We start from the raw sequence: 114,332 nt of genomic DNA, 5'->3' as shown, positions 1-114,332 counted from the left end.
GGCCGGTGGTGACGGCACGGTCCGTGCGGTCGCCGAGGTCGTGCACGAGTCCGGTTCGACCCTGGCGCTGCTGCCGAGCGGCACCGGCAACCTGCTCGCGCGCAACATGAAGCTCCCCCTCGACGACCTGGCCGCGAGCGTCCGGACGATCTTCCACGGCGACGACCGCAAGATCGACTTCGGCATGCTCAAGGTCGAGCGCCCCGGGGGCGAGCGCGAACGCTTCGGCTTCCTGGTGATGGCGGGCCTCGGGCTCGACGCCCGGATGCTCGTGAACACCCGCCCCGAGCTGAAGAAGAAGGTCGGCTGGCTCGCCTACGTCGACTCGCTGTTCCGTTCGGTGCGCGACGCCAACGCGTTCGAGTTCCGCTACCAGCTGGACGACGACGGCAACCACTCGCTCCGGGCGCACTCGCTCATCGTCGGCAACTGCGGCATGCTGCAGGCCGGCGCGATCCTGCTGCCCGACGCCGAGATCGACGACGGCGTGTTCGACATCGCCGTGATGCGACCCCGCGGGTTCTTCGGCTGGGTGCGGATCGGTGCCCGGGTGTTCTGGGAGAACGGGATCCTGCGGGCGTTCCGCCGGTCGAACCTGGGCAAGACCGCCGTCGGCAAGAAGATCGTGTCGCGTTCGCGCGAGGAACGACCCCTGCGCTACCTGCGCGGGCAGGAGTTCACGGCGCGGCTCGAGCGGCCCGACGAGTTCGAGATCGACGGCGACCCGGTGGGCGAGGTCATCGCCTTCCGTTCGCGCATCGACCCGATGGGGCTCTCGGTGCGCGTACCGGACCCTGCGGACGACCGCCACGGCTCGCGCCAGGTGCCCTGACCCGGCCGATCGCTCCGTGCGAGGTTCCGTCGTCCGTGCGAGGGCCGCGGGCTCTCACGGACTACGGAACCTCGCACCACACGGCGTCACGGCACCGCGGAGCGCCGCACCGCGCTACCGCACCCCGGGCTCGCCCGACACGATCGCGCGCAGCCAGTCCCGCGCCTCGACGAACGCGGCGTCCGAGTAGCGCGCCGGAACCTCGGGGCGGGCACCGTCTGCACGCGGGTACGACCCGAGGAACGTCACGCGCGGGCTGAACCGGCGCAGGCCGAGCAGTGCGTCCGCGACCCGCTCGTCGCGCACGTGCCCGTCGAGATCGATGACGAACCGGTAGCGGCCGAGCTCGTCACCGATCGGCCGTGACGACAGCAGCCCCATGTTGATGCCCCGCGTCGCGAACTGCTCGAGCATGTCGACCAGGGCGCCGGGGTGGTCGGCGGGCAGCTCGACGATGACGCTCGTCTTGTCGGCGCCGGTCGGCTCGGGCAGCGCCAGGGTCTTCGACACGAGCACGAACCGGGTGACCGCCGAGGCGTTGTCGCCGATGGACGACGCGAGGACGACGACGTCGTGGTGGTCGGTGATGCCGGGCGGCGCGACGGCGGCGTCGGCCGTGGGGTTCGCCTCGAGCAGGGCGAGGGCCGCGGCGACGTTGGACGACGCCGGGATGTGGCCGTGGCCGGGCAGGTTCGCCTCGAGCCAGTTGTGGGTCTGGGCGTAGGCGACCGGGTGCGCGTTCACGGTGCGGACGTCGGCCAGGGTGGTGCCGGGTCGGGCGACGAGCACGAAGTCGACGGGGACCAGGTACTCCCCCACGATCCGCACGCCGGGGATCCGGGCCAGGGCGTCCTGCGTGGCGCTGACCCCGCCGTCGACGCTGTTCTCGATCGCGATGACGGCCCCGATCGAGCGGCCGGACATGACGTCGTCCAGGGCCTCACCGACGTTGTTGACGCTCCGCCAGGGCTTGCCGGCGGCCGCCTCGACGAGCTTGAGGGCCGCCTCGGTGAAGGTGCCGGCGGGTCCGAGGTAGGAGTACGTGTCGGACGGCGCGGCGGGGTCGGTCATGCGGCGAGCCTATTGCAGGGACGCGGAGGCCAGGCGGCCTCAGTCCGTCGCCGCACCCGTCAGCCGCTGCTCGCAGATCGCGGTGTCGTCGTCCTCGCGCGGGTAGGTCAGCGCCGCGAACCGCCCCTCGGGGTCGAGCCGCGTCAGGAGCGACGCCGCGATGCCGTCGAGCTGCGCGACCTGCTCGTCGGAGAGCGCGTCGATGACCACCCGGCGGGCGGTGCGGACGTGGTCCGGGGCAGCGTCGACGATGGTGGCGTACCCGGCGTCGGTCAGCCGGACGTCGGTCGCTCGGCGGTCGGAGGTCGACGGGCACCGGGTCACGAGCCCGCGCTTCTCGAGCCGGGACACCACGTGCGACAGCCGCGGCAACGAGGCGTTCGTGGCCGAGGCGAGCGCCGACATCCGCAGGGTCCGGGTGTCGGTCTCGGAGAGCATCGCGATGACCATGTAGTCGAAGTGCGTCAGGTCGGCGTCACGCTGCAGCTGCTGGTCGAGCGCCGCCGGCAGGAGCTCCATGACCGCGACAAGCTTCATCCACGCGCGCAGCTGCTCGCGGGTGAGCCACGGGGTCTCGTCGGTCATGACCTGATCATACCGAAAGGTTGTCTCTTTAACCAGTGGTGCGCACCGCGGACGAACCGGACGGACCAGCCGAACCAGATGAACCGCCAGCGCGACGCGACCGCACCACCCCGATGACGAGCACGACCACCACGACGACGAGCAGCGCCCCCTCGACGAGCAGCAGCCGCGTGCCGTAGTCGAAGGGCAGCACGGTCGGGTTCTTCTGCCCGTGGTCCTTCGCAGCGATCTCCGGCAGGACCACCAGGGCGAGCACGCTGCCGAGCACGATCGCCGCCTGCACGACCACGAGCACCCAGGCCCGCAGCGAGCGTCCGGCCCGACGCAGCAGCAGCCCGGCGCCGACCACGAACGGCGACAGGATCGCGTCGTGCAGCACCACCGCCGCGAGCAGCCAGACCCCGAGCCCGCCGATGCGGTTCGGCTTGACGGACGTCACGAGCACGTACGCCCCGAACGCGATGACCAGCACACCGATCACCACGAGCACGATCCGCGCGGCCTTCACCGGAGCACCTCGATCTTCTCGATCCACTTGGTCTGCAGCACACCGGGCCGCCCGGGAGCGATGATCCGCGCCGGGAACCCGTGGTCCAGGTCGAGCGTCGCACCGTTCAGCTCGAGGGCGACGAGCGTCGTCGGGTCCTCGGCGTACTCCGGTCCCATGTCCATGATCCGGTAGCCGCCGTGCCGCTCCAGGCTCGTCACGCGCACGTGCGCCCCCTGCGGTGCCTGCACGGCGTCGAGCAGGTCGCGCATCCGCACGCCCTTCCAGGTCGCCATCTGACTCCACCCCTCGACGCACGAGATCGGCAGGTCGACCTGCGCGGTGCCGAGCGCGACGAGTTCCGCCCGGACGAACGTCCGGCTCACGTCGTGGCCGACGACGGTGAGCGTCCAGTCGGCGGCGGTCGCGGTCGCGAGGACGCCGGCTGCCCGCGCGGTCCGGTTGACCGGCAGCCCGTTCGCGCCGATGCCGCGACCGCGCGCACCGAACACGTTGAACGGTTCCGCGAGCTTCGAGGACTGCCCCGCCGTGAGCGCGACGACACCGACGGTCGCCGCCGTCACGCCGGCGAAGAACCCGCGTCGGGCGATGCGCTGGCGTCGTCCGGTGGCTGCTTCCGGCGTCGGCCTGGAGGCCCGGCTCGCCTCCGCCACGTCGGCCGTCGGCTGGGCGGGACTCGGCTCCTCGGACACCTCGCGGGTCTCCGGGGCCGTGTCGGGTCCGGTGGGACGGGACTCGGCGCCGCCGGGGGCGGCGTCGACGCCGTCGATCCAGCGGAACACGCGGCCCAGCAGACCCGGGGCCGTGGGCCCGGTGGTCTCGGAGACCGCAGCGCGCGGGGCGGACGCACCACGGGCCTCCAGGCCAGGAGGAAGCAGTTCGCTGCCGGACGCGGGGTCCGCGATGAACCGGCCGTGCGCGTCGTAGGAGTCGCGCTTCCGCCAGTAGCGGGCGATGACCGGCAGCTTGGCGGCGATGTGGATGGCCAGCGAGCCGATGATCACGTAGGCCAGGGCGTTGTGCACCTGGCGGAACGGGAACGGCCACGGGTACCACTGGTACGTGTTGAGCAGGCCGGTGACGACCTGGATGATCGACGCGGACACGAGCACCGCGATCGACAGCCGCTCGAGCAGGTGCAGCACGCCGCGCACCGGCGGCACCTGCACCAGGGCGGGCATGACGGTGTTGAGCTTCGCGAGCAGCAGCGGGATGATCGCGATGCCGGTCGTGATGTGCAGGCCCTGCGTGAACTGGTACAGCTGCGTCGGACGGGTCGGGAACCGCATCCAGCCGAGCGGTTCCTGGAGCAGGTGGCTGTAGATCCCGGTGCCGAAGCAGATCAGGAACGCGATGCCGAGCAGACGCCCGAGCACCACCGCCGAGCGGGCGTTGCGGTTGGGGGACGCCAGAGCTGCTCGTCCGTCGTGCAGCAGGCGCTGGAGGCCGGATAGCCTCGACGGACCATGAGCGACCGACTGCGTGCCCTCCGACCGTCCCTGGCCGACGGCACCGCCGCCCGGATCGGCACGGTGCTGGCCGTCGTGGGAGTACTCGCCCTGTCGGGCGTCATCGCCGTCGGCGTCACGCATCTGGGGTTCCTCCGATCGGGCCATCGTTCTGCATTCGTTGCGTGGACGCTGATCGCTTGGACCGTCTTCGTGATCGCCGTGCTCGCGGTGCGTTTCGTGCCCGTCCGGTGGATGACCACCATGGTCATCGGCGGAGCGGTGGTGATCGGCATCGCCGCGCTGGTCGGCCCGCCCAACACGAGCACCGACTCCGCTCGGTACGCGTGGGACGGCATCGTCCAGCATGCCGGTGTCTCACCGTACGCGCACACCCCCCAGTCCGCGGCACTGTCCGGTCTCCGACCCGACTGGTTGTTCCCCGACAAGGTGGACGGCACGTGCGATCCGCTGAAGCCCCGGTTCCGCGGGCTCGGCGACGGCGCCGACGGGCACTGCACCGCGATCAACCGGCCCGACGTCACGACGATCTACCCGCCGATGGCGCAGCTGTGGTTCGCCGCGGTGCGGTTCTTCGTGCCGGCGACCGCGCAGTACCTGCCGTTCCAGGTCGCCGGGCTGCTCGTGTCGCTCGGTGTGACCGTCGGGCTCGTCCTGGTGCTCCGCCGCATCGGCCGTCCGACCTGGTGGGCGGCGCTCTGGGCCTGGTCGCCGCTCGTCGCGTCCGAGGCGGTCACCAACTCGCACGTCGACGTCGTCGGTGCCGCACTCGCCACGGCCGGTGTCGTGCTCGTCGCGTTCGGCCGACCGATCTGGGGCGGCATCGCGCTCGGGGCCGCGACCGCGACGAAGCTCATCCCGGCGATCGTGTACCCGCCGTTGCTCGGCCGCGGTCGGGCGTGGTGGGCGATCCCGATCGGCATCGCCGTGTTCGGGCTGCTCTACGTGCCCTACGTGCTGACGACCGGGCTCGACGTGCTCGGGTACCTGCCCGGTTACCTGAACGAGGAGGGCTACGAGGACGGCTCCCGGTTCGCGCTGGTGTCGCTCGTGGTCAAGGGCGACGCGGCGACCCTGGTGGTGGGGCTCCTGGTGCTGCTGGCGGCGTTCGTCGCGTGGCGGCTGTCCGACCCGGCTCGCCCCTGGTCCGGCGAGGTCCTGATGATCGGCGTGACGTTCCTCGCCGTGACGCCGCGCTACCCCTGGTACGCGCTGCTGCTCATCCCGTTCGTGGTGCTGTCCGGGCGGTGGGAGTGGTTGTCGATCGGCCTCGCCATCGCGCTGCGCGGGGTGTGGCCGTCGGCGGACGCCTACCGGTGGTGGTTGCTCGCGGCCGTGGCGGTCATCGTGGTCGTCACGCTGCTGCGCACGGAGCGGTCGCAGTGGCGACGGTGGTGGGAGCGGCTGACGTTCCGGCGCGTGGAACACGTACGCTGACGACCATGGCACCCGCGATCCTGCTCGGCACGACCGGCTCCGTGGACCCGGCTCCCGCCGGGCTCGTCGACCGCTTCGGGCGTCGCGCCGTCGACCTGCGGGTGTCGCTGACCGAGCGCTGCAACCTGCGCTGCACGTATTGCATGCCCGCGGCCGGACTGCCGTTCGCCCCCGACGAGGCCCTGATGACGGCGACCGAGATCGAGCGGCTGGTCCGGATCGGCTCGTCGCGGTTCGGCGTCCGCAAGGTCCGGTTCACCGGCGGGGAGCCGATGCTCCGGCACGACCTGGTCGACGTGATCGCCCGGTGCGCCGCGCTGCCCGACGCCCCGGAGCTGTCGCTCACCACGAACGCGATCGGCCTCGCCCACCGCGCCCAGGGCCTGTACGACGCCGGGCTGCGGCGCGTGAACGTCTCGCTCGACACCGTCGACCCCGACGTCTTCACCACCGTGACCCGCCGCCCGTTCCTCGACAAGGTGATCGCCGGGCTGTCGGCCGCGCACGACGCCGGACTCGACATCAAGGTGAACGCGGTGCTGCTGCGCGGCATCAACGACGAGGCCGCCCCGGAACTCCTCCGCTGGTGCCTGGAGCGTGGCTACGAGCTGCGGTTCATCGAGCAGATGCCCCTCGACCCCGACCACGCTTGGGACCGCACCGAGATGATCACCGCCGCCGAGACCCGCGCGCTGCTGGCGACGTCGTTCGTGCTCACGCCGGACGACGCCCCGCGGGACGGTGCCCCGGCCGAGCGGTACCGCGTGCACGACGCCGTCACCGGCGAGCCGCTGGGCACCGTCGGGATCATCGCGAGCATCACCGAGTCGTTCTGCGCCGACTGCACCCGCACCCGGCTGACCGCCGACGGGCACGTCCGCAGCTGCCTGTTCTCGGACGAGGAGACCGACGTGCTCGGGCCGATGCGCTCCGGGGCGGACGACGACGAGGTCGCCGAGCTCTGGCGGCTCGCGATGTGGGCGAAGCCGCGCGACCACGGTGACGACAGCGACGAGCTCGTGCACCCGACACGCGGCATGAGCGCGATCGGCGGCTGAGGCATGACCACGATCCGGTTCTTCGCCGCTGCCCGCGCTGCCGTGGGTGTCGACTCGCTGAGCACGACCGGCCGCACCATCGAGGCTGCCCTCGGCGCGATCGATGCGGCCGACGTGGCGGACCCTGCGCGATGGAGTGCGCTGCAGGAGCGCTGCTCGTACCTGGTCGACGGTGTGACCACGCGCGACCGGGCGACCTCGCTCGACGGGGTCGAGGTCGTCGACGTCATGCCGCCCTTCGCAGGGGGCTGAGTTCGGCGGCTGAGCTCGGCGGCTGAGCGGTACGCCCGTTCCTTCCCAGAACACCCGCGATACCTGGTGTTTCCGGGCATACCGTGTCGGAACTTCCGATCAGGTACGCCCGACTCGACCAGGTACGCCCGGAACAACCAGGCACGCCCGACTCGACCCCGTGCCCGCGCCCCCCGCGCCCGTTCCTTCCCAGAACACCCGCGATACCTGGTGCTTCCGGGCATACCTGGTGCGAACTTCCGACCAGGTACGCCCGATCCGACCAGGTACGCCCGGAACAACCAGGTACGCCCGATTCGACCCCGCGCCCGCGCGCCCCGCGCCCGTTCCTTCCCAGAACACCCGCGATGCTTGGTGCTTTCGGGCATACCTGGCGCGATCTTCCGACCGGGTACGCCCGATTCCACCAGGTACGCCCGGAACGACCCGGCGCAGCCAGCCCAGCCCCACCCCGACCCCGCCCCGCCCCGCCCCGCCCGCGCCGAACCCCCCGCCCTACGGCGAGACGGACAGCACGATGAACGCGGCGAAGATCACCAGGTGCACCCCACCCTGCAGCCGCGTGGCACGACCGGGCAGCACGGTGAGCACCGCCGCGACGATCGTCAGCGCGAGCAACACGATCTGCGACGGCCCGAGCCCGAGCAGCAGCGTCCCCGGCATGAACAGCGACGCGACCGCGATCGACGGGATCGTCAGACCGATCGACGCCATCGCGGACCCCATCGCCAGGTTCAGGCTCGTCTGGATCCGGTTCCGTGCGGCGGCCTTCGACGCTGCGATGCCCTCCGGCAGCAGGATGAGCAGCGCGATCACGACACCGACGAAGGACGGCGGGAACCCGACGGCGGCGACCCCGGCCTCGATCGCGGGCGACTCCACCTTGGCGAGCCCGACCACGGCGACGAGCGCGACGACGAGCAGCCCGAGCGACACCATCGTGGTGCGTCCGGACGGGCGTGCGGCGTGGGCGTCCTCGGACTCGACCAGGACCCCGCCGGCACGGTTGACCGGCAGGAAGAAGTCGCGGTGCGCCACGGTCTGCGTGACGACGAACAGCCCGTAGAGCACCAGTGACGCGATCGCGACGAACACCAGCTGCGTCCCCGTGAAGGACGCGTCGTCGGTGCCGGTGGTGAACGTCGGCAGCACCAGGGTCAGCACGGCGAGCGCGGCCACCGTCATGGTCGCGGCGCTCGCGCCCTCCTGGTTGAAGCGCACGGTGTTGTGCCGCAGGGTGCCGATCAGGATCGCGAGGCCGACCAGCCCGTTCATCGTGATCATCACCGCCGAGAACACCGTGTCGCGCGCCAGGGTCTCGGCCTGCGCACCGCCCGAGCTCGACAGCGAGATGATGAGGGCGACCTCGATGATCGTCACGGCGACGGCCAGCACGAGCGAGCCGAAGGGTTCCCCCACGCGGTGCGCGACGACCTCGGCGTGGTGGACGGCTGCGAGCACCGTGACCGCGAGCACGACGGCGACGACGACCACCACGGCGGTACCGAGCCCGTAGCGGCCGTAGGAGAACGCGAGCACGACGGCCGCCAGGATCGGCGTGGCCACGGGCCACACCTTGGGGAACCAGGAGGTCATCCGACCATTGTCTCAACCACGGGGCGCGTAGACCGCCACCTCGACCGCGGGGACGTCGATGCGCACCGCGTCGCCGGGGGCGATCCCGAGCGCGGTCAGCCGCGCGAGCGTCAGGTCCGCCACCAGGTCACCGGCCCGCACCCGCACCAGTCCGTCGCGCGGTTCGAGCGACGAGACGGTGCGCGCGGCTCCGGCACCGTCCCGCGTCAGCACGGCGGCCGTCGGGTGGAAGGCAGCCAGGGCGGGCCGGCCGGGAGGCACGGCATGCGTCCCCGACGCCAGCTCGCCCCCGCCGTCGATCGCGATCCCGCCCCCGGTGGCGGTCCCGTGCACCAGCGCGAGTCCGGAGAACGTCGCGGCGAACGCACTCGTCGGACGACCGAGGACGGCAGCGGGGGTGCCCTGCTCGACCGCCCGGCCGCCCTCGAGCACGACGACGCGGTCGGCCAGTGCGACGACCTCGACCGGGTCGTGCGTGACGAGCACGGCGGGACGACCGGCGACGGCGGTCCGGAGTGCCGCGCGGACCTCGTCCTGCGCGCCGACGTCGAGCGCCGAGGTCGGTTCGTCGAGCAGCAGCACCGCCGGGTCGGTGGCGAGCGCCCGGGCGATCGCGACGCGCTGCGCCTGTCCGCCGGAGAGCGTGCGTGGGTCGCGGGTGGCCAGGTCGGCGGCACCGACGGCGTCGAGCGCGTCGCGGGCGAGCTGCCGGGCCGTGGCGCGACCGGCTCCGGCCGCACGGGGTCCGAAGGCGACGTTCCCGACGACGTCGAGGAACGGGAACAGGTCGGACCGCTGCGCGACGAGTCCGGCCCGACGACGGTGCGTGGGGACGGCGTGCCGTGGGCTCGAGACCTGCACCCCGTCGAGTTCGATCCGGCCGGCGTCGATCGGCAGCAGCCCGGCCAGGGCCTCGAGCACCGTCGACTTGCCTGCACCGTTCGGCCCGATGACGGCCAGGCACTCCCCCGCGCGCACCTCGATCGCGACGTCGACGTCCCGCGACCCGACGACGACGTGCGCCCGGACGCCCACCGAACCCTCGGCCGTCACGCCAGGGCTCCGCGGGTGCGGAACGACGAGGCCCCGATGACGACGACGGCCACCACGACGAGCACGACCGCCAGGGCCACCGCGGTGTCCGGGTCGACCTCGCGCTGCAGGTAGACCTCGAGCGGCAGGGTCCGGGTGACCCCCTGCAGGCTGCCGGCGAAGGTCAGGGTGGCCCCGAACTCGCCGAGCGCCCGGGCGAAGCAGAGGACGAGCCCGGAGACGATGCCCGGCAGGACCCGCGGCGTCGTGACGGTCAGGAACGTCCGAGTGGGTCCGGCGCCCAGGGTCGCGGCGACCCGTTCGTAGCGGTCGCCCTCGACGCGGAGCGCCCCCTCGACCGAGGACACCAGGAACGGCATCGCGACGAAGGTCTGCGCGATGACCACCGCCGTCGTGGTGAACGCGATGTGCAGGCCGTGGTCGTCGAGGAACGCCCCGACCACCCCGAGCCGACCGAAGGCCGCGAGCAGCGCGAGGCCGCCGACCACCGGCGGCAGCACGAGCGGCAGGAGCACGACGGCCCGGGCGACGCCGACCCAGCGTGACCGTGAGCGCGCGAACAGCACGGCGAGCGGGTACCCGAGGACGAACGCGACCCCGGTGGCCGCGAGCGCCGTGCCGAGGCTGAGCCCGAGTGCGGTCAGCGAGGCGGTGGAGGTCACGAGCCCGACGAAGGACGACCAGTCCACCCGGCCGAGCATCGCGAGCACGGGCACGACGACGAACAGCCCGCCGAGCACCGCGGGCAGCGGGAGCCACCACGCGACCGGCGGCCGTCCGTCAGCGCGCGGAGCCACGGGTCAGGGCTTCCCGAAACCCGCGTCGGCGAGCACGCGCTGCCCTGAGGCGGAGCGGACGTACTCCGAGAACGCCTGGGCGAGCGCCGGGTCCTGGGATTCCCGGAGCACGCCGATCGGGTACGTGTTGACGGCCTTGCCCGACTCGTCGAACGGGACGCCGTCGACCTTGCCGCCGGCCCCTCGGACGTCCGTCACGTAGACGAGTCCGGCGTCGGCCTGCCCGGACTCGACCTTGCCGAGCACGTCGGTGACGGACTGCTCCTCGCTGACCGGGCGCAGGTCGACACCGGCGGCTCGCTCGACCTTTGCGGCTGCGGCACCGCACGGCACCGGGGCGGCGCACGTGACGAGCTGGACGCCCGGAGCCGTCAGGTCGTCGAGGTCGGTGATGCCCTTCGGGTTGCCCGGCGCGACGGCGATCTCGAGGACGTTCGTCGCGAAGTCCTGCGGCGACCCGCTCGCCAGGTCGGTCGACGCCAGCTTCGCCATGTTCGCTTCGTCGGCGGACGCGAACACGTCGGCGGGGGCACCATTCTGGATCTGGTTGACGAGGTCACTCGAGCCGGCGAACGAGAACCGGATCGAGGCACCGGGGTTCGCGGTCTCGAACTGCTTGCCCAGGGTCGTGAAGGTCTGCTGCAGGGACGCCGCCGCGAACACGGTGATCGAACCGGTCGGCCCCTCGGTGTCGGAGCCCGCCGGGGCCGATGCTCCCGACCCCGCCTCCGGAGCCGTGCACGCAGCGAGTCCGAGTGCGACGGTGGCGGCGATGGCAAGCGCCGCGAACGGCCGGAGGCGGCTCATCGTTCGTCCTCGTGCCGGGCAGGTGCCTCGACCGCGACCATCGTGGCCTTCACGGACGCCACCGCGACGGACCCGACCTCGAGCCCGAGGTCGCGGACGGCCTCGGCACTCATCAGGGACACCACACGGTGCGGGCCGCACTGCAGCTCGACCTGCGCCATCACGGTGTCGACGACCAGGTCGGTGACGATCCCGACGAAGCGGTTGCGCGCCGAGCTCTTCACCGCGGACGCCGGGTCGGTCAGCTCGGAGCTGCGTTCCCGCGCGTAGGCGGCGACCTCGCGACCGTCGACCACGGCTCGCCCCGCGTCGTCCGTGGCACGGGTGAAGGTGCCGCCGTCGACGAGTCGTCGCACGGTGTCGTCGCTGATCCCGAGGAAGGCCGCAGCGTCCCGTACCCGCAGTTGCGTCATGATCCACCGATCCTATCCGCGGATGCGGCGGCAAGGGCGGTAGAGACGACCAGGCTGGGTCAGGACCGGTGCTCGATCGCCACGGGCAGCCCCTCGCGACGCCAGGCCTCGAAGCCGCCGTCGAGGACCGTCACGCGCCTCCCGGCCGGTTGCCGCGCCGCCCACGCGTCCGCACGGGGGCCGCGTGCGCAGTAGACGACGACCTCGTCCGCACCGGTGTCGTCGGTGACGGCACCGGCGACCACGCCGGCCGCCCGTTCCCCGTCGGTCCGGACGTCGACGACGACCAGCGGGTCCGACGGGTCCGCCACCCTGGCGGCCAGGGCGGACGGCGCGATGCGCGGCGTCGCGGCGGCACCAGCAGCAGGTGCCGGTCGACGCGAGGCGGGTCCGCGACGGACGGGGCTCTCCGTCCAGCGCCACCGGCGGGCGTCGACGGTCAGCACGCGTCCGAGCAGCGGGTCGCCGCTGCCGGTGACCAACGCGAAGACCTGTCCCGCCATCACCGCACCGACCGCACCACACAGTGCGGGGACGACGCCGTCCAGGGCGCACGAGCCCTCGTCGGGCAGCGCGTCGGGGTGCAGGTCGTGGAAGTCGACGCCGTCCGGCCCGGCGTCGCGGAAGACGCTGACCTGCCCGTCGTGGCCGAGCACGGTGCCCCACACGAACGGCACGCCCGCTTCGGCGCAGGCGTCCGAGACGGCCCGGGTGACCACGACCGAGTCGGCGGCGTCGACCACGACGTCGTGTCCGGCGACCAGGTCCGGCGTGAACGAACCGACCACGGCGACCGCGTCGAGTTCCGGGTCGACGGCGACGGCTCGGGCGACCGCGACCTGCGCCTTCGGCGAGCCGACGTCGGCGGCGGTGAAGAGCGTCTGCCTGGCCAGGTTCGAGGCGTCGACCACGTCGGGGTCGACCACCGTGAGCCGACCGATCCCGGCGAGGTACGCGACCACCGGCGCCCCGAGCCCGCCGGCCCCGACGACGAGGATGCGCGAACTGGCCAGGCGTCGCAGCCCGGTGACCCCGACGTCGGCGAGCGCGGCGGTCCGCGAACCGAGCTGCATCCGCCCCGGGGAGAGTGCGGCGGCAGGGGCGACGAGGGGTTCCATCCCGTCATTCTGGCCCGTCGCACCGAACTCCTGCATGTGAGAGTTCAGCGCCCGGACGCGGCGGATCCCCAGAGCAGATCGGTACGGTCGCGGGCGTGAGTTCCCCGCGCACCGGCACCGTCCCGATCCGACGCACGACGTCGGACGCGTCGGTGCGCGCGCGCTCGCTGGGGCTCGTCGTCGCGGCCGTGCGAGCCCTCGCACGGACCCCCGAGATCACCGTCGGCGCGCTCGGCGTCGTCGTCGCAGCGGCCTTCAGCTGGGTGCCGTCGGTCTGGTACGACGAGGCCGCGACCATCGCGAGCGCACAGCGCAGCTGGCCGGCACTCTGGGCCGAGCTGCAGAACGTCGACGCCGTCCACGGCCTGTACTACGCCGTGATGCACGTCTGGTTCACGCTCGTCGGGTACTCGCCGTTCACGCTGCGGTTCCCGAGCGCGCTGGCCATCGGGGTCTCCGCCGGCCTCGTCGTCGCCCTCGGCCGTCGTCTCGGCGGGGTGCGGCTCGGGGTCGTCTCCGGGATCGTGTTCCTGGTCCTGCCGCGCGTCGCCTGGGCCGGCACCGAGGGGCGTCCGTACGCCACCGTCACGACCTTCGCCGTCGCGCTGACCCTGGTGGGGATCACCGCGGTCCGGCGCACCCGGACCCGGCACCACGCGGCCCGGTGGTGGGTCGTCTACGGCCTGCTCGCCGTGGTGGCCGTGCTGTTCAACGTCTACCTGGCACTGGCCGTCGTCGCGCACGGGGTCGTGCTCCTCTGGACCGCCGTCGCCGACCGTGCCGCACGGCGCAACGCCGTGCTCTCGCAGCGCACCGGTCCGGTGACCGCGCCGATGGTCGACCGCGCCGCGTTCGTGCGCTGGGGCGTCGCCGCCGTCGGGGCCGCGATCGTGGTGTCGCCCTTCATCGTCCTCGCCGCAGGACAGGCCAAGCAGGTCGGCTGGATCACCGGCGTCGGGTGGGCCACCGTGCGCCAGGTCGTCGCGACCGCCTGGTTCGGTGCCGTCTGGCCGTACGCGGTGCTCGGGTGGGCGCTGATGATCGTCGGCGTCGTGCTCGCCGTCCGGGCCACCCGACGCCCTTCCCCGACTGCCCGTGACCTGCTGCGGATGCAGGCCGTGCGCGTCGCCGTCCCCCTGACGATCCTGCCCACCGCACTGCTCGTCGGCGCGACCGCGGCCGGGGAGCACCTGTACTCCCCGAAGTACGCCAGCCTGAGCCTGCCGTTCGTCGCGCTGCTCATCGGCCTGGCGATCACGGCGATCCGACCCCGGCGGTGGCTGGCGCTCGCGGTCGTCGGGATGCTGCTCGTGTCGGCACCGACGAGCACGATCGTCCGGCTGCCCCACGCCAAGCAGGACTCGCACTGGGCGAACGCGGCGGCGATCATCGAGCGCGAGCGGGACCGGCGCACCGACCAGAACGAGGGCGTCGTCTTCGGCAGCGTCTGGGAGCACCCGGGCACCACCGCGCAGGTCATCGCCGACTCCTACCCCGAGGCCTTCACCGGGATGCGCGACCTCGCCGTCGCCGAGACCGGTGCCGAACGCGGGCAGCTCTGGAACGTCAACGGGGACATCGCGACGACGGTGCCCGAGCGGATCTCCGGCATCGACACCGTGTGGTTCGTCGGCGGCAAGTCACGGAACATCCGCCCGCAGGTCACCGACACGCTCGTGGCCGAGGGGTTCCACGTCGTGCGCTACTGGCACACCGGCACGGTCATCCTCTGGAAGTACAGCCGCTGACGGTTGCGGTCCACCCGCTGACAGTGGCGGTCCCGCCGCTGACGGTGGCGGCACATCCGCCGACGGCTGTGCCGGGGCGTCGGGTCAGTGCACCACGCGTGCGCCGTGCACCGGACCGGTGGCCCGGAGTGCGACGAGGCCGGCGGCGCTGAGTTCGACCTGCAGTTCGAGCGCGGCGTCACGGTCACCCACCAGGAACGCCACCGTCGGTCCGCTGCCGGACACCAGGCCGGCCAGGGCGCCGGACTTCTCACCGAGCTCCAGCGTCGCCGCGAGCCGGGGCTGCAGCCGCATGGCCGGTGCCTGCAGGTCGTTGTGCACGCAGTCGGCGAGCAGGTCGGGGTCACCCGCGCGCAGGGCCTGCAGCACGTTGGCCTCGACCACGGGGTGCGACGGCGCCGGGGAGATGTCGGCGCGGTACCGCTCCCGGTGCTCGTCGAGCGCACGGTAGACGGCCGGGGTCGACAGGCCGTCGTCGCTCAGGGCGAGGACCCAGTGGAACTCGCCCTTGGCCAGCGCCGGGCTCAGCTCGTCGCCGCGACCGGTGCCCACGGCGGTGCCGCCGGCGAACGCGAACGGCACGTCGGCGCCGAGCTGCGCGGCGAGCCGGAGCAGCTCCTCGCGACCGAGCGCGGTGCCCCAGAGCGTGTCGACCGCGAGCAGGGTCGCCGCGGCGTCCGCGGAGCCACCGCCCATGCCGCCGGCGACGGGCACCTGCTTGTCGATGGTCAGCCGCACGCCACCGCGGTGTCCGGCCGCGTCGGCCACGAGCCGGGCCGCACGGATGGCCAGGTTCGACTCGTCGACCGGCACGGTGCTCGTGTCGATCGGCCCCGTGAAGGTGACCGAGAAGTCGTCGGCGGCCTCGGCGGTGACGTCCTCGTACAGGGACACCGCCTGGTACGCCGTGGCGACGTCGTGGTAGCCGTCGTCCTGCAGCGCCCCGACGGACAGGAACACGTTGATCTTGCCGGGGGCGCGCGTCCGCACGCGGGTCGGTGCGGCCAACGTGGTCATGCGCCCAACCTATCCCGCTGCGGCTGCCGTGAACCCCCGCGCCAGGTCCGCGGTGATGTCGTCGATGTGCTCGAGGCCGATCGACAGGCGGATGAGACCGTCCCCCACCCCCGCGGCAGCCCGCTCGGCCGAGGTCATCTGCACGTGGGTGGTCGATGCCGGGTGCACGACGAGCGAGCGGACGTCACCGAGGTTCGAGACGTGGTCGAACAGCTCGAGCGCCGCCACGAACCGTCGGCCCGCGGCGACCCCGCCGGCCAGGTCGAACGACAGCACGGCCGACGGTCCCTTCGGCACGTAGCGCTGCTGCAGGTGGTGCCACGGCGAGTCCGGCAGGCCGGCGTAGTGCACGTGCTCGACCTGGTCGTGCGCGTCGAGCCAGGTCGCCACCGTGGCGGCGTTCGACACGTGCCGGTCCATGCGGAGCGACAGCGTCTGGATGCCCTGCAGCACCAGGAACGCGTTGAACGGCGCGATCGCGGGCCCGAGGTCGGCGGACAGCTTCGAGCGGGTGCGCTGGATGAACGCCCGCCGCCCGAACTTCTCGGCGAAGTTCGTGTTCGCGAACTCGGACTGCTCGGTCGTGGCCAGCTGCGGGTAGGCGTCGGCGTGCGCCGCCCAGTCGAAGTTCCCGCTGTCGACGATGAGCCCGGCGATGGCGCTGCCGTGTCCGGCCAGGTACTTCGTCGCCGAGTGCACGACGATGTCGGCGCCGTGCTCGATCGGGCGCACCAGGTACGGCGTCGCGATGGTGTTGTCGACGATGAGCGGCACCCCGGCCTCGTGCGCGACGCCGGCAACCCCGGCGAAGTCCAGGACGTCGCCGCGGGGGTTCGGGATGGACTCGCCGAAGAACGCCTTCGTCTCCGGACGCACCGCCGCCGCCCACTCGGACAGGTCGGTCGGGTCCTGCACGAACGTGAAGGTGATGCCGAGGTCCCGCAGGGTCGAGGCGAACAGCGTGTAGGTCGCGCCGTACAGCGAGGCGCTCGACACCACGTGGTCACCGGCGCGTGCGACACCGAGCACGGCCAGCGACGTCGCCGCCTGCCCGGACGCCAGCGCCAGCGCACCGATCCCGCCCTCGAGGTCGGCGATCCGGCGTTCGAGTGCTGCCGCGGACGGGTTGTTCACCCGCGTGTAGGTGTGGCCGGGAGCGTCGAGCATGAAGCGCGCGGCGGCGTCCTCCCCCGACGGGTAGACGTACGCGGCGCTCTGCGCGATCGGCGGCACGTTCGCGCCCCACCCCGGGTCGGCCTTGAAGCCGGCGCGGATCTGGCGGGTCTCGAACGCCCAGCCGTCCTCGGCGTTGGTCGGCGTGGCACCCATCAGGACTGCGCCCCGACCGACTGCCGGACGAGCGGGATGACCTGCTCGCCGAACCGGTCCATCTCCTCGAGCTGCGGCGAGAACTGCAGCAGGAGCGTGTCGACCCCGGCGTCCTCGAACTCCCGGATGCGGGCGGCCACCTGCGACGGCGTCCCCACGAACCCGGGGCGCAGGCCGCGGTTCGACACCGAGTAGTCCTCGAGCGAGGGCACGTGCTCGAGCTGCGACTTCGAGATGAAGTCCTGGTACGACTCGTACGCCGTGCCGTGCTGCACGTCGGTGATCCGGGCGAGCTCGGCCTGCGCCTCTTCCTCGGTCTCGCGCACGATGACGTACGCGGCCATGCCGAACGCCTCGAACGGCGGCAGACCGGCGTCGACGCGGCGCTGCTTCATCTCGTCGATCTTCGCGCGGAGCTCCTCGACCGTGCCGCCGTGCGTGACGTAGGCGTCGGCGTACCCGGTGATCGCGGCCTTGCCGGCCTCGCTCTCCCCACCGGCGTAGATGCGCGGCGTCACGCGGGGCTTCGGCTCGAGGTGCGCGTTCTCGATGTCGTAGTACTCGCCCGAGAACGAGTACGGGGTCTCGCGCCACAGGCCCTTCATGACCTCGACGAACTCCGCGGTGCGCTTGTACCGGTCGTCGTGCTCCGAGAAGATCCCGCCGTACTGCTTCGCCTCCTCCGCCCACCAGGCGCTCACGACGTTGAAGGTGAACCGGCCGCACGAGATGTCGTCGATCGTCGCCGCCTGCTTCGCCGTCACCGCGGGCAGGTGGTACCCGGGACGCATCGCCGCCATGATCTCCAGGCGCTCGGTCGTCGCCGCGATGGCCGCCGCGAGCGACCAGGCCTCGAGCGAGGGTGCCGCCGTGCCCTTGATGTCGTTGAGGTTGAGCTCCGGCACGAGCGTCAGGTCGAAGCCGATCCGCTCGGCGCGCTGCGCCAGGCGCTTCACGTAGTCGAAGGTGACCGGCATGTTCTCGTTGTCGACGTTGCGCAGCCAGCCGCCGAAGAGCGGGGTCCAGTATCCGAATCGCACGTGGGTTCCTTGGGGGTGTGGGAAAGGCGGACTGGAGGCCCGTGGCGGGCCCGCCACGGGCCTCCAGTCCGGTGGTTCTTGCGTTCTCAGGCCGTGAGCTGCGCCGCGTACTCCGCTGCCAGCAGGCCACCGAGGTACTTCGCGATGGAGCGCGGGCCGGAGGCCGGCGCGGACTCCTCGACCGCGGGGTTGTAGTTCGTGTTCGTGTTGATGTCGTAGACGACGGTGCGGCCGTCCGTCGTCTCCATGAACTCGACGCCCGCGATGGTGATGCGCTGGTCGGCGAGGAACGTGCGGAGCTGCTGGACCAGCGGGTGCTCGGCGGTGATCTCGGTCCGGACGGCGAACGCCGGGGGCGCACCGAGGGTCTCGGTGCCGGGGACGTCGCAGACGGCACCCGCGATGACCTGCGGCACCTCGCACGCGTCGGCGGGGCAGAGCTCGAAGCTGCCGGCGCTGGTGTCGACGCGGACCGCGTAGACGAACTCGCCACCGACGAACTCGACGCGGGTGATGAAGGGCTCGCGCGCCGTCAGGTACTCCTGCAGCAGCGTGATGCCGTCGACCGGGGCCTCGAACTCGGGGCTGTCGACGTAGGCGTCGAACTCGGCGAGCGAGTCGAACCGCCGGACGCCCAGGCCCTTGCCGCCCTGGTTGTGCTTCGTGATGAAGGGGACGTCCTGCCCGTCGGTGAAGGTGCGGGCGGCGTCCTTAAGGGTCGTCGTGCCGAACACTGCGGTCGTGCGCGGCACGTCGAAGCCGGCCTGCTGCAGGAGACCGTGCTGGGCGACCTTCGACACCTCGAGCTCGAGCACGTGGCTGCCGCCGACGACCTGGCGGCTGGCACGCTCGAGCCAGCCGAGGATCGCCCGGGTGTACTCCTTGCTGTGCTCGTGGCCGCGGGTGTGGGAGCTGGCGGACATGCGGCTCCAGTAGACGCCGGGGGCCGGCTCGGCCGCGAGGTCGATCTGCCCCTCGGTCAGCAGGATCTCCTCGACCGGGACGCCCTCGGCCTCGAAGGCGGCGGCGAGCGGGGGGAACCACTCGGGGTTCTCGTGGATGACGTACACGCGCGGAGTGCTCACGCCCCCACCCTAGGCACGGTATACCGCACGCGGCCAAGTGTGTGACGTGGCGTTGCTTCTCGGGGGGCGGGCGGGTCCTGGTCGCTCGGTGCGAGGTTCCGTACTCGGTGCGACCTGCTCGCCGCCGCACGGCGTACGGAACCTCGCACCGTTCGGTACCGACGGTGGTCGACCTCGCACCGTGCGAGGTCGTCAGCCGGCGAAGGTCTGCTGTCCGACGACGCCGAGGAGCTCGAGCTTCTGCGCGTCCTCTGATCCTGGAGGTGCGGTGAAGAGCAGCAGTGCCTGCGCCTGGTCGTCGGTGTGCAGCACCTGGCAGTCGACAGTGATGCGGCCGAGCTCCGGCTGCACGATGGTCTTGTTGTCCGACCAGCGCGTGGCCACCTCGTGCTTGGCCCAGAGGTCGCGGAACTCCGCACTGCGCGTCTGCAACTCGGCGATGAGTTCCGTCGCCCGACGGTCGCCCGGGCCCGCGAGCCCGACGGCCGCCCGGAGCGACGCGACCACCACCCGCCCCAGCCGCTCGTGCTGCTCGGGTGCGTACTTCGTGAGCTCCTCACCCGTCACGAACCACCGCCACGCCTGGTACCGGCGGTTGCCCGGCAGGCCGACCGAGCTGCTGAGGAGCGCCGCTGCGAGCCGGTTCTCGACCAGGGTCTCGCCCAGGTGGCTGACGACGATCGCCGGGGTGTCCTCGAGCCGGTCGAGCACCCGCAGGATCGCCGGGTCGACGTGGTCGGCGCGGTGCATCCGGGTCGGCGCGTTCTGCCCGGCCAGGTGGAACAGGTGGTCGCGCTCGTCGAGGCTGCAGCGCAGGGCCCGGGCGATCGCGGCGATCATCTGCTCGGACGGCTGCGGTCCGCGCTGCTGCTCGAGTCGCGTGTAGTAGTCGACGGACATGCCGGCGAGGGCAGCGACCTCTTCCCGGCGGAGCCCCGGGGTCCGCCGTCGTGGGCCCTGCCCGAGACCGACGTCCTCGGGGCGCAGCAGCTCGCGGCGACGGCGGAGGAAGTCGGCGAGCGCGGCACGGTCCATGGGTCGATCATCGTCCGCTTCCGGCCCGGGTGCCAGGGATCGCCGATCCCCCGATGACCGCGCTCTGGTTGCGACCCTGTCCACGGAGCATCGTGGTGCTCATGGACATCACGAACTCCACCGTCTTCATCCCCGGCGCGACCTCGGGCATCGGTCTCGCGCTCGCTCAGCGCCTGCAGGCCGCCGGCAGCACCGTCGTCATCGGCGGCCGACGCCAGTCGCTCCTCGATTCCCTCGCCGCAGAGCACGGCTTCGGCACCGTGCAGATCGACGTCGCCGACGCGGCGTCCATCGACGCCGCCGCCACCTCGGTGCTCGAGGCGTACCCGTCGCTCGATGCCCTGATCACCATGTCCGGGATCATGCGCGACGAGGACCTCCGCGACCCCGAGCACATCCACGACACCCTCGAGCTCGTCCAGACGAACCTGGTCGGCACGATCCGCCTCATCGACGCGTTCCTGCCGCACCTGCTCGCCCAGCCCTCGGCCACCCTGATGACCGTCACCTCCGGTCTCGCGTTCGTCCCGCTCACCGCGTCGCCGACGTACAGCGCGACGAAGGCCGGCGTGCACGCCTACACGCAGGCCCTCCGTCAGCAGCTCGTCGGGTCGTCGCTCGAGGTGCTGGAGCTCGCCCCGCCGGCCGTCATGACCGACCTGATGGGCGGCGCGGACTTCGGTGGGATGCCGCTCGACGCCTTCGCCGACGAGGTCATGGCGCTCATCGAGTCCGGCGCTGCCCCGGAGATCCTGGTGCAGAACGTGCACCCGCTGCGCTTCGCCGAGCGGAACGGCAACCACCAGCAGGTCCTCGAGATGATGGCGTCCCGCGAGCACTGACCCGGGCGCCTCGAATGGTGCGAGGTTCCGTGTTCGGTGCGAGGCACTTCGGCTCGCACGGAACACGGAACCTCGCACCATCGCGGGCACGCGGCACGTGGGGCGCGGGGCGCGGGCGTCACGCGGACCACGGACACCGGGCGGGGAACGGACTACTCCGCAGCCGCCAAGACCGTCCGCCCGAGCCGCACGAAGTCGTCCACACCGATCGCCTCACCGCGGGCGGTCGGGTCGATGCCCGCCGCCGTCAGGACCTCGGACGCGTGCGCACTGCCGCCGAGCACCCCGGACAGGCTCTGCCGCAGCATCTTGCGCCGCTGCTGGAACGCCGCGTCCACCAGCGTGAACACCCGCGACCGCAGGAGCTCGTCACCCGGGGGCTCGTGCCGGTCGAACGCCACCAGGACACTGTCGACGTTCGGCACCGGCCAGAAGACCTGCCGGCTCACCAGCCCGGCGGTGCTCCACGACCCGTACCAGGCGGCCTTGACGCTCGGCGACCCGTAGACCTTGCTGCCCGGACCGGCAGCGAGCCGGTACCCGACCTCGGCCTGCACCATGACGAGCGACCGCTCGATCGACGGGAAGGTCGCGAGCAGGTGCAGCAGCACGGGCACGGAGATGTTGTACGGCAGGTTCGCGACGAGGTGCGTCGGCTCGACGTCGAGGTCCGAGGCGGCGACGGTCATGGCGTCCTGCTGCACGACGGTCAGCCTGGCGTCCGGCTGCATCGACGACACCGTCGACGGCAGCTTGGTGGCCAGGCGCTTGTCGATCTCGACCGCGGTGACGGGGGCGCCGGTCTCGGTGAGCCCGAGCGTCAACGACCCGAGCCCCGGGCCGATCTCGAGCACCTGTGCCGTCGGGGTCACACCGGCGACGGTCACGATGCGCCGCACGGTGTTGGCGTCGTGCACGAAGTTCTGCCCGAGCTTCTTCGTCGGGGTGACGTCGAGTTCGGCCGCGAGCTCCCGGATCTCCGCCGGGCCGAGCAGGGCGCCCACGACTACTCGTCCACCGTCACGGGCTCGGCGTCCCACGCGCCGTAGACGAGCTCGGTGTTCGAGGCGATCTGGGCCGCGAGCATCGAGGCGTCCGTGCCGAGCGTCTCCGCCATCGACCGCAGGGTGAGCGGGATGAGGTACGGCGCGTTCGGGCGGCCACGGAACGGGGTGGGCGTCAGGAACGGTGCGTCGGTCTCGATCATGATCAGGTGCCGCGGGGCGACGACCAGGGCTTCACGCAGCAGTGCGGCGTTCTTGAACGTCACGGTGCCGGCGAACGACATGTACCAGCCGCGCTCGGCGCAGAGCCGGGCGAGGTCCGGACCGCCGGAGAAGCAGTGGAAGACGGTGCGCTCCGGGGCACCCACGCGGTCGAGGACCTCGACCACGGCGTCGTGCGCGTCGCGGTCGTGGATCGTCAGCGCGAGGTCGTGCTCCTTCGCGATGCGGATGTGCTCCTCGAACGAACGGACCTGGGCGTCGCGGCCGTCCTCGCCGGTGCGGAAGAAGTCGAGACCGGTCTCACCGATCGCCCGGACCCGCGGCAGCCCAGCAAGACGCTCGATGCCAGCGAGGTGCTCGTCGAGCAGCCCCTGCTCCTGCAGCACGGGCGCTTCGTTCGGGTGCAGCGCGACGGCCGCGAGGACCCGGGGCTCCCGAGCCGCGATCGACGCGGACCACTCCGAGGTGGCGAGGTCGGTGCCGACCTGCACGACACCGCGCACGCCGACGCTCGAGGCACGGTCGAGGTGCTCGCGGTACTCGAGCGGACCGTCACCCCCGTCGCCGACGCCGTCGGCGATCTCCATGTGGGTGTGGTTGTCGTACACCGGTACGACGAGCGCCTGCGGCAGCGGCGGGTACGTCAGGTCGCGCTTCGAGCCACCGGACGCCCCGTCGCCGCGGGACCGGACGTGCGGCTCGGCGTCGGTCACGCGGAGACCTGCTCGATCCGGGGGAACAGCCCGCTCTCGAGCGGCACCACGTGCGACGCACCCTGCCACTCGTACGCGCGGTCGACCCGCTGCTCGGCGACGGACCCGCCGGCGCCGATCGAGGCCCAGAGCTTCTCGGTCGCCTTCGGCATGACCGGGGACAGCAGGACGGTGACGGTGCCGAGGCCGCGGAGCGCGGTGGTCAGGACCGTGCCGAGGCGCTCGCGGTTGGCGTCGTCCTTCGCCAGGGCCCACGGCGCCTGCTCGGTGATGTACCCGTTCAGGGCGTCGACGAGCTCCCAGACGCTGGCGATGGCCTCGTGCGGGGCGAAGGCCGCGATGGCGGCGTCGGCACGCTCGGTGACCGACACGGCCAGGGCGTCGATCGCCTGGTCGGACTCGGTCAGCGCACCGCGCTCCGGGACCTCGCCGTCGCAGTACTTCTGCAGCATGGCGACCAGGCGGGACGCCAGGTTGCCGTAGCCGTTCGCGAGCTCGGCCTGGTAGCGCGCCGAGATGTCTTCCCAGCTGAAGTTGCCGTCCTGCCCGAAGGTGATGGCACGCAGGAAGTAGTAGCGGAAGGCGTCGGACCCGAACGTGTCGGTGATCTCCGACGGCGCGATGCCGGTCAGCTTCGACTTGGACATCTTCTCGCCGCCGACGAGCAGCCAGCCGTGGCCGAAGACGCGCTCCGGCACCGGCAGCCCGGCGGCCATGAGCATCGCCGGCCAGATGACGGCGTGGAAGCGGGCGATGTCCTTGCCGACGATGTGGACGCTCGGCCAGAGGCGCTTGAAGGCCTCGTCGTCGTCGGTGCCGTAGCCGAGCGCCGTGACGTAGTTGAGCAGGGCGTCGAACCACACGTACAGCACGTGGTCGCTGTCCCAGGGGATCTTGATGCCCCAGTCGAAGCTGGAACGCGAGATCGACAGGTCGCGGAGCCCCTGCTTGACGAACGAGATGATCTCGTTGCGGACGCTCTCGGGCTGGATGAACAGCGGGTTCGACTCGTACAGGTCGAGCAGGCGCTGCTCGAAGTCGGACATCCGGAAGAAGTAGTTGCGCTCGGCCAGCACCTCGACCGGGATCGAGTGGATCGCGCAGACCTGCTGGCCCTCGTACGCACCCGTACCGGCGACCAGGTCGCTCGGCTGCTTGTACTCCTCGCAGCCCACGCAGTAGAAGCCCTCGAACTCGCCGGCGTAGATGAAACCGTCGTCGTACAGCTTCTGCAGGAACGCCGTCACGCCGCGCTCGTGCCGTTCGTCGGTGGTGCGGATGAAGTCGTCGTTCGCGACGTCGACCGTGTCGAGCAGTGGCTTCCAGGCGTCGTTGACCAGCCGGTCGGCCCATTCCTTGGGCGAGACGTCGTTCGCCGAGGCGGTGCGCAGGATCTTCTGCCCGTGCTCGTCGGTGCCGGTGAGCAGCCAGGTGTCGTCACCGCGCTGCCGGTGCCAGCGCGCGAGGAAGTCCGCGGCGACCTCGGTGTAGGCGTGCCCGATGTGGGGCACGTCGTTCACGTAGAAGATCGGCGTGGTGATGCTGAACGAGGACCCGGCGGACATGCGGACCATCCTACGGGCGCACCGAACCCTGATGACGCGTGCGGCGGTGGACTGTGGAGAACCGGGTCCGGGAGGCCCGTGACGGGCCCGCCCCGCGCCTCCAGACCGGCGGACGCGAACGTGACGAGCCCCGCTCAGCGCGCCGCGAGCGCCCCTTCGTAGAGGTCCCGCTTCGACAGCCCGGTCGCGTCCGCGACCGCCGCGGCGGCCTCCTTCATGCGCATGCCGGCGGCCACCCGCTCGAGCACCAGGCGCACGCCGTCGTCGAGCGTGGCTTCTTCGGTGGCCTCCGCGGCGCCGGCGACGACGATGCAGATCTCGCCCCGGACGCCCTCGGACGCCCACGCGACGAGTTCGTCCAGCGGCCCACGGCGGACCTCTTCGTACAGCTTCGTGAGTTCACGGCAGACCGCGGCGCGTCGGTCGCCCCCGAACCCGACGGCCATGTCCGCCAGGGTCTCGGCCAGCCGGTGCGGCGACTCGAAGAACACCATCGTCCGCTGCTCCCCCGCCAGCGACTGGAACACCCGGCGGCGCTCGCCGGCCTTGCGGGTCGGGAACCCCTCGAACGTGAAGCGGTCGGTGGGCAGCCCGGAAACGGCGAGCGCCATGAGCACGGCCGACGGCCCGGGCAGGGCGGTGACGGTGACCCCGGCGGCCGCGGCGGCCTCGACGAGGGGGAAGCCGGGGTCGCTGATCGCGGGCATGCCGGCGTCGGTCAGGACCACGACGTCCTCGTCGCGGGCGAGCTCGACGACCTCGGACGCCTTCGCCCGTTCGTTGTGCTCGTGCAGGGCGATGAGCCGCGGACGGTTCTCGATGCCGAGGGCGCGCATCAGGTGGATGGCGGTCCTGGTGTCCTCCGCCGCGACGACCGTGGCGTTGGAGAGGGTCTCGACGAGACGGCGCGAGGCGTCCCCGAGGTTGCCGATGGGCGTTGCTGCGAGGACGATCACGCACCCATTGTCCCCGCACCGCGACGCCGGCGCGGCCCCGGGGCGGTCGCGGGGCGGCTGCGTCGGCGCGAGCAGCCCCGTCGCAGCGGGGACATGTGGTCGATCCGTAGGATGCTCAGCGATGACCAGCGAGCTGACCGACGACCGCACGGCCGTGCCCGACGGGCCGGTCGGCTCGCGCCTGGACGACTGGTGGGGGCGGGTGCTCTCCACGTCGCAGCGCGTCGCCGTGTGGCGGTGGACGGGTCCGCTCGCGGTGACGCTCCTCGCCGCCGTGCTGCGGCTGGTGAACCTCGGCAACCCGCACTCGCTCGTGTTCGACGAGACGTACTACGTCAAGGACGGCTGGTCGATCGTGCACCTCGGGTACGAGGGCACCTGGCCCGCGAACCCGAGCGGGGACGGCGCCCCGACGACCGACGACCGGTTCGTCCGCGGTGAGACGGACGTCTTCACGAGTGCCGCGGAGTTCATCGCGCACCCCCCGCTCGGCAAGTACCTCATCGGCCTCGGGATGCTGCTGTTCGGGGCGGACAACTCGTTCGGCTGGCGTTTCACGGTGGCCGTGCTCGGCATCGCGACGGTGTTCCTCACCGCGGTGATCGCCCGGTCGCTGTTCCGTTCGACGATGATCGGCACGCTCGCCGGCTTCCTGCTCGCGATCGACGGGCAGGCGATCGTGATGTCGCGGGTGACGCTCCTCGACGGCATCCTGACCTTCTTCGTCGTCCTCGGGTTCGGGGCGCTGCTGCTCGACCGCCGGCAGAGCCAACGGCGGCTCGACGAGTGGGTCGCCGCCCGCGCCGCCGCGGGCCGGACCACCCTGTGGGGGCCGGTGTTCTGGTGGCGGCCGTGGCTGTTCGCGATGGGCCTGGCCCTCGGGTTGGCGGCGGCGACGAAGTGGTCGGGGATGTACTTCCTGGCGTTCTTCGCCGTGTACTCCGTGCTGAGCGACATGATGATGCGCCGCCGCGCCGGGGTCGAGTTCTGGTCGTCGAGCGCGCTGCTGCAGCAGGCACCGGTGTCGTTCCTGCTGACCGTGCCGATCGCCGCGGTGACCTACGTGGCGTCGTGGACCGGCTGGTTCGTCTCGAAGGACGGATGGGACCGCAACTGGCTGTCCTCGGGCGGCGAACGCTGGACCGGGCTGCTCGCCTGGGTGCCGGACAGCCTGCAGAACTGGTGGCACTACCAGTCGGAGATCTACGCCTTCAACATCGGGCTGCACACCCCGCACTCGTACCAGGCGAACCCGCTGCTCTGGCTCGTGATGCAGCGCCCCACGTCGATGTTCTACGTCGGCACGGACGCCGGGCAGGACGGCTGCTGGGCGAACCGCTGCGGCGAGGCGATCACCGGCATCGCGAACCCGTTCATCTGGTACGCCTCGGTCATCGCGACGGTGGCGCTGCTCGTGCTCTGGGTCCTGCGCCGGAAGTGGGAGTACGGCCTCGTCCTGCTCGGCGTCGCGGCGGGGTACCTGCCCTGGCTGATGTACGTCGACCGGACGGTGTTCCAGTTCTACACGATCGCCTTCGAGCCCTACATGGTGATGGCGCTGGCCGCCGCGATCGGGTTGGTGCTCGGCAGGCGGAGCGACGAACGGTCACGCCGGTCACGGGCGATCCTGTGGGTCGGCGTGTACCTGGGCGTCGTCGTGCTCGCCTCGGTCTACTGGTACCCGATGTGGACGGCGATGCAGGTGCCGTGGGACTTCGTCCGGTCGCACTACTGGATCCCCAGCTGGCTGTAGCCGGCCTGGCAGGTCCGGCCGGTCCGGTCGCGCTCGTCGCGCTGGGCGCTCTGGTGGCGACCACAGCCGGACTGGAGGCCCGTGGCGGCGCCGCCACGGGCCTCCCCTGCTTCCGTGGTCAGGACTGCGCGTGCAGCGCGCGCTCGATCGACTCGCGGTCCAGCGGGTCGCCGAGCATCGGCGCGGTGTCGTCCGTGCCCGGCAGGACGCCCTGGATCAGGAGTTCCGCGTAGCGGCGCCAGGCGTCCGGGTCGTGCTCGCGGGTGGCGTCGGCGACCGAACCGACCATCGCGGTGAGCATCGGCAGGTCCCGGTAGTCGAAGCCGGGGCGGACGACGCCGGCGGTCTCGGCACGGCCGATGATCGCGGCGACCTGCCGTTCGAGCCGGTCGCGCTCCTGCACGATGGACGGACGGGCCTTGCCGGCACGGACGATGGCGTCGGCGAGGGCACGGTCGCGTGCACGGAACGCGAAGACGCCCATCAGGTACACCCGGAGCGCCTCGCGCGGGTCGGACACGTCCGCGGCGCGCGCTGCGGCGTCGTTCATGGCCTCGAACTTCGTGGCGAGCAGCGCCTCGATCAGGGAGTCCTTGTCGGCGAACCGTCGGTAGACGGTGCCGACCCCGACACCGGCCTCGTGCGCGATGTCGTTCAACGTGACGGAGAGCCCGCGCTCCGCGAAGCACTTGCGTGCCGTCTGCAGGATCAGCTCGCGGTTGCGCGCTGCGTCGGCGCGCAGCGGTCGCTCGAGGTCGGACGCGGACTCGGTGGTGCTCACGATCCGACCGTAGTTGCACTTTCTGGGAACAAGTGGATGCCCTCCTTCCGTTTCGGTCTACACTGGCCACAAACGGATGCCTCGCATCCGGTTTCGTCACCACCACATCTCGGGAGTGCCCGACGGCGCGCACCTCCACCCCACCCTCCAACCTTCTCGAAGGAGGCTGCCGTGACGGCAGAACACACCGTGCCGACCCCCACCGGGACAGCACCCACGACTCCGGGCACCACCCCCGCCAAGAGCAACCACCGCTGGATCGCCCTGGCGGTCATCGCCCTCGCACAGCTGATGGTCGTGCTCGACGCGACCATCGTGAACATCGCCCTGCCCTCGGCCCAGGCCGACCTGGACTTCGGTACCGACCAGCGACAGTGGATCGTCACCGCGTACTCGCTGGCGTTCGGCTCGCTGCTGCTGCTCGGCGGTCGTCTCGGCGACCTGTTCGGCCGCAAGAACACCTTCATCATCGGGCTCGTCGGCTTCGCCGTCGCCTCGGTGCTCGGCGGCCTCGCCGACTCGTTCGGCCTGCTCGTCGCGGCCCGCGCACTGCAGGGTGTCTTCGGCGCGCTGCTCGCCCCGTCCGCGCTCGGCATGCTGACCACCACGTTCCGCGACCCCAAGGAACGCGGTCGCGCGTTCGGCATCTTCGGGTCCATCGCCGGCTCGGGTGCGGCCATCGGCCTGCTGCTCGGCGGCGTGCTGACCGAGTACGCCTCGTGGCGCTGGTGCCTCTACGTCAACGTCGTCTTCGCCGTGCTCGGCGTGATCGGCGCACTCGTCTTCATGGAGAAGCCGCCGAAGGTCGAGCGTCCGCGCATCGACGTGCTCGGCGTCATCACCATCACGCTCGGGCTGGTCGGCGTCGTCTACGGGTTCTCGAACGCCGAGACGAACGGCTGGGACTCACCCGTCACGATCGCCATGCTCGCCGGCGGTGTCGTGCTGATCGCCGCGTTCGTGTTCATCGAGACCCGCGTCGCCCACCCGCTGCTGCCCCTGCGCGTCGTGCTCGACCGTGACCGCGGCGGCTCGTTCATCGCGATCGGCCTCGTCGCGATCGGCATGTTCGGCATCTTCCTGTTCCTGACCTACTACCTGGAGCAGACCCTCGGGTTCAGCTCGCTGCAGACCGGTCTCGCGTTCCTGCCGATGCCGCTGTCGATCATGATCTCGGCGACGCAGATCGGTGGCCGCCTGCTGCCGCGCGTCGGGCCGAAGGTGCTCATCTTCGCCGGTGGCCTGGTCGCCGCGACCGGGCTCCTGCTGCTGCTCCGCACCGACCTGGACAGCTCCTACGCGGGCACCGTCCTGCCGGCGCTGATCGTGATCGGCCTCGGCATGGGCACGATCTTCTCGTCCGCGATGAACACCGCGACGACCGGGGTCGCCCGGGCCGACGCCGGTGTGGCCTCGGCGACGGTCAACACCATGCAGCAGATCGGTGGCTCGATCGGTACGGCGCTGCTGTCGACGATCTTCGCGGACGTCGTGTCGAACAGCCTGTCCGGGCTGACCGCCGCGCCGACCAAGCTGCAGCAGGCCCAGGCCACGCTCGACGGGTACCACGTGGCGTTCGGCATCTCGGCCGGCGTGCTCGTGCTCGTCGCCCTGGCCGGCGGACTGCTCATCAACCGGCAGTCGGTGCGGGTCGAGCGGTTCGCACGTGCCGGGTCCGCCACGACCGGGAGCATCCCCGCCGCGGCGCACTGACGCTCGCGCTGCTGCGCGTCTTCGGCCCGTTCCGGTTCTGCCGGGGCGGGCCGTCGTGCGTGGGGGCGGCGGCGGGGCGCGGCGGGGGCGGCGACACCCGTTCCACGACGATCCACCTGTCGAACGACGCGTGCATCGTCGATCGATGCGCACGCACTCGGCGCCTGCGCATATTCCGACATACCACTCGTCGAACGACTGGTGCATCGTCGATCACTGCCCACGCATGCACCTACCCCTACCCCCGGTTGCGCCGTGTGTCCACGTCCCTGGCCCACGTCAGGGGTGCGGATTATGGTGTGCGACATGGCCCCCGTCCTGACCTCACCACTCGTGTCGACGCAGTGGCTCGCAGACCACCTCGGTGCTGACGAGCTCGTCGTGCTCGACGCCTCGGTGCACACCGTCGGGGCCGGGTTCGACACCACCTGGCTCCCCGGACGGGACGCCCACGAGCAGCGCGGTCACGTGCCCGGCGCCCGCTTCGCCGACCTGATCGACGACTTCTCCGCCGCCGACGCAGACGTCCCGTTCACCCGCCCCGGCGCCGAGCGCTTCGAGGTCGCCGCGGCACAGCTCGGCGTGACGAACACCTCGACCGTGGTGGTCTACGACGACAGCGTCGGCGAGTGGTCGGCACGCCTGTGGTGGATCTTCCGTTCGTTCGGCTTCGACTCGGTCGCGGTGCTCGACGGTGGCTTCACGAAGTGGCGCGACGAGGGCCGCCCCGTCCGCGTGGGCGCACTCCGCACGCCCGCGACGCCGTCCGACCCCGATGCCGGTGCGTTCCTGGCCGGGGAAGAACGTGCGCTCTGGGCCGACCACGACCGCGTCACCCGTGCGGTCTCCGGCGAAGAGCCGGCGTCCCTGGTGTTCGCCGCGCCCTGGGCCGCCCTCGGTGACGACCACCCGCCGATCGTGCCGGGCAGCACCCCGATCACGGCGGACACCCTGGTGGACCCCGAGACGAACGCGTACCTGCGCGGCGCCGAGCTCGAGCGTGCCTTCGCCGCGGTGATCGGTGCCGACGAGATCGTCACGTACTGCGGGGTGGGCAGCGCCGCGTGCGTCGACGCCCTCGCCCTGACGGTGCTCGGGCACGACCGAGTGAAGGTCTACGACGGTTCGCTGGCCGACTGGTGGCGGCACGAGCAGCTCGCCTCCTGACGGAACCGATCGCGGAACGACGGCGGCGCCCGGCCGACGGCCGAGCACCGACAGCCGAGGACCGACGGACACACCGCACTACCGTTGCACCATGAGCACCAGACGCGCGGTCATCCTCGGCGGCACCGGCGGTATCGGCTCGGCCGTCGCACGAGAGCTCCTCGACGCCTCGGGCCGCGGCGGCGACGACTGGCAGGTGGACGTCCTCGCACGCCGAGGCGGCCCCGCAGCGGACGCGCTGACCGCTTCCGGAGCCACGTTCACGCCCGGCGACCGCCGCGACCGATCCGTCCTGCGTGACCTGCTCCGCCCCGGAGCCGACCTGCTCGTCGACACCGTCGGCCTGACCCGCGACGACGCCCAGCAGCTCCTGCCGTTCCTCGACGACGTCGGCTCGACGGTCTTCGTCTCGTCCAGGTCGGTGTACGCCGACGAGCAGGGGCGGCACGCGAACTCGCTCGACAAACCGGTGTTCGGCGGCGCGGTCACCGAGATCCAGCCGACCGTCACCGCCGGCGACGGGGACCCCACGAGTCGTGACGGCTACGGCGCCGCGAAGGTGGCGGCCGAGCAGGTCCTGCTCGACCACGGTGCCCCGGTCACGGTGCTCCGCCCGTCGAAGGTGTACGGCGTCGGCATCGGCCGCCCGCGGGAGTGGTTCGTCGTCCGCCGCGTGCTCGACGGCCGGGACCGCATCCTGCTCGCCGACCACGGCCGCGGTGTGGACCACACGACGGCGGCGAGCGGCATCGGGTCGCTCGTCCGGCTCGTCGCGGACGCGCCGGACCGCCGGATCCTCAACGTCGCCGATGCCTCGGCCCCGACCGCGCTCGAGATCGTGCGGACGATCGGCGGACACCTGGACCACCGGTTCGACGAGGTCCTGCTCGACGAGGACGCGCCCGCGTTCGTGGGTGGCACGCCATGGTCGTCACGACCGCCGTTCGTCCTCGACACCACGGCGGCACGCGCCCTCGGGTGGGAACCACCGGAGTTCGCGACCGCCGTCGCCCCCGAACTCGACTGGCTGGTCGAGACCGCCCACGCGACGCCCGCCGACGGCGACGTCCCGTGGGCCGACGACCCGTTCTGGGAGCACATGTTCGACTACGGTCCCGAGGACGCCGCACTCGCACTCCTCTCCCTCAACCTGGGCTGACACGGTGTCCCGGTCGGAGGTCCTGTTCATCGGCGGACGTTCCGGCGTGGGCAAGTCCACGGCAGCTGAGGCGCTGCACGACCTGCTCGTCGCGGCGGACGTCCGGCACGCGGTGATCGAGGGCGACCTGCTCGACCTCGCGCACCCTGCACCGCACGTCGAACACCCCGAGGCGCGCATGGCCGAGCGGAACCCAGCCACGATCTGGGCCGGCTACCGGGCGATCGGTCACCGCCGGCTCGTATACACGAACACCGTGTCCGTGCTCGAGCACGAGCGCCTCGCTGCGGCGATGGCGACGATCCGTTGGTGCACGTCGTCCTGCTCCGCGCATCCGACGACACGACCGCCGACCGGCTCGCACGACGAGCGGGCGGTGCGGTCCCGCAGGCGCAGCTCGCGCACAGCACGCGGACGGCCGGGAGGCTCGACTCGGCCACCGCGGACACGGTCACCCGGGTGGACACCGAGGGCCAGAGCCCCGCCCAGGTGGCCGCACGGCTCGCGTCGATCACGGGGTGGCTCGAGCGCTGATCTCCCCGCACGGCCTGTGCAGAGCGGGCCTTCCGTCCACAGTTGTCCCCGGGCGGTGGTCCGCCCAGTCGGGGGCGGGCACGCTGGAGCCATGAACGACAACCGCCTCGGTACCACGGTCAGCCCCTACCTGCGTCTGCACGCCGACAACCCTGTCGACTGGCGCGAGTGGGGTCCCGAGGCGTTCGCCGAAGCGCGCGAGCGCGGGGTCCCGGTGCTGGTGTCCGTCGGGTACGCCACGTGCCACTGGTGCCACGTCATGGCGCGCGAGAGCTTCGACGACCCGGAGATCGGCGAGTTGCTGCGGCGGGACTTCGTGTCGGTGAAGGTCGACCGCGAAGAACGGCCGGACGTCGACGCGAGCCTGATGGCCTCGGCGAGTGCGTTCACGCAACAGCTCGGCTGGCCGCTGACGACGTTCCTGACGCCCGACGGCCACGTCTTCTTCGCGGGGACGTACTTCCCGCCCACTCCCGTCGGGCAGGTCCCGGCGTTCCGGCAGATCCTGGCCGCGGTGCTCGACGCCTGGACCGAGCGTCGGCACGAGGTCGACGCGAACGCCTCGGCCATCGCGACGGCGATCCGGCAGGGTGCCGTGGCGGACGCGACCGCCCGCTCGGGCGAGGGTGGCGCCGGAGCCGACCCGGGCCTCCCGTCCGTCGACGCCATCCGGGCCGTCACGGACCAGCTGTCCCAGGCAGAGGACACCACCTACGGTGGTTTCGGCGGCGCGCCGAAGTTCCCGAGCACACCGCTGCTCGAGTTCCTCGCCGACGCGGCGGCCGACGGCGACGCCGAGGCCGACGGGCTGCTCGACCGGTCGTTGCACGCGATCCGCGCGTCCGAGCTGACCGACGCCGACGGCGGCGTCTTCCGGTACGCGACCAAACGTGACTGGAGCGTGCCGCACTACGAACGGATGCTCTACGACAACGCGGGGCTGCTCGCAGTCGCGGGTGCCGAACAGGCCCGCGGCATCGCCGACTTCCTCCGCGACACCCTGCGCCGTGCCGACGGGGCGTTCGTCGCCGCGCAGGACAGCGAGTCGACCATCGACGGCCGTCGGGTCGAGGGCGAGTGGTACCGCCGACCGGTCGCCGAGCGCGCCCAGCTCGACCCGCCGCCACTGGACGACCAGGTGCTCACGGGCTGGAACGGCCTGGCGATCCGGGGGCTCGCGATCGCCGGCGCACGGCACGGCGACCCGGAACTCGTCGCGCTCGCGCGGGGCGCGGCCGACGCGGTCCTCGCCGCCCATGTGCAGGACGGCCACGTGACGGTGCGGTCCAGCACACCGCGCGGAGTCTCCTCTGCACCGGCCACCGTCGAGGACGTCGGCCTGCTCGCCGAAGGGCTGCTCGAACTGGCCCTGGTGACGGGCGAGGTCTCCTACGCGACCGTCGCACGCTCGCTCGTCGACGACGGCCTGGCCGAGCGCTTCGACGTCGACCCGGTGCTGGCCTCGGCGGGGACGGCCACGGGGGAACAGCCACAGACCGCGATGCGGTCCGGCACCGTGGCGCTGGCCTCGGCCGCCGCGACACTCGGGGCGCTGACGGGCGACGAGGCACTGCGGGGCGCCGCGGCACGACTCGTCGCCGACCGCGCCCGCACGGGGACCGAGCGACCCCTCGGTCACGCGGATGCCCTCGGTGTCGCCCTCGCCCTGCAACGGCCGTCACGGGAGATCGTCGTCGTCACGAGCGACACCGACGACCCGATGCGGGCCGTCGCACACCGCGCTCGGCGCCCCGGAACGGTCGTCGCCGCCACGACGCCGGAACAGGCACGCGACTGGGCCGAGGCGGGGTTCTCGTTGTTCGAGGGACGCGACGTGCTCGACCCTGCCGCGTACGTCTGCCACGACCGGGTGTGCGAACTGCCGTCCCGGTCGGCGGACGCCCTGGCCCGGCAGATCGCCTGACGCCCCTCCTGCCCGGCGCGCCTGTATCCTGGAATGCTCATGTCTTCTCCGCTGCCCGCCATCACGTACCCGCCCGAACTGCCGGTCTCGCAGCGGCGGGACGACATCGCGGCTGCCATCCGTGACAACCAGGTGGTCATCGTCGCCGGGGCCACCGGCTCGGGCAAGACGACGCAGCTGCCGAAGATCTGCCTCGAGCTCGGTCGTGAGCACATCGGGCACACCCAGCCCCGCCGGATCGCGGCCCGGACCATCGCCGAGCGTGTGGCGGAAGAACTGGGCGGCGGGGAGCTCGGCGGGCTCGTCGGCTACCAGGTCCGGTTCACCGACAAGGTCAGCTCCGAAACCCGCGTGAAGCTGATGACCGACGGCATCCTGCTGAACGAGATCCACTTCGACCGCGACCTGAAGCGGTACGACACGATCATCATCGACGAGGCGCACGAGCGGTCCCTGACGATCGACTTCCTGCTCGGCTACCTGAAGCGGCTGCTCCCCCGTCGCCCCGACCTGAAGCTCATCATCACGAGTGCGACGATCGACCCGGAGTCGTTCTCGAAGCACTTCGACGACGCCCCCATCATCGAGGTGTCCGGCCGCACCTACCCGGTCGAGATCCGGTACCGCCCCCTCGTCGCCGAAGACCAGGACGACGACGCCGACGACGAGTCGGACTCCCGCACCGGCGACAGCGGCAACGCAGCCGACGACCGCGACACCCTGCAGGGCATCACCGACGCCCTCGACGAGCTGGCGCAGGAGGACCCGGGCGACGTGCTCGTGTTCCTGTCCGGCGAGAACGAGATCCGCGACGCGCAGGACGCGATCGAGGGCAAGCGCTACCCGGGCACCGAGGTCCTGCCGTTGTACGGCCGCCTGTCCGCCGCCGACCAGCACCGGGTCTTCGAGCGCCGGCACACACCGGGCATCCGCCGTCGTGTCGTCCTCGCCACGAACGTCGCCGAGACCTCACTGACCGTGCCCGGCATCAAGTACGTGATCGACACGGGGACGGCACGCATCTCGCGGTACTCGCCGCGTGCCAAGGTGCAGCGCCTGCCGATCGAGGCGATCTCCCAGGCCAGCGCCAGTCAGCGCTCCGGTCGAGCGGGCCGCACGAGTGCCGGCATCGCGATCCGGCTCTACTCCGAAGACGACTTCGGCCGGCGCCCCGAGTACACCGACCCCGAGATCCTCCGCACGAACCTCGCCGCGGTGATCCTGCAGATGATCTCGCTCGGCTTCGGGGACATCGAGTCGTTCCCGTTCCTGCAGCCGCCGGACAGCCGCGGCGTGAAGGACGGCCTCGACCTGCTCCGCGAGCTCCGGGCCGTCGACAAGGACGGCCGCATCACGAAGTCCGGGCGACAGCTGACCCGGCTGCCGATCGACCCCCGGCTCGGTCGCATGGTGCTCGAGGCCGGGCGACAGGGCGTCGGGCGCGAGGTCATCGCCATCGTCAGCGCCCTGAGCATCCAGGACCCCCGCGAGCGCCCCCTCGAGAAGCGCGCGCACGCCGATCAGCTGCACGCCCGGTTCGCCGACCCGACGAGCGACTTCCTGACCCTGCTGAACCTCTGGAACCACATCGAGGACCAGCAAGAGGAGCTGTCGTCGAGCGCGTTCCGCCGGCTGTGCAAGGCCGAGTTCCTGAACTACCTGCGCATCCGCGAGTGGCAGGACCTGTACCGGCAGCTCTCCCGTGCCGCGAAGCAGGTCGACGTCCGAGTCGGGCAAGCCCGCTCCGACGACGGCGACGCCGTGCACCGCGCGCTGCTCTCCGGACTCCTCAGCCAGATCGGGCTGCGCGACCGCGAGAAGCGCGACTACCTGGGCTCGCGGAACACCCGGTTCGTGGTGTTCCCGGGCAGCGTGCTCGCGAAGAAGCAGCCGGACGCCGTGATGGCCGCCGAGCTCGTCGAGACGAGCCGGTTGTTCGCCCGGACGGTCGGCCGGATCGACCCCGCCTGGGTGGAGCCGCTCGCCGGTGACCTGCTCAAGCGCACCTACGGCGAACCGCACTGGGAGAAGAAGCAGGGGGCGGTCGTCGCCTACGAGCGGGTGACCCTGTTCGGCGTCCCGATCGTGCAGCGCCGCCGCGTGCAGTACTCGCGGATCGACCCGGAACACTCCCGCGAGCTCTTCATCCGGCACGCCCTGGTCGAGGGTGAGTGGGAATCGCAGCAGGCCTTCGACCGCGCCAACCGGAAGCTCCGCAAGGAACTCGAGCAGCTCGAGGAGCGCACCCGCCGCCGGGACATCCTGCTCGACGACGAGAACGTCTACGAGTTCTACGACGCCCGCATCCCGGCCGACGTCGCCACGACGCGCGACTTCGAGGGGTGGTGGCGCACCACCCGGCGTGAGCAGCCGGAGCTGCTCACGATGCGCCGGTCGGACCTGCTGGACGAATCAGCGGCCGAGGCCGCCGAGGACGACGTCGAGTACCCGACCCAGTGGCGGAGCGGCGACCAGCGTCTCGCCATCCAGTACCGCTTCGAGCCCGGCGCACAGGACGACGGCGTCAGCGTGCAGGTCCCCCTCGCGCTCCTGCCCCGGATGCGTGAAGAGGGCTTCGACTGGCAGGTGCGCGGCCTCCGCAAGGAACTCGTCACCGCGCTCATCAAGTCGCTGCCGAAGCAGATCCGCAAGAACGTCGTGCCCGCAGCCGACTGGGCCGAGAAGATCGTCGCCGAGCTGCCCGACGACGCCCCGACCGAGCCGACGGAGTCGTTCCGCGCCACCCTCGCCAAGGCGATCCAGCGCATGACCTACGTCCCGGTCTCCGAGTCCGACTTCGACCTGTCCCGCGTCCCCGCGCACCTGCTGCCGACGTGGGCCGTGGTCGACGAGCGTGGTCGCCGGGTCGAGACCGGCAAGGACCTGTCGGCCCTGCAGACCAAGCTCAAGGACCGGACCCAGCAGAGCGTCGCCTCCGCCACGGCGAAGGGCGCAGGACGGACAGGAGGCGCGGCTCGCGTCGCATCCGCCGGTGCCGGTCGTCCGCTGGAACAGTCCGGACTCACCGCCTGGCCCGACCAGGACCTGCCGCAGGCCCTCGACACCAAGCAGGCCGGCGGCGTCATCCGCGCGTACCCGTCCCTGGTCGAGGAAGGCACGGGTCCGAAGGCGACCGTCGGCGTGCAGCTGCTCGCCACTCCGTCGGACCGGGTCGTCCGGATGCCCGCCGGGGTCCGCCGTCTGGTGATGCACGCGGTGCCGTCGCCCGTTTCGTACATCCAGTCGCACCTGACTGCGCAGGAGAAGCTCGCCCTCGCGGCCAGCCCCTACCCGTCGACCGCCGCGCTGTTCGACGACGTCCTGGCCGCCGTGGTCGACGCCGGCATCCGTCGGACCCACCCGGACGGCCTCGTCTTCACGAAGGCAGAGTTCGAGTCGGTCCGCGATGCCGTTTCGGCCACCGTCGTCGACACGATGTTCACCGCCGTGTCCGAGGTCGCGGCCGTCCTGGCGGCGCAGCGCTCCGCCGAACGGGCACTCAAGCAGGCGAACTCGATGTCGCTGCTCGCCGCCCTCAGCGACATGCGGCAGCAGATGGAGCGCCTGGTGTTCCCCGGGTTCGTCGCCGTCGCGGGGCTCGACCGGCTGCGCCGCATCCGCGTGTACCTGCAGGGCATCGAGGCCCGCGTGCAGAAGCTGCTGCAGAACCCCGGGCGAGACGCAACCTGGATGCGCGAGGTCACCGTGGCGACCGACCGCTACACCGATGCCGGCGGCACCTTCCCGCCCGCGGTCGGAGCGCACCCGGAGCTCGTGCACGCTCGGTGGATGCTCGAGGAGTTCCGGCTCAGCCTGTTCGCGCAGGAACTCGGGACCGCCGAGACCGTCTCGTTGCAGCGGATCACGAAGGCCCTGACCGCCGCACGCTGATGGGTCTACCGTGTCGGCCATGATCGGCACACTCGACGTCGTCGTCCTGGACTGTCCGGACACCCGCGCCCTCGCCCGCTTCTACGCCGAGCTGCTCGGCGGGGAGATCGTCGGCTTCGACGAGGACTGGGCGGAGCTCGCACTCCCGTTCACCGACCACCGTCCGATCCTGGCGTTCCAGCAGGTCGACGACTACCGGGCGCCGGACTGGCCGGGGCAGACGGTCCCGCAGCAGAGCCACCTCGACGTGAAGGTCGACGACCTCGACGACGGTGAGGCCGCGGTGCTCGCGATCGGCGCGACGGCCACGGGGTCGGGCACGGAGACGTTCCGCGTCTACCTCGACCCCGCGGGGCACCCGTTCTGCCTCATCCGGCCGTCGGACTGACCGGTTCGGTCGCGAGACCCTCGACCACGGTGACGTTCGGCAGCGCGGTGAGTGCTGCGCCGGGCAGGAACAGCTTCGCGGCGCGGCGCCCGGCACCGATGACGACCTCGGGGGCGTCGAGGACGCGCGCGTCGATGTAGAGCGGCCACGACGACGGCAGCCCGATCGGGGTGATGCCGCCGTACTCCATGCCGGTCAGCTCGACCGCTTCGTCCATCGGGGCGAAGCTCGCCTTGCGGACGTCGAGCAGCTGCTTCACGACCCGGTTCACGTCGAGCTTCGTCGATGCGAGGACGACACAGGCGGCGTAGCGGACCTCGTCGCCGCGCTTCCCTGCGACGACGATGCAGTTCGCGCCGCCGGCCAGCGGGTAGCCGTACGCCTCCGAGAACGCGGCGGTGTCGGCCAGGTCGGCGTCGATCGGGGCGCCCTCGATCTTCATGACGACCTCGGTCGGCAGCGCGACGAGGGCTTCGGCGACGGGGATCGCGAGGAATCCGGTGGCGACCAGGGCGGGAACACGTTCGAGCGTCGGCATGGCTCCACCGTAGGGAAGCGATCCCGCACGAGGGTGGAGCCATGACCGAACTCCGGGCGATCGACGTCGACCAGTGGCCCCGCCGGGAGCACTTCGAGCACTACCGGCACCGGGTGCCGTGTGCGTACGAGGTGACCGTCGAGCTCGACGTCACCGCCTTCGTCGAGCGCGTCCGAGCGACCGGCCGTCGGACCTACGCATCGCAGCTCTGGGCGATCGCGACCGTGGTGAACCGGCACGACGAGTTCCGGATGCAGCTGCTGGAGGACGGCTCCCCCGCCGTGTGGGACCGCGTCCACCCGATGTTCACCGTGTTCCATCCGGACACCGAGACGTTCTCCGCCCTGGTCGTGCCGTACGACGACGACTTCGGCACCTTCCACGACGCTGCGGTGTCGACGATGACGGAGTACCGCGACGACACTCGGATGTTCCCGCAGGACGACCGGCCCAGCAACGTGTTCGACGTCTCGACCCTGCCGGGAGCATCGTTCACCGGCTTCTCGTTGCAGGTGCGCGACGGCTGGGACCACCTGCTGCCGATCATCACGCTCGGCGGGTACCGGACCGCTGGTGACCGGACGCTGCTGCCGCTGGCGCTGCAGGTCAACCACGCGGCTGCCGACGGCTTCCACACGACCCGGCTGCTGCGCGAGCTCGAGGAGCTGTTCGCCGACCCTGGCTGGCTCGGCTGACCTTGCCCGTCGCTCCACCGCATCTCCTACGCTGACCCCATGACGTCGCAGTCGGAGTCCCTCGCCCGCAAACGCATCGGGCTCGTCGGCGCGGGCGGCATCTCCGTCGCCCACCTGCCCGGGCTGCTCCGCCTGGGCGACGTGGTGGTGCACGCTCGCGAGGGCGCCCACGAACTCGTCGCCGCGTTCACCGACACCGCCCGGGCCGAGGGCAGCACGATCACCGTCGCCGACAGCCTCGACGAGCTCCTCGCCGTGGTCGACGTCGTCGACGTGGTGGTCCCGACGCACGCCCACGCCGAGGTCGTCCGTGCGGCGATCGCAGCCGGCAAGGACGTCGTCTCCGAGAAGCCCCTGGCCCGGACCGACGCGGACGCGGCGGACCTGGCAGCCCGCGCTGCGGACGCAGGCGTGCAGCTCTACCCGGCCCAGGTGGTGCGCTGGTTCCCCGCGTACGCGCGGCTGCACGAGGCCGCGACCACGGGCCTCCTGGGCGACCTGGCGGTGTTGCGGTTCTCGCGGTCCGGCGCCTTCCCCACCCACGTCCCCTGGTTCGGCGACCGCGCCCTGTCGGGCGGGATCGTGATGGACCAGATGATCCACGACCTGGACATCGCGCGCTGGGTCGCAGGAGAGGTGACCCGTGTGTCGGCGGTGAGCGTCCGCGCGGGTTCCGAGGCGGAGCCGGTCGAGGCGGCGCACGTCCTGCTCACGCACGAATCGGGCGCGATCAGCCACGTCGCCGGGCTGTGGGGGCCGCAGCACCTGGCCTTCACGACCGAGTACTCGGTGACCGGGACGCTCGGCAGTCTGTCGCACTCGTCCCGGGCAGAGGAGGACACCCGCAGTGACCTCGCGGCACCGGCTTCCGTGGACGGTTTCCTGCCGACGGTCGACCCGGCGGACGATCCGTACGCGCTGGAGCTCGCCGACTTCCTCGCCGCGTTCGACGGTGGCGCATCGCCCCGGGTCAGCGTGGACGACGGCGTCGCCGCGGTGCGGATCGCGAACGCGGCGATCGCCTCGATCGAGTCCGGCCAGCCGGTCGAGGTCGCGCGGTGACGCTCCGGGTCGGGGTGCTCTCCTTCGCCCACACGCACGCCATCAGCTACCTCGGTGCCCTGGCGGCGATGCCCGACGTGGAGGTGCGCGGCACGGACCCGGGCGGGGTGTCCACGGGGACGGAACTCGGCGACCTGCGCGGCGCCGAACTGGCACGCGCGCTCGGCGCCGGGTACGCGGAGTCCGTCGACGAGCTGCTCGCCTGGGGTCCGGACGCGGTGATCGTCACGAGCGAGAACGCCCGGCACCGCGAGTTCGTCGAGCTCGCGGCGGCAGCGGGGGCACACGTGCTCTGCGAGAAGCCGCTCGCGACCTCATGGCAGGACGGCCTCGCCATCCGCGATGCGGTGGACCGCGCCGGGGTGCTGCTCATGATGGCGTTCCCGGTGCGCTTCGCCTCGGCGTTCGACCGGCTGCGCGCGACGCGGGACTCGGGCGCACTCGGCACGGTGTTCTCGGTGCGGGGCGCGAACAACGGCATGCTCCCGCTCGCCCGGGACTGGTTCACCGACGTCCGGCTGAGCGGAGGCGGCGCCCTCGTCGACCACGTCGTGCACGTCGCCGACCTGATCGACGGGCTGACCGGAGCGGCGCCGGTGTCCGTCACCGCCGTCGCCAACCGGGTGCTGCACGCCGACCGCGCGAACGCCGAGACCGCGGGGCTGGTGACCATCACGTACGACGACGGCACGATCGCGGCGATCGACTGCTCGTGGAGCCGACCGGACACGTCACCGGTGTGGGGTGGGCTGACGCTCGACGTCGCCGGGACCGGTGGCACGGTGTCGGTGGACTTCTTCGGGGCGGCTGCTCGCGGGCTCGACGCGGTCGGGGGCCGGCCGATCGAGCTCCGGTACGGTCCCGACCACGACCTGCCGATGCTCCGGACGTTCCTGGCGGCGGTGCGGTTCGGGGAGCAGCCGCAGCCGGACGTCGGGGTCGGACTCCGGACGCTGTCGATCGTGCTGGCGGCGCAGGAGTCGGTGCGGACGGGCAGGACGGTGCCGGTGCAGGTCGCGGGCTAGCTCCGCACCACACCGCACCACACCGTCGCCGCACGCCGCCCCACCCCTGCCCGCCCCGCGCTACGCTCGTCCCGATGCGCGCAACCGTGCGGGACGTGGCCGCCCTCGCCGGGGTGTCCCCGAAGACCGTCTCCAACGTCGTCAACGGCGGCGTGGTCGTGCGCCCGGAGACCCGCGAACGCGTCGAGCGGGCGGTCGCCGAGCTCGACTACGTGCCGAACCTGTCCGCCCGCGGGCTCCGGAACGGCCGCTCCGGAGCGATCGCGTTGACGCTGCCGGAGATGGGCAGCGCCTACTCCGCCGAACTCGCGCAGTCCTTCGTGGAACTCGCCCGCGAACGCGGCTGGGTCGTGCAGCTCGAGCAGACCGGCAACGACCCGGCCCGCGAACGCGAACTGGTCTCCCGTGCCCGCGCACACCTGGTGGACGGGCTGATCCTCAACCCGGTGTCGCTCAGCGCGAGCGTCCTGGCCTCGACCGAGGGGCTGCCGCCGACCGTCGTCATCGGCGAGGTCGAGCCCGAGCACGTCGACCAGGTGCACGTCGACAGCCGCGCGGCGGCCGAGCAGGTCACCGAACACCTCATCGCCCGCGGGCACCGGCTCATCGCGATCGTCGGGGCGTCACCCGAGGGTGCCGCGACGGCGACGAGCGAGCTCCGCGAACGCGGCTACACCGCCGCGCTCGACGTGGCCGGCATCACGCCCGACCCGTCGCTCCGGGTCCCGCTGCCGTCGTGGACCACGAGTTCCGCGGCGACGACCTTCGCGGCCTGGCTCGACGAGCACCCCCTGCCCGACGCCGTCTTCGCCTTCACCGACTCGATCGCGTTCGGGGTGCTGCACGTCCTGGCCGCCCGCGGGGTCCGGGTTCCCGAGCAGGTCAGCGTCATCGGGTTCGACGACGTCGACGCGGCCGCGTACGCGATCCCGTCGCTCAGCACGGTGTCGTTCGACCGTCGGGCCTTCGCGACGGCGGCGCTCGACCTGCTGACCCGGCGGATCGCGGACCGCGCGGCGGCGCCGGAGACCGTCGTCGTGCCGCACCGGATCGTCGAGCGCGCGAGCGTCGGCGACCGCCCGCGCTGACGCTGCTGCCGCGCCGCTGCCGCTGCGGCCGCCGCGCCGTTTCGCGCTGACCGACACCTCACGCGGCCGCGCGCCCACGAAGTGTCGCTCAGCGCGAAAGACCGCCAGCGCCGCCGCCGGAGCCGGAGCCGCCCCCGCCCTCGCCCGGGTCCGCCGCCGCCAGCACCGCCGACCGCGTCCGCGCATCGCCGAGGATCCGGAAGTGCCCGCCCACCGGCAGCCGCACGTTCGTCGCCCCCTGGAGCTCGCTGCCCTCGGGGATGAGCGTGTCGAACACCCCGTACACCGAGGTGATCCGCGCGTTCGCGTCGAGTTCCCGCGCCAGCCCCGCCAGCACCGGGTCGGCCGCCCGGAACGCCCGCAGGTGCGGCACCGGCGCGAGCCGCGCGTAGACCGACCCCGCGAAGGGCGTCGAGACCGCGACCATCCGGTCGATCCGCTCGTGCTGGTCGAGCTGCGTCATCGCGTACTTGCCGATCAGCCCGCCCTTGCTGTGCGCGAGCACGAGCACGTTCCGCAGGTCCTGTTCCTCCAGGGTCGCGATCACCTCGCGCGCCGAGTCCGGCACGGGCCGCAGGTTGTGCCGCAGGACGGGCAGCACGTGCACCGGGTGTCCCCGGTCGTGGAGCGCGTCCATCAGCGGCCGCATGAAGTGCCAGGTCTCGTAGACGCCGGGGACCACGACGACGGGCTGCCCGGCGCCGGTCCGGTAGTCGTCCGCGGTGGTCGGGCCGAAGCTGCGCACCTGCCAGCGTGCCGCGTACCCCCAGTCGAGTGCGGCCCACCACGCGCGTCGCACCAGCGGGACACGGCCTGGAGGCCCGGATCGCGCCGTCCGCGCCGCCTCCGTCCCCGACGTGGCCGGCCGGGTCATCGCAGCCCCTCCAGGCGCTCGGCGCTGCGGAACGTCTCGAGGAGGCGTGCGAAGGCGTCCGGCTGCCGTTCCTGCACGTGGTGCGGGCCGGCCAGTTCCACGAAGGTGCCGTTCGGCGCAGCGGCCGCGACCCGAGCCGACCAGTCGTGCCGCGCGATCGGGTCCTGGGTGCCGCGGACGACGAGGACGGGCTGCGGCACCTCGGTGATCGTCTGCTCGGTCGGGTAGCGGAGCATCGGCCCGAGCTCACGCGTGTACTGCCGCATGCTCCGCAGGTAGTCGGTGACCAGGACGCCGTTCATCCGGACCCCCTCGACGAACCCGTCGCGGCCCAGGTCGAGTGCCTGCAGCGGGAGCGACCGCCGTTCCGCGTTGATCACCGGACCGACGAGCACGATCGCCGCGACGGTCTCCGGGTGGCGTCGGGCGGACTCGACCACGACCTGGGCGCCCATCGACTGCCCGACGAGCACCAGGTCGCCGTCGACCAGGTGGCGGACCGCCCGCACGACCACGTCGCCGAGCTCCTCGATGGGCAGCCGCCGACCGGCCGCGGGCAGCCAGCCGAACCCCGGCAGGTCGACGCTGATCGTGCGGTGCTCGGCGGCGACGGCGCGCTGCGACCGGGCGAAGGACCGGTGGGACATCCCGATGCCGTGGACGAACACGACGGTGGGGTCGGTGTCGTCGCGGACGGGCTCTCGCGCCGCCATGGTGTGCAGGCGCACGGGCAACCCGTCGATCCGGACGGTCTCCACAGCAGCGCGCACGAGCCGAGGCTACGCGGCGGTTCGCAGCACCGGGTCAGCCTCGTCATCGGCTGCGCACAGCCGGGCCGTGTGCACTCCTGGCATGAGCGACACCACTCCCACCAACGGCCACGAACCGGACGGCTCCGACCCGGCGAACCGGGCAACGGCTCCGACCGGCTGGGGCGCCGCCCCGACCCCGACGTCGACCTCCACGCTCGACGCCCCCGCGCCGCAACAACAGCAGCAGCAGCCGTACCGCGCGGACGCCGGCGCCAGGAACCCGGGCGCCTGGGACTCCACCGCCCCGAACGGCGCCACCCCCTGGTACGGAGCCGCAGCCGGCGCCGCGAGCCCGACCAACCGCCGCAGCACCGGCCCGAAGCCCCCGTGGTTCTGGCCGCTCCTCGCCGCGATCGTCGGGCTCGCCGCACTGCTCGTCGGCGGAGGCGTCGGGTTCGCCATCGGCCACGCGATCGGTGCGGACCGGACGCAGTCGACGACGCAGGTGCCCGGCACGAACCGGTTCCCGGGCAACGGCACCGGCCAGGCCCCCGGGTACGGCTCCGGCAGCACCGACGGCACCGGGAGCTGACGGGCGCGTACGATCCGTCCCATGCGGAAGACCACTGCCGGTCTGTTCACGTCGGTCGACGGCGTCGTACAGGACCCCTACGAGTTCCAGTACGACAGCTTCGACGACGAGCTCGGCGCCGGGATGGGTGCCTTCATGGCCCGGACCGACACGGTGCTGCTCGGCCGGAACAGCTACATCGAGTGGTCCGAGTGGTGGCCCGCCCACCCGGACGACCCCTTCGGTCAGTGGATCAACCCGATCGAGAAGCACGTGGCCTCCACCACGCTCGGCGACGACCTGACCTGGCAGAACAGCACGCGGATCCCGGGCGACGTCCCCGCGTTCGTGCGCGACCTGCAGCAGCGCGAGGGGGCCGACATCGCCGTGTGCGGCAGTGTCACGCTCGTCCGCAGCCTGCTGTTCGCCGGGGTCCTCGACGAACTGCAGCTCATGATCCACCCGGCGATCGCCGGCCGTGGCCGGCGACTGTTCGAACCGACCGACCCGCCCACGCGCCTGCGTCTGGTCGACAGCACCGTGACGAGCAAGGGGAACGTGCTGAACACCTACGGGCGGTTCGACGCCTGACGGACGCACCGCGGGCCTCCCGGCCTCTGCCCGTCATGCGCCCCGGCAAACCGCGCGTACCCTCGTGGGTGACCATCCGCACCCGAGGAACACCGGAGCAAGCATGACCCAGGACACCCGCCCGCACGTCGTCATCGTCGGCGGTGGATTCGCCGGTGTGGCCGCCATGCGGGAGCTCGCCGATGCGCCGGTCCGGGTGACCCTGGTCGACCGTCACGTCTACAACATGTTCCAGCCCCTGATGTACCAGGTGGCGACGGGCGGCCTGAACGCCGGCGACGTGACGTACTTCCTGCGCTCGCTCCGGGCCCGCCAGTCGAACGCCGAGTTCCGTCACGGCCTGCTCACCGGCATCCGCACCGACGAGCGCATCGCCGAGATGTCCGACGGCGAGCACCTGCACTACGACTACCTGATCCTCGCCAACGGCGTGAACACGAGCTACTTCGGCACCCCCGGTGCGTACGAGTACGCGTACTCGATGTACTCCCGCTCGCAGGCACTCCGCATCCGCGACGAGCTGTTCACCCGGCTCGAAGAAGCGGCGGCGAACCAGGGCCCCGACGAGATCCGCATCGTGATCGTCGGTGGCGGTGCGACCGGCGTCGAGATGGCCGGCGCGCTCGCCGAGCTCCGCGACCAGGCGCTCGTCGGCGCCTACCCGGAGATCGAACGCGGCAACATCTCGATCACCCTCGTGCACCGCAGCGGCGAGCTGCTCAAGCCGTTCGCCCCGCGCCTGCGCCGGTACGCCGCCAAGGTGCTGCGCAAGCGCGGTGTCGTGCTGCGGCTGAACACCGGCGTCTCCGAGGTCAAGCGCGACGGCGTGATGACCGCGGACGGCGAGTTCATCCCCGCGTCGCAGGTGATCTGGGCGACCGGTGTCGCCGCCCACAAGGAGGTCTCCGGCTGGGGCCTGCCGCAGACCCACGGTGGCCGCATCCAGGTGAACGACGACCTGAGCGTGAAGGGCGCCGAGCGGATCTTCTCCGCCGGCGACATCGCCGCGCAGGACGACGCCCTCGCCCAGCTCGCCCAGCCCGCGCTCCAGGGCGGACGGCACTCGGCGCGGCAGATCGTGCGCCTGCTCGAGGGCAAGGCCACCGAGCGCTTCAAGTACTTCGACAAGGGCACCATGGCGACGATCGGCACGAACGCCGCGGTCGCCCAGCTGCGCGGCGGGATCACGATGGTCGGCCCGGTCGCCTGGCTGGCCTGGGTGTTCGTGCACATCACGAGCCTGCTCGGTGCCGGCAACCGGATGTCGACCCTGACCCACTTCTTCGTCCGCTACGTGTGGTTCATGCGGAAGCGATCGATCCCGATCGTCGGCGACGTCCGCCCGGTGCGCCCGAACGGCGACCGCGAGCCGGACCCCTGGCAGCTGCAGAAGGCCGAGTAGCCGCGCGCGGTCGCTCGCACGCTCGCTTCGTGAGCAGGAACGGTCGGGTCCGTACGTCGGACCCGACCGTTCCTGCTCACGGTGTGTGTGCGGTGGACGCGGGGCGCGACGGCCTGGAGGCGCGGTGCGGGCGGGCCACGGGCCTCCCGGCCGGCGCGTGGTGCGCGGGGCTGGCGCCGACGAGTGGTGCGGACTCCGGGACCGCGGGGCAGGCCGACGCGGAACGACCATGTCGCTGTCGTACGACAGCGACATGGTCGCCGCGCGCGCCGCGCGACAGTGCGCGCGTGCAACGTACGACGTCGTCGCTGTCGTGCGACGTCGACGCTGTCGTTCGGCGTCGGCCCGGACGAGCCTGGTGCACCCCGCTCGTTGAGACTCCTCTTACCCGCGAGGAGGACCCTGGTCGGCGACACGCAACCGAGCAGCGCGGGGAGGGACCATGGCGACGACCACGCTGACCCACGCGCCGACGCAGGCGCAGCCACAGCACCGCACGGCCACCCCGGCGCACTCCGAGGCCGGGTCACCGCAGGCTCCGCCGCCCCCGCTGACGCACCGCGCACCCGCGCTCGACGGACTCCGGACCCTCGCCATCCTGGTCGTCGTCCTGTACCACCTGCACGTGCCGCAGTTCGAGGGCGGCTTCATCGGCGTGACGGTGTTCTTCGTGCTGTCCGGCTTCCTCATCACGACGCTGCTGCTCGGCGAACGGCGTCGGACCGGGCGGGTGCGCCTCGGCTCGTTCTGGGTGAAGCGGCTGCTCCGTCTGTACCCGGCACTGCTCGCGTTCGTCGTCGTCGGGCTGCTGCTCTGGAACTGGGTCGGTGACTACAAGGGCGCTTCGCTGCAGTCCGGCGAAGCGGCGTTCATCGCGCTGACCTACACGGGCAACCTGTTCCGCGCCTTCTGGGACACCTCGCAGGGCGTGTTCGCGCACACGTGGAGCCTGTCGATGGAGGAGCAGTTCTACCTGGTGTGGCCGCCGGTGCTGGTCCTGCTCGCCGCACTCCGGGTCCGCCGCCGCTGGCTGTTGACGGGGCTCGGCGTCCTGGTCGTCGGGGCTTCGGCGGCGTCGTGGGCGAGCTACCGCAGCCCGAGCGGCGGTGCCACGCCCGACGTCTACTTCTCGCCCGTGCTCGGGGTCGTGCCGCTCGCGATCGGCTGCGGGCTGGCCCTGCTGCTCGACGACGAACGGGTGCGCGTGCGGGCCGCCGGGGTCCTCGGACACGTGGCGACCTGGCTGGGTCTCGTCCTGCTGGTCGGGGTGCTGCTCTGGATCGACGATGACTGGACGCAGCACGCGTCGACGTTCGGCATCGTGCTCCCGCTGACCGGGCTGATCGCGGCGGTGACGATCGGCGGGCTGGTCTCGGTCCGCTCCCCCGTGTCCGCCGCCCTGGCCTGGACGCCGGTGTCGTGGTTCGGCCGCCGGGTGTCGTACTCGGCGTACCTCTGGCACCCGCTGGTGATCGCGCTGCTCGGGACCTTCGCGATCGGCCCCTGGGGCACGGTCGGCCTGGTCGGCGCGGTGGCGATCGTGTCGATCGGCGCCGCCTACGCCGTCGAGGTGCCCGTCGAGCGGTTCCGCGCACGGGTCCGTGCGGGTCGCAGGGCCGCAGCGCACGCCGCGCCCGCGCCCGCGCCCGCGACCGCGACCGCGCCCGCGCCCGCGCAGCGCATCGAGTGAGCAGAACACGTCGAGTACAGCCCGCTGACCCGACGTCTTCTGCTCACTGAACGCCGCGACGAACGTTCACCGTAGGCTCAGCGGCGTGCCCATCGAACGCGTCGACGTCCTCGTCGTCGGCGGCGGCCCCGTCGGGCTGTTCGTGGCGGCACTCCTGGCGGCGCGGGGCGTCGACGTCCGGGTGTGGGAACGCCGGGACGAGCCCCCGACCGGTTCGCGGGCCATCGGCATCCACCCGCCCTCCCTCGACGCGTTCGCCGTGATCGGCCTGGACACCGCGGTGCTCGCCGAGGCGTCACTGGTGCACGCCGGCGTGGCCCGGAGCCGCGGTCGGACCCTCGGCACCCTGCGCTTCGACCGCGCGTCGCCGACCCACCCGTACGTGGCCACCCTCGACCAGCACCGCACCGAGTCCCTGCTCCGCGACCAGCTCCGGGCCAGCGCACCGAGCGCTCTGCGGACCGGGACCACCGTGACCGCACTGTCCCGGCACTCCGACCACGTCGACGCCACCGGGACCGGACCGGACGGCGACACCGTGACGGTCCGTGCGGCCTTCGTCGTCGGTGCCGACGGTGCCCGGAGCGCCGTCCGCGACCTGCTCGGCATCGGCACGACCGGGCGCGAGTACCCGGACCGCTACGTGATGGGTGACTTCGCCGATCCCGAGGCGCCGTCGGCCCGGTCCGCCGCGCTGGTCGACGTCGGCCCGGACGGCGTCGTCGAGTCCTTCCCGCTGCCGGGTGCGCGTCGCCGGTACGTCGCCCTGGTGCCGGACGACGACGCGTTCGCCTCGGCTGAGGGCAGCTGGACGGGCACGCCGGACCCCACGGTCGTCGCACGCCTGGCCGCACTCGTCGCCGAGCGCACCGGTGTCGTCCCCGACCCCGCGACCTGCTCGATGACCAGCGGCTTCCGGGTGCGCCGCCGCACCGCCGACCGCGTGGGCGTCGGCCGAGCCGTGCTCGTCGGTGACGCCGCCCACGAGATCAGCCCGATCGGCGGGCAGGGCATGAACCTGGGGTGGCTCGACGCCGCCGAACTCGCGCCGTTGCTCGCCGGAGCGGTCCGCACCGGCACGGCAGGGCCGTGGCCGGGCTACGCCGCCCGCCGACAGGCAGCCGCTCGACGCGCGGCTCGGCAGGCCGAGGCGAACATGGCTCTGGGACGTCCGCTCGGCCCCGTCACGGCGACCGGCCGGGAGGCGCTGCTCCGGACCGCCCTGTCGCTGCCGACCGCGCACGGCCTGGCCCGGCTCTACGCGATGCGCTGGGCCTGACGACTCGCGTCCGGCGCACGGCGCAGTCGCGCAGTCCCGCAGACGCGCAGACGCGCAGCGTGTTCCGCGTCGTCAGGCGACGAGTCGCGCGCCCGCGAAGCCGAGCTCGACGACGAGCACGAGCGACGACGCGATGACCAGCCGGAACAGGGTACGTGATGCCCGCCCCGCGAGCACCAACCGGACGCCGACGACGGCGAGCACCGCCACCACGACGGCACCGAGGACCGCGAGCACGACCCCGACCCCTTGCACCGGGTCGTCGCCGAGCAGCTGTCCGCCGAGCACCAGCGCTGCAGCGACGACGAGCGAGGCGAACGCGACGATCCCCGCGCCCCGGAGCCCGAGCCGGTGCGGGAAGCCCCGCACCCCGGTGGCGGCGTCGTCGACCAGGTCGGGCAGCACGTTGGTGCAGTGGATCGCGATCCCGAAGACACCGCCCGTGGCGATCGCCCACCACGTCGGCCACTGCCCCTCGGGCCCGGCCGCGACGGACACGACGGGCAACAGCCCGAAGGCGACGACGAACGGCGCCACCGACCACACCGAACGCTTCAGCCCGGCGTCGTAGGCCCACCCGGCGGCGACGAGCACGAGGTGCGCGACCGCGGCGACCGGCCCCAGGAACACCGAGAGCACAACGGCGGCCCCGGCGGTGGCGTACGCGGCGGCACGGACGGTACCGACGGCGATGAGGCCGCGGGCCACGGGCTTGTCGCTCCGCCCGACGGCCCGGTCGCGGTCCGCGTCGATCCAGTCGTTCGCCAGCCCGATGGACAGCTGCCCGGCGACGACCGTCAGCGCCACCAGCACCACGAGCCACACGGGGTGCCCCACGGCGGCGGCGATCACCGCGGCGAGGACGGTCACGGTGACCGTCGGTCCGGGGTGCGACGACGCGAACAGCAGACGCGCGGTCGACGGGGTGCGGCTGGCGGTCACCCGGTCAGCGTACGGATCGCCCCTGCGCGGTCGTGGGGCGGATCACGGAACCGCCGTCACCTCGACGCTGAACCGGTCGACGAGCTCACGCTTGAGCACCTTGCCGCTCGGACCGAGCGGCAGCGCCTCGAGGACGTGCACCACCCGCGGGTACTTGTACGCGGCGATCTCGGCCGCGACGAAGTCGACCAGGACCTTCGGCTCGACGGTCGCGCCGGCGTGCAGGACCACCGCGGCCTCGACCTCCTGCCCGTGCACGGCGTGCGGCACGCCGAACACCGCGGCCATCGCGACGTCGGGGTGGGTGGCGAGCACTTCCTCGACCTGCCGCGGGTACACGTTGTAGCCGTTGCGGATGATCATGTCCTTCGTGCGGTCGACGATCGTCAGGTACCCGTCGTCGTCCTTCGTGCCCAGGTCACCGGTGCGGAACCACCCGTCGACGATCGCCTCGGCGGTGTCCTCGGGGCGGTCGAGGTACCCGTTCATCAGGTTGTGGCCCCGGATCACGAGCTCGCCGATCTCGCCGTGCGGCAGCATGACGATCGCGTCGCGGACCTCGGGGTCGGCGATCTCGACGTCGATGCCCCACACCGCCGTGCCGATGGTGCCGGGCCGCGGCGGCTGCCCGACGTGGTTGAAGGTGGCGACCGGCGAGGTCTCGGTCAGCCCGTACCCCTCGTGGATCGGCGCGTCGAAGACCTGCTGGAACCGCTCGAGCACCGCCAGCGGGAGCGAGGCCCCGCCGGAGATCGCGTACCGGAGCGTCGGACGGGCGTCGGACCGGGTCGCGGCGTCGAGCAGCGCCATGTACATCGTCGGGACGCCCATGAAGATGCCGCAGCCGTGCTCGACCATCGCGGCGAGTGCCGTGTCACCGTCGAACTTCGGCAGCATGACGAGCGTCGCGCCGGTCCGGAACCCGGTGTTCATCGTGCAGGTCTGCCCGAACGTGTGGAACAGCGGCAGGGCGCCGAGCAGGACGTCCCCGCGGTGCATGTCGAACGTCGTCATCAGGTTGGTGTTGACCTGTTCGAGCAGCGCGAAGTGCGAGCCCTCGGCACCCTTGGGCTGGCCGGTGGTGCCACTCGTGTACAGGATCGTGGCGGTGTCGAACGGGTGCCGCGGCACGTAGGTGTCGAGCGGTTCGCTCTGCGCGGCCAGGGCCTCGAGCCGGTCGGGGCCGGCCGCGGACCCGTCGTCGGTCGTCGCCGGTGCGAGCACGGTCACGACGTCGACCCCGGCGAGCTCGGCTCCGGCGGCGCCCTCGCCGAGCAGCGGGGCAGCACAGACGAGCAGCGTCGCGCCGCTGTCGCGCAGGACGTACTCGATCTCGCGGCGCTTCAGCAGCGCGTGCACGGGCACGGCGACCGCGCCGAGGGCCAGCGTGGCGTAGTAGACGCGGGGGAAGTCCGCGACGTTCGGCACGAGCATCGCCACCTTCGACCCCTCGGTCACGCCCCGCGCGCGGAGCGCCCCGGCGTAGGCCAGTGTCTGCGCCCACAGCTCGGCGTAGGTGGTGCGGACGTCGCCCACGATGACGGCGACGTCGTCCGGGTACCGTGCCGCCGACTCGGCGAGGATCGCTGCGACCGACGCGGTCGCGCGGGTGGTGTGGGTGTCGTGCATGCCGGTCTCCGTCTTCGTCGACGACCTCGTCGTCGTCACCGCCGATCCTACGGCTCGACCCGGCGGACCGGTCCGACAGGCGCGGCCCGGTCAGACAGGCGCGGCCCGGCGGCCCGGTCAGACAGGCGCGGCCCGGCGCCCCGGTCAGACCGCGGACGCCGCAGGTTCCCGCCGACGGACGAGCACCCCGGACGCCAGGGCGATCCCGAGCAGGACGACGAGTCCGCCGACGGGCTCGTTCCACCGCACCCGCTCCCCCAGCACGAGCACCCCGAGCGCCACCCCGACCACCGGCGTCAGGTACGTGACGGTGGAGGCGCGACCAGCGCCCCACGCCTGCACGAGCCGGGTGTTCCAGGCGTAGGCCAGCCCCGTGCCGACGCAACCGAGCGCGACCATCGCGGCCACGATCCTCCCGTCCAGTTGCACCGGACCGGTCGCGATGACGGGCGCGACCAGCAGGAGCATCGCGGAGGCCAGCGTCAGCTGGACCGTCGCCAGCGTGACCGGGTCGTACGCACTCGCCACGGCGACCCGGCGCAGGTAGGCGAGCCCGATGCCGTAGGACGCGGTCATGCCGAGCAGCGCGACCTGCCCCGGCACGCTCGCCAGGACCGCCGGGTCGGTCAGGACGTCCCACGGGCCGACCAGCACGAGCACCCCGACGATGCCGAGCACGATCCCGAGCACCTGCCGTCCGCGCAGCCGCTCGGACGGCACGAGCACCGCGAGCGCGGCCAGCGTCATGATCGGCGTCGTCGCGTTGTAGATGCTCGCGAGCCCGGACGGCACCGTCTGCTCGGCCCACGCCATCAGCGACGACGGCACCGCGTTGAGGAACACCGCGACGACCGCCAGGTGCGCCCAGGTCCGCGGCTCCCGGGGCCACCGGCGGCGGGTGGCCAGGAGCACCACGACCAGCGTGACCCCACCGAGCACGGTCCGCACGGTGGCGACCTGCTGCGGGGCGAGACCGTCGAGTCCGATCTTCGCGAAGAGGAAGCTCGATCCCCAGGTCAGTGCGACGAGGGCGTAGAGGAGGGCGTTCACGTGGCCTAGTGTCGGACCACCGGGCGACATGCGGCAAACGCATGTTGCTCATGCCGCCATGAGGAGGACGCATGACCGTCTCGGTCCAGCAACTGCGCGCGTTCGTCGCCACGCTCGACGCCGGGTCCTTCACCGCGGCGGCCGCCGCGCTGGGCGTCGGCCAGTCCGCGGTGTCCCACGCCGTCGCCGGGCTCGAACGCGAGGTCGGCGGCCCCGTAGTGCGCCGCGGCACGGTCGCCGCCGCCACGCCACTGGGCGACCGTCTGCTGGCCCACGCCCGCAGCGTGCTCGCCTCGGTCGAAGCCCTGGAGGCGGTGGTCCGGCCCGCCACGGCGCGCGGCACCGTGCGCCTCGCCGCCGTCCCCACCGTCTGCCAGGGCCTGCTGCCGCGGCTCCGGGAGCTGTGGGCCGTGACCCTGCCGGACGTCGACGTGCAGGTCTACGAGGGGGACGACGACGAGATGCCGGAGTGGCTCGAGGCCGGCACCGTCGACGCCGCCGTGCTCGTCGACCCGTCACCGGTGCCCGAGGGTGGCGTGGTCGTGGCGCGGGACGAGATGGCCGCCGTGATCCGTCGCGACCACCCCCTCGCCGAGCTGCCCGCACTCACCCTCGACGACCTGCACGAGGACGGCCTGGTGGCGGGCGGCGGCGGCTGCGAGTACCAGATCCAGAAGCTGCACGAGCTCGACGGCCGGCCGTTCCGGTACGCCCACCGGGTGCGGGAGATGAGCACGATGTTCGGGATGATCCAGCGGGGCGAGGGCGTGTCGATCGTGCCGACCCTGGGCCGCGGGATGCTGCCGCCGGACCTGGTGATGATCCCGATGGCCCGGCGGCTCGAACGGACCCTGGTGCTGAGCGGGCCGTCGTCCCGTGCGTGGCACCCGTTGGCGCGGGCCCTGGTGGACGCGGTCTGAGACGGACGGTCCCCCGGTCAGGCAGCTCCGGCACCTCCGACCTTCGGCGGATCCGCTCGTCCCGGCGGCTCCCTAGGCTCGGGGCATGACCTCGACCGCGCTCCCCGCCGTGCCGCTCGGGCAGCGTGTGTGGTCCCAGACCTGGCGTGTCGCCGTCGCCGCCCTGACCGGGCTGCTCACCGCTGGGCTCGTGTGGCCGTCGATGGACACCCGCGGCTGGAGCGACCTGCACGTCGGCGCGCTGCTCCTCGGCGACGTGGGTGCCGGTCTGGCCGCCCTCGTCCTCCTGCCGTTCCGGCACCGGGCACCGCTGCTGATCACGGTCGTCATCGCTGCGCTCAGCTCGGTGTCGACCCTGGCGGTCGGGGCGGCCGCGATCGCCACGGTGTCGCTCGCCACCCGGCGCCGGGCCGTCGAGCTCGCCGTCGCCGGTGCGGTGCTGCTCGGTGCAACGGTGCTCTACGACGTCGTCCTGGCGCCCCCGGCCGACGACATGCCGCTCTGGCAGATCCTGGTCGCGGGCATCGTCGCCATCGCCCTGCTCGTGGTCATCGGCATCGCGATCGGGCAGCGCCGGGCGCTCCTGCTCTCGCTGCGTGAGCGGGCCGCCCTGCTCGAACGCGACCAGCAGCTGCGCGAGGACCGTGCCCGCGAGCAGGAGCGCGCCCACATCGCCCGCGAGATGCACGACGTCCTGGGCCACCGGCTGTCCCTGGTCGCGCTGCACGCCGGTGCGCTCGAGTACCGCGGCCCGGGGCTCACCCCCGACGAGACCGCCGCCGCGGCCGGGGTCGTGCGGGCCGAGGCGCACTCCGCGTTGACCGACCTGCGCGACGTCCTCGGGGTGTTGCGCGACCCCGCGGCGACCGGCGGCGACGAGGTCACCGGCACCGCGCCTCCGCAGCCGACGCTCGTCGACCTGCCCGCCCTGCTCGACCAGGCGCGTGCCGGCGGCGCGACCGTCCGGGCGCGCGTCGACGCCGACGGCGCGGCGGTGCCGACGGCAGTCGGCCGGCACGCCTACCGGATCGTGCAGGAGTCGCTGACGAACGCCCGTCGGCACGCCCCCGGACAACCCGTCGACGTGGTGGTCGAGACCGTCCCCGGTCCCGGGGTCCGGGTGGTGGTGTCGAACACGCTGACCGACGGACCTGCGCCGGCGGACGCGTCCGGGAAGACCGCCGGGCACGGCCTGCGCGGGCTCGCCGAGCGCGCCCGGCTCGTCGGCGGGAGCTTCCGTGCCGGCAGCGACGACGGACGCGTGCACGTGGTCGAGGCGGTGCTGCCGTGGACGCCGTGACCGCTCCCGTCCGCGTCGTCCTGGTCGACGACGACCAGCTCGTGCGGGTCGGGCTCCGCATGCTGCTCAGCGGCGACGACGGCCTGGTGGTCGTGGGCGAGGCGGGCGACGGGCTCGAGGCCGAGGCCGTCATCGCGTCGACCGCGCCCGACGTCGTGCTCATGGACATCCGGATGCCCCGGTGCGACGGACTCGTCGCCACCGAACGCGAACTGCGCCGACGACCCGACCTGGCCGTCCTGGTGCTGACGACCTTCGAGGGCGACGACCTCGTGCTCGGGGCACTGCAGGCCGGCGCCCGTGGGTTCCTGCTCAAGGACACCCCACCGCACGAACTCGTGCAGGCCGTGCGGACCGTGGCGGCCGGGCGCTCGATCCTGTCCCCGTCCGTGCTCGACCGGGTGATCGCGTTCGCGGCCGGACCTCGCCCGGGCCAGGCGGCCGGTGGTCCGGGCGGCGGACCGGCCGGGTCATCGGCCGGTGCCGCTGCGGACGACACCGAGGCGCGCCGGCTGCTCGCCCTGCTGACCGAGCGGGAGCGGGAGGTCGCACTCGCCGTGGCGAACGGGGCGTCCAACGCGCAGATCGCCGCCGACCTGTACGTGGGACTGGCCACCGTGAAGACGCACGTCGGGCACGTGTACGAGAAGTTCGGCGTCGAGAACCGGGTGCAGCTGGCGCTCGTGGTGCACGCGGCCCGGCGGGGAGAGCCGAGCGCGTGACCGGGTGACCGAGGCGCCGGGGCACCGGGTCGTCGGGTCGCCGGGCCGCCGGGTCGCCGGGTCGCCGGGTCGCCGGGTGGTCGTCGGCTGAACGGTCGACGGTGCCCCCTCGGCAGGATGGACCGATGGCCGAGACGCACGTGAAGACGTTCACCACCGCGGACGAAGCGGCAGCCGAAGCCGCCGGGCTCGCCTGGCTCGCCGAGGCCGAGGACACCGGAGGCACCCGCATCGCCCGCGTGCTCGGGCGTCCGGGCCCGACCGTGCTCGACCTCGAGCTGATCTCCGACGGCTCGCCCACCGCCGCCCAGGCGGAGCGGTTCGGCCGGTCCCTCGCGCACACGCACGCCGCCGGTGCCGACCACTGGGGTGCGCCGCCCTCCGGGTGGACCCGCGGTGCGGCGCTGCGGATGGGCCGCTCGCGCACGCCGTTCGTCGCGGCCGAGCAGGCACCGGCGACCTGGGGCGAGTTCTTCGCCGAGTACCGCATCCGCGACTTCGTCCGCCGCATCGTCGACGCCGGCGGGTTCGACCACGCCGAGGCCGCGGTGTTCGAACGGGTCGCCTCGCGCGTGCAGGACGGCACGCTCGGGTCGCCGCAGCCCGCGCTCGTCGGGGACCGACCCGCTCGCCTGCACGGTGACCTGTGGGCCGGCAACGTCCTCTGGCCGACGGACTCGTCCGAACCGACCGGCGCCGTGCTCATCGACCCGATCGCCCACGGCGGGCACGCGGAGACCGACCTGGCACTGCTCGGGCTGTTCGGGCTGCCCCGGCTCGAGACGGTGCTCGCCGCCTACGACCGGGAGTCACGGCTGGCCGACGGCTGGCAGGAGCGCGTCGAGCTCCACCAGCTCGCGCCGCTGCTGCTGCACGTGTTCCTGTTCGGCGGCTCGTACGCCGGGGCCGCACTCCGGGCAGCGCAGCGGTACGCCTGACCCCTCGCACCGTGCGAGGGGCGCCGCACGAACGGTGCGAGGTTCCACACTCCGTGCGACCCCGCGTGCCTCGCACCGAGTGCGGAACCTCGCACCACAGCAGACCGCCCTCTCGCACCGTGCGAGGGGGCGCACCGTGCGTCCTTAGCGCGCACATAGCCGGCACAGTGCGGCAGTCGGGGAACGCCCTGGATGCTCATCGACATGACCACGTACCCGATACCCGTGACCGACCGACGCGACCCCGCGCGCAGTGCCGCGCGGGATCGGCGCCGCCCGCCCCTCGCCCGCCTGTTCCTCGGCGAGCGCGAGGACGCGCGCTGGCTCCGGCCGGCGTTCTGGGCGCTCCTGGCCGTGACCGCCGTGGTGTACCTGTGGGACCTCAGCGTCTCCGGGTACGCCAACAGCTTCTACGCCGCCGCCGTACAGGCCGGCACGAAGTCGTGGGAGGCGTTCTTCTTCGGCTCCCTCGACTCGTCGAACTTCATCACGGTCGACAAACCGCCGGCCTCGCTGTGGGTGATGGTGCTGTCGGCCCGGCTGTTCGGGTTCTCGAGCTTCAGCCTGCTGCTCCCCCAGGCGCTGATGGCCGTCGGTTCCGTCGCCCTGGTCTGGGGCACGGTCCGCCGCACCCTGGCCCGACTCGGCGCCACCACCGCGAACGTCGGCGCCCTGCTCGCGGGCTTCGTCGTCGCAGCGACCCCGGCGGCGGCGCTGATGTTCCGGTTCGACAACCCGGACGCCCTGCTCGTCCTGCTGATGACCGCCGGGGCGTACTGCACGGTGCGGGCGCTGCCGAAGGGCAGCTGGAAGTGGATCGCGCTCGCCGGGGTCGCCCTCGGGTTCGCGTTCCTGACGAAGATGCTGCAGGGCCTCCTCGTCCTGCCCGCCTTCGGCCTCGTCTACCTGTTCGCCGCCCGCACCGGCTGGGGCCGGCAGGTGATCGGCCTGCTCGTCGCGGCCGGCTCCCTCGTGGTGGCCGCCGGCTGGTGGGTCGTCGCCGTGTGGCTCTGGCCGGCCGAGTCCCGCCCGTACATCGGCGGTTCGACGAACAACACCGTCCTCGACCTGGTGTTCGGCTACAACGGCCTCGGCCGGATCTTCGGCGGCTCGGGCAACGGCGGCGGAGGCGGCGGCATGACCGGCGGCACCGCCGGCGGCTCGTTCGGCGGCTCGACCGGCCTGAACCGCCTGTTCTCGTCCGAGATGGGGCTCGAGATCTCGTGGCTCCTGCCCGCGGCGCTCATCGCCCTGGTCGTCGGGCTGGTCGTCGTCGGCCGTCGGCACCTGGCCGATCCCGCACGCGCCGGGCTGGTCCTGTGGGGTGGCTGGCTCCTGGTCACCGGCCTCGTGTTCTCGTACATGTCCGGCACGATCCACCCGTACTACACGGTCGCCCTCGCCCCGGCGATCGCCGGACTCGTCGGCACCGGCGGCGCCCTGCTCTGGCACGCACGAGCCCGCTTCGTCGGCCGCCTCGGCCTCGCTGCGATGATCGGTGTCACCGCGTTCTGGGGCTGGTGCCTGCTCAACGAGAACCCGACCTGGCTGCCGTGGCTGCGCTGGGTGATGCTCGCCGGTGGGCTGCTGTCCGCGGCACTGATCGTCATCGGCAGCCTGCCGTCGCTGCGCCGGCTCGTCACGGTCGGCGTCCTCGCCGGCACCCTGTTCGGCCTGTCCGGCACCACCGCCTACGCCCTCGCCACGACGACCGTCGCGCACTCCGGTTCGATCCCGAGCGTCGGTCCGGCGGGCAGCAGCTCCGGTGGGATGGGCGGCGGCACCGGTGGCTTCCCGGGAGGCACGGGCGGACCGGGTGGGTCGACCTCCGGCTCCGACGACGGCGGCTCCGACAGCACGTCCGACTCCCAGCAGGGTCCCGGCGGGACCCCGCCGGAAGGCGCGTCCGGCGAGGCGCCGGAGATGCCGGACGGCACGTCCGGCACGGCACCGGGCAGTGGGCAGGACGGCACGGACGACGCGACCTCCGAGGGCGGGTCGGGGACGGGCCTCCAGGCCGGGGGTGGTGGCGAGGGTGCGTCGACCTCGTCCGCCCTGCAGGAGCTGCTCGAGGCATCCGACGCGAAGTGGGCGGCCGCGGTCAACGGATCGCAGTCGGCCGCGCAGCTCGAACTCGACACCGACACCGCCGTGATGGCGATCGGCGGCTGGTCGAGCGACCCGGCACCGACGCTCGCGCAGTTCAAGGAGTACGTCGCCGACGGCGACATCGGGTACTACGTGTCGTCCGGCTCCGGTGGCGGCATGGGCGGCGGATCGTCGACCGCGTCGGCGATCCAGGAGTGGGTCGCAGCGAACTACGAGTCGACGACCGTCGGCGGCCAGACCGTCTACGACCTGAGCAGCACGGAGTGACCGGCGACGAGGGCGCGGTGGATAGGCTCCGGGACATGCCCGGCCCCCCGCTGCAGCGCACCGACGGCTCCCCCGTCCGCGCCCTCGTCGTCGACGACGAGCACGCCCTGGCCGAGGCCGTCGGCCTCGCGTTCGCGGGCGACGGCTGGGCCGTACGGTCCGTGCACCGCGGGCGCGACGTGCTGTTCGCGGCCCGGGAGTTCCAGCCCGACGTCATCGTGCTCGACGTGATGCTGCCGGACATCGACGGGTTCGAGGTCCTCGAACGACTCCGCGACGCCCGCGACGGCGTCCGGGTGCTGTTCCTCACCGCACGCGACGCTCCCGAGGACCGGCTCGCCGGGCTGACCGGCGGCGGCGACGACTACCTGACCAAGCCCTTCGGCATCGAGGAGCTGCTCGTCCGTGCCCGGATCCTGGCGCGCACCTCGACCAGGGTCGCCGCGGCCGGGGCGAGCGCCGAGGTCGTGGTCGGGGACCTCCGGCTCGACGAGGACGCCCGCTCGGTCAGCCGTGCCGGGGACCCCATCGAGCTCACGCCGACCGAGTACGAGCTGCTGCGGCACCTGGCCCGGAACGCCAACCGGGTGCTGTCCCGCGAGCAGCTGCTGGCGAGCGTCTGGGGCATGGACTTCGGCACGTCGTCGAACCTGGTGGACATGTACGTGTCGTACCTGCGGAAGAAGCTCGACGCCGGACGTGAGCCGATGCTGCAGACCGTCCGTGGGGCGGGGTACGTGCTCCGGCCGGCGACGTGAGCCGCCCCGGGCGCACCGGGCGTGTGCCGTCGTTGCGCTGGCGGATCGTGGCGGCCGTGGCCCTGCTGCTCGTGGCGACGAACGTCGTCGTGGGGGCGGTGACCGTCGTCGCCTTCCGGGGGTACCTGGTCGACCGGCTCGACGCGGAGCTGTCGACGGCGGCGATGCGGACCGTCGGCGGACGGGACGGGGCGGAACCGCCGCCGGGGGCTTCCGGGCCGCTGCCTGGGTCGTCGTCGTCGTCCTCGTCCTCGTCGGACGATCTGCCGGATCCCGACAACGCCTTCATCGGTGCGCCGGGGCAGTCTTCGGGCACGGTCATCGCCATCGTCCGCGACGGTGACGTGGTACTCGGCGGCTACACCGACGGGGACGGTGACCAGCGCCGCCTGACCGCGGCGCAGCAGCGGACGCTCGCGGCGGTCCAGACCGGCCGCGACCCCGTGACGATCGAACTCGGCACGCTCGGCGACTACCGGGTGCAGGCGGTCGGCGACGACGGCGACGTGTTCGTCACCGCGCTCCCCCTCGGAGACCTCGACGCCGCGATCGCCCGACTGCTGCTCGTCATCGGGGTCGTCACGGTGCTCGGGCTCGCCGTCGCCGCGTGGGCCCTCACCGTGCTCGTCCGTCGATCACTCCGTCCGCTCGAACGCGTCGCCGCGGTGGCGTCCGGCGTGACCGCGCTCGACCTGGAACGCGGCGACCCGGACATCCCCGTCCGCGTCTCCGACTCCGACCTGCGCGCCAACCGCGAGGTCGCGCAGGTCGGCGGCGCGCTGAACCGGCTGCTGGGCCACGTCGCCCGGGCACTCACCGTCCGTCGCGACGCCGAGGCCGGCATGCGGACGTTCGTCGCCGACGCCTCCCACGAACTGCGGACCCCTATCGCCACCGTCCGGGCGTACGCCGAGCTGTCGGAGCGGACCGCCGACCTCGACACCGTGCACCGCAACGTCGAACGGATCGGACGCGAGGCCGTCCGGATGGGCGACCTCGTCGACGAGCTGCTGCTGCTCGCACGGCTCGACGCCTCGGCCCTGGCGTCTGGGGCACCGACGTCGCAGGTCGTCCGCGAGCCGGTCGACCTGACGTCGCTCGTGGTCGAGGCCACCGTGGACGCCCGCGCGACGGCGCCGGACCACCGGTGGACGCTGCAGATCGTGGACGACCAGCCGGTGCTCGTGGCCGGTGACGAGGTGCAGCTCCGACGGGTGGTCACGAACCTGTTGACCAACGCCCGGACGCACACGGCGCCGGGGACTGCCGTCGTGGTGTCGTTGCAGTTGGTCGCCGCGCCTGCGCCTGCGTCTGCGTCTGCGTCTGACGGTGCCGTCGTCCGCTTCGTCGTGGCGAACGACGGGCCGCCGATCCCGGCCGAGTCCCTGCCGACCCTGTTCGACCGGTTCACCCGGGGTGAGGCCTCGCGCTCACGGGAGCACGGCACGAGCGGCCTCGGGCTCGCGATCGTGCGGGCCGTGGTCGTGGCGCACGGCGGCAGCGTGCGGGTCGCTTCGGAGCCCGGCCGGACCGCGTTCACCGTGGACCTGCCGGCCTCGGACGCTTCGTGAGCAGAAGACGTCGGGTGCCGCGACCGCACTCGACATCTCCTGCTCACCGAGTGCCGTCCCGGTCGCATACTGGTCGGAGAACGCCGGACGAGGAGGCCCCGTGACGAACGCGTACGACAAGCTCCCGGGCCGCCCCGACCCCGCCGACCTGGTGGTCGAGGTCCCGGCGTTCGAGGACGACCGCCCCCAGCCCGAACCCGCTCCGCCCGCCGCGGCGCCGGAGCTCGTGGCCGCGACCGAGTTCGCGCGCTCCTCGCACGCACCGCCCACAATCCGCCGGACGCAGATGCGGGCGGGCGCGTGGATCGCGGGCGTGCCGATCGCGGCGCTCGTGGTCGTCGCGATCGTGCAGATCCTGCTGCCCCGCTGAGCGAGAGCGCCGCTGGGCGGGCCGCTCGGACGTGTTCTCACGCGCTCAGCGACACCTCACGCACAGCCGACCGCGTGAGGTGTCGCTGAGCACGAAATCCGGGCGTCGTCCGGATCGTCAGACGATCGACCAACGTCGAGCCCCGTCGCGTGCATCCGCGTCGGAGCGCACGCAGGCTGGGTCTTGTCCGAGCAAGACGACCCGAACGGGTCACCACTGCAGAGATGGGAAACACGATCATGAACTCGTTCAAGCGCAAGTCCGTGAAGCTCCTCGCCGGCACCGCCCTCGGCGGCGCCGTCATCGCCGGGGCGTTCGTCGCAGCCCCCGCGCAGGCCGCCGAGCCCGCGCCGCCCAGCACCTCGTCGTCCGTCGGCGGCAGCGTCAACGTCAACCTCGACCCGGTCGCGATCGTCAACGCGATCAAGGACGCGGTCAACGACCAGAGCGACCGCGGCGGTGCCGTGCAGGCGGCGCTCGACGTCGGCTACTGGAACGCCGGCAACCCCGACCGCCTCACCGTCGCGGTGGTCAACAAGAACCAGGACATCACCGTCGAGGGCGACGTCGCGGACGCCCAGTCGATCGACATCAAGGGTGGCAACTACGTCATCTACTGGTTCAAGGGCCCCGGCAAGGTCACCAACAACGGTGACGGCGGCTGGCTGAACTGGGGTGTGTTCGGCAACATCGAGCGCATCGACAACGTGATCCACGTCAACGGCGGCTGACTCCTCCGTTCGTCGGCGACGCCCCCTGGGACCTCGGTCTCAGGGGGCGTCGCCGTCCGACCGCGCCGCTTCGATCGCCGACGGCCGGTTGCGTGCAGCCAGCATGAAGTCCCGCCGAGACCGGATCCAGCCCCGGACGAAGGCGACCGACACCAGCGCCGTCCGGTTCGGCGCGTTCCAGGACTTCATCAACCGGCCGAGGTGCCAGGCGACGGCCTGCCGGCTGTAGGCGGTCTCCTTGGCGATCGCGTCGTTCGACAGCCCACGGGCGGCGAGCGCCAGCATCCGCTCCTCGGTCTCGTCCAGTCCGGGCGCCGATGCCACCAGGTCGATGTCGTCGGTGCCGAGCGCTGTCGTCGCGTCCGCCGACGCCCCTCCCCGGTGCTGCGCCCAGGCTTCCGCCCAGCACGAGCCGAGTTCGTGTGCCACGAGTGATGCCCGGCTCATCGCGAGCATCGTCCGGCCGGCGTGGTCGATCGTCGTCGCGTGCTCGCGGGTGGCCGTGTGCATGACGAGGGCGAAGACACGGATCGCGGGCAGAGCGCCGCGGAGCACGACCGAGACGTCGACCTGCGGGTCGTCGGCGCTGGCGGCTGCGACCTCGCGGAGCCGCACCAGGCACTCCGGGTCGAGCGGCTCCCCACGCTCGACCGCGCGCAGTGCCGCGGGGAGCACGAGCGGGACGATCTGCTCGTACCGACGCCGGAGCCAGTCGTGCCCGTCGGGTCGGATGCCGTGCAACGGTGGCGCGAGCAGCAGCTCCGTGAACTCCGGGCACCGCTCGTCGAGCGCCAGCCCCAGCCGCTCCCCGGGGAGCAGCACGGCCGTCCGTCGTGCGTCGTCGCGCTCGGTCGTCATCGTGCGTCGACCGTATCCGGACAACAGGTGTCGTGTCCGCTGCGTTCACGTGGTGTTCGTTCTTACCCGGGCCACAGCGCCCTGCCTCGGCCCCCGTAGCCCCGCTGCCGAGCATGAGCGCCATGACGGAGACGAACCAGCCCCTCGACATCGACATCGTCGTCCCCTGCTACAACGAGCAGGACACGCTCGCCGCCCACGTGCGACGGTTCCACGCCTTCTGCCGGACGTCGTTGCACCACTCGTGGCGCATCACGATCGCGGACAACGCCTCGACCGACGACACCGCCCGGATCGCCGACGACCTCGCCGCGATGCTCCCCGGCGTGCACGCGGTGCACCTGCCCGAGAAGGGCCGGGGCCGCGCGCTCAAGGAGGTCTGGGCGGCATCGCCGGCGGCCGTGCTCGTCTACGTGGACGAGGACCTGTCCACCGACCTCGCCGCGCTCGAACCCCTCGTGGCACCCCTGCTGTCGGGGCACTCGGACCTGGCGATCGGCACCCGGCTCGCCGGTTCGTCGCGCGTGGTGCGCGGCAGCAAGCGGGAGTTCATCTCGCGCTCGTACAACCTGCTGCTCCGGACGGCGATGGGGGTGTCGTTCTCGGACGCGCAGTGCGGGTTCAAGGCGGTCACGAAGGCCGCCGCCGACCACCTGCTGCCGTTGTGCGAGGACGACGCCTGGTTCTTCGACACCGAACTGCTCGTGCTGGCCGAGCACGCGGGACTCCGCATCCACGAGGTCCCCGTCGACTGGGTCGACGACGTCAACTCCTCGGTGCACATCGCGTCGACCGCGACCGAGGACCTGAAGGGCATGTGGCGGGTGTCGAGGAACATCGCCACCGGGCGGGTGCCGATCAGCAGGGTCTACGCGGCGATCGGTCGGCAGCCGTTCACCCCACCGAGCGTGGGGTTCCTGGGGCAGGTCCTGCGGTTCGGGGCGATCGGGGTGCTCTCGACCCTGGCGTTCGCCGCCCTGTACGCCCTGTTCCGGCCGGCGATCGGCGCCCAGACCGCAGACTTCCTCGCGCTGCTGGTCACGGCGATCGGCAACACCGCACTGAACCGGCGGTTCACGTTCGGGGTGCGGGGCCGTGCGGGAGCGGGTCGGCACCACGTGCAGGGTCTGGTCGTGTTCGGCATCGCCTGGGCCATCACGTCGGGGTCGCTCGTGGTGCTGCACGCGTCGGTGCCGGGAGCCTCGCACGGTGCGGAGATCGCGGTGCTGACGGCCGCGAACCTGTTCGCGACGTGCGTGCGCTTCGTGCTCTTCAAGGCGTGGGTGTTCCGCACCGGCCGCCGTCACCCGGAGCTCGTCCGTGCCGGGACGACCCCCGCCGCCGACGCGAGCACGGTGGTCACGGAGCCGATCGCGGTGAGCGACCGAACCGGCGAGCGAGCAGCCTGACACCGTGCCGGGTCACCCACCCGGTGCGGGGTTGCACGGCGCCCGCGGCACGCCGCACCGTGCGGCGTCGGCCATCCCGTGCGAGGTTGCACGCTCCGTGCAGCGCTACGAACTCGCACCGAGCGTGCAACCTCGCACCAGCCGAACAGACCCGCACCGTGCGACACCGTCACACCCCACGCCACCCGTGTTGCACGGTCGGTATACCAAGCCGTAGCATCGCCCTACCGCACCACCACCCCACAGGGCCCGACTGCCACCATCGGTCTGCCCGCGGCGAGCGCTCCATCGATGCAGCCCGCGCCGTCCGCTGCCGGCAACGCCCCACTGGACCCGCACGTGAACCCCACCTCTTTCGGTCTCTACGACCCTGCCCGCGAATCGAGCGATTGCGGCGTCGGTTTCATCACCCGTCTCGACGGGACGCCGAGCCACGACGTCATCCGCAAGGGCGACGAAGCGCTGTGCTCCATCCCGCACCGCGGCGGCAAGTCCGCCGAGGGTGTCGGCGACGGCGCAGGCGTCAGCATCGACCTGTCGGTGGAGTTCTTCAGCGCCATCACCGGCGAGCAGCTGCGCGCCGGGCACTTCGGCGTCGCGAACTGCTTCGTGCCGAGCAGCGACGAAGCGGACGGCACCGACGAGCGCGCCCGTGCCGAGCAGACCGTCACGGACGCCATCACGGCCGAGGGCTTCGAGCTGCTGCTGGTCCGTGACGTCCCGGTGGACCACTCCGTCGCGCGCCCCGAGGCCGAGCAGTACCAGCTGCCGATCGTGCAGTGGGTCTTCCGTGCTCCGTCCGACTGGGACCGCACCGAGGTCGACGCCGCCGCGAACCGCGCCCTGCTCGCCATCGAGGCGGTCTCCTACGCCCAGGCAGCCGCCGAGCGCGCCGAGCACGCCGCCCTGTACCCGCTGTCGCTCAGCGCCCGGACCCAGATCCTGAAGGGCCGGCTGAACTCCGGCGAGGTGATCGGGTACTTCACCGACCTGCGCGACCCCCGGCACTCGGTGCGGACGCTGTACTTCCACACCCGGTTCTCGACGAACACCGAGCCGCACCCGACGATGGCGCAGCCGTTCCGCCTGATGGCGCACAACGGCGAGCTGAACACCGACCGCAAGAACCGGCTGTCGGACGAGGCGCTCGCGCGGGCCCGCACCCGGAGCATCGTGCGTCCGCCCGGGCAGTCGGACTCGAGCCGACTCGACCAGACCCTGCAGAGCCGCGTGTTCGACGACGGGCTCGAGATCGTCGAGGCCGTGGTCTCGCTCATGCCGCCGGCGTGGGAGAACGACCGCACCCTGACTCCGGACGTCCGGGACATGCTCGAGTACTTCTCGCTGTACGAGGAGAAGAACGACGGTCCTGCCGCCGTGATCTTCAGCGACGGCGACGTCGTCGGCGCCCGCCTGGACCGCCTGGGGCTGCGCCCGCTGCGCACCGTCGAGACGGCCGAGTACCTGATGGTGTCGTCCGAGGCCGGCCAGGTCGAGTTCGACGCCGACGAGGTCGTGCACCGTGGCCGCATCGAGGCCGGCGGCATGCTCGTCGTCGACCACCGCACCGGCACCCGCATGCGCACGGGCGAGGTGCTGCACATGCTCGCGGCCCGCCGTGACTACGGCTCCCTGCTCGACGCCGCCCGCGTGAACCTGGACGACGTGCCCGCTCCGGACTACGAGCGCACGACGTCCACCCTGGGCTACGACGGCGACCTGTCGCTCGCGGGCCGGTACGTGGCGTACTCGCTGAACCAGGAGAGCTTCCGGTTCATGCTCGACCCGATGCTGCAGAACGGGTCGGAGCGCATCTCGGCGATGGGCTACGGCAACGCCATCAACGCCCTGAGCGACACCGAGGGCGGCATGGCGAAGTACTTCTCGCAGCGCTTCGCCCAGGTGACGAACCCGCCGCTCGACTCGATCCGCGAGGCCGACGGCATGTCGATGCGCGTGGCACTCGGCGCGAAGCCGGACGGCACGGGCACCACGGGCCGTCAGCTCGTCGTGCAGTCGCCGATCCTCGGGCACCTCGACATGGTGCGCCTGCGCGAGCAGGACATCGTGCCGCTCGAGCGCTTCGACATGCTCTACGTGCCGGTGCCCGCCGACGAGCAGGCCAACGCCGACGCGATGCGCGGCGCGCTGGACGCCCTGTGCGACGCGATCGAGGCGTTCGCGGCGCGCGGTGGCGGGATCGCGGTCGTGACCGACCGCGAGGTGTCGTCGACCCATGCGCCCCTCCCCGTGATCCTGGCCGTTGCCGCCGTCAACCAGCGGCTCATCGAGACCGGTCTGCGCCTGCGGGTGTCCGTCGTCGCGGAGAGCGGTCAGCTGCCATCGTCACACCACGTCGCGACCGCGCTGGGCTTCGGCGCCGCCGCTGTGTACAGCTTGAGCGCGCGACTGCGTGCGGAGGAGAAGTACCCCGCCGCACCCGCACCCGCCGGTGAGCTGACCGCGACCGACCTGGCGCTCAAGCAGTTCCGCAAGGCCGCCGAGAAGGCCCTGGCGAAGACCATGGGCCGCGTCGGCCTGTGCACTGCCGAGAGCTACATCGGTGGCGAGTTCTTCGAGCCGAACTACCTCGACACCGGCGACGACGTGCTCGCGCGGATCTTCCCGCACATGCAGGCCCCGGTCGGCGGCGTCGGCTTCGCGCGCATCGCCCAGGCGGCGACGGACTGGCACGAGCGTGCCCGCTCGGTGGCGTCCGAGGGCCAGGTCCCGCTGCTCGGCCTGTTCAAGGAACGCTCCGACGGCGCCGGCCACTCGTTCGGCGTCGCGAGCGTCCGCGGGTTCGGCGGCATGACCGAGGAGCGCCCGGCCTTCGAACGCTCCGGCGACTCGGACGCGCTGCGCCTGCTCACGCTCGGCCAGCTCGACGACTCGTTCGGCATCACCGACGCCGCGTACCGGAACACCGGCTACGACCGCCTGAGCGACGCCGAGATCGACGCGCACCGCATCACGCCGGGCTACGTCACGTTCCTGCAGACGACCCACGACGAGCGGTCCCGCCGCCCCGCCGCGCTCCGCGACGTGCTCGCGCTGCCCGCGGACGTCACCGGCATCGACACGGCCGAGGACTTCGCCCGCGAGCTCGGCCGCTTCTCGACGAGCGGCAACGCCAGCGTCACCGTCCGCGGGCTCTCCGGCTCGCGTCCGTCGGACGACCAGGACCTGCCGGGAGGCACGGAGCGGTTCCGCCTGGAGCTCACGTCGACGGGGACCACGGGTGCACTGCGCCACGCGGCCCTGGCGGACGGCCTCGCGCTGCTCCACCCCGGACAGATCGACGTCGACGCCGTCGACGACACCGGGGTGACGCTCCGCGCCACCGGTGCGGCCGTCGCCCTGCTCGCGCTGCTGCAGAGCGCCCCGGCGAGCGTCGAGCTCGACGAGGTGCAGCCGGCCCACGAGATCACCCGGACCCTGGCGTCCGGCGCGATGAGCCACGGCGCGCTCGTCGCCACCGCGCACGAGGCCGTCGCACACGGCACGAACATGGTCGGCGGCATGTCGAACAGCGGTGAGGGCGGCGAGCACCACTCCCGCTACGGCACCATCCGCGGCTCGCGCATCAAGCAGTTCGCCTCGGGCCGGTTCGGCATCTGGGCCGGCTACCTCGCCGACCCCATGCTCGAGGAGCTCGAGATCAAGATCGGCCAGGGCGCGAAGCCCGGCGAGGGTGGTCAGCTGCCCGCCCCCAAGGTCACGGTGGACATCGCCGCGGCCCGTGGTGGCACGCCCGGCGTCGAGCTGATCTCGCCGCCGCCGCACCACGACACGTACTCGATCGAGGACCTCGCGCAGCTCATCCACGACTGCAAGGCCGCCCGCGTCCGGGTGATCGTGAAGCTCGTCTCGTCCGAGGGCATCGGCACCATCGCGGTCGGCGTCGCGAAGGCCGGCGCCGACGTGATCAACGTCGCGGGCAACACCGGCGGCACGGGCGCCGCGGCCGTCACCAGCCTGAAGTACGCGGGCCGCTCCGCGGAGATCGGCGTCGCCGAGGTGCACCAGGCCCTGGTCGCGAACGGCCTGCGCCAGAAGGTCACGCTCCGCTGCTCGGGTGCGCACCAGACCGGCAGCGACGTCGTCACGAGCGCCCTGCTCGGCGGCGACAGCTTCGAGTTCGGCACGACCGCGCTCATGATGCTCGGCTGCGTGATGGCGAAGAACTGCAACGTGAAGTGCCCGGCGGGCCTGACCACGAACGCCGAGGCGTTCGAGGGCGACCCCCGCGCGCTCGCGCAGTACCTGCTCAACATCGCCCACGACGTGCGGCAGATCCTGGCCCGTCTCGGCCTGCGCTCCCTGCGCGAGGCCCGCGGCCGGACCGACCTGCTGCAGCTCCTGGACCACCCGGCGAGCGTGGGCCGGCTCGACGCCCGCGCCCTGCTCGCCCAGGTGCCCGAGAAGGTCGTCGCGGACCCGGAGTACCTGGAGAAGGACTTCCACACCGACGACGCCCTGCTCGAGCGCGTCCGCACCGCCCTCGTCGACCACGCGCAGGAGCACGTGCTCGTGCACGGCGTGCTGCTCGGCAACGCCGACAAGTCGGTCGGTGGCCAGCTCGGCATCGACCTCGAGCGTCTGCTCAACCACGAGCTCCGCGCCGAGGACGTGCAGGGGCTGCCCGCCGTGACGACGGATGACCGCGGACGCCGCCGGCTGGTGGACGGTGCGGTCACGATCCGCACGCAGGGCTCGGCCGGGCAGTCCTACGGCGTCTTCAACAACGACGGCGTCGTGCTCGAGCACACCGGCACCGCGAACGACGGCGTCGGCAAGAGCCAGAGCGGCGGACGGATCATCGTCCGCGCACCCGGTGGCGGCAGCGCCGAACAGGGCGGCAACGTGCTGGTCGGCAACTTCGCGCTGTTCGGGGCCACCGGCGGCCGCACCTTCGTCGAGGGCGAGGCCGGCGACCGGTTCGCCGTCCGCAACTCCGGCGCGACCGCCGTCGTCGAGGGCGTGGGCGACTTCGGCTGCGAGTACATGACCGGTGGCGCCGTGTTCAACCTCGGCGCGTTCGGCAAGGGCCTCGGCAACGGCATGTCCGGTGGGTTCCTGTACCAGTACGACCCCTCCGGCCAGGTCGCCGAGCGTGCCAGCACGGACTCGCTGCTGGTGTTCCCGATCACCGACACCGAGCGCGGTGCGTTCCACGAGGCCGCCGCCCGCCTGCTGCTCGAGTGGCACCTCGAGGCGACCGGTTCGGCCCTGGCCGAGCGGCTGCTCGCCGAGTGGGACACCGCCCGCGCGCACGTGTACGTCGGCATGCCCCGTGCCCTGCTGCTCACGCAGGACGCCGGCGAGATCCTCGCGGCGGCGACCCGGCCCGAGCTCCTCGACGAGCTCGCGACCTCGATCGCCACCGACAAGCTCCGCGCGTTCAAGCTCGACTACCGCGACCAGCGCACGGTGCTCGACGGCCGTGCCCCGGCGCTCGGCGACCAGGGCGAGGACATGTTCTCGCTGCTGTCGTCGTACACGGTGCTCGGGGTCGCCCAGGACGTCGCCCTCGAGCGCGTCCCGGGTGCGTTCGGCGCCGCCGACCCGCGGGTCGCCGAAGCCGTGAAGAACCTCGTGCTCACCGAGGACTTCTCCGTCAAGCAGCGCGTCGTGAAGTACCTGCGCGGCACGCTCGACCGGTTCGCCGACGACCAGCTCGCCACGCTCATCGCGATCAAGCGGCTCGACGACTACAAGCGCGCGCTCACGCAGCGGAACAACCGCAGCATGGACGCGCCGGGCACCACGGGGTGGATCATGCACCAGAACGCCAAGAACGACGGCCGCGTCCGCGAAGCCCGCTTCGACGAGCTGCTCGCCACCGCGGCGCTCGAGGACATCGCCCGCCGTGCACCGCAGGCGCCGACCGAGGCGGTGACCGCGTGAGCCTGCTTCCCCCGACCGGGTCGCTGATCCCCGTCGACGCACCGTTCTCGGCCGCCCAGGAGTCCTGGCTCGCCGGGTTCATCGCGGGCATCGCCGCCGCCGGCAAGAAGGTCGCGGCCAGCGCGCCCACGACGACGATCGACGTGCTGTTCGGCACCCAGACCGGCAACGCCGAGTTCCTGGCCGACGAGCTCGTCGCCGGCGCGAAGGCCCGCGGACTCGGCGGTCGCGCCAGTGCGCTCGACGCCGTCACCCCCGAGCAGCTCGCCGAGATGTCGCACGTGCTCGTCGTCACCTCGACCTACGGCGAGGGTGAGATGCCCGACAACGCCGGGCTGTTCTGGGACGCGATCCAGGCGAGCACCGTGCCACGGCTCGAGGGGCTGCAGTACGCCGTCCTGGGCCTCGGCGACACGAGCTACGACGAGTTCTGCCAGGCCGGCAAGCTCCTCGACACCCGGTTCGAGCAGCTCGGCGCGACCCGCATCCACGACCGCGTCGACTGCGACGTCGACTTCGAGGACCCGGCCGCACTGTGGAACGCGGCGGTGCTCGACCGCCTCGCCGCCGAGGCCGGCGCGACGGCTGCACCCGGCGCGACCACGGGCGGTGGTGCCGGCGACGGTGCCGCCGCGACCGGCGGGGCGGGCGCGAGCCGAGCCTCCCGGCCGGGGTCGCAGTGGAACAAGCGCAACCCGTACCCGTCACGCCTGGTCGAGAACCGGCTGCTCTCCTCGCCGCGCAGCGCGAAGGAGATCCGGCACTACGAGTTCGACCTCGGCGACTCGGGCATCGAGTACGCGGCCGGCGACGCCCTGGCGGTCGTTCCCGTGAACGACGAGGTCTTCGTGGCGGACCTGCTCGAGCAGGTCGGCGCGAACGGCGGCGAGTCGTTCGACGGCCGGCCGATCACCGAGGTCCTGCGGACCGACCGTGAGATCCGGACGCCCTCGAAGGACCTGATCGCCGACCTGGTGCAGCGCGCGCCGTCGAGCGAGCTCGCGGCCGTCGTGGCGCACGGCGACAAGCACGAGCTGGACCGCTGGCTCTGGGGACGCGACGTCCTCGACCTGCTCCGCGACGCCGGACCGGCCGCCCCGGGACTCGACGAGCTGCTGCCGAACCTGCGGCCGCTGCAGGCGCGGCAGTACTCGATCTCGTCGAGCCCGCTGGCGCACCCGGACCGCATCCAGCTGACCATCGCGTCGGTGCGCTACGGCGACCCGCACCGGATGTACGCCGGCGTCGCGTCGACGTTCCTGGCCGACCGGGTCGACCCGGACGGCACCGTCGACGTCTACCTGCAGCCGAACGCGTCGTTCGGAGTGCCGGCGGACGAGTCGGCCCCGATGATCATGATCGGACCGGGCACCGGTGTCGCGCCGTTCCGCGGGTTCCTGCACGAGCGCGCGGTGTCCGGGGCGACCGGACGCAACTGGCTGTTCTTCGGCGACCAGCACCGGGACACCGACTTCGTGTACCGGGACGAGCTCACCGAGCTGCAGGAACAGGGCGTGCTCGACCGCCTCGACCTGGCGTTCTCGCGTGACCAGGCCGAGAAGGTCTACGTGCAGACGCGGATGCTCGAACAGTCGGCGGAGCTGTTCGCCTGGCTCGAGGACGGCGGCCACGTGTACGTGTGCGGCGACGCCTCACGCATGGCGAAGGACGTCGAGGCCGCGCTGCTCCACGTCATCCGGACCGGACGTGGGCGCGGCGAGGACGACGCGCAGGCGTACCTGGCCGACATGCGTCGCGCGAAGCGGTACGTGCGCGACGTCTACTGAGCCGCGTGCAGATCTGATGAGTCCGCCCCGGCCACGGAACCCGAATCCGATGGCCGGGGCGGTCCCGGAGGAGCGCCGGTCAGTGGCGACCGACCAGCGAGCCCTGCAGCGTGGCGCGGCGGACGCGACGCACAGCGTCGGTCGCACGAGCGTCGAGTGCCCTGATCCGGGACTCGCGCCGCTCGTTCGTCTCGGCCACCGATGGTTGGTCGGTGCCGGACTCGCCGGGCGTCACGGGCAATTCGGGTTCCCCTCCTGCCGCGGACGCTGCCAACACCGGTGCCCTAGCGCCGGTGCGGGGGACGACAGCGAACCGCGGTGAAGCCACAGTACGATCCGAGCAACCTGACTGGAACCCGTTGACCCGGATCAGCGCGTTGTGCTACCACTCGGTGTCCCGGATGCGTCGTCCGCGTCGCCGGGGGCCACCGCCCGCGACCACGCCGAGTCGGCCGCCGTGCTGGTGTCCGCCGGCTCCGGCGTCAGCACGAGCCCCGACCCCGAGGTGGCCGAGGCGTAGAGGTCCTCGAGCCAGCTGCGGTTGATCGACGGCACCCGGCTGCCGGTGAACTTGAAGTGCAGGCTCACGTTGGGGTGCAGCCAGATCGTGCTGCGACCGTTGCCGTGGACGACGTCGTCCTTCCACGAGAATGCGAACCGGTGGTCGCGTCGGAGCATGTTGACGATGACGATCTGCAGGTGCGTGAGCGCGCGGTCGTCGATCCGCAGGTCGAGCGGTCGGCCGTCGTAGATGAGCTGCCCCATGGCTCCTTCTACTCCTGCGCTCCGGTGTGCGCGAGACCGGACGCCCAGGTCGTGATGGTGCGGTCGAACCAGACGGCGTCGACGTTGCGCTCCCAGGCGTGCTCGGCCGGCTCGCTGACCGCCAGCGTGACCGTGCCGGGGTGGGCGTCGGCGAACTCCTGACTGGCCGAGAACGGCACCGTGGTGTCGCCGGTGGAGTGGATGAGCAGGGTCGGTGGCAGCGGCCGGGGTGCGCGCAACCACGACAGCGCGCGCACGTCGACCGGCGAGCGCAGCCCCACCATCCGGCAGAGGACCGGCGTCGCCATCGCCCCGAGGGCAGCGCCCACCACGGGGCCGGGCAGCCCCGCGCGACGGGCCTGGGACCGGACGGTGACGGCCCAGTCCAGTGCCGGGGCGACGAGCACGATCCCGGCCAGGCGGTCGCGGTGCGCCGAGCGGGCGAGGAGCTCGTGCGTGATCGTCGCCCCCATCGACCACCCCACGATGACGAGCCGCTCGGCGCCGTTCGCGACGGCGTGGTCGAGCGCCACTTCGACGTCCGCCCACTCGCGCGCACCGAGGTGCGAGGCTCGGCCCTCCCACGGTGCCTCGCCGTCGCCGCGGAACGACGGGACGATCGAGGTCCAGCCCAGTTCGAGCGCCGCGGGGACGGTCCGGAGCGCGGTGACCCGGGTCGTCCGGATCCCGTGGACGTGGACGGCCCAGGTCCGGGCGGCCGCGGGGTCGGCACCCCGGGCAGCCGTGGAGTCGGCACCCCGGGCAGCCGCGCGGTCCGGGCGCGCATCGCGGTCCGGCCCCGGCCGCACCACCCACGCGGGCGCAGGCCCCACCGGCGTCGGCAGCGACACCTCGGACCAGTCGACCTCCATCGCCGCCGGGTCCGGGTGCACGTGCCCGCTCCACCGCACCCGCGACGACACCGCGCCGGTCGTCCGCACCACGGCCCGGCGCACGAACCCGGCGGCTTCGTCGACCTCGAGCACCGGCCCGACGGTGGTGTGCCCCGGGCCGTCGTGCCACAGCCCGTACTCCCCCGGCCGCACGGTGTCGTCGGTGATCGGCAGCCGGACGGAGTCCGCGTCGGACTCGATGACGGGCGTCCACCGGTCGCCACCGGGCAGCACGATCCTGCCGACGACCTTCCGCAGGACGACCAGGACGACCAGCCCGACCAGGGCCACCGCCGCCAGCACCACGAGCGCTCCGAGCACCCACCACACGATCGTCACGCCGTCATCCTCCGAGGCTCCGGGTCAGGGTCCGTTCCGCCGACCGCACCTGCGCGAGTTCGGCGTCGTCGAGGGTCCGTCCCTGCACCTCGGCGTCGCGGATCGCGATGACCAGGTCGTAGGTCCGCGCCTGCGGGTCCCCCGGCCGCTCGACCGCCCGCACCGCGTGCCGACGGGCGATGCGGCGCAGGCGTCGGTGGTGCCCCCGGTGGCGCAGGTCACGGCCCCACCGCCGGAACGTCAGCGAGGCCATCGCCACCACGATGAGCACGATGCCGAGGTAGAACGGCGGGTCGAAGGCCGGCCGCAGGCCGTCGCGCACCCCGGCCGGGAAGAGTCCGAAGTGGTCGGCGGTGAGCGAGGCGACCTCGTCGACGCTCGCCACGACGACCAGGGCGAGCCCGACGCGGAACACCACGAGCGCCACCGGGTTCTGCAGCACGCCGCGGCGCAGGGTCGTGGCGGCGATCAGCCCGACGCCCACCATGTACACCGTCCCGTAGAGCCACATCGGGGTCTGCTCGATCTCGCGCACGATGAAGTGGAAGTCGGTCCCGCCGCGCTCCTCGACCAGCAGGAACGGCACCGTGAACGCCACGACCACGACGAGCAGCGCCGCCGGCCGCGCCAGCAGTGGGCGCTCCGGCAGGTCGTCCGTGCTCGCGCGCAGCATCAGCCAGAACGCGACGGTGGCGCAGACGTTCTGCACCAGGTTGATGAGGTTCGAGCCGCCCAGGGCTCCGTCGAGCACCGGCTGCGGCACGACGCTGCCGAGGGTCAGGAGCCCGAGCGCCCCGACGCCGGTGGCGCCCCAGGCCGCCCGACCACGGGGGTTCCGCAGCACGTACGGCGTGCGGGCGAGGAAGATCAGCGCCGCGAACCAGAAGGCCGCGGCGTGCAGGACGGCCATCAGCCGTAGGCCCGCTCGTCCGCGCCCGTGGCCCCGGCGAGCAGGACCGTCGCGAGCTCGTAGGCGAACCGTTCGGCGAAGTGCTCGTCGTCGTCGGAGATGCTCACGAGCCCGGAGTCGGCGTCGAGTGCGCGACGGCAGACGTGGCCCCCGGCGGCGAACTCGGCGACGGACGACGGGGTCGGTGTGCCGACGTCGCCGTGCACCAGGTGCCCGAGCTCGTGCAGCACGCAGTGCATGCGGTAGAGCGGCGGTGCGTCGGCCGGCACGAGCACCAGGTTCTCGTGCTCGAACTGCGAGACGAGCGCGGTGAGCGGACCCCAGCTCGGCCCGTCGACGTCGACGACGCGCGTGGGCTTGCCGACCATCCGACCGACGCCGGTCACCACGTCGGACAGCTGCGGCGCACGGGGCAGGGTGGCGACGAGGGCACGGACGGCACCGGACGCACCCAGCTGCTCCGCCATCGCCCCTCCGATCTCCGCGGCAAGACTACCGGCAGGTCCCCCTTGTGGACGAGACCGGCCGGACGTAACCTACAACCAAATGGTTGTACGAATCGAACTGTCCGACGCCGAGGTCGACCGGGTGTTCCACGCCCTGGCCGACGCGACCCGTCGTGACATCGTCCGGCGCACGCTCGTCGGGTCGTCGTCCGTGAGCGAGCTCGCGGACGCCTACTCGATGTCGTTCGCCGCCGTCCAGAAGCACGTCGCCGTCCTCGAAGGAGCCGGACTCGTGAGCAAGGAGGCCCGCGGCCGCACCCGCATCGTGCGCGCGGAGCCGGAGCAGCTCGACCGGGTCCGTGCCCTCCTCGACGCCTACGGCCGCCTCTGGCACAGCCGGATGGACCGCCTGGGCGACCTGCTCGACGGCGACGCGTCCGGACACCCAGCACCAGACGACACCCGACGACACCAGGAGCGATGATGCCCACCACGTCCGTCCACACCGATCCCGACACCCTCTCGATGACCCTCGTCGCCGAGTTCCCCGTCCCCGTCGAACGGCTCTGGGCCGCCTTCGCCGACCCCCGCCAGCTCGAGCGGTTCTGGGGACCGCCCGGGTTCCCCGCGACCTTCACGACGTTCGACCTGCGCCCCGGTGGCCGCGCCGACTACCGGATGACGTCTCCGCAGGGCGAGCGGTTCCACGCCGTCTGGCAGGTCACCGAGGTCGACGAGCACCGTCGCATCGTCTTCCGCGACCTGTTCACCGACCCGGAGGGCACGGTCGACGAGTCGCTCCCCGCCAGCGAGACCGTGTTGTCGTTCGGGCGGGCCGATGAGGGATCACGGGTCACCGTGGTGTCCTCGTTCGCCTCGACCGCCGACCTCGACGCGATGCTCGAGATGGGCATGCTCGAGGGCTACCAGCAGGCGTTCGGCCAGCTCGACCGGGTGCTCGCCGACCTGCGCGAGTGGGCCCTCGGTGCGGGCACCGAGACCGAGGTCCTCGACGACACCCACGTCCGGATCACCCGGGCGTTCGCGGCGCCACGGCACCTGCTCTGGCGGGCGCACACCGAACCCGACCTGGTGCGCCGGTGGCTGCTCGGCCCCGACGGGTGGGAGATGACGGTGTACGAGAACGACCTGACCCCGGGCGGCGCGTTCCGGCAGGCCTGGGCGCCGACGGGTGACACCGAGGGAGAACCCTTCGGGTTCGAGGGCGAGAACCTCGTCGTCGAACCCGAACGCCGGATGGTGTCGACCGAGCGCATGACCGGGGCACCCTTCCCGCCGAACACGAACGACCTGCAGTTCGACGAGGACGACGGCGTCACGCTCATGACGCTGCTCGTCACCTACCCGGACCGGGAGCAGCGGGACGTGATCCTCGCGACCGGCATGACGGAGGGCATGGAAGCCAGCTACCAGCGGCTGGAGCGCGAGGTCCTGTCCGCAGCGTGACCGGCAGACGGACGGGAGGCCCGTGGCGGCGCCGCCACGGGCCTCCCGTCCGTCCCGAGCAAGCGACAGATCCCGGCGCACGATCCGGGTCCGGTCCCCGAGAGCGACAGATCCCCGCGGATGTCCCGCGGGGATCTGTCGCTTTCAGGAGGGGCTGGTGGGCGCAGGCCGGCTACTCCGGCTGCGCCGTCGCCTCGTAGTGCCGCGCGCCGCCGCGCACGCCCGCGAAGCGGAACGGCGCGGTCGTGACGCGCGGACGCTCGACGTCCTCGCTGGTAGCGGCACCCGCGGCGTGCAGCGCGCGGTACGCGTCGACCGTCAGCGGGACCCGCGCCTCGAGCAGCGACCGCACGCGACCCGCACGGCGGTGCTCGCGGTAGTCGGGCCGGACGGTACCGGTGATGAGCTCACCGACGCTGCCCGAGCCGTAGCTGAACAGGCCGAGTCGCTCCCCCGCCAGGTCGTCGTCCAGGTCGAGCAGTGCCGCGAGCCCGATCCAGAGCGACGCCGTGTAGGTGTTGCCGGTCTGCCGGTTGTAGGTGAACCCGATCGCCAGGTCGGCCTCGTCGAACGGTGCGCCGACGTGCTGCGTGAGCTTGCGGTGCGCCTTGATCGCCATCTTGGTGAAGGGCTGGTGGTGCACGAACCGGGCGATGTCGTCGTACGCGGGGCCGCCCTGTTCCGCCAGGTCGTCCCAGGCGCCGACGAACGCGTTGACGTACGCGCTCACCGAGAGCCGACCGTCGACCAGCGCGGTGGAGCGGTCGTTCGGCCGCCAGAAGTCGTCGACGTCCGCCGTGTAGACGCCCGCCGCCGGCTCGATCTCGATCAGGTCGGGGTCGGCGGACACCAGGATCGCGGCGGCACCGGCACCCTGGGTCGGCTCGGCCGGGGTGTCGACGTCGTACCGGGCGACGTCGGCGGCGATGACGAGCACCCGCTCGTGCGGGGCGCGGGCGACGATCCCGAGTGCGAGCTGCACCGCGGCCATCCCGCCGTAGCAGGCCTGCTTCAGCTCGACCACGCGGACGGCCTTCGGCAGCCCGAGCAGGCCGTGCACGTACACGCCGGCGGCCTTCGACTGGTCGACGCCGGACTCGGTGGCGAACAGCACGGTGCGGATGCCCTCGACGCCGTGCCGGTCGATGAGCTCCTTGGCGGCGGCGGCGCCCATCGTGACGATGTCCTCGTCGGGCGCGGGCACGCTGAAGGCGTCCTGCCCGATGCCGACGTGGTACTTCGCCGGGTCGACGCCGAGCCGCTCGGCCAGGTCGTCGAGCTCGAGCACGTGGTGCCCGGTCGCGATCGCGATGTCGTGGATGCCGACGCCGGTCATGCCGCACCCCCTGCGGGCTTCGTGCCACGGCGTTCCATGGCGACGTGGGCGGCCATCAGCTCGCCCGGGTTGGTCTGTGCGGCGAGGAGCGAGAGCTCCCCGCACAGGACGGTCGCGGCGCACAGGGCGGCGAGGCGGCGGGCGTTCCCGCCAGGCTCGCGGTCCTCGCGGCAGCCGAGGCGCACCAGGGCGTCCTCGACGACGGGCAGGTCCCCGCCCTTGCCGTTGCCGACCGTGCCGACGATCAGGTGCGGCAGCGAGGTCGCGAAGTACAGGTCGCCGTCGCGGTCCTCGGCGCTCGTGATGCCCTGCGAGCCCTCGACGATGTTGGCGGCGTCCTGCCCGGTGGCCAGGTAGAAGCCGAGCAGCATGTTCGCGTAGTGCGCGTTCGCCGAGCGGATGGCCCCGGCGATCGTCGACCCGATCAGGTTCTTCGCGATGTTCAGCTCGACGATGCGCGCGGTGCTCGACCGCAGGCGCTTCTCGACGACCTCGCCCGGGATCACGATCTCGGCGATGGTGTTGCGGCCGCGGCCACGGATGCCGTTCACCGCGGTGGCCTTCTTGTCGGTGCAGAAGTTGCCCGACACCGAGACGTACCGCAGGCCCGGCTGCCAGTCCAGGATCGCCGGCAGCAGCTTGTCCGCCGCCTGCGTGACCATGTTGTGGCCGGAGGCGTCGCCGGTGGTGAACGCGAAGCGCAGGAACAGCAGGTCCCCGACGATCTCCGGGTGCACCTCGATGAGCTTGGCGAACCGGCTCTGCCCGGACACGATCGCGGCGAGCTCGTCCTGGCGCGCGAGGATCTGCCCCGCGGCCACGTGTGCTGCGGCGGCGCTGTCGGCACGGACCACGACGGAGCGGGTCATGCGCTCGTCGACGACGGTCGCGACGATGCCGTCCTCGACCATCCGCGAGATGCGGGCGCCACGGCCGACGGACGGCCAGAGCGGCGACTCGTAGGTGGCGAGGGGGACCTCGTGCTCCCCCTGCACGGCGTTGCCGCTGACGCGGATCGGGCCGACCCACTTGGTGGGGATCGGTGTGAGCAGGTCACTCATCGAGGGCTCCTTCTGGTGCTCGCACCGCGACGCTGAGGTGCCTGATGTCGTGCGCCTCCCAGGCGCGGTGGATGCCGGCGGGGTCGGTGTCCGCCGGGACGAGCGCGATGCCGCAGTCGCCGCCGCCGGCACCGGACGGCTTCGCCGCCCCGCCCGCCGCCTCGACGACGTCGCACAGGGTCGCGAGACGCTCGGTCTCGATCTTCGACCCGACCGAGTCGCCGAGACGCTGCAGCAGCCCACGGGCACGTCGGAGGGCACCGAGCGTGCGCTCGGCGTCGCCGGTCTGGAGGCCCGTGGTCAGGTCGTCGACGGCGCTGCGGCTCTCGTCGAGGAACGCCTGGTAGCCGCCGTTGCGGTGCCGACGCACCACGTCGACGAGCTTCGTGGTGGACGCGGGCGAGCCGGTCCAGCCGACGAGCAGCTGCAGGTTCTCGGGGGCGGGCAGCCGCTGGACGTCGAAGCCGTCCCACGCGTCGGCGTCGGTCAGGATCGCGGACACGGCGTGGTCGCCGAGCATCGCGGCGAGGCGCTCGCGGTCCGGGGCGCTGTAGCGCAGCCAGCCGCCGAACGTGCTCGCGGCGAGGTCGCCACCGGAGGCCCGGGGGTTCACGCGGATGGTGGCGAGCAGGGCGACCTGGAAGCGCTGGCGCTGCGTCAGGCCGATGCCGTAGAAGCGGTCGAGGGCACCGACGGTGGCGACGGTGACCGCGGCCGAGGACCCGAGGCCGAACTTCCGGCCGCTGGCGTCGTCGAGCTGGCTCTCGATGCGCAGTTCGTGGAACCGCGGGGCGATGCCGTGCTCGGCGCGGAGCTTCTCGACCAGGTCGATCGTGGCCATCACGTAGTCGTACGGGTGGTGCTCACGGTCGAGCGCCAGGCCGTCCTCGGCACGGGTCCACGTGAGCGGCAGGTGCCCGTACTCCTCGGAGTGCACGCTGCCGGCGCCGTGGCCCTCGCGCACCTTCGCCGTGATGGCGCGGTCGAGGGCGATCAGGACGGACGGCTGGCCCGGCTCGACGACGGCGTACTCGCCGGCGACGAACAGCTTGCCGTGTGCACGGAACTCGATCACTGCGCGGACTCCTTCTGGTCGGGATTGCTCCCGGTCTCTTCGGAGCGGAGCACCCGCGCGGCAGCTCCGGTGCCGGACTCGATGACGTCCCCCAGCGACGCGAGCGCCCCGGCGACGGCCGCCCGGTCCTGCGGCTTCGTGAGCACGACGACGTTCGGGCCCGCATCGGCCGTGGCGTAGGCCTCGGTGCCGCCGGCACGCAGCTCGGCGACGGCGTCGAACACGGCGACACTGCGGGCGTTGAGGTAGCGGATCGGCGGGAACGCGCCCTCGATCGTCGCGTGCATGCGGAGCGCGTTGCTCTCGGTGATCTCGCCGATGCGGGTGAAGTCGCCGGCCGCGCAGGCCGTGAGCATGTCGCCGACGGTCTCGGTCGTCGAGGTCACCCAGGCCGGGTAGAACGGCGACGTCGCGATGGTGCGGCGCATGGCCTCGCGCGACCCGATCGGCTTCGGGCCGGCGTCGATCGTGACCACGACCATGGCCATCGGCGGGGCGGGGATCGGCTCGGCGAAGGAGCCCTGGTCGTCGCCGGCGTGCCAGACGGCGACACCGCCGGGGATCGAGCGCGTGGCCGAACCGGAACCGCGACGGGCCAGACGGGACAGGTCGCGCGGCGAAAGGTCGAGGCCGTAGGCCGCGGCGGCCGCGGTCGCCAGGGCGGCGAAGCCGGACGCGCTCGAGGCCAACCCGGCGCCGGTCGGGACGGTGTTCTCGGACACCACCGACGCCCGCTCGGACGACCCCGCGAGCTCGCGCACCAGGTCGAGGAACTGCTGCACGCGCACCAGCGCACCGTCGTCGACGACGTGACCGTTCAGCGTGAACGCATCACGGGCCTCCCGTCCGCCGTCCACCGTGACGGTGGTCGTCGTCGGGAACACGTCGAGCCCCATCGAGACGCTGCCCGTGGCGGGCAGCGCGAGCTGCGCGTCCGCCTTCCCCCAGTACTTGACGAGGGCGATGTTGGGGTGCGCGACGGCGGTGGCTGTCAGCAAGCGCGGGCTCCGATCGTGGTGGTCCAGGTGGCTGCGGCCCCTGCGCCGCGGAGTGCGGCCGCGATGCGGTCCGCGTGGTCGTCGTCCGCGGCGAGCGCGAGGACGCACCCGCCCCGCCCGCCGCCGGTGAGCTTCGCGCCGAGGGCGTCCGCAGCACGTGCGGCGTCGACGAGCCGGTCCAGGTCGTCACTCGACACGTCGAGTGTGCTGAGCAGGTCGTGCGCGGCGTCCATGGTGGCACCCAGAGCCTGGGCATCGCCGTCCTCCAGTGTCCCCCGTGCCCGACGGGCGAGCTCGCCGATCCGGTCGATCACGGCGCCGACACCGACCGGGTCCTGGTCGTGGCGGGCGCGGACGGCCGAGACGGCCTCGCGGGTGTGCCCGGGGACGCCGGTGTCCGCGACGACGAAGGTGAAGCGGGCGCCGAGCGTGACGGGTTCGATCTGGCCGCCCTCGAACCAGACCGGCGCGGACGCGACGACGCCCCGGGCGTCGAGGCCGGACGGTCGGCCGTGGGCGACGCGCTCGCACTCCTGGATGAGCTCGTGGTGGGTCTCGACGTCGAGGGTCTCGCCCAGGGCATCGGCGACGGCGGCGGTCACGGCGGCGGCGACCGCGGCGCTCGAGCCCATGCCGCGGGCGGTCGGGACCTCGCTGTCGACCCGGACGTGGAAGTGGCGGTCGGTGACCCCGAAGTGGCGCAGGGTCGCAGTGACGGCGGTGACGGTCGGCATCACGGCCGCGGGTGCGAGGTCGAGGGGGCCGGTGTGCACGGTGGACTGCAGGCTGTGACCGGGCTGCTCGGCGTCGGCGGCGACCGGGGTGACCGTCGCCACGACCCGTGCGTCGAGCACCGGCAGGACGAGAGCGGGTGCGCCGTAGACCACGGCGTGCTCACCGATCAGGATCGTCTTGCCGTGGGACGACGCCGATCCGTTGCCGGGGGTCGTGGTGGTGTCGAGGTCGCTGCTGCTCATCTTGGGTCACGTCAGCCTAACCGTCCGGGTCGTCGGCGTGTTCGTCAGCTGGGCATCCACTGCATCGAGTTGTGCACAACTCGGTTGCGTGACAGTGTGGACGCATGCCCGTGACCGACGAGATGGTGTGCTTCTCCCTCTACGCGGCGTCCCGCGCCACCACGCAGGCGTACCGCTCGATGCTCGAACCCTGGGGTCTGACGTACCCGCAGTACCTGGTGCTCGTGACCCTGTGGGTCGAGGGCGACCAGACCGTCTCGAGCCTCGGGGAACACCTGCAGCTCGACTCCGGCACCCTCTCTCCACTGCTCCGCCGCATGGAGCAGAGCGACCTGGTCCGCCGCGAGCGCCGCAGCACCGACGAGCGCGTCGTCACGGTGACCGTCGGTGACCGAGGCCGCGAACTGCGGTCCGAGCTGAGCGGCATCCCCGCTCGGATCGCCGCAGGCATGGGCCTGGCCGACGAACGTGCCGCCGCCGAGCTCATCGCGACGCTGCACCGGCTGACCGAGACGATGCACGCGGCGGCCGACCCCGAGCACGACGCCGCGGGCGCTGACGCCGGCGCCGTTTCGCGCTGAGGACACCCCGCGGCCACGTGTGCCCGTGAACTGTCGCTGAGCGCGAGAGCACGCCGCACACCCCCGAACTTCACGATCCGCCCCACAAGGAAGGAACCCCATGGAAACCCTCTACACCGCCGAGGCCCTGGCCACCGGCGAAGGCCGCAACGGCCACGTCGCCACGAGCGACGGCACGGTCGAGTTCGACCTCGCCATCCCGAAGGAGATGGGTGGCTCCGGCAACGGCGCCAACCCCGAGCAGCTCTTCGCCGCCGGCTACGCCGCCTGCTTCCACTCCGCACTGCAGGGCGTCGCCCGCAGCCAGAAGGTGAAGATCACCGATTCGTCCGTCGGCGGTCGTGTGTCGATCGGCCCGAACGGCAACGGTGGCTACCAGCTCGCCGTCATGCTCGAGGTCGTCATCCCCGGCCTGGAGCACGACCAGGCCCAGGCCCTCGCCGACGCGGCCCACCAGGTCTGCCCGTACTCGAACGCGACCCGCGGCAACATCGACGTCACCATCGTCGTCTCGGAGGACTGACCCATGAGCACCACCACCCCCAGCACCATGCGCGCCGTCGTCCACGAGACGTTCGCCGAGCCCGCCGACGTCCTCGAGGTGCAGGAGCGCCCCGTCCCGACGCCCGGCGCCGGCGAGGTCCTCGTCCGCACGGTCCTCTCCCCCATCCACAACCACGACCTGTGGACCGTCCGCGGCACCTACGGCTTCAAGCCGGAGCTCCCCGCCGCCTCGGGCACCGAGGCACTCGGCGTCGTCGAGGCCCTCGGCGAGGGCGTCACGAACCTGCAGGTCGGCCAGCGCGTCGCCGGCGGTGCCTTCGGCGTGTGGGCCGAGTACTACACCGCGAACGCCGCCGGCCTCGTGCCGGTGCCGGACGCGATGACCGACGAGGCCGCCGCCCAGCTCGTCTCGATGCCGTTCAGCGCCATCAGCCTGCTGCACTCGCTCGACCTGCACGAGGGCGACTGGATCATCCAGAACGCCGCCAACGGTGCGGTCGGACGCATGGTCGCCCAGCTCGGCGCAGCCCGCGGCATCAACGTGATCGGACTCGTCCGTCGCGCCGCCGGTGTCGACGAGCTCCGCGAGCAGGGCATCGAGCGCATCGTCGCCACCGACGCCGACGACTGGCAGGACCAGGTCGCCGCGATCACCGGTGGCGCCCCGATCATCGCGGGCGTCGAGTCGGTCGGCGGCAAGGCCGCCGGCGACATCGCCTCCGTGCTGGGCGAGAACGCCACCCTCGTCGTCTTCGGCGCGATGGCGTCGCCGACGCTCGAGATCCCGTCGGGCAAGGTCATCTTCGGCCAGCTCACCGTGAAGGGCTTCTGGGGCTCCGTCGTCAGCAAGACGATGCCGGCCGAGACGAAGGGGCAGCTCTTCGGTGAGCTCATCACCCGCGTCCTCGACGGCTCGCTGACGCTCCCCGTCGCCGAGACCTTCGCCTTCGAGCAGGTCCGCGACGCCGTGCGCGCCAGCGACACCGCCGGCCGAGTCGGCAAGGTGCTCCTGCGCCCGTAGCGCGACCACAGGACGGGAGGCCCGGTGCCAGCTGGCACCGGGCCTCCCGTCTGTTCACTGGTCCGTCACATGGCCTCCTTGATGCCCCGACGCACCAGCCACGCGTTCACGGGGTAGGAGCAGACGAAGCCGGCCACCATCGCCAGCTGCATCACCACCCAGAACTCCGGCGAGAAGACGCTCGCGCGCCCGCCGACGAGTGCCGGGAACACGACCAGCTGCCACACCGCCATCAGGCCGTACATGCCCACCTGCCACGCGATGATCGACAGGGTGTCGGCCTTGAGCGCAGCGACGAGCCCGGCCCGGACGCCGAGGCCCCGCATCGGCGCGATGGCGAAGTACTGGAACGCGATGCCGAGCACGAACGCGATGACGAAGTCGACGATCCACCCGGCGACCATCCGGTCCTGGTAGAGCGACCCCAGGCCGACCGCCACCCCGACCGCCGGGAACGCCGCGAGCCCGAACTCGCCGATCAGGTCACCGAGGGCGCAGCCGGCCCCGCAGTGGCTCGTGTCGATCGCGGTGCCCGCCCACCGTCCGTGACCGGGCGCCGAGGCCCGCCCACGACGCAGGTAGAAGACGAGCCACACGACGCTGCCGAACAGCATCGTGAGCGGCCACACGAACGCCATGACGCGCATGTGCGGCGGCCGACGCACCACGTCGACCGCCACGAACACGGCACAGCCCACGGCGACCACGAGCAGCGCCGAGCACACCACGTTCAGGGCGACCGGGAAGTCCTGCAGCACCAGTTCCGTCACGCCTCCATGCAACCAACCGGGCGGCGATCGTGGATCCAGTGAGCAGAAGACGTCGGGTGCCCTGGGGCGACCCGACGTCTTCTGCTCACTGGATGCAGCGTGGTGCGGACTAGCGGCGCGACGCCTTCACGGGGACGGTGAAGATGTTGCCGGTGGTGACGCCCTCTTCGACCTCTTCGAGGGTGCGACCACGGCTCTCCGGCACGAACTTCCAGATGAAGAGCAGCGCCAGCAGTCCGACGACCCCGAAGCCGAAGAAGGTCCCGGTGATCCCGGTCGCGGCGACGATCGTCGGGAAGTACAGCCCGAGGAACGCGTTCGCGATCCAGAGGCAGAAGACCGAGATGCCCATGCCGAGCGCACGGATCTGGGTCGGGAAGATCTCGGACAGGACGACCCACACGGCGATGTTGAGGAAGGTCTGCATCGAGCCGACGAACGCGACGACCAGGAAGAGGATGACCCACGGGCGAGCCGGGTTGCCCTCGGGCAGCGCCACCGACGCGATGCCGATGAGGAAGTGGCAGATCGTCGTCAGCGTGAACCCCAGGATCAGCGTCGTGCGGCGGTTGATCTTCTCCATGTTGTACAGCGCGATGACGCCACCGACCACGGCGATCACGCCGGGGGCGATGTTCGCGATGAGGGCGGCCGACGCCTGGAACCCGGACTCGATGAGCACGGTCTGGCCGTAGTACATGATCGAGTTGATGCCGGTGAGCTGCTGCGCGACGCCGAGCCCGGCACCGATGAGCACGATGCGGATGAGCCACTTGTTCCCGCGCAGCGTGTGCCAGCCGCTGACACGCTCGACCTTCGCTTCGAGGTCGTTGCTCCGCTTGATGTCGTCGAGCTCGGCGCGGGCCCGATCGGTGGTCCGGACCTGCTCGAGGACGGACAGGGCCTCGTCGTAGCGGTCCTTCGACGCGAGCCAGCGCGGCGACTCCGGCACCCGGAGCATGCCGACGAACAGCGCGATCGCGGGGAGCGCGCAGACGGCCAGCATGACGCGCCACACCCCGTTGCCCTCACCCCAGACGTTGCCGATGATCGCGTTGACCACGAACGCGGCGAGCTGCCCGATCACGATCATGAGCTCGTTGCGGCCGGACAGCGACCCGCGGATCTCGTACGGCGCGAGTTCGGCGAGGAACACGGGCACCACCGTGGAGGCGCCACCCACCGCGAGGCCGAGGAGCACACGACCGACGACGATGACCTCGAACGTCGGCGCGAACACGCAGATCAGCGTGCCGACGAAGAACGTGACGGCGAGCAGGATGATCGTCTTGCGGCGACCCCAGCCGTCGGCGATGCGGCCGCCGAGCATGGCGCCGATCGCGGCACCGAAGAGCAGCGAGCTGGTGACGACACCCTCAGTGAAGTTCGTGAGGCCGAGCTCGGCCTTCATCGGGTTCAGGGCACCGTTGATGACACCGGTGTCGTACCCGAAGAGCAACCCGCCGAACGTGGCGACGAGGGCCAGCACACCGAGTCGTCGGCGGTGCGGCCCGGTCCCCAACGGGGGCAGTGCGACAGTCGGGGCTGTCGGTTTGATGTCGACCATTCGGTGACTCCTTCGTCGGTGATCGCGCGTCAGTGCGTGGACCGATCGTAACCCGAATCCATGTCCTGTCAATTGGACATTCTGTCGTCAGGTCGTTTGGATCGGTCCACAGAAGGCCTGATGAGGACGGGAGCGGTCCAATCCGCGGATCGGGCTCAGCGCTCGTCGTCGACGGGGCCGTCGCCCAGGACGTCCCCCAACGAAGCCATGTCGGCGCCGTGGTCGGTGTAGCGGCGCACGGTCCGTCGGGCGGCGGCACTCGCGGCTCCGGACAGGGCGGGGTTGCGTCGGGCAGCGTCGGCGACGCGTCCGGCGTGCCCCGCGGTGGAGAGCAGCACGTTGGCCAGGGCTCGGGCGTCACCCCGCTCGGGGACCCCGGTCACGGTCCAGGCCGTGCGGACCTGGGCGTCGGGGGTGACGCCACGGCGGGTGCCCATACGGTGCCAGTCCGACAGCACACCCTCGGTGCGCGAGGCTGCGCGGTCTGCCTCTCCCGCGCGACGGCGTGCAGCGTCACGTGCATCGGACTCGGTGTCCGAGCCCTCGACCGTGTCGTACCGATCGGTGAGCCCATCGGCCCGGCGCCGGACACTGTCGGCACGTTCACGCGCTGCGACGTCGTCACCACCGGCCGCTGCGATGCGGGCGGCGTGCGCGGCAGCAGCCGCGGCGAGGATCTCCGAACGCTCCATGCCCTCGACCGTAGCCGCTCCGACCGACACCATCTCGCCCCCCGCGGCGGCTGGACTGCGTCCCGGGACACAGTCCGCCGGCGACGACGACCGTGTGTTCGCCATCGCGTTACCCTCGAGCTGAGGGGGCATCATGAAACGGACCGGCGGAATCGCCATCGTGCTGGCGGCCGGCGTGGTGCTGTCCGGCTGTTCGCTGCTGCGGGGACCGGACGGTGCCCTGCCCGCTCCCGCTTCCCCACCCGCGTCGAGCCCCACCGCGAGCGAGACCCCGACCGCGACCCCGGACGGCGAGTCGGCATCGGACCTGATCGAGGCGTCGGCGAACCCGCGCACACCGACCCCGGTCCCGACGGAGGCCGCCGCACCCGCCCCGACGCTGACACCGATCCCCGCCGGGACCGTCCTGGCACAGGGGGACGTGGCCTCACCGAAGGGCAGCGTGCACTTCCACTTCCGGGTGGTCGCGGACGGCGACGACACGTTCACTGCGCAGTACTCCGGGATCACCTCGACGCTGCCGGTGCCGATCGGCGTCGCGTTGTTCGACCTGCCCCGTGCGGTGGGCGACGGGCTCACCTACCCCGGTGTCGGTGACCGGACCCTCGGCGGCCCGACCAGCACGGCGGCCGCGGTCGACGTCCCGTTGGACGGGTCCGGGGTCGACCCGTCACACCTCGGCACCCTCGTGACCTACTCCGCCGCGGCGCCCGGGCAGGACGTCCCCGTCGAGATCTCCGCCGGCAAGGTCCTCGCGGTGTCCACCGTGCGGTGGTCCGTCCCCGCGCGGCAGACGAACGTGCACCCGAAGGACGCCGGACGACGGGCGAACGCGACCGGGACCGTCACCGCGACCACGGCCGCCGGTGCGCCGAGGTCCTACGGCGTCGCCCCGGACGACCTGATCGGGGACGTCGCCGCGCGGTTCGGCATCACCGTCCGCGACCTGGTCTGGCTCAACGAGGGTGTCCAGGTGTTCGGCGAGGACCAGCACCTGTACGAGGGCACGTCCCTCAACCTCGACCCGCTCGCCCGCTGAGCCGGCGGTCCGGCGGTCCGGCGGTCCGGCGCGGGACGGTGCCCGGCCGCCTCGCAGCGGGCCCCCGCGAAAGCGACACTTCTCCGCGGAGGATCGGCGCACATCTGTCGCTTTCGCAGGCCTGACGGCGGCCCGTCGGGCGCAACTGTCGCTTTGGCAGTGCACGCACACGACGGACGGGAGGCCCGTGGCGGATCCGCCACGGGCCTCCCGTCCGTCAGGTGGGGGCGTGCGTTACTTCCGCAGCTCCAGGTACTTCGCGATGAGCGCCTTGGTCGACGGGTCCTGCGCGTCGAGCGCGGCCTGGTCGCCCTCGACGGCCGGCGTGACCTGCAGCGCCAGCTGCTTGCCGAGCTCCACACCCCACTGGTCGAACGAGTCGATGCCCCAGATCGTGCCTTCGGTGAACACGATGTGCTCGTACAGGGCGATGAGCTGGCCGAGCACGCTCGGGGTCAGTTCCGGCGCGATGATCGACGTGGTCGGCTTGTTGCCCGGGAACGTGCGCGCCGCGACGATGCCCTCGTCGGTGGTGCCCTCGGCGCGGACCTCGTCGGCGCTCTTGCCGAACGCGAGCGCCTTGGTCTGCGCGAAGAAGTTCGCCAGGAACAGCGTGTGCACGTCGGTGCCGGGCGCGACGCCCTTGCCGTCGCCGGTCTCGTCCTTGAGCGGACGGGCCGGGTTGGCGACCGTGATGAAGTCGGCCGGGATCAGGCGGGTGCCCTGGTGGATGAGCTGGTAGAACGCGTGCTGGCCGTTCGTGCCGGGCTCACCCCAGAAGACCTCGCCGGTCTCGGTGGTGACGGGCGAGCCGTCCCAGCGGACGCGCTTGCCGTTCGACTCCATGGTGAGCTGCTGCAGGTACGCGGCGAAGCGATGCAGGTACTGCGTGTACGGCAGGACCGCGTGGCTCTGCGCACCGAGGAAGTTCGTGTACCAGACGTTGAGCAGGCCCATCAGGACGGGGACGTTCTGCTCGAGCGGCGTGGTGCGGACGTGCTCGTCGATGGCGTGGAAGCCGGCGAGGAACTGCTCCCAGTTCTCCTTGCCGATCGCGATGACGACGCTCGTGCCGATGGCCGAGTCGACCGAGTAGCGGCCGCCCACCCAGTCCCAGAAGCCGAAGGCGTTCTCGGGGTCGATGCCGAACGCCTCGACCTTGTCGAGCGCGGTGGAGACGGCGACGAAGTGCTTCGCGACGGCGTTCTTCTTCTCGTCGTCGGCGGCGTCGGTCAGGCCGAGCTTCTCCCACAGCCACTGGCGGGCGAGGCGCGCGTTCGTCAGGGTCTCGAGCGTGCCGAAGGTCTTCGACGCGACGATGAAGAGCGTGGTCTCGGGGTCCAGGTCCGCGGTCTTCTCGTAGATGTCCGCCGGGTCGATGTTCGACACGAAGCGGGCCTCGAGGCCGGGCTGGACGTAGGGCTTGAGTGCCTCGTAGACCATGACGGGGCCGAGGTCGGAGCCACCGATGCCGATGTTGACGACCGTCTCGATGCGCTTGCCGGTGACACCGGTCCAGGCGCCGCTGCGGACCTGCTCGGCGAAGCCGTAGACCTTGTCGAGCGTGGCGTGCACGTCGGCGTCGACGTCCTGGCCGTCGACGGTCAGGGGTGCCGCCGGCACGAGGCCCTCGGTCGCCTTCGGGCGGCGGAGCGCGGTGTGCAGCACGGCGCGGTCCTCGGTGACGTTGATGTGCTCACCGGCGAGCATCGCCTGGAAGCGTTCGGCGACGCCGGTGTCCTTCGCGACCTGCAGCAGCGCGGCGAGGATCTCGTCGGTCACCAGGCCCTTGGAGAGGTCGATGGTCAGGTCGGCCGCCTGGAAGGTGTACTGCTCGGCACGACCGGGGTCGCTGTCGAACCACCCTCGCAGGTCCGGGGTGAAGCCGGCAGCGATGCTGTCGAGCTTCTTCCAGCCTTCGGTCGATGTGGGGTCGACGGGAGCGGATTCGGTCACTTCGGTCCTCCTGGGGATCACGTTCAAGACGTACAGCCCGCGGGTCACGCAGCGCTGCGTCGCGGACCGTCTTCGAGCGTAGTGCGCTCCGGCGGGTGGTGCGCACAGTCGGCCGGGAGGCGCGGCTCGCGTTCGCTGCGCGCGTCACGCCTCCCGGCCGGTCGCGTTCCGTGCCGCGGTCGGCTTGCCGGGTTCACGGCTGCGCCGCGAAGCGACGCAGCCGCAGGCTGTTCGTCACGACGAAGACCGACGAGAACGCCATCGCCGCACCCGCGAGCACCGGGTTCAGCAGCCCCGCCATCGCGAGTGGGATCGCCGCGACGTTGTACGCGAACGCCCAGAACAGGTTGCCCTTGATGATGCCGAGCGTCGCGCGCGACAACCGGATGGCGTCGGCCACCACGGTGAGCCGACCGCTGACGACCGTGATGTCGCTCGCCGCGATGGCTGCATCGGTGCCGGCCCCCATGGCGATGCCGAGGTCGGCCGCGGCCAGTGCGGCTGCGTCGTTCACGCCGTCGCCGACCATCGCGACGCTCCGCCCCTCGGACTGCAGCCGACGGACGGTCTCGAGCTTCGACGCCGGGGTCGCGCGGGCGTGCACCTCGTCGATGCCGACGCTCGCGGCGACCGCGCGTGCGGCACCGTCGTTGTCGCCGGTGAGCAGGACCGGGTGCAGGCCGAGCGCACGGAAGCGGGTGATCGCGTCGGCGGCCTCGGGCTTCGCGGTGTCGCCGACGACGACCACGCCCAGGGCACTGCCGTTCCGGGCGACGACGACCGCCGTGCCCCCGTCGGCCTCGGCACGGTCGACGGCGTCGGACAGCACCGGGGGCAGGGTGATCGACCACGAGTCGGCGAGCCAGCGGGTCGTGCCGACCAGGACGACGTCGCCGTCCACGACGGCCTGCACACCGGCGCCGGCGGTCGCGGTGAACTGCTCGGCCTGGGGCAGGTCAGCGCCCCGGGCACGGGCCGCGGTGGTCACGGCGCGGGCGACGGGGTGTTCGGAGCCGTCCTCGACCGCGGCCGCGAGGCGCAGGACGACGTCTTCGTTCTCGTCGACGGCAGTGACCGATCGCAGGGTCATCGACCCCGTGGTGACGGTGCCGGTCTTGTCGAGCACGACGGTGTCGACGCCGCGGGTGCGCTCGAGCACCTGCGGGCCGCCGATCAGGATGCCGAGCTGGGAGCCTCGGCCGGTGCCGACCAGCAGCGCGGTGGGCGTGGCGAGCCCGAGGGCGCACGGGCAGGCGATGATCAGGGTGGCGACGGCAGCGGTGAAGGCCGCGGTGACCGAGCCGCCGAACACGAGCCAGCCGACGAAGGCCAGCACGGCGAGCACGATGACGATCGGCACGAAGACCCCGGACACGCGGTCGGCCAGGCGCTGCACCTCGGCCTTGCCGGTCTGGGCGTCCTCGACCAGGCGCCCCATGCGGGCGAGCTCGGTGTCGGCACCGACGCGGGTGATCGCGACGACGAGCCGGCCGCCGACGTTGATCGTGGCGCCGGTGACCCGGTCGCCCGGTCCGACCTCGACCGGCACGGACTCGCCGGTGAGCATGCTGAGGTCGACGGCCGAGGAGCCGTCCTGCACCAGGCCGTCGCTCGGGATCCGCTCGCCGGGTCGCACCACGACGACGTCGCCGACGACCAGGGACGAGGCCGGCACGCGGTGTTCGGCACCGTCGCGCAGGACCGTGGCGTCCTTCGCACCGAGTTCGAGCAGTGCCCGGAGTGCGGCACCGGACTGCGTCTTCGCGCGGGCCTCCATGTACCGGCCGGCGAGGATGAACACCGTCACGGCCGTCGCGACCTCGAGGTACAGGTCGGTGGCCTCGGGGTCCGTGGCGAACCACGAGAACGTCATGTGCATGCCGGTCGTGCCGGCGTCGCCGAAGAACAGGGCGTACAGCGACCAGCCGAAGGCGGCGAGGACGCCGACGCTCACCAGGGTGTCCATGGTGGCGGCACCGTGCCGGGCGTTGACCCACGCGGCGCGGTGGAACGGGAGCGCGCCCCAGACCGCGACGGGGGCCGCGAGCGTCAGGGCGAGCCACTGCCAGTTCGGGAACTGCAGCGCCGGCACCATCGAGAGCACCACGACGGGCACCGCGAGCACGGCGGACACGACCAGGCGTCGGCGCAGCGGGCCGGTCGGGTCCTCGTCCACCGCGGGGTCGCCGTCGGCGGCTGCGGGCGGTGCCGGCACCGTGGCGCCGTAGCCGGCCGACTCCACCGCGGCGATCAGCGCCTCGGGGTCGGCGGTGCCGTCCGCGGCGACCCGCACCTGCGCCTTCTCGGTGGCGTAGTTGACGGTGGCGGTGACCCCGGGCAGCTTGCCGAGCTTCCGCTCGATGCGGTTCGCGCACGAGGCGCAGGTCATCCCGGTGATGTCGAGTTCGACGGTGCGGTCGGTCACGAGCGCACGACCTCGTACCCCGCCTCGGTGACCGCAGCACGGAGGGCGTCCGCGTCGACGGGTGCCGCCGAGCTGACGGTGACCTCGGACGATCCGCCGGGGACGAGTCGGACGTCGACGCCCGACACCCCGTCGACCTCGGTGAGTTCCTCGGTGACGCTCATCACGCAGTGGTCGCAGGTCATGCCCTCGACGAGCAGCGTTTCGGTGGTCATGGTGTCTCCTTCTCAGTGGTCGATCGTCAGGGTCAGGAGCGGACGAGCCGCGCGATCGCCTGGCTGGCCTCGCGCACCTTCTCGTCGGCGGCGTCCCCGCCCTCGGCGACGGCCTCGGCGACGCAGTGCGCCAGGTGGTCCTCGAGCAGCGACAGCGCGACGCGTTCGAGCGCCCGGTTCGCCGCCGAGATCTGGGTCAGGACGTCGATGCAGTACGTCTCGTCCTCGACCATCCGCGCGATGCCGCGCACCTGCCCCTCGGCGCGACGGAGTCGCTTGAGCAGGTCGTCCTTGTCGCCGATGTACCCGACGTGTTCGTGCATGTCCGCCTCCACCGTTCTCAATACGGTACCCCCCTAGGGTATTCCTTTCCTTGTCCGGTGCAACTGATGGCATGATCGGCGCATGGACCCCTCGACGACGAACGGATTCCGCCGGCTGCGGTTCTCCGACGGCGAGGGTTCCGACTACTCCGAGATCTTCACGGCCGAGTACGGCGGCTCGGACTTCGCCTCCGAGACCTTCGCCACCGACGACACCCGGTACGAGTACACGGTCGTGGGCGACGACGACCTGTCGCTGCGCACCATGCGGGCCGAGGGCGGTCGGCGGGGCGGGGTCATCGGCGTGCGGGACGACCACGTGGTGTTCTGGCTCACCAAGGGCCGGCTCGAGATGCACTTCGCCGACCGCACCCGCGTCGTCGAGCCGGGCAGCCCGTACATCGCGTCGGCGTCCGAGGCCTACCGGTTCGAGTCCGACGGCACCGTCTACAACGGCGTGCACGTGTCCGACCGGTTCCTGCGGAGCGTCGGCCGCGACCTCGGCTACCGCCTGCCCGACGGCCCACTGTTGTTCGACCAGCAGGACGAGGTCGTCGCCCGGCGCGAACCCCTGCGGCACCTGATCCGTGAACTCGGGCCGGCCCTGGTCGACGAGCGCGTGCTCGGGCCGATGCGGACCGCGCTGAACCGCCGGCTGGCCGTCGTCATCCTCGACACGTTCCCCATCCGCAACCGCGGTGACGACGTGCCCGTGGCGAACCGGCTCCGCGACGCGATCCGCTTCATCGAGCTGCACGCCGCCGAACGCCCCTCGGTCCCCACGATCGCCGCCGCCTGCGGACTGAGCCAGCGCGGGCTGCAGGACGTCTTCGCCCGGACGCTCGACACCACCCCGCACCGGTTCCTCCGCGACCACCGCCTGGACCGGGTGCGCGAGGAGCTGCTCCGCGCGGACCGGGGCGGCCCGGTCGCCCCGGCGGACTGTCCGCTCGTGTCCTCCGGCATCGCCGCGATCGCCCGCCGCTGGGGCTTCACCAACCCGGGCCGGTTCGCCGAGACCTACCGCGACCGGTTCGGTGAGGACCCGGCCACCACGAAGCGCGCAGCACTCGCGGCACAGCCGGAGGCCGGCAAGGCGTCGTGGCGTGTCCGTCGTGCGGTGTCGTACATCGAGCAGCACCTCGACGACCCGCTCACGCTCGACGACATCGCGGCCGCCGCAGGGGTGCTCCCCCGACGGCTGCAACAGCTCTTCCGCGAGGAGCGCGGCGAGTCCCCGATGGCCTGTGTCCGTGCCATGCGGGCCGCTGCAGAACGCAACGGCGCGGCCGGAAACGGCTGAACGGCCGGACGGAACACCCCGGGGGTACACGCACATCCCCGGATTTCCGGGGTTCCCTGGAAAGCAGCCGAATCCGAGAAGTCGTGTGTGACGAATCTCTTCCACAGCCCGTCTCATCCGTGAACAGCAACCGCTGGGAACGCCCGGCGGGTCAACGGAAGGAACGAACATGGCTGACACCACCACCCCCACCCCGGCCACCACGGCGACCCGTGCCACCTCGCACGCCGGCACCAGCAGCGTCACCGGCAAGACCGTCATCGACGACACCGTCGTTTCGAAGGTCGCCGGCATCGCCGCCCGCGAGGTCAACGGCGTGCACTCCCTCGGCAACGGCGCAGCCCGTGCCATCGGCGCGATCCGCGACGCCATCGGCCAGCGCGACTTCGGTCAGGGCGTCAAGGTCGAGGTCGGCGAGAAGCAGGTCGCCGCGGACATCGTGATCGTCGCCGAGTACCCGGTGTCGCTCCAGCAGGTCGCCGAAGGCGTCCGTGCCGGCGTCGCCCGTGCCCTCGAGCAGATCGTCGGCATGGAGGTCGCCGAGGTCAACGTGACCGTCCAGGACGTCTACATCCCGGGCGACGACGACGACAACGAGGACGAGAAGAAGGAAGCCCGAGTCGCATGAGCAACACGCTGATCGGCGCCCTCATCGGCGCAGTCCTCGCCGTCGTGGCACTGCAGTTCGGGTTCTGGGGCTTCGTGCTCGTCATCGTCTTCGGTGCGATCGGGGCCCTCGTGGCCGCACTCGCCACCGGGCGCATCGACCGCGGTGCCCTGACCGACGTGCTGACCGGACGCCGGAGCTCCCGGTGAACGCCGGCCCGGACGTCCCGGGCCGCGTCGAGATCACCGCACGCGCGCTCACCTCGCTGGCGCGGGCCGTCGCAGCCGAAGGGCTCGGCGCCCCCGCCAAGCGGGTGCGCGTCGGACTCGGCGACGCGTCGGGAGCACTGTCGCTCGACATCACCGGGCCGATCGCCGCGAGCGACGACATCGTCTCCGGGTCGATCCGGATCGCGGACCAGGTCAAGGGCCGCGTGAGCGACCTGACCGGGCGCCGCGTCGGCAGTGCCCACATCGAACTCACCGGGATCGTGCGCGAGCACGAGTCCCGTGCCCGCTAGGAGGCCATCATGAGCAACGGTTCCGTCGAACGACGCATCCGTCGTCGGAGCGTGCACCGCTCCCGCTCCACAGCAGTGGCGGTGGCACTCGTGGTGCTCGCCCTGGTGGCCGCCTGGATCGGCACCGAGGCGGTGCTCAGCGCCATCGGACGCCCGCCGCTGGTCGCCGACCCCCAGACCGTGGTCGACACGGCGCTCCGTCCGGACGCCGCGTTCGTCACCATCGTCGAGGTCATCGCGGGTGTGCTCGTCGTCCTCGGCGTCGTGCTGGTCGTCCTGGCGCTCAAGCCCGGCCGCCAGCACCGATCGGTCGTCGAACACGAGCGCGGTGCGGTCGTCATCGACGCCCGCATCGTCGCCTCCACCGCGGCGAACGCTGCAGGCATGGCGGCCGGTGTCCCCGAGGGGAACGCCTCCGCCACCGCCCGAGGCCGTTCCACCGAGGTCCGCATCGTCCCCGTCACCGGCGTGCCGGTCGACGAGGCGAGCGTCCGCGCCGCCGTCGTGGAGCGTCTGAGCGGTCTCGACGAGCGCTTCGGCCGACGCGTCCGCGTCCGGGTCGAGGAGAAGGGAACCCTCGCATGACCAAGAGCAACCGGACCCTCAACCGGATCATCCTGTTCGTCCTCGGCCTCGTCGCCGTCGTCGTCGGGATCGCGATGGGCGCGGGTGTGCTGCCCGCCGTCCAGGACGCCGTCAAGCCGTACGTCGACCTCCCCCGCAGCCTCGACGTCCCCGCGTCCACGCTGTGGATCGTCGCCGGGGCCGCGGCCCTCGTGATCGTCCTGTCCCTCGTGTGGGTGTTCACCCGCGGTGGTGGCGGCACGTCCGTCGCCGTCCGGGAACACTCGGGCGACGATGCGGTCACCGTCAACGTCGCACTCGTCCGGGACGTCCTCGAGCACGAACTCGCGGGTGTCCGCGACGTGGTCGGCTCCCGGGTCGACACCTACCTCGTCCGCCGGCAGCGCGCCGCCCGGATCCGTGTCGCGGTCCGCCGCGGCGGGGACGCCGTCAGCGTGCTCGACGCCGTCGACCGAGCCGTCGCGGTCCTCGACCGCACCCTCGGCCGTCCGGTCCCGGTGCTCGTGCACCTGACCGGCGGTACCCGCTCCGCGCTCGCGAAGTCGACCCGCGTCCACTGACACCCGTCAGCCGGACGCACCCCGGGCCTCCCGGCCCACCACCACACCACCGGGCGCACGCCCACTCACGAAAGGACCCGTCATGGGACTCGACGACAAGATCAAGAACGCCGCTCAGGACCTCGCCGGCAAGGCGAAGGAAGCCGTCGGCAACCTGACCAACGACGACGCCAAGGTCGCCGAAGGCAAGAAGGACCAGACCGCTGCGAGCGCGAAGCAGACCGGCGAGGACGTCAAGGACGTCTTCAAGAAGTAGGTCGCACGACCGCATCGGGGCACCCGTCGAACGGGTGCCCCGATGCGTCCCCGCGCAGATCCCGAACGAGGAGGAACCATGCAGCACGACCCCCATGCGAACACGCAGGTCACCGAGGTGACCCTGCCCGCAGCACTGACGGAGCCGCTGCCCGACGACGCGAGCCCCGCGACGATCGTCGCGCGCACCGCGGCGGAGACCGCGCTCGGCGTGCCCGGCGTGCACCACCTCGGCGGGATCGCCGCCCGTGCCGCCGACCAGCTGCGGAAGCAGCTCGGCCGCTCGGCGGGCACCGCCGGCGTGCAGGTCGACGAAGAGGACGGTGTGCTCGCCGTGCAGGTCGCCGTCGTCGTCAGCTACCCACACCCGGTGCTGGACGTCGCCGCCGAGGTCCGGCAGCAGGTCACCGCAGCCACCCGACAGCTGTCCGACCTCCGCACCTCGGTCGACGTGCGCGTCCTCGACGTGCACGGACCGTTCGACGACGAGCAGTCCCCGCTCGGCCGCGCCGCCGGGCAGGCGACCGATGCCGTGAAGCAGGCGGCGGAGTCGACCGGCGAGGCCGTCAAGCAGGCCGCCGAGACCACCGCGGACGCCACCAAGCGCGCCGCGACGGCCACGGCGGACGCGACGAAGCAGGCCGCCGACGCCACGGCCGACGTGGCGAAGCAGGCAGCGTCGGCCACCGCGGACGCCACCAAGCAGGCAGCGTCGGCCACCGCGGACGCCACCAAGCAGGCAGCGTCCGCCACCGCGGACGCCACCAAGCAGGCCGCCGACGCGACAGCCGACGCCACCAAGCGCGCTGCCGACGCCACCGCCGACACGACGAAGCGTGCCGTCGACGCCGCCGCCGAGACGGGCGAGCGTGTGCATGACGCCGCCTCGGAGTCCCTGGCCCGGGCATCGGAGCAGGCGGCCGATGCGGCATCGTCCGCGAAGGACGCCGCCGAGCAGGCCCGTGACGTCGTCGTCGACGCGGCCGGCACGACCCGCGACCGGGCCGCCGACGCTGCCGATGCCGCGGCGGACGCTGCCGACGACGCAGCCGTCGCCGCCGATGCGGCAGCGGATGCCGCCGCGGCTCCGCGTCACCGGGACCAGCCGTGACCACCGCCTGGTCCGGAGGGCGCCGGTCCCGCGACCGGCGCCCCCGACCCCGCGGCGTCTGGATAGCCGGCGGCATCGGGGTCTTCCTCGTGATGGCCATCGCGGTCGGCGGGTTCCTGCCGCTGGTCGGGTTCCTCGGCGGGGTCACCGCAACGACCGCCGGTCTCGTGCCGTTCCCGTTCGTCCGCGTCACCCTCATCGCCCTGCTCGGTGCGGTCGTGGTGCTCGCCCTGCTCCTGCTCGCCCTGACCCGCCGGCACACCGCCACCGCGACGACCGCCGTCGTGCTCGCCGTCCTGGTGAGCGTGGCCGTCACCCTGGTCCCCGTCGTCCTGGTCGCCGTCGGGTCCGCCGACCGCGCCGGCGACGTCTGGCCGATCGTCACCGAGCTCTGGAACCGCTTCACCGGCTGACGTCGTGCACACGGTCCCGGCCTGGAGGCCCGCCCCACCCGACCCGGTCGGCGCACCCGGGTGGTCCTCCGGTCCACTGCCCGTCCGCTAGCCTCGCGACGTGAAGCGTCTCTCCCCCGGCCAGCGCTGGGTCATCGGTCTCGGCGCGTTCGCGCTCGTCTGTCTCGTCGTCGGCGTCATCGGGCTCGCGGTCGGCTTCCGCTGGGGCGGCGCCCTCGGCATCATCGGGCTGCTGCACCTCGGCCTGACCGGACTGGCCGGTGCACTCGTCTGGACCTCGACCCCTGCGATCGCTCCGCGTCCCGTCAAGCGTCCGACGCCGCGCCCCGGCGAGACGCACCGGGTCTTCTCGTACGGCACCCTCCAGCAGCCCCTGGTGCAGGAGTCACTGTTCGGCGACCACGTCCCCACCACCCCGGACTCCCTGCCCGGCTGGCGGCTCGACTGGGTGACGATCACCGACCCGGACGTCATCCGCACGAGCGGCTCCGACCGGCACCCGATCCTCCGCCGCGGCTCTGCCGGCGACGTCGTCGAGGGTGTGGCCCTGACGCTCGGGTACGAGTGGCAGCTCCGCGCGGTCGACGGCTACGAGGTCGCCGACTACCAGCGCATCCGGGTCACGCTGGCCTCGGGCTGGACGGCCTGGGTCTACGTGGCGGCCGACGAGGCCTGAGCCGCGGCGCGCAGCCGTTCGAGCCCCTCGTCGATCGACACCGACGGGGTCCACCGCAGGTCGCTCCGGGTCCGTCGCTGGTCGAACCAGTGCGCCGTCGAGAGCTGTTCGGCCAGGAACCGGGTCATCGGCGGTTCGTCCTCCCCCGGTCGGACGTGCCAGACGGCCTCGACCACGGAGCCCGCGGCCCGCGCGACCGCGGCCGGCACGTGCCACTGCGGCGGTCGGACGCCCGACGCCGTGCAGATGCCGGCGAGCAGGTCGGCGACCGGGCGAGGCTCACCGTTCGTGACGACGTACGCGTTGCCGTGGACGCCGTCGTCCGTGACGCGTTCGAGCGCCGCGACCATGGCCGTCGCGGCGTTGTCGACGTAGAGCGTGTCGATCAGCGCGGCGCCGGAGTCGAGCAGCGGGAGCCGTCCGGCGCGGGCACGCTCGACGATCCGTCCGACGAGCTGCGTGTCGCCCGGACCCCACACCAGGTGCGGCCGGACCGCCACGACGGCGAAGTCCGGGGCGTCGGCGTCGAGTGCCAGCAGCTCCGCCGCGGCCTTGGTCCGGGCGTAGTCGCCACGGGCACGGGAGGGCTCGGCCGGACCGGCGTCGGCCCCGACGAGCGACGAACCGGTGTGCGCGACCGACGGCGACGACACGAAGACGAAGCGCCCGACGCCGGCTGCTCGGGCGGCCGCCAGCAGTGAGCGGGTTCCCTCGATGTTGACCCGGGCGAAATCGGCCGGGTCCCCGGCGAGCGACACCTTCGCGGCCAGGTGCACGACGGCCTCGACCCCGTCGACCGCGCGGGCGATCGCGGCGTCGTCGGTCATCGTGCCGGCGACGTCCTGCACCCCGGGCACACCGGAGGGACGGCGCTGGAACGTCCGGACCTCGTGCCCGGCGTCCCGCACGGCTGCGGCGGTGGCCTGCCCGAGGAACCCGCTGGCCCCGGTGACCAGGACCTTCACGGGCGGACCATCCGTCCGCCGGACAGCACCGCGACGGGTCGGCGATTCGTGCTCACCGACACCTCACGTCCCCGACGGCCCGTGAGGTGTCGGTGAGCGCGTGAGAACGCGCCGAACGCGCCGATCACGGGCGGACCATCCGTCCGCCGGACAGCACCGAGCCGGCCCAGCGGGACAGCCGGGTGCGGTCGACCTTGGAGTTGTGCCGGATGTCGGTCGGCAGCACGGGCACGACGAGCACCGCGGCGAGGGGAACCCCGGCGGCGGCACGGACCGCTGCGGCGAGCGACGGCGACGCCAGCCCGGGTCGGCGCACGGCAGGGTCGGTCTCGACGACGGCCACCACCTGCTGGGTGCCGACCGGCCCGATGCCCGCGACGCCGGCGCGTCCGACACCGTCGACGCCCTCGATCCGCTGTTCCGGCCCCACCGGCGTGACGACCCCGTCCGGAGTCACCAGCACGTGCTGCAGCCGACCCTCGACCCAGATCCGTCCCGCGGCGTCCAGGTGTCCGACGTCCCCGGTGCGGTGCCCGCGCGGGTCGTCGACCCCGAGGCGCGAGACCCGGTCGGTGCGCCAGAGCCGGTCGTAGTGGTCGCGCACGTGCGGTGCCGCGACGACGATCTCGCCGGTGACCCCGGGCTCGTCCGTCAGCGCTCCGGTCGAGCGACCGGAACCGTCGAGCGGTGCGATGCGGACGCGGACGTTCGCTGCCGGCACCCCGACGCAGATCCCCTCGTCGTCGGACCGGCCGGCGGCACGGACCCCGTCGAGGTCGACGTCGGTCATGAGCAGCCCCTCGGTCATGCCGTAGGGGGTGTGGGCGCTGGCGTTCGGCATCAGCTCGGTCGCCGCGGTGAGCAGCGCAGCCGAGACGGGAGCCCCGGCCGACAGGAACAGCCGCACGCCCTTCAGCGCCTGGCGGTCGGCGTCGGTGAGCTCCGACGCGGTCGCGACGACGTTCGCCAGGGCCGCCGGCGACAGGAACACCACGGTTGCGTCAGCCGCGGCGACCGAGGCCGCGACCGCCTTCGCCGTCAGGGTGCGCGGCGCGGTGACGTCCATGTCGGGCGCGACCGACCGTGCCCCGAGGGCCGGGCCGAGCAGCGCGAACGGTGCGAACCCGGCGACGAGCCCGGTGCCGACCCCGACGTCGTACTGGGTGGCAAGGGCGTCCCGGACGGCGCTGAGCTGCCCGTGCGTGTACACGACGCCCTTCGCCGGGCCGGTCGACCCCGAGGTGAAGAGCACGGCGGCGGGAGCATCCGACGACGGGGCCGCCGGCAGCGCGGTGCCGTGGGCGAGACGGCGGGCACCACGTCGGGCGACGTCGACGAGCGTGTGCTCCACCCGCAGCGCCTTCCGGGCCGGTGCGGGCAGCGAGACCGTCGCGATGCGTCGCCCCGGCCAGCCGAGGGCACGCGCGGCACCGAGCCCGGGGAGCGCGCCGATGATCCAGTTCGGTCGGGCTCCGCGGACGGCCCGGGTCAGGCCGCCGAGTCCGAGGCCGGCGTCCGCGACGACGACGACCGCGCCGATCCGCACGCAGGCGTACAGGACAGCGGTCAGGTCGGCACCGGGGGTCACCAGGAGCGAGACACGGTCGCCGCTGCGGACGCCCAGGTCGTCGAGGCCTGCGGCGATCTCGTCGACCCGTCGGGCGAGCAGCCGCCACGTGATCGTGCGGGGGCCACCGGCGGCGGCCATCTCGACCAGCGCGGGTTCGTCACTGGCACGCAGTTCGTCGAGCCGCGCCCAGAGCGGCGGGGTCGCCGGTGCGGGCTGGCCCGGGTCCACGGCGTCGGACTGGGCCCACGCCGCCGGTTCCGGAGCGACGCGCCAGCGGCGGGCCGGCCGTGCCGGTGGGGAGAGGCCCGTGGGGGCCTGCGCAGGACCGCGGCCGTCCGGCAGGCGGTCACCGAGCCAGTCGAACACCGCGCCCGCCACGTCGGCGTCATCGGGCAGCAGGTGTCCGGCGCCCTCGAAGCGGTGGACGTCGGCGTGCGGCACGCGTTCGGTCAGGTCGTCCAGGTAGCGCTCGAGGAACACCGGGTCGCGCGGACCCCAGAGCAGAAGCACCGGCACGTCGAGCGCGGCGACCCCGGCGGCGATGCGGTCGAGTTCGGGGGCGCTCCGGTGCCGGGCGTCGACGGGGATGTCCGCGACGAAGCCGCCGATGCCACCGCGGCGGGCCGCACCGCGGTAGGGCGCCCGGTAGCCGTCGGCGACGGCCCGCTCGAGCTTCGGGTGCGCGATGGCGAGGGTGGTCTCGAGGAACGCCGGGGTCACGACCGTCGCGCGGCCGAGCATCCCCGGACCGAGGGCGAGCCGCAGCGGTGCCGGGATCGGGGCGTCGTCGGGCTGGTGCACGGCGGTGTTGCACGTCATCGCGGCGGCCAGGACGTCCGGGTGGTCGACCGCCCAACCGAGCGACACCACACCGCCCCAGTCGTGGCCGAGGGTGACGACCGGTCCGGTCAGCCCGAGTTCGTCGGTCAGGGCACCGAGGTCCGCGACGCGCTGCGCCAGTCCCCGCTCGACGCCGGTGCGCTCCGAGAAGCCCATGTCGAGCTGGTCGACGGCGACCACACGCCAGGCCGGGCCGCCGGCCCGGGCGACCTCGAGCGAGGTGCGGAGCACCGACCGCCACAGGTACGACCAGGTCGGGTTGCCGTGCACGCACAGGATGGTGCCGACCGGTTCCACGCCGAGCGCGGCCAGGGACCCGGCCGTGTCGAGGAGGTGCCAGGTGCGCGCGGCGCGATCCGTGCCTCTCCCCACCGGCACGGCCGGCCCGCCGCTGGCGCGTCGCTCCGGAACCGGCGGCGTGGGCCCAGTCCGCTCTGCAGACCACGCGGGAACCGTGACCAGACGCGACCACGCCGGGTCGAGGCCGGGCAGGGAGGGCGGCTGCGTCGCCGGAGCCGTGCTCGCGGCGACGCGGGGCAGCCGGGACCTCACCAGTGGAGTTCCATCATCGCCGTGTTGATGCCGGAACCGACGCCGCCCAGGAACACACGGTCGCCGCGACGGATGCCGCCGGAGGCGACCTCGTCGGCCAGGGTGATCGGGATCGACGCGGGGCCGACGTTGCCGAAGCGCTGGTAGGTGGTGGGGACCTTGTCGCGCGGGATGCCGATCGCCTCGACGAAGGCGTTGGTGTGCACGTCGGAGACCTGGTGCAGCACGTAGCGGTCCATGTCGGCCCAGTCGAAGTGGGCTCGGGCCTCGGTCCAGGCGGCGACGACGAGCTCCATGCCGCCCTTGAGCAGCATCTTCGCGTCGGTGAACATGCCGTCGACGCTGCCGACGCACAGGTCGTACCACTGGGTCGCCGCGCGGGTGACGCCGCCGACGATCCGGTGGCCTTCGGGGTGCAGGTCCGCCGGGCCGAGCACGGCCGCCGCGGCACCGGACCCGAGGGTCAGGCTGGCGAACTCGCTCATGAAGTCCTTGCGGTTCCGGCCGCCCTGGTTCAGGCGGTCGATGGTGTTGAGCTGCACCTGGTCGGCGTCCTCGCCGTCGACGACGAGCGCGTACTTGATCTGGCCGGAGTCGATCATGCCCGCGGCGACGCTCATGGCGTTGACGAACCCCAGGCAGGCGTTCGCGATGTCGAAGTTGATGGCGGACGACGGCAGCCCGAGGCCGTGGTGCAGGCGGACGGCAACCGACGGCTCGAGGTGCGGACGGGTCACCGAGGTGTTGATGAGCAACCCGATCTCGTCCGGACGGACCCCGGCCTCGGCCATGGCACGGCGGCCGGCGTCGATCGCGGCGTCCTGGAAGGTCTGGCCCTCACCCCAGTTGCGACGCTCGATGACCCCGGCGACGCGCTCGAGCAGCCCCATCGGCAGACGGAGTCGACGGAGGACCCCGCGGAGCTTGGCCTCGATGTCGGCCGAGGTCGTCACACGCTCCGCCGTGGTGGTCGCCACGGAGAGCAGTGAGACGTTCCGGTGCTTCGCCGTGGCGTTGCCGGGCTGCTCCGGTTCACTGCTCGATGCCTGGTCGACCGGCCGTTCCGTCATGATCGTCACCGACACATACTTCCGCATCTGGCCTGTGTGCGCGATCCGGATGCGCTGGACGGCTCCGGATCAGACGTCCTTCGGCAGCTTCCGCACCTTCGCGCGCCGCTTGCGGCGCTCCGGGATCATCGACCGCATCTCCTCGAGCTTGCCGAAGCAGAGCAGTCGGTCGCCCGGTTCGAGGGCGACGCCGCTGCGCGGGTTCGGGATGACGTTCGAGCCGCGGTGCAGCGTGAGGACCGTGATGTCGCGGTCCCAGAGCCCGGACTCCTTGATCGTCTTGCCGACCAGGTCGGCGTTCGTGTGCACGAGGAGCTCGGCGACGCCGTAGCCGGTCGAGACGGACAGCCGCTGGCGGACGTCGATCTCGGGGAACGCGACCTGGTTCGCGATGAAGTCGACGATCGCACCGGCGATGTCGAGGCCGGTGGCGCGCTCGACGCCCTCCAGCCCGGGCGAGGAGTTGACCTCCATCACGAGCGGCCCGTCGTTGCCCTCGAGCATGTCGACGCCGGCGACCTTGAGGCCCATGATCTGCGCCGAGCGGACGGCCACGGCCTCGTACTCGGGCGAGAGCGTGACCTTCTCGACGGTGCCGCCGCGGTGCACGTTGGAGCGGAACTCGTCGCCCGAGGCGGTCCGGCGCATCGCTGCCACGACCCGGTCACCGACGACGAGGGCCCGGATGTCACGGCCGCGGCTCTCGGCGATGAACCGCTGGATCAGGACGTTCTGCTTGGTGGAGTGCAGGGTCTCGACGATCGACTCGGCCACCTTCGCCTCGGGTGCCAGGATCACGCCGATGCCCTGCGTGCCCTCGAGGAGCTTGATGACGACGGGCGCGCCGCCGACCCGTTCGATCGCGCCGCGCACGTCGTTGCGCCCGGCCACGAAGGTCGTCGCCGGCATGCCGATGTCGTGCCGCGACAGGATCTGGTTGGCCCGCAGCTTGTCGCGCGAGTTCGTGATGCCGTTCGCCGTGTTCGGCGTGTAGACGTCCATCTGCTCGAACTGCCGCACGACGGCGGTGCCGTAGTAGGTGATCGAGTTGCCGATGCGCGGCAGCACGGCGTCGTAGTCGCTCAGCAGCTTGCCGCGGTAGAGCAGGTCCGGGTCGTCGCCGGACAGGTCGATCGCGAAGCGCAGGGTGTTGAGCACCTTGACCTCGTGGCCGCGGTCGAGTGCCGCTGCGCGGAGGCGCTGGGTCGAGTACGCCTGGGGCGCGCGCGACAGGATGGCGAGTTTCATCGAGGGGTTCTCCGCTGGGTCGGATCGACGGCGACGCCCCATCAAAGCATGCGGACGTGGCCACGGAGCATGCGACAGGATGGGCACATGGCCCGAGCTCCGAAGTCCTCCGACAGCGGGCTCGTCGTCGCCGGGTGGCGGGAGTGGGCGGGACTGCCGGACCTCGGCGTGCCGTGGATCAAGGTGAAGCTCGACACCGGCGCCCGGAGCTCCGCGTTGCACGCCTTCGACCTCGAGGAACTGCCCGGCGAGCGGGTCCGGTTCTCGCTGCACCCCTGGCAGGACACCGATGCCGACGCCTCCACCATCGAGTGCGACGTGCACGACCGCCGCATCGTCCGCAGCTCGACCGGGCACACCCAGGAGCGCATCGTCGTCCGCACGCGGATCGCGTTGGCCGGGCAGGTCGTCGAGTCCGAGGTCACCTTGAGCAACCGGGACCAGATGGGGTTTCGGATGCTCGTCGGTCGCGAGGCACTCCGGCAGGGCTTCCTCGTCGATCCTGCACGGTCCTTCATGGCCGGGCGGGCTCCGAAGGAGATCCGGCGCCGCAACCGCGGTCGCGCCTGAGCACGCCTGGGCACGCCTGGGCACGCGGCACGGGCCGTTGCGGTGACCGGTCGACGGCCTGGAGGCGCGGTGCGGGGCCGCCACGGGCCTCCCGTCCGCCTCGACGCGCGTCTCGGGCGCGCTGGTCGGGGCGCTCGTCGGCTCAGTGACCGAGGTGGCGGCCGAGGAAGGCGAGCTGCTGGGGCGCCAGGCGGCGCCAGTAGCCGTGCGTGTGGGCGCCGGGTTCGAAGCCCCCGGCCGGAGGCGTGTCGAAGCCGTCGACGTAGGCGTGCACCGCCGGCGCGAACCCGTCACCGTTGCCGCAGTCGACGCGGACGGCGACTCCGTCGAGGGCGCGCTGCCGCCCGAGGACGGTGTTCGCGCGGAAGTCGGCGGCGTCGTCGAAGGCGCCGCGGGCGGTGTCGGCGGCCGACTTCCAGAGCGCGGGGCTGATGGCCGAGACGGCCCGGACGCGCGAGGCACCGAGGATCCCGCCGAGCCGGAGCGCTCCGAAGCCACCCATCGAGTAGCCGGTCAGGGCGAGGCGGTCCGTGTCGAAGCCGCGGTGGGCGATCAGGGGCAGGAACTCGTCGACGACCATCGCGGCGGGGTCGTCGCCGTCGGCACGCCGGTGCCAGTAGCGGTTACCGCCGTCGATCGAGGCGATCGCGAACGGGGCTCCGCCGTCAGCGACGTGCGCTGCGAGGAACCGGTCGTAGCCCAGGCTGCGTCCGAAGAACGAGGTGTGGTCGTCGCCGTACCCGTGCAGGGCGACCGCCACCGGCAAGGGAGTGTCGGACGCCGGTGCCGCGATCGTCCAGCCGACGGTGCGGCCCTTCCGCGCTGCCGACACGAAGGTGCCGGAGACGGTGGGGACGGGCTCGACGTCGGGGACCGTGCCGTCGGCGCCGTCCAGACCGAGGACCCGGTACAGGGTCGAGCGCCCGGGCAGCAGGCCGAGGTTGATCCCCTCGGCCACGGCTCCCGCGGCGACGACGCCCGTGCCACCGATCAGCAGGGAACGGCGGGTGATCGTGGCAGCGCGCGATCGGGTCATGTGGTGGGCGCCGTTCCGTCTGGGGTGTGTTCCTGGATGAGGGACGCGGCGACGGACCGTGCCGTCGTCGTGTCGAGCGCGGGGTCGCGCAACCGCATCGCAAGGTAACCGGAGACGATGAGCAGCAGCTGGTCGGCGAGGACCTCGGCACGGGGACCGACCACCGGCACCGCCCGTGCCACGAGCCGCCGGCGCAAGGTGGTGGTCTCGAGGTCCAGGACCTGCCGGACCTCGGCGGGGGCGTCGGCGTACTCGGCGGCGGTGCCGAGGAAGGCGCACCAACGGGAGCCCGTGGGCGTCGAGCGGTAGTCGTCGAGGGCGTCGAACACCGCCAGGAGTCGGCCCAGGTCGTCCCGTTCGGCGGCGACCGCACGGTCCCAGGTGGCGATCCAGTCCTCGTGGCGACGGGTGAGGGCCGCGGCGACCAGGGACTCCTTGCTCGCGTAGCCGCGGTACAGCGTGGCCGTCGAGACCCCGGCCCGTTCGAGGACCGCGTCGATCGGGGTGGCGGCGATGCCCTGTGAGAAGAAGAGCTCCTCGGCGGCGTCGAGCAGCCGTTGCTCGGTCCCTGGGCGCATCACCATGAGAGCACCCTAGGCTCTGAAAAGTGAAACGATCGTTTTCGTTACGACACCGACTGCTCCTCGTGAGCGGACTCGGCCTGATCGCCGCCACCTACGGGCTGGTGCGGCTGGCCTACGGGCTGTTCCTGCCCGACGTGCAGCGCAACCTGGGGCTCCGGGCAGACGCCGCCGGGTGGGTCTCGTCGGGCGCCTCGGCGCTGTACTGCGTCGGTGCGGTGGCCGGTTTCCTCCTCGCCGCACGGATGCCCCGGGTCCTCGTCGCGGTCGCGACCCTGGTGGCGGGAGTCGGCGCGATCGCCATGGCGACGGCCGGCGGCTCGCTGGCGTTCGGCGTCAGTGCCGTGCTCGCGTCGGCGGGCGCCGGACTCGCGTCCCCCGCACTCGTCCGGATCGTCGCCGAGCAGGTGCCGTCGGCGCTGCTCGGTCGAGCGCAGGCGATCGTGAACGCCGGCACCGGCCCCGGGCTCGTGGGCGCAGGCGTGCTCGCACTCGCGCTGCTGCCCGACTGGCGGACGGCCTGGGCGGTGTCCGGGGTGTTCGCCCTGGCCGTCGGAGCCCTGCTGCTCGTGGTGTCCCGCGGCGGGGCTGCTGCGTCCCGGGCACCACTTCCCGGTGTTCCGTGGTTCGCGGCGCACCGAGGGGTCCTCGTGCTGGCGCTGCTGTTCGGGGCCGGGTCCGCCGTCGTCTGGACCTACGGACGTTCGGCGCTGGTGGAGGCCGGTGCGTCGGTCGTCGTCTCGGTGTCGGCCTGGATCGCGCTCGGGATCGGCGGAGCCGCCGTCGTGGTCACCACGCGCTGGACGAACGGAGTGCGCGCCCGGACGCTCTGGTCGGTCGCGGCGGGTTCGGTCGCCGTCGCCGTCATGGTGCTGGGGGCTTTGCCGCAAGCGACGGTCGCGGCGCTGCTGGCGTGTGCCGTGTTCGGCTGGGGCTACACGGCGGCGACCGGGGCACTGATCGCGTGGACGACCGAGATCGATGCCGAGCGGTCGTCGGCGGGCACGTCGATGCTGTTCGTGGCACTCGTGCTCGGGCAGGCCGTCGGTGCCGCGGGTGCCGGAGCGCTCGTCGGTGCGATCGGGTTCGTCGCGACGTTCGTGGTCGGGGCAGGTGTGACCGCGGCGAGCGCCGTCCCCGCGGTGGTCCGCCGGCCGGGTGGGGTCCGTGCCGTCAGAGCAGCGGGCGGAGCTCGATCTTCCGGTTGCACGCCTGCGACGCCTGGTGCGCCACCCGGGCCGCCGTCTCGGCGTCCGGGAGGTCCATGACCCAGAACCCGGCGACGTACTCGTCGGAGTTGCTGGCGGGCCCGGTGCCCGTGTCGGCCGCGCCCCCGCGGGCGTCGACCACGGTGGCGTCAGCGGGTGCGGAGACCCCGGCGGCGAACACGATCGCGTCGGCCATCCGTTGGTTGAAGGCGTCGACCGCGGCGGCTTCGGCGTCGGTCGCGGAGTACGTGTTGCCGACGGCGGCGGCCTGGCCGTCGTCGATGACGTTGACGAGGAACTGCATGGCGTCTCCCCTGCTCGTTGGCGGGAGGCTACTCCTGCCGTGCACCGACCGACGCGTTCGGTGCGAAGCTGCTGTTCCGCTGGGACATCCGCGGATGCGACAGATTCACGTTTAGCATCTGTGAACATGAACACTTCCACTCGAGGAGCTGCCGCCGGGACTCGCCTCAGGCACGGGCGCGGTTGGCAGACACCGGTGTTCCTCTGCAGCGCCGCCGTGGTCGCGTCCTTCGTGTTCGTGGTCGAGGGGCTGGATGCCCCGCGGCTGCCGGTCCTCGCGGTCGCCGCGGCCGTCGTCATCGCGCTGTGGCTCGTCGCGAGTACCCGGCGGATCGTCCCCCGCGGAGGCAACCGACTGATGACCGTCGCCTGGGTCGCAACCGGTGTCCTCTACGTCCTCGCCGTCGCTCCGCTCGATGCCGCGCTGCTCCGAGGACTCGACGGGTCGACGTCGGTGCTGGCATGGGGAGTGACCTCGCTCGTCGTCGCCGCGCCACTCGTCGTGGCGGCGGTGCAGGCTCGGCCGAGGCGTCGATGACGAGCGGCTCCCACCCTCGGCACGAACTCGACGACCGGATCCACTCGCCGGTGCGGTTCTCACTGCTCGCGTTGCTCAGGACGGTGGACGAAGCGGAGTTCGGTGTCGTCCGGGACGCACTCGAGGTCAGCGACTCAACGCTGTCCCAAGCAGCGGCGACTCTGGCAGAGGCGGGTTTCCTCCGCGTCCGCAGACTCCGCGTGGGGCGGAGCACGAGGAGCTGGCTCGCCCTCACCGACGCAGGACGAGATGCGTTCGAGCGGCACTTCGCCGTCATCCGGGCGATCGCCGAGCCCGCCGGGTGACCGCCGCACCGTGAAGCGAGCGGACGCCGAGCAGTCCAGCGTGGTGGCGACATCGCACCGGGATTCCGCTAGCGTTTCGCGAGTGGGGACGACGGCGGAGTGGTCGCGACTGCCGGTGGGGCGGCACGAGTACCGGCAGGACACGGTGCTCGCCGTGGTGCTGGCCGGCGGGCTCGCCGTCACGACGTTCCTGTACGGGTCGGCCGGTACGTACGGTGACGACCAGGCCGAGTGGTGGGTCTCGGCACTGATGATCGTCGCGAACGCGGCCCCGATCGCGTTCCGCCGACGGTTCCCGATGTCGGTGGCCCTGGTGTCGGCGGTGGCGTTCGCCGCGACGCAGCTGCTCCAGGTGCCCGAGGTCTTCCTCGTCAACTTCACGCTCTTCATCGCGCTGTACACGGTGGGCGCGTGGTGCTCCGACCGGGTGCGGGCCGAAGCGGTGCGCTGGGTCGTCATCGGTGGCATGTTCGCGTGGCTGTTCGTCGCGATCTCGTTCGGGTGGGCGTCGCCGAACGCGCTGCCGAACGACACGGACTCCCCCGTGGCGCCCTACGTCGCGATCTCGCTGCTCAACATCGTCATCAACGTGATCTACTTCGGCGCCGCCTGGTACGCCGGCAACCGCGCCTGGGTCTCCGCCGTCGCACGGCACCAGCTCGCCGAACGCACCGCCGAACTCGCCGCCGAGCGGGAGCGGTCCGCGGCACAGGCCGTCACGATCGAGCGGGTCCGGATCGCCCGCGAGCTGCACGACGTGGTCGCCCACCACGTCTCGCTGATGGGTGTGCAGGCGGGTGCTGCACGGCGCGTGATCGACCGCGACCCCGCGCAGGCCACAGCTTCGCTCGGGGTGGTCGAGGAGAGCGCCCGCACCGCGGTGGAGGAACTCCGGCGGATGCTCGGCACCCTGCGCTCGGACGACGACGCGTCCGGCCTCGGGACACCGCACGGTGACGGCCCGAGCACCGAGGGCATCACGCGGATCGCCGAACTGGCCGAGTCCGCCCGGGTGGCTGGCCACCCCGCCGAGTACGTCGTCGTGGGCGACGAGCGCCCGGTGCCGCCGACGGTGGCCGCGGTGGCGTACCGGATCGTGCAGGAAGCGGTGACGAACATCCTCAAGCACGCCGGCCCGACCGCCCGCGCCGACGTCCGGCTGCGGTACCTGGACGACGGCGTCGAGGTGGAGGTCACGGACGACGGGCTCGGTGCCCGTGCGGCCCGGAGCACCTCCGGCAGCGGACTCGGACACGTCGGGATGCGGGAACGTGTCGCCGCCGTGGACGGACGGATCGAGATCGGGCCACGAGCCCGAGGAGGCTACCTGGTGCGGGCATGGCTGCCGACGACCTGACCATCGTGCTGGCCGACGACCAGGAACTCGTCCGCGCCGGGTTCCGCGTGATCCTGGAGTCCGAGCCCGGGTTCCGTGTGGTCGGCGAGGCCGCGGACGGCGCCGGGGCGGTCGAGGCCGTGCAGCAGCTCCGTCCGGACGTGGTGTGCCTCGACGTGCAGATGCCGGGCGTCGACGGGCTCGAGGCCGCGCGGCGGATCGCGGCGCTGCCGGACCCGCCGGCGGTGCTCATCCTCACCACGTTCGACAGCGACGACGCGCTGTTCCAAGCGCTCGAGGCGGGAGCGAGCGGGTTCCTGCTGAAGAACGCCTCCCCCGAGCGGCTGATCGACGCCGTGCGGACCGTCGCCGCCGGGGACGCCCTGCTCGCGCCGGACGTCACGCGCCGGGTGATCAGCCGGGCGACGGCGTCGGCTGCGGTGCAGCCCTCGGCGACCACCACGACCGCGACACCTTCGACGACGGGCGACGATGCACTCGCCGTGGCCGGGCTCACCGAGCGGGAGACCGAGGTGCTGCGGCTCCTCGCCCGGGGCCTGAGCAACGCGGAGATCGCGGCCGAGCTCTACGTCGGGGACGCCACCGTGAAGACCCACGTGTCGAACGTGCTGCAGAAACTCGCACTGCGCGACCGGATCCAGGCCGTCGTCTGGGCGTTCGAGCACGGCGTCGCCGGCTGACCGAGCCGAGCAGAACCCGCACGAGCCGAACAAGCCCGCACCGTGCCGACCCGGCGAACCTGGCCCACCGGACCGACGCGCGCTCCTCCCCCACGCGGTGGAGCCGACCACCCGCCCAAGTCCCGCCTGGCGGCGGAGGCGGGGCGTGCCTCCCGGCCAATAGCGTCGGACGCAGCGACGACCAGCGTCGCGACGAAGGGGAACGACATGCTCACCATCGAAGGGGTGACCAAGCACTTCGGCGACCGCCGGGTGCTCGACGACGTGGGGTTCACGGTCGGCAGCGGCCGCCTCACCGGCTTCGTCGGCGGCAACGGTGCCGGCAAGACCACCACCATGCGCATCATGCTCGGCGTGCTCCAGGCCGACGCGGGCTCGGTCTCGATCGACGGCACCGCGGTCCGTCCCGCCGACCGCCG

Annotated in this window: 108 protein-coding genes (2 of these 108 cut by a window edge); 58 read left to right on the top strand and 50 right to left on the bottom strand. The window is 72.4% G+C overall.

Annotated elements, in window-relative coordinates:
- Window positions 1-832, top strand: the 3' portion of a protein-coding gene (locus QRN49_RS14415) for a diacylglycerol/lipid kinase family protein (protein ID WP_111023675.1). It extends 239 nt beyond the left edge of the window; 832 of the gene's 1,071 nt are visible here — the last part of the coding sequence; its start codon lies beyond the left edge, outside the window; it ends in the stop codon at window positions 830-832.
- A gap of 114 nt (window positions 833-946) precedes the next feature.
- On the opposite strand, the gene pheA is transcribed toward QRN49_RS14415, so the two are convergent.
- Genes pheA through QRN49_RS14395 form a run of 4 tightly spaced genes read right to left on the bottom strand, consistent with a single transcriptional unit; the run spans window position 947 to window position 4,588 of the window.
- Window positions 947-1,903: a prephenate dehydratase gene (pheA, locus tag QRN49_RS14410; protein WP_284756489.1), complete on the bottom strand. Its 957-nt coding sequence runs from the start codon at window positions 1,901-1,903 to the stop codon at window positions 947-949.
- Between the two features lie 39 nt (window positions 1,904-1,942).
- Window positions 1,943-2,488 carry a MarR family winged helix-turn-helix transcriptional regulator gene (locus QRN49_RS14405; RefSeq protein WP_017888293.1) on the bottom strand — a complete coding sequence of 182 codons (546 nt, stop codon included), beginning with the start codon at window positions 2,486-2,488 and terminating at the stop codon, window positions 1,943-1,945.
- Window positions 2,489-2,516: 28 nt separating this feature from the next.
- Window positions 2,517-2,996, bottom strand: a complete 480-nt coding sequence (locus QRN49_RS14400; protein WP_284756488.1) for a hypothetical protein — start codon at window positions 2,994-2,996, stop codon at window positions 2,517-2,519.
- Window positions 2,993-4,588: a molybdopterin-dependent oxidoreductase gene (locus QRN49_RS14395; RefSeq protein ID WP_284756487.1), complete on the bottom strand. Its 1,596-nt coding sequence runs from the start codon at window positions 4,586-4,588 to the stop codon at window positions 2,993-2,995. Before QRN49_RS14395 ends, QRN49_RS14400 begins: the two co-directional genes overlap by 4 nt.
- Window positions 4,589-4,657: 69 nt before the next feature.
- Between QRN49_RS14395 and QRN49_RS14390 the strand changes: the two genes are divergently transcribed.
- From QRN49_RS14390 to QRN49_RS14380, 3 genes are read left to right on the top strand one after another with little or no spacing between them, the layout of a single operon-like run.
- Window positions 4,658-5,902, top strand: coding sequence for a glycosyltransferase 87 family protein (locus QRN49_RS14390; protein WP_111032933.1), 1,245 nt, complete (start codon window positions 4,658-4,660; stop codon window positions 5,900-5,902).
- A gap of 5 nt (window positions 5,903-5,907) precedes the next feature.
- Window positions 5,908-6,960, top strand: a complete 1,053-nt coding sequence (gene moaA, locus QRN49_RS14385) for a GTP 3',8-cyclase MoaA (RefSeq protein WP_110865525.1) — start codon at window positions 5,908-5,910, stop codon at window positions 6,958-6,960.
- 3 nt (window positions 6,961-6,963) lie between these two features.
- Entirely contained in the window at window positions 6,964-7,212 is a 249-nt protein-coding gene (locus QRN49_RS14380; protein ID WP_284756486.1) for a MoaD/ThiS family protein, read from the top strand.
- 495 nt (window positions 7,213-7,707) lie between these two features.
- Here QRN49_RS14380 and QRN49_RS14375 read toward each other — a convergent pair whose 3' ends face one another.
- The 6 genes from QRN49_RS14375 to QRN49_RS14350 are packed head-to-tail and all read right to left on the bottom strand — an operon-like array spanning window position 7,708 to window position 12,996.
- On the bottom strand, window positions 7,708-8,808 hold the full coding sequence (locus QRN49_RS14375; protein WP_017888287.1) for a calcium:cation antiporter: 1,101 nt from the start codon (window positions 8,806-8,808) through the stop codon (window positions 7,708-7,710).
- 12 nt (window positions 8,809-8,820) lie between these two features.
- Window positions 8,821-9,861, bottom strand: a complete 1,041-nt coding sequence (locus tag QRN49_RS14370) for an ABC transporter ATP-binding protein (RefSeq protein WP_284756485.1) — start codon at window positions 9,859-9,861, stop codon at window positions 8,821-8,823.
- On the bottom strand, window positions 9,858-10,658 hold the full coding sequence (locus tag QRN49_RS14365) for an ABC transporter permease (protein WP_071246956.1): 801 nt from the start codon (window positions 10,656-10,658) through the stop codon (window positions 9,858-9,860). The genes QRN49_RS14370 and QRN49_RS14365 overlap by 4 nt, the downstream gene beginning before the upstream one ends.
- Before the next feature lie 3 nt (window positions 10,659-10,661).
- Window positions 10,662-11,465 (bottom strand): molybdate ABC transporter substrate-binding protein, encoded by an 804-nt coding sequence (gene modA, locus QRN49_RS14360; RefSeq protein WP_284756484.1) that lies wholly within the window; start codon window positions 11,463-11,465, stop codon window positions 10,662-10,664.
- Window positions 11,462-11,878, bottom strand: coding sequence for a TOBE domain-containing protein (locus QRN49_RS14355; RefSeq protein WP_111024680.1), 417 nt, complete (start codon window positions 11,876-11,878; stop codon window positions 11,462-11,464). The genes modA and QRN49_RS14355 overlap by 4 nt, the downstream gene beginning before the upstream one ends.
- A 59-nt stretch (window positions 11,879-11,937) precedes the next feature.
- Window positions 11,938-12,996, bottom strand: a complete 1,059-nt coding sequence (locus QRN49_RS14350; protein ID WP_284756483.1) for a ThiF family adenylyltransferase — start codon at window positions 12,994-12,996, stop codon at window positions 11,938-11,940.
- Between the two features lie 95 nt (window positions 12,997-13,091).
- On the opposite strand from QRN49_RS14350, the gene QRN49_RS14345 reads away from it, so the two are divergent.
- The gene (locus QRN49_RS14345) at window positions 13,092-14,744 is read left to right on the top strand and encodes a glycosyltransferase family 39 protein (RefSeq protein ID WP_284756482.1); all 1,653 of its coding nucleotides are present in this window, start codon (window positions 13,092-13,094) and stop codon (window positions 14,742-14,744) included.
- 84 nt (window positions 14,745-14,828) lie between these two features.
- Here QRN49_RS14345 and QRN49_RS14340 read toward each other — a convergent pair whose 3' ends face one another.
- From QRN49_RS14340 to QRN49_RS14320, 5 genes are all read right to left on the bottom strand, one after another.
- The gene (locus QRN49_RS14340; protein ID WP_027466065.1) at window positions 14,829-15,761 is read right to left on the bottom strand and encodes a 4-(cytidine 5'-diphospho)-2-C-methyl-D-erythritol kinase; all 933 of its coding nucleotides are present in this window, start codon (window positions 15,759-15,761) and stop codon (window positions 14,829-14,831) included.
- A 9-nt stretch (window positions 15,762-15,770) separates the two neighbouring features.
- Window positions 15,771-17,090 carry an O-acetylhomoserine aminocarboxypropyltransferase/cysteine synthase family protein gene (locus QRN49_RS14335; RefSeq protein ID WP_284756481.1) on the bottom strand — a complete coding sequence of 440 codons (1,320 nt, stop codon included), beginning with the start codon at window positions 17,088-17,090 and terminating at the stop codon, window positions 15,771-15,773.
- On the bottom strand, window positions 17,090-18,130 hold the full coding sequence (locus QRN49_RS14330) for an LLM class flavin-dependent oxidoreductase (protein ID WP_128780801.1): 1,041 nt from the start codon (window positions 18,128-18,130) through the stop codon (window positions 17,090-17,092). The genes QRN49_RS14335 and QRN49_RS14330 overlap by 1 nt, the downstream gene beginning before the upstream one ends.
- An 86-nt stretch (window positions 18,131-18,216) precedes the next feature.
- The gene (locus tag QRN49_RS14325; RefSeq protein WP_284756480.1) at window positions 18,217-19,215 is read right to left on the bottom strand and encodes an ATP-grasp domain-containing protein; all 999 of its coding nucleotides are present in this window, start codon (window positions 19,213-19,215) and stop codon (window positions 18,217-18,219) included.
- Between the two features lie 192 nt (window positions 19,216-19,407).
- Window positions 19,408-20,250: a helix-turn-helix transcriptional regulator gene (locus QRN49_RS14320; RefSeq protein WP_284756479.1), complete on the bottom strand. Its 843-nt coding sequence runs from the start codon at window positions 20,248-20,250 to the stop codon at window positions 19,408-19,410.
- A 101-nt stretch (window positions 20,251-20,351) separates the two neighbouring features.
- Between QRN49_RS14320 and QRN49_RS14315 the strand changes: the two genes are divergently transcribed.
- Window positions 20,352-21,092 carry an SDR family oxidoreductase gene (locus tag QRN49_RS14315; RefSeq protein WP_284756478.1) on the top strand — a complete coding sequence of 247 codons (741 nt, stop codon included), beginning with the start codon at window positions 20,352-20,354 and terminating at the stop codon, window positions 21,090-21,092.
- A gap of 152 nt (window positions 21,093-21,244) precedes the next feature.
- Here QRN49_RS14315 and rsmA read toward each other — a convergent pair whose 3' ends face one another.
- From rsmA to rsmI, 4 genes are all read right to left on the bottom strand, one after another.
- Window positions 21,245-22,096 carry a 16S rRNA (adenine(1518)-N(6)/adenine(1519)-N(6))-dimethyltransferase RsmA gene (rsmA, locus tag QRN49_RS14310; RefSeq protein WP_284756477.1) on the bottom strand — a complete coding sequence of 284 codons (852 nt, stop codon included), beginning with the start codon at window positions 22,094-22,096 and terminating at the stop codon, window positions 21,245-21,247.
- A gap of 2 nt (window positions 22,097-22,098) precedes the next feature.
- Window positions 22,099-23,031, bottom strand: a complete 933-nt coding sequence (locus QRN49_RS14305; protein ID WP_284756476.1) for a TatD family hydrolase — start codon at window positions 23,029-23,031, stop codon at window positions 22,099-22,101.
- The gene (gene metG / locus QRN49_RS14300; protein ID WP_111055069.1) at window positions 23,028-24,596 is read right to left on the bottom strand and encodes a methionine--tRNA ligase; all 1,569 of its coding nucleotides are present in this window, start codon (window positions 24,594-24,596) and stop codon (window positions 23,028-23,030) included. The genes QRN49_RS14305 and metG overlap by 4 nt, the downstream gene beginning before the upstream one ends.
- Before the next feature lie 134 nt (window positions 24,597-24,730).
- Entirely contained in the window at window positions 24,731-25,552 is an 822-nt protein-coding gene (gene rsmI / locus QRN49_RS14295) for a 16S rRNA (cytidine(1402)-2'-O)-methyltransferase (protein WP_111030770.1), read from the bottom strand.
- Window positions 25,553-25,673: 121 nt separating this feature from the next.
- On the opposite strand from rsmI, the gene QRN49_RS14290 reads away from it, so the two are divergent.
- On the top strand, window positions 25,674-27,305 hold the full coding sequence (locus QRN49_RS14290) for a dolichyl-phosphate-mannose--protein mannosyltransferase (protein WP_284756475.1): 1,632 nt from the start codon (window positions 25,674-25,676) through the stop codon (window positions 27,303-27,305).
- Between the two features lie 118 nt (window positions 27,306-27,423).
- On the opposite strand, the gene QRN49_RS14285 is transcribed toward QRN49_RS14290, so the two are convergent.
- Complete coding sequence (locus QRN49_RS14285; RefSeq protein ID WP_194624026.1) at window positions 27,424-28,086, bottom strand: TetR/AcrR family transcriptional regulator; 663 nt, start codon at window positions 28,084-28,086, stop codon at window positions 27,424-27,426.
- Window positions 28,087-28,257: 171 nt separating this feature from the next.
- Here QRN49_RS14285 and QRN49_RS14280 point away from each other — a divergent pair, with 171 nt between their 5' ends.
- The 7 genes from QRN49_RS14280 (at window position 28,258) to QRN49_RS14250 (ending at window position 38,862) form a co-directional block, all read left to right on the top strand.
- Window positions 28,258-29,799 carry an MFS transporter gene (locus QRN49_RS14280; protein WP_284756474.1) on the top strand — a complete coding sequence of 514 codons (1,542 nt, stop codon included), beginning with the start codon at window positions 28,258-28,260 and terminating at the stop codon, window positions 29,797-29,799.
- A gap of 306 nt (window positions 29,800-30,105) precedes the next feature.
- Window positions 30,106-30,966: a sulfurtransferase gene (locus QRN49_RS14275; protein WP_164941195.1), complete on the top strand. Its 861-nt coding sequence runs from the start codon at window positions 30,106-30,108 to the stop codon at window positions 30,964-30,966.
- A gap of 91 nt (window positions 30,967-31,057) precedes the next feature.
- Window positions 31,058-32,125 (top strand): NAD-dependent epimerase/dehydratase family protein, encoded by a 1,068-nt coding sequence (locus QRN49_RS14270; RefSeq protein ID WP_284756473.1) that lies wholly within the window; start codon window positions 31,058-31,060, stop codon window positions 32,123-32,125.
- Window positions 32,126-32,434: 309 nt separating this feature from the next.
- On the top strand, window positions 32,435-32,659 hold the full coding sequence (locus tag QRN49_RS14265; RefSeq protein ID WP_284756472.1) for a hypothetical protein: 225 nt from the start codon (window positions 32,435-32,437) through the stop codon (window positions 32,657-32,659).
- Window positions 32,660-32,750: 91 nt separating this feature from the next.
- Entirely contained in the window at window positions 32,751-34,583 is a 1,833-nt protein-coding gene (locus tag QRN49_RS14260) for a thioredoxin domain-containing protein (RefSeq protein WP_284756471.1), read from the top strand.
- A gap of 39 nt (window positions 34,584-34,622) precedes the next feature.
- Window positions 34,623-38,474, top strand: coding sequence for an ATP-dependent RNA helicase HrpA (gene hrpA / locus QRN49_RS14255; protein WP_284756470.1), 3,852 nt, complete (start codon window positions 34,623-34,625; stop codon window positions 38,472-38,474).
- A 19-nt stretch (window positions 38,475-38,493) separates the two neighbouring features.
- Window positions 38,494-38,862, top strand: coding sequence for a VOC family protein (locus tag QRN49_RS14250; protein ID WP_071246991.1), 369 nt, complete (start codon window positions 38,494-38,496; stop codon window positions 38,860-38,862).
- Here the strand turns inward: QRN49_RS14250 and QRN49_RS14245 are convergent.
- Entirely contained in the window at window positions 38,843-39,400 is a 558-nt protein-coding gene (locus QRN49_RS14245; protein ID WP_071246993.1) for a YbaK/EbsC family protein, read from the bottom strand. The genes QRN49_RS14250 and QRN49_RS14245 overlap by 20 nt on opposite strands.
- Before the next feature lie 41 nt (window positions 39,401-39,441).
- On the opposite strand from QRN49_RS14245, the gene QRN49_RS14240 reads away from it, so the two are divergent.
- From QRN49_RS14240 to QRN49_RS14225, 4 genes are all read left to right on the top strand, one after another.
- The gene (locus QRN49_RS14240) at window positions 39,442-40,095 is read left to right on the top strand and encodes a CatA-like O-acetyltransferase (protein ID WP_284756469.1); all 654 of its coding nucleotides are present in this window, start codon (window positions 39,442-39,444) and stop codon (window positions 40,093-40,095) included.
- A 39-nt stretch (window positions 40,096-40,134) separates the two neighbouring features.
- Window positions 40,135-41,157 carry a Gfo/Idh/MocA family protein gene (locus QRN49_RS14235; protein ID WP_284756468.1) on the top strand — a complete coding sequence of 341 codons (1,023 nt, stop codon included), beginning with the start codon at window positions 40,135-40,137 and terminating at the stop codon, window positions 41,155-41,157.
- Window positions 41,154-42,182, top strand: a complete 1,029-nt coding sequence (locus QRN49_RS14230) for a Gfo/Idh/MocA family protein (protein ID WP_284756467.1) — start codon at window positions 41,154-41,156, stop codon at window positions 42,180-42,182. Before QRN49_RS14235 ends, QRN49_RS14230 begins: the two co-directional genes overlap by 4 nt.
- 74 nt (window positions 42,183-42,256) lie before the next feature.
- Window positions 42,257-43,270, top strand: a complete 1,014-nt coding sequence (locus tag QRN49_RS14225) for a LacI family DNA-binding transcriptional regulator (protein ID WP_284756466.1) — start codon at window positions 42,257-42,259, stop codon at window positions 43,268-43,270.
- 88 nt (window positions 43,271-43,358) lie between these two features.
- Here the strand turns inward: QRN49_RS14225 and QRN49_RS14220 are convergent, their stop codons facing one another.
- Both QRN49_RS14220 and QRN49_RS14215 read right to left on the bottom strand, forming a co-directional pair.
- Window positions 43,359-44,069, bottom strand: coding sequence for an esterase/lipase family protein (locus QRN49_RS14220; RefSeq protein ID WP_284756465.1), 711 nt, complete (start codon window positions 44,067-44,069; stop codon window positions 43,359-43,361).
- Between the two features lie 71 nt (window positions 44,070-44,140).
- A complete protein-coding gene (locus QRN49_RS14215; RefSeq protein WP_194624012.1) occupies window positions 44,141-44,914 on the bottom strand; it encodes an alpha/beta fold hydrolase in 774 nt (257 codons plus the stop codon).
- Window positions 44,915-44,996: 82 nt separating this feature from the next.
- Between QRN49_RS14215 and QRN49_RS14210 the strand changes: the two genes are divergently transcribed.
- The 5 genes from QRN49_RS14210 (at window position 44,997) to QRN49_RS14190 (ending at window position 50,429) form a co-directional block, all read left to right on the top strand.
- On the top strand, window positions 44,997-45,488 hold the full coding sequence (locus tag QRN49_RS14210; protein ID WP_284756464.1) for a hypothetical protein: 492 nt from the start codon (window positions 44,997-44,999) through the stop codon (window positions 45,486-45,488).
- A 21-nt stretch (window positions 45,489-45,509) separates the two neighbouring features.
- Window positions 45,510-46,058 carry a dihydrofolate reductase family protein gene (locus QRN49_RS14205; RefSeq protein ID WP_259476846.1) on the top strand — a complete coding sequence of 183 codons (549 nt, stop codon included), beginning with the start codon at window positions 45,510-45,512 and terminating at the stop codon, window positions 46,056-46,058.
- Window positions 46,059-46,161: 103 nt separating this feature from the next.
- Window positions 46,162-47,460 carry an NAD(P)/FAD-dependent oxidoreductase gene (locus QRN49_RS14200; RefSeq protein ID WP_071406544.1) on the top strand — a complete coding sequence of 433 codons (1,299 nt, stop codon included), beginning with the start codon at window positions 46,162-46,164 and terminating at the stop codon, window positions 47,458-47,460.
- Window positions 47,461-47,902: 442 nt separating this feature from the next.
- Window positions 47,903-49,150: an acyltransferase family protein gene (locus tag QRN49_RS14195; RefSeq protein ID WP_284756463.1), complete on the top strand. Its 1,248-nt coding sequence runs from the start codon at window positions 47,903-47,905 to the stop codon at window positions 49,148-49,150.
- A gap of 85 nt (window positions 49,151-49,235) precedes the next feature.
- Entirely contained in the window at window positions 49,236-50,429 is a 1,194-nt protein-coding gene (locus QRN49_RS14190) for an FAD-dependent oxidoreductase (protein ID WP_284756462.1), read from the top strand.
- Window positions 50,430-50,501: 72 nt separating this feature from the next.
- Here the strand turns inward: QRN49_RS14190 and QRN49_RS14185 are convergent, their stop codons facing one another.
- The 3 genes from QRN49_RS14185 to QRN49_RS14175 form a co-directional block, all read right to left on the bottom strand.
- Entirely contained in the window at window positions 50,502-51,371 is an 870-nt protein-coding gene (locus tag QRN49_RS14185) for a UbiA family prenyltransferase (RefSeq protein WP_284756461.1), read from the bottom strand.
- Window positions 51,372-51,413: 42 nt separating this feature from the next.
- Window positions 51,414-53,000: a long-chain-fatty-acid--CoA ligase gene (locus QRN49_RS14180; protein WP_284756532.1), complete on the bottom strand. Its 1,587-nt coding sequence runs from the start codon at window positions 52,998-53,000 to the stop codon at window positions 51,414-51,416.
- Window positions 53,001-53,144: 144 nt separating this feature from the next.
- Window positions 53,145-54,050 (bottom strand): DMT family transporter, encoded by a 906-nt coding sequence (locus QRN49_RS14175; protein ID WP_284756460.1) that lies wholly within the window; start codon window positions 54,048-54,050, stop codon window positions 53,145-53,147.
- A gap of 71 nt (window positions 54,051-54,121) precedes the next feature.
- On the opposite strand from QRN49_RS14175, the gene QRN49_RS14170 reads away from it, so the two are divergent.
- The 9 genes from QRN49_RS14170 (at window position 54,122) to QRN49_RS14130 (ending at window position 63,736) form a co-directional block, all read left to right on the top strand.
- On the top strand, window positions 54,122-54,970 hold the full coding sequence (locus tag QRN49_RS14170; RefSeq protein ID WP_111224193.1) for a LysR family transcriptional regulator: 849 nt from the start codon (window positions 54,122-54,124) through the stop codon (window positions 54,968-54,970).
- An 85-nt stretch (window positions 54,971-55,055) separates the two neighbouring features.
- A complete protein-coding gene (locus tag QRN49_RS14165; protein WP_284756459.1) occupies window positions 55,056-56,270 on the top strand; it encodes a sensor histidine kinase in 1,215 nt (404 codons plus the stop codon).
- Window positions 56,258-56,992, top strand: coding sequence for a response regulator (locus QRN49_RS14160; RefSeq protein ID WP_284756458.1), 735 nt, complete (start codon window positions 56,258-56,260; stop codon window positions 56,990-56,992). Before QRN49_RS14165 ends, QRN49_RS14160 begins: the two co-directional genes overlap by 13 nt.
- Before the next feature lie 125 nt (window positions 56,993-57,117).
- The gene (locus QRN49_RS14155; RefSeq protein ID WP_284756457.1) at window positions 57,118-57,930 is read left to right on the top strand and encodes a fructosamine kinase family protein; all 813 of its coding nucleotides are present in this window, start codon (window positions 57,118-57,120) and stop codon (window positions 57,928-57,930) included.
- Between the two features lie 204 nt (window positions 57,931-58,134).
- On the top strand, window positions 58,135-60,306 hold the full coding sequence (locus tag QRN49_RS14150; protein WP_284756456.1) for an ArnT family glycosyltransferase: 2,172 nt from the start codon (window positions 58,135-58,137) through the stop codon (window positions 60,304-60,306).
- A 35-nt stretch (window positions 60,307-60,341) separates the two neighbouring features.
- Window positions 60,342-61,064 carry a response regulator transcription factor gene (locus QRN49_RS14145; RefSeq protein WP_111024431.1) on the top strand — a complete coding sequence of 241 codons (723 nt, stop codon included), beginning with the start codon at window positions 60,342-60,344 and terminating at the stop codon, window positions 61,062-61,064.
- Complete coding sequence (locus tag QRN49_RS14140; protein WP_284756455.1) at window positions 61,061-62,635, top strand: sensor histidine kinase; 1,575 nt, start codon at window positions 61,061-61,063, stop codon at window positions 62,633-62,635. Before QRN49_RS14145 ends, QRN49_RS14140 begins: the two co-directional genes overlap by 4 nt.
- Before the next feature lie 100 nt (window positions 62,636-62,735).
- Window positions 62,736-63,005: a hypothetical protein gene (locus QRN49_RS14135; protein WP_071406090.1), complete on the top strand. Its 270-nt coding sequence runs from the start codon at window positions 62,736-62,738 to the stop codon at window positions 63,003-63,005.
- Window positions 63,006-63,229: 224 nt separating this feature from the next.
- Entirely contained in the window at window positions 63,230-63,736 is a 507-nt protein-coding gene (locus QRN49_RS14130; protein ID WP_245165815.1) for a hypothetical protein, read from the top strand.
- Window positions 63,737-63,775: 39 nt separating this feature from the next.
- Here the strand turns inward: QRN49_RS14130 and QRN49_RS14125 are convergent, their stop codons facing one another.
- Complete coding sequence (locus tag QRN49_RS14125; protein WP_111030744.1) at window positions 63,776-64,594, bottom strand: helix-turn-helix transcriptional regulator; 819 nt, start codon at window positions 64,592-64,594, stop codon at window positions 63,776-63,778.
- A gap of 122 nt (window positions 64,595-64,716) precedes the next feature.
- Here QRN49_RS14125 and QRN49_RS14120 point away from each other — a divergent pair, with 122 nt between their 5' ends.
- From QRN49_RS14120 to QRN49_RS14110, 3 genes are all read left to right on the top strand, one after another.
- On the top strand, window positions 64,717-66,003 hold the full coding sequence (locus tag QRN49_RS14120; RefSeq protein WP_284756454.1) for a bifunctional glycosyltransferase family 2/GtrA family protein: 1,287 nt from the start codon (window positions 64,717-64,719) through the stop codon (window positions 66,001-66,003).
- Window positions 66,004-66,342: 339 nt separating this feature from the next.
- The gene (locus QRN49_RS14115; protein WP_284756453.1) at window positions 66,343-71,913 is read left to right on the top strand and encodes a glutamate synthase-related protein; all 5,571 of its coding nucleotides are present in this window, start codon (window positions 66,343-66,345) and stop codon (window positions 71,911-71,913) included.
- Complete coding sequence (locus QRN49_RS14110) at window positions 71,910-73,700, top strand: diflavin oxidoreductase (protein WP_284756452.1); 1,791 nt, start codon at window positions 71,910-71,912, stop codon at window positions 73,698-73,700. Before QRN49_RS14115 ends, QRN49_RS14110 begins: the two co-directional genes overlap by 4 nt.
- 369 nt (window positions 73,701-74,069) lie before the next feature.
- Here the strand turns inward: QRN49_RS14110 and QRN49_RS14105 are convergent, their stop codons facing one another.
- Genes QRN49_RS14105 through QRN49_RS14090 form a run of 4 tightly spaced genes read right to left on the bottom strand, consistent with a single transcriptional unit; the run spans window position 74,070 to window position 77,074 of the window.
- Window positions 74,070-74,465, bottom strand: a complete 396-nt coding sequence (locus QRN49_RS14105; protein ID WP_111032766.1) for a DUF7882 family protein — start codon at window positions 74,463-74,465, stop codon at window positions 74,070-74,072.
- A gap of 8 nt (window positions 74,466-74,473) precedes the next feature.
- Window positions 74,474-75,697, bottom strand: a complete 1,224-nt coding sequence (locus QRN49_RS14100; protein ID WP_284756451.1) for an alpha/beta hydrolase family protein — start codon at window positions 75,695-75,697, stop codon at window positions 74,474-74,476.
- Between the two features lie 4 nt (window positions 75,698-75,701).
- Complete coding sequence (locus QRN49_RS14095; RefSeq protein WP_284756450.1) at window positions 75,702-76,607, bottom strand: hypothetical protein; 906 nt, start codon at window positions 76,605-76,607, stop codon at window positions 75,702-75,704.
- Window positions 76,607-77,074, bottom strand: coding sequence for a hypothetical protein (locus QRN49_RS14090; RefSeq protein WP_027466017.1), 468 nt, complete (start codon window positions 77,072-77,074; stop codon window positions 76,607-76,609). Before QRN49_RS14090 ends, QRN49_RS14095 begins: the two co-directional genes overlap by 1 nt.
- 79 nt (window positions 77,075-77,153) lie before the next feature.
- On the opposite strand from QRN49_RS14090, the gene QRN49_RS14085 reads away from it, so the two are divergent.
- A complete protein-coding gene (locus tag QRN49_RS14085; protein WP_111047295.1) occupies window positions 77,154-77,537 on the top strand; it encodes an ArsR/SmtB family transcription factor in 384 nt (127 codons plus the stop codon).
- Window positions 77,537-78,520, top strand: coding sequence for an SRPBCC family protein (locus QRN49_RS14080; RefSeq protein WP_284756449.1), 984 nt, complete (start codon window positions 77,537-77,539; stop codon window positions 78,518-78,520). Before QRN49_RS14085 ends, QRN49_RS14080 begins: the two co-directional genes overlap by 1 nt.
- Before the next feature lie 172 nt (window positions 78,521-78,692).
- Here QRN49_RS14080 and QRN49_RS14075 read toward each other — a convergent pair whose 3' ends face one another.
- Genes QRN49_RS14075 through mvk form a run of 5 tightly spaced genes read right to left on the bottom strand, consistent with a single transcriptional unit; the run spans window position 78,693 to window position 83,967 of the window.
- Window positions 78,693-79,856: a hydroxymethylglutaryl-CoA synthase gene (locus QRN49_RS14075; RefSeq protein ID WP_284756448.1), complete on the bottom strand. Its 1,164-nt coding sequence runs from the start codon at window positions 79,854-79,856 to the stop codon at window positions 78,693-78,695.
- On the bottom strand, window positions 79,853-80,917 hold the full coding sequence (locus QRN49_RS14070) for a hydroxymethylglutaryl-coenzyme A reductase family protein (RefSeq protein WP_071406099.1): 1,065 nt from the start codon (window positions 80,915-80,917) through the stop codon (window positions 79,853-79,855). Before QRN49_RS14070 ends, QRN49_RS14075 begins: the two co-directional genes overlap by 4 nt.
- Entirely contained in the window at window positions 80,910-81,992 is a 1,083-nt protein-coding gene (locus QRN49_RS14065; protein WP_209131556.1) for a phosphomevalonate kinase, read from the bottom strand. Before QRN49_RS14065 ends, QRN49_RS14070 begins: the two co-directional genes overlap by 8 nt.
- Window positions 81,989-82,990, bottom strand: coding sequence for a diphosphomevalonate decarboxylase (gene mvaD, locus QRN49_RS14060; RefSeq protein WP_284756447.1), 1,002 nt, complete (start codon window positions 82,988-82,990; stop codon window positions 81,989-81,991). The genes QRN49_RS14065 and mvaD overlap by 4 nt, the downstream gene beginning before the upstream one ends.
- Window positions 82,984-83,967, bottom strand: coding sequence for a mevalonate kinase (mvk, locus tag QRN49_RS14055; protein ID WP_284756446.1), 984 nt, complete (start codon window positions 83,965-83,967; stop codon window positions 82,984-82,986). Before mvk ends, mvaD begins: the two co-directional genes overlap by 7 nt.
- Before the next feature lie 104 nt (window positions 83,968-84,071).
- On the opposite strand from mvk, the gene QRN49_RS14050 reads away from it, so the two are divergent.
- From QRN49_RS14050 to QRN49_RS14040, 3 genes are all read left to right on the top strand, one after another.
- A complete protein-coding gene (locus QRN49_RS14050) occupies window positions 84,072-84,548 on the top strand; it encodes a MarR family winged helix-turn-helix transcriptional regulator (protein WP_181436724.1) in 477 nt (158 codons plus the stop codon).
- Window positions 84,549-84,648: 100 nt separating this feature from the next.
- The gene (locus QRN49_RS14045; protein ID WP_071406102.1) at window positions 84,649-85,071 is read left to right on the top strand and encodes an organic hydroperoxide resistance protein; all 423 of its coding nucleotides are present in this window, start codon (window positions 84,649-84,651) and stop codon (window positions 85,069-85,071) included.
- 27 nt (window positions 85,072-85,098) lie between these two features.
- Window positions 85,099-86,073: a zinc-binding dehydrogenase gene (locus tag QRN49_RS14040; RefSeq protein ID WP_071406109.1), complete on the top strand. Its 975-nt coding sequence runs from the start codon at window positions 85,099-85,101 to the stop codon at window positions 86,071-86,073.
- 65 nt (window positions 86,074-86,138) lie between these two features.
- Here QRN49_RS14040 and QRN49_RS14035 read toward each other — a convergent pair whose 3' ends face one another.
- The 3 genes from QRN49_RS14035 to QRN49_RS14025 form a co-directional block, all read right to left on the bottom strand.
- Window positions 86,139-86,843, bottom strand: coding sequence for a DUF4396 domain-containing protein (locus QRN49_RS14035; RefSeq protein WP_284756445.1), 705 nt, complete (start codon window positions 86,841-86,843; stop codon window positions 86,139-86,141).
- 109 nt (window positions 86,844-86,952) lie between these two features.
- On the bottom strand, window positions 86,953-88,410 hold the full coding sequence (locus tag QRN49_RS14030) for a sugar porter family MFS transporter (RefSeq protein ID WP_111047300.1): 1,458 nt from the start codon (window positions 88,408-88,410) through the stop codon (window positions 86,953-86,955).
- 155 nt (window positions 88,411-88,565) lie between these two features.
- Window positions 88,566-89,102, bottom strand: coding sequence for a hypothetical protein (locus QRN49_RS14025; protein ID WP_071405966.1), 537 nt, complete (start codon window positions 89,100-89,102; stop codon window positions 88,566-88,568).
- A gap of 133 nt (window positions 89,103-89,235) precedes the next feature.
- On the opposite strand from QRN49_RS14025, the gene QRN49_RS14020 reads away from it, so the two are divergent.
- Window positions 89,236-90,141: a LysM domain-containing protein gene (locus QRN49_RS14020; RefSeq protein ID WP_258372390.1), complete on the top strand. Its 906-nt coding sequence runs from the start codon at window positions 89,236-89,238 to the stop codon at window positions 90,139-90,141.
- Between the two features lie 234 nt (window positions 90,142-90,375).
- On the opposite strand, the gene pgi is transcribed toward QRN49_RS14020, so the two are convergent.
- The 4 genes from pgi to QRN49_RS14000 all read right to left on the bottom strand — a co-directional run bounded on the left by pgi (window position 90,376) and on the right by QRN49_RS14000 (window position 95,060).
- Window positions 90,376-92,097, bottom strand: a complete 1,722-nt coding sequence (gene pgi / locus QRN49_RS14015) for a glucose-6-phosphate isomerase (RefSeq protein ID WP_284756444.1) — start codon at window positions 92,095-92,097, stop codon at window positions 90,376-90,378.
- A gap of 193 nt (window positions 92,098-92,290) precedes the next feature.
- Window positions 92,291-94,522, bottom strand: a complete 2,232-nt coding sequence (locus tag QRN49_RS14010) for a heavy metal translocating P-type ATPase (RefSeq protein WP_284756443.1) — start codon at window positions 94,520-94,522, stop codon at window positions 92,291-92,293.
- Window positions 94,519-94,737, bottom strand: a complete 219-nt coding sequence (locus QRN49_RS14005; protein WP_111024449.1) for a heavy-metal-associated domain-containing protein — start codon at window positions 94,735-94,737, stop codon at window positions 94,519-94,521. The genes QRN49_RS14010 and QRN49_RS14005 overlap by 4 nt, the downstream gene beginning before the upstream one ends.
- A gap of 32 nt (window positions 94,738-94,769) precedes the next feature.
- Window positions 94,770-95,060 carry a metal-sensitive transcriptional regulator gene (locus tag QRN49_RS14000; protein WP_027466001.1) on the bottom strand — a complete coding sequence of 97 codons (291 nt, stop codon included), beginning with the start codon at window positions 95,058-95,060 and terminating at the stop codon, window positions 94,770-94,772.
- Between the two features lie 82 nt (window positions 95,061-95,142).
- Here QRN49_RS14000 and QRN49_RS13995 point away from each other — a divergent pair, with 82 nt between their 5' ends.
- From QRN49_RS13995 to QRN49_RS13950, 10 genes are all read left to right on the top strand, one after another.
- Window positions 95,143-96,363, top strand: a complete 1,221-nt coding sequence (locus QRN49_RS13995) for an AraC family transcriptional regulator (RefSeq protein WP_209081678.1) — start codon at window positions 95,143-95,145, stop codon at window positions 96,361-96,363.
- 169 nt (window positions 96,364-96,532) lie between these two features.
- Entirely contained in the window at window positions 96,533-96,991 is a 459-nt protein-coding gene (locus QRN49_RS13990) for an Asp23/Gls24 family envelope stress response protein (RefSeq protein WP_284756442.1), read from the top strand.
- Window positions 96,988-97,179, top strand: a complete 192-nt coding sequence (locus QRN49_RS13985) for a DUF2273 domain-containing protein (protein WP_017885412.1) — start codon at window positions 96,988-96,990, stop codon at window positions 97,177-97,179. Before QRN49_RS13990 ends, QRN49_RS13985 begins: the two co-directional genes overlap by 4 nt.
- A complete protein-coding gene (locus QRN49_RS13980; RefSeq protein ID WP_017885411.1) occupies window positions 97,176-97,490 on the top strand; it encodes a hypothetical protein in 315 nt (104 codons plus the stop codon). The genes QRN49_RS13985 and QRN49_RS13980 overlap by 4 nt, the downstream gene beginning before the upstream one ends.
- A 9-nt stretch (window positions 97,491-97,499) precedes the next feature.
- Window positions 97,500-98,075 (top strand): DUF6286 domain-containing protein, encoded by a 576-nt coding sequence (locus tag QRN49_RS13975; RefSeq protein WP_027465998.1) that lies wholly within the window; start codon window positions 97,500-97,502, stop codon window positions 98,073-98,075.
- Complete coding sequence (locus tag QRN49_RS13970) at window positions 98,072-98,635, top strand: hypothetical protein (protein WP_111032756.1); 564 nt, start codon at window positions 98,072-98,074, stop codon at window positions 98,633-98,635. Before QRN49_RS13975 ends, QRN49_RS13970 begins: the two co-directional genes overlap by 4 nt.
- A gap of 82 nt (window positions 98,636-98,717) precedes the next feature.
- On the top strand, window positions 98,718-98,891 hold the full coding sequence (locus QRN49_RS13965; RefSeq protein ID WP_017885408.1) for a CsbD family protein: 174 nt from the start codon (window positions 98,718-98,720) through the stop codon (window positions 98,889-98,891).
- A 78-nt stretch (window positions 98,892-98,969) separates the two neighbouring features.
- A complete protein-coding gene (locus QRN49_RS13960) occupies window positions 98,970-100,001 on the top strand; it encodes an Asp23/Gls24 family envelope stress response protein (RefSeq protein WP_284756441.1) in 1,032 nt (343 codons plus the stop codon).
- On the top strand, window positions 99,998-100,414 hold the full coding sequence (locus tag QRN49_RS13955) for an MFS transporter permease (RefSeq protein WP_209049275.1): 417 nt from the start codon (window positions 99,998-100,000) through the stop codon (window positions 100,412-100,414). Before QRN49_RS13960 ends, QRN49_RS13955 begins: the two co-directional genes overlap by 4 nt.
- 100 nt (window positions 100,415-100,514) lie before the next feature.
- Window positions 100,515-101,090, top strand: a complete 576-nt coding sequence (locus QRN49_RS13950) for a gamma-glutamylcyclotransferase family protein (protein WP_284756440.1) — start codon at window positions 100,515-100,517, stop codon at window positions 101,088-101,090.
- On the opposite strand, the gene QRN49_RS13945 is transcribed toward QRN49_RS13950, so the two are convergent.
- The 4 genes from QRN49_RS13945 to QRN49_RS13930 all read right to left on the bottom strand — a co-directional run bounded on the left by QRN49_RS13945 (window position 101,066) and on the right by QRN49_RS13930 (window position 107,335).
- Window positions 101,066-102,055, bottom strand: coding sequence for an NAD-dependent epimerase/dehydratase family protein (locus QRN49_RS13945; RefSeq protein WP_284756439.1), 990 nt, complete (start codon window positions 102,053-102,055; stop codon window positions 101,066-101,068). The genes QRN49_RS13950 and QRN49_RS13945 overlap by 25 nt on opposite strands.
- A gap of 124 nt (window positions 102,056-102,179) precedes the next feature.
- On the bottom strand, window positions 102,180-105,005 hold the full coding sequence (locus tag QRN49_RS13940) for an alpha/beta fold hydrolase (RefSeq protein WP_284756531.1): 2,826 nt from the start codon (window positions 105,003-105,005) through the stop codon (window positions 102,180-102,182).
- A gap of 8 nt (window positions 105,006-105,013) precedes the next feature.
- The gene (locus tag QRN49_RS13935) at window positions 105,014-106,087 is read right to left on the bottom strand and encodes a 3-oxoacyl-ACP synthase III (protein WP_042537701.1); all 1,074 of its coding nucleotides are present in this window, start codon (window positions 106,085-106,087) and stop codon (window positions 105,014-105,016) included.
- A 69-nt stretch (window positions 106,088-106,156) separates the two neighbouring features.
- A complete protein-coding gene (locus tag QRN49_RS13930; RefSeq protein ID WP_110861118.1) occupies window positions 106,157-107,335 on the bottom strand; it encodes a RimK family alpha-L-glutamate ligase in 1,179 nt (392 codons plus the stop codon).
- 87 nt (window positions 107,336-107,422) lie between these two features.
- On the opposite strand from QRN49_RS13930, the gene QRN49_RS13925 reads away from it, so the two are divergent.
- Window positions 107,423-107,905, top strand: a complete 483-nt coding sequence (locus QRN49_RS13925) for an ATP-dependent zinc protease family protein (RefSeq protein ID WP_027465989.1) — start codon at window positions 107,423-107,425, stop codon at window positions 107,903-107,905.
- 142 nt (window positions 107,906-108,047) lie between these two features.
- On the opposite strand, the gene QRN49_RS13920 is transcribed toward QRN49_RS13925, so the two are convergent.
- Entirely contained in the window at window positions 108,048-108,941 is an 894-nt protein-coding gene (locus tag QRN49_RS13920; RefSeq protein WP_284756438.1) for an alpha/beta hydrolase, read from the bottom strand.
- Window positions 108,938-109,525, bottom strand: coding sequence for a TetR/AcrR family transcriptional regulator (locus QRN49_RS13915; RefSeq protein ID WP_194654652.1), 588 nt, complete (start codon window positions 109,523-109,525; stop codon window positions 108,938-108,940). Before QRN49_RS13915 ends, QRN49_RS13920 begins: the two co-directional genes overlap by 4 nt.
- Before the next feature lie 62 nt (window positions 109,526-109,587).
- On the opposite strand from QRN49_RS13915, the gene QRN49_RS13910 reads away from it, so the two are divergent.
- Window positions 109,588-110,790, top strand: coding sequence for an MFS transporter (locus tag QRN49_RS13910; protein WP_284756437.1), 1,203 nt, complete (start codon window positions 109,588-109,590; stop codon window positions 110,788-110,790).
- Here QRN49_RS13910 and QRN49_RS13905 read toward each other — a convergent pair.
- Window positions 110,696-111,034, bottom strand: a complete 339-nt coding sequence (locus QRN49_RS13905; RefSeq protein ID WP_209049265.1) for a YciI family protein — start codon at window positions 111,032-111,034, stop codon at window positions 110,696-110,698. The genes QRN49_RS13910 and QRN49_RS13905 overlap by 95 nt on opposite strands.
- A gap of 126 nt (window positions 111,035-111,160) precedes the next feature.
- On the opposite strand from QRN49_RS13905, the gene QRN49_RS13900 reads away from it, so the two are divergent.
- The 5 genes from QRN49_RS13900 to QRN49_RS13880 all read left to right on the top strand — a co-directional run.
- Complete coding sequence (locus tag QRN49_RS13900; RefSeq protein WP_284756436.1) at window positions 111,161-111,571, top strand: hypothetical protein; 411 nt, start codon at window positions 111,161-111,163, stop codon at window positions 111,569-111,571.
- Window positions 111,568-111,876 (top strand): transcriptional regulator, encoded by a 309-nt coding sequence (locus tag QRN49_RS13895; protein ID WP_194654648.1) that lies wholly within the window; start codon window positions 111,568-111,570, stop codon window positions 111,874-111,876. Before QRN49_RS13900 ends, QRN49_RS13895 begins: the two co-directional genes overlap by 4 nt.
- Before the next feature lie 82 nt (window positions 111,877-111,958).
- Window positions 111,959-113,233 (top strand): sensor histidine kinase, encoded by a 1,275-nt coding sequence (locus QRN49_RS13890; RefSeq protein WP_284756435.1) that lies wholly within the window; start codon window positions 111,959-111,961, stop codon window positions 113,231-113,233.
- On the top strand, window positions 113,215-113,913 hold the full coding sequence (locus QRN49_RS13885) for a response regulator (RefSeq protein ID WP_071405949.1): 699 nt from the start codon (window positions 113,215-113,217) through the stop codon (window positions 113,911-113,913). Before QRN49_RS13890 ends, QRN49_RS13885 begins: the two co-directional genes overlap by 19 nt.
- A 207-nt stretch (window positions 113,914-114,120) precedes the next feature.
- On the top strand, window positions 114,121-114,332 hold the 5' end (the start) of the coding sequence (locus tag QRN49_RS13880; protein ID WP_027465984.1) for an ABC transporter ATP-binding protein. It continues 670 nt past the right edge of the window; only the first 212 of its 882 coding nucleotides appear in the window; it begins with the start codon at window positions 114,121-114,123; the stop codon falls past the right edge of the window.

This window comes from Curtobacterium sp. ME-Dv--P-122a (assembly GCF_030209645.1).
GTDB lineage: Bacteria > Actinomycetota > Actinomycetes > Actinomycetales > Microbacteriaceae > Curtobacterium > Curtobacterium flaccumfaciens.
Note: the sequence above shows the minus strand (reverse complement) of the source record. Positions and strands in the feature narration are given on the sequence as shown.

Coding starts and splice junctions, on each gene's coding strand:
- QRN49_RS14050 (WP_181436724.1), top strand. CDS start 84,072: ATGCCCGTGACCGACGAGATGGTGTGCTTCTCCCTCTACGCGGCGTCC.
- QRN49_RS14405 (WP_017888293.1), bottom strand. CDS start 2,488: ATGACCGACGAGACCCCGTGGCTCACCCGCGAGCAGCTGCGCGCGTGG.
- QRN49_RS14195 (WP_284756463.1), top strand. CDS start 47,903: ATGGCGACGACCACGCTGACCCACGCGCCGACGCAGGCGCAGCCACAG.
- QRN49_RS14030 (WP_111047300.1), bottom strand. CDS start 88,410: ATGGTCGACATCAAACCGACAGCCCCGACTGTCGCACTGCCCCCGTTG.
- QRN49_RS14170 (WP_111224193.1), top strand. CDS start 54,122: ATGACCGTCTCGGTCCAGCAACTGCGCGCGTTCGTCGCCACGCTCGAC.
- QRN49_RS14080 (WP_284756449.1), top strand. CDS start 77,537: ATGCCCACCACGTCCGTCCACACCGATCCCGACACCCTCTCGATGACC.
- QRN49_RS13990 (WP_284756442.1), top strand. CDS start 96,533: ATGGCTGACACCACCACCCCCACCCCGGCCACCACGGCGACCCGTGCC.
- QRN49_RS14290 (WP_284756475.1), top strand. CDS start 25,674: ATGACCAGCGAGCTGACCGACGACCGCACGGCCGTGCCCGACGGGCCG.
- QRN49_RS14020 (WP_258372390.1), top strand. CDS start 89,236: ATGAAACGGACCGGCGGAATCGCCATCGTGCTGGCGGCCGGCGTGGTG.
- QRN49_RS13895 (WP_194654648.1), top strand. CDS start 111,568: ATGACGAGCGGCTCCCACCCTCGGCACGAACTCGACGACCGGATCCAC.
- QRN49_RS13900 (WP_284756436.1), top strand. CDS start 111,161: ATGAACACTTCCACTCGAGGAGCTGCCGCCGGGACTCGCCTCAGGCAC.
- QRN49_RS14205 (WP_259476846.1), top strand. CDS start 45,510: ATGCGGAAGACCACTGCCGGTCTGTTCACGTCGGTCGACGGCGTCGTA.
- QRN49_RS14315 (WP_284756478.1), top strand. CDS start 20,352: ATGGACATCACGAACTCCACCGTCTTCATCCCCGGCGCGACCTCGGGC.
- QRN49_RS14260 (WP_284756471.1), top strand. CDS start 32,751: ATGAACGACAACCGCCTCGGTACCACGGTCAGCCCCTACCTGCGTCTG.
- QRN49_RS14245 (WP_071246993.1), bottom strand. CDS start 39,400: ATGCCGACGCTCGAACGTGTTCCCGCCCTGGTCGCCACCGGATTCCTC.
- QRN49_RS13930 (WP_110861118.1), bottom strand. CDS start 107,335: ATGAAACTCGCCATCCTGTCGCGCGCGCCCCAGGCGTACTCGACCCAG.
- QRN49_RS13995 (WP_209081678.1), top strand. CDS start 95,143: ATGGACCCCTCGACGACGAACGGATTCCGCCGGCTGCGGTTCTCCGAC.
- QRN49_RS14095 (WP_284756450.1), bottom strand. CDS start 76,607: ATGGCCGTCCTGCACGCCGCGGCCTTCTGGTTCGCGGCGCTGATCTTC.
- QRN49_RS14225 (WP_284756466.1), top strand. CDS start 42,257: ATGCGCGCAACCGTGCGGGACGTGGCCGCCCTCGCCGGGGTGTCCCCG.
- QRN49_RS13975 (WP_027465998.1), top strand. CDS start 97,500: ATGAGCAACGGTTCCGTCGAACGACGCATCCGTCGTCGGAGCGTGCAC.
- QRN49_RS13960 (WP_284756441.1), top strand. CDS start 98,970: ATGCAGCACGACCCCCATGCGAACACGCAGGTCACCGAGGTGACCCTG.
- QRN49_RS14200 (WP_071406544.1), top strand. CDS start 46,162: ATGACCCAGGACACCCGCCCGCACGTCGTCATCGTCGGCGGTGGATTC.
- QRN49_RS14355 (WP_111024680.1), bottom strand. CDS start 11,878: ATGACGCAACTGCGGGTACGGGACGCTGCGGCCTTCCTCGGGATCAGC.
- QRN49_RS14235 (WP_284756468.1), top strand. CDS start 40,135: ATGACGTCGCAGTCGGAGTCCCTCGCCCGCAAACGCATCGGGCTCGTC.
- QRN49_RS14320 (WP_284756479.1), bottom strand. CDS start 20,250: ATGGACCGTGCCGCGCTCGCCGACTTCCTCCGCCGTCGCCGCGAGCTG.
- QRN49_RS14350 (WP_284756483.1), bottom strand. CDS start 12,996: ATGGAACCCCTCGTCGCCCCTGCCGCCGCACTCTCCCCGGGGCGGATG.
- modA (WP_284756484.1), bottom strand. CDS start 11,465: ATGAGCCGCCTCCGGCCGTTCGCGGCGCTTGCCATCGCCGCCACCGTC.
- pheA (WP_284756489.1), bottom strand. CDS start 1,903: ATGACCGACCCCGCCGCGCCGTCCGACACGTACTCCTACCTCGGACCC.
- QRN49_RS14040 (WP_071406109.1), top strand. CDS start 85,099: ATGCGCGCCGTCGTCCACGAGACGTTCGCCGAGCCCGCCGACGTCCTC.
- QRN49_RS14375 (WP_017888287.1), bottom strand. CDS start 8,808: ATGACCTCCTGGTTCCCCAAGGTGTGGCCCGTGGCCACGCCGATCCTG.
- QRN49_RS14270 (WP_284756473.1), top strand. CDS start 31,058: ATGAGCACCAGACGCGCGGTCATCCTCGGCGGCACCGGCGGTATCGGC.
- QRN49_RS14340 (WP_027466065.1), bottom strand. CDS start 15,761: ATGACCACGTTGGCCGCACCGACCCGCGTGCGGACGCGCGCCCCCGGC.
- QRN49_RS14005 (WP_111024449.1), bottom strand. CDS start 94,737: ATGACCACCGAAACGCTGCTCGTCGAGGGCATGACCTGCGACCACTGC.
- QRN49_RS13965 (WP_017885408.1), top strand. CDS start 98,718: ATGGGACTCGACGACAAGATCAAGAACGCCGCTCAGGACCTCGCCGGC.
- QRN49_RS13885 (WP_071405949.1), top strand. CDS start 113,215: ATGGCTGCCGACGACCTGACCATCGTGCTGGCCGACGACCAGGAACTC.
- mvk (WP_284756446.1), bottom strand. CDS start 83,967: ATGAGCAGCAGCGACCTCGACACCACCACGACCCCCGGCAACGGATCG.
- QRN49_RS13920 (WP_284756438.1), bottom strand. CDS start 108,941: ATGACCCGATCGCGCGCTGCCACGATCACCCGCCGTTCCCTGCTGATC.
- moaA (WP_110865525.1), top strand. CDS start 5,908: ATGGCACCCGCGATCCTGCTCGGCACGACCGGCTCCGTGGACCCGGCT.
- QRN49_RS14250 (WP_071246991.1), top strand. CDS start 38,494: ATGATCGGCACACTCGACGTCGTCGTCCTGGACTGTCCGGACACCCGC.
- QRN49_RS14180 (WP_284756532.1), bottom strand. CDS start 53,000: ATGCACGACACCCACACCACCCGCGCGACCGCGTCGGTCGCAGCGATC.
- QRN49_RS13985 (WP_017885412.1), top strand. CDS start 96,988: ATGAGCAACACGCTGATCGGCGCCCTCATCGGCGCAGTCCTCGCCGTC.
- QRN49_RS13925 (WP_027465989.1), top strand. CDS start 107,423: ATGGCCCGAGCTCCGAAGTCCTCCGACAGCGGGCTCGTCGTCGCCGGG.
- QRN49_RS14090 (WP_027466017.1), bottom strand. CDS start 77,074: ATGGCGGAGCAGCTGGGTGCGTCCGGTGCCGTCCGTGCCCTCGTCGCC.
- QRN49_RS14045 (WP_071406102.1), top strand. CDS start 84,649: ATGGAAACCCTCTACACCGCCGAGGCCCTGGCCACCGGCGAAGGCCGC.
- QRN49_RS14165 (WP_284756459.1), top strand. CDS start 55,056: ATGACCTCGACCGCGCTCCCCGCCGTGCCGCTCGGGCAGCGTGTGTGG.
- QRN49_RS14025 (WP_071405966.1), bottom strand. CDS start 89,102: ATGGAGCGTTCGGAGATCCTCGCCGCGGCTGCTGCCGCGCACGCCGCC.
- QRN49_RS14335 (WP_284756481.1), bottom strand. CDS start 17,090: ATGGGTGCCACGCCGACCAACGCCGAGGACGGCTGGGCGTTCGAGACC.
- QRN49_RS14395 (WP_284756487.1), bottom strand. CDS start 4,588: ATGCGTGACGCCGACGGCGATGACGCCCGACAGGGCGAGTACTCCCAC.
- QRN49_RS14210 (WP_284756464.1), top strand. CDS start 44,997: ATGAGCGACACCACTCCCACCAACGGCCACGAACCGGACGGCTCCGAC.
- QRN49_RS14240 (WP_284756469.1), top strand. CDS start 39,442: ATGACCGAACTCCGGGCGATCGACGTCGACCAGTGGCCCCGCCGGGAG.
- hrpA (WP_284756470.1), top strand. CDS start 34,623: ATGTCTTCTCCGCTGCCCGCCATCACGTACCCGCCCGAACTGCCGGTC.
- QRN49_RS14275 (WP_164941195.1), top strand. CDS start 30,106: ATGGCCCCCGTCCTGACCTCACCACTCGTGTCGACGCAGTGGCTCGCA.
- QRN49_RS13915 (WP_194654652.1), bottom strand. CDS start 109,525: ATGGTGATGCGCCCAGGGACCGAGCAACGGCTGCTCGACGCCGCCGAG.
- QRN49_RS14125 (WP_111030744.1), bottom strand. CDS start 64,594: ATGACGACCGAGCGCGACGACGCACGACGGACGGCCGTGCTGCTCCCC.
- QRN49_RS14130 (WP_245165815.1), top strand. CDS start 63,230: ATGGGAAACACGATCATGAACTCGTTCAAGCGCAAGTCCGTGAAGCTC.
- QRN49_RS14075 (WP_284756448.1), bottom strand. CDS start 79,856: ATGACCGGCGTCGGCATCCACGACATCGCGATCGCGACCGGGCACCAC.
- QRN49_RS14000 (WP_027466001.1), bottom strand. CDS start 95,060: ATGCACGAACACGTCGGGTACATCGGCGACAAGGACGACCTGCTCAAG.
- QRN49_RS14105 (WP_111032766.1), bottom strand. CDS start 74,465: ATGGGGCAGCTCATCTACGACGGCCGACCGCTCGACCTGCGGATCGAC.
- QRN49_RS13905 (WP_209049265.1), bottom strand. CDS start 111,034: ATGCAGTTCCTCGTCAACGTCATCGACGACGGCCAGGCCGCCGCCGTC.
- QRN49_RS14155 (WP_284756457.1), top strand. CDS start 57,118: ATGGCCGAGACGCACGTGAAGACGTTCACCACCGCGGACGAAGCGGCA.
- QRN49_RS13970 (WP_111032756.1), top strand. CDS start 98,072: ATGACCAAGAGCAACCGGACCCTCAACCGGATCATCCTGTTCGTCCTC.
- QRN49_RS14145 (WP_111024431.1), top strand. CDS start 60,342: ATGCCCGGCCCCCCGCTGCAGCGCACCGACGGCTCCCCCGTCCGCGCC.
- metG (WP_111055069.1), bottom strand. CDS start 24,596: ATGTCCGCCGGGTCCTCGTTCAGCATCACCACGCCGATCTTCTACGTG.
- QRN49_RS14380 (WP_284756486.1), top strand. CDS start 6,964: ATGACCACGATCCGGTTCTTCGCCGCTGCCCGCGCTGCCGTGGGTGTC.
- QRN49_RS14150 (WP_284756456.1), top strand. CDS start 58,135: ATGACCACGTACCCGATACCCGTGACCGACCGACGCGACCCCGCGCGC.
- QRN49_RS13935 (WP_042537701.1), bottom strand. CDS start 106,087: ATGACGGAACGGCCGGTCGACCAGGCATCGAGCAGTGAACCGGAGCAG.
- QRN49_RS14085 (WP_111047295.1), top strand. CDS start 77,154: ATGGTTGTACGAATCGAACTGTCCGACGCCGAGGTCGACCGGGTGTTC.
- QRN49_RS14120 (WP_284756454.1), top strand. CDS start 64,717: ATGACGGAGACGAACCAGCCCCTCGACATCGACATCGTCGTCCCCTGC.
- QRN49_RS14070 (WP_071406099.1), bottom strand. CDS start 80,917: ATGAGTGACCTGCTCACACCGATCCCCACCAAGTGGGTCGGCCCGATC.